Consider the following 113,555-nt stretch of genomic DNA (forward strand, 5'->3'; position numbering starts at 1 on the left):
CACCCTCGGGACCGCCCTCGTTCTCGCGCTCGGCGTTCCCGCCGCGCAGGCCGCGGGAGAGGTCAATGTCTACACCTATCGCGAGACGAAGCTGGTACAGCCGCTGTTCGACGCCTTCACGAAGGACACCGGCATCAAGGTCAATGTGATTTCCGCCTCGTCGGGCCTCGAGCAGCGCATCAAGACCGAGGGTGCGAACAGCCCGGCCGACGTGCTGCTGACCGTCGATCTCGGCCGCATCGATGACGCCGTGCAGGCCGGCATCAGCCAGCCGATGAAATCCGAGGTGATCGAGAAGACGGTACCTGCGCAGTATCGCGATCCCGATGGCCACTGGGCCGGCATCTCCATGCGCGCCCGTGTGATCTATGCCTCCAAGGAGCGCGTGAAGCAGGACGCCATCACCTATGAAGAGCTCGCTGATCCCAAGTGGAAGGGCAAGATCTGCATCCGCTCCGGCCAGCACATCTATAATAACGGCCTGTTCGCCGCCTACGTCACCAAGCATGGCGAAGCGAAGGCCGAGGAATGGCTGCGCGGCGTGAAGGCCAATCTCGCGCAGAAGCCTTCGGGCGGCGACCGCGAGCAGGCGCGCGACGTCGCGGCCGGCAAATGCGATATCGGCATCGGCAATACCTATTACTGGGCGCTGATGATGAACAGCGATCCCGACAAGAAGCCGTGGGCCGAAGCCACCAAGGTGATCCTGCCGACCTTTGCCGGCGGCGGCACCCATGTGAACCTGTCCGGCGTGCTGCTCGCCAAACACGCGCCGAACAAGGCCAATGCGGTCAAGCTGATCGAATGGCTGGCCGGCGACGAAGCACAGAAGATCTACGCGGATACGAACTACGAATATCCGGTGAAAGCGGGCGTTGCCGTCAATCCGACCATCGCCGGCTACGGCAAGCTGAGCGCAGACCCGATGCCCATCGCCAAAATCGCCAGCAACCGCAAGGCCGCGTCCACGCTGGTGGACAAGGTGGGATTTGATAATTGAGGCAAACTCTGTCCTCCCTCATCCTGAGGAGCGGCCACTTGGCCGCGTCTCGAAGGATGCGCTCCACATTCATGGTTCGAGACGCGCGCAACAGCGCGCTCCTCACCATAAGGTCGGAGTGTGGGCTACGAGCATACAGTGTTTGAAGTAGCTGCGTGACACCTTCCCGCACAGAACTCGCAGCCATCCTCATCGCAGCCGCTACCGCGCTCCTCGTCGCGGCGCCTGTGATATCGATCGCCGTTCTTGCGCTGCAGCCCGAGCCCGAACTCTGGCAACATCTCCTCGCCTATGTCCTGCCGCAGGCCCTGCGCGACACCGCTGCGCTGCTGCTCGGCGTAGGCCTCGTCGCCCTCGCCATCGGTGCCGGCACCGCGTGGTTGATCTCGTCGCATGATTTCACCGGCCGCGCGCTGCTGCTCTGGCTGCTGCCGCTCCCGCTGGCGATCCCGACCTATCTCGCCGCCTATGTCTATGTGGATCTTTTCGAACCGCTCGGTCTCATCCATCGCGCGCTGGCGACGGCCATGCCGTTGCCCGACGCCATCAGGCTGCTGCCTGCCATGCGCTCGCTTCCGGGTGCTGTCTTCATCATCGGGCTCGTGCTCTATCCCTATGTCTATCTCTCCGCCCGCGCCATGTTTCAGCATCGCAGCGCAGATTTTGCCGAAGCGGCGAAAGTGCTCGGCGCCGGCCGCTGGACGACGTTTCGCCGCGTCTCGCTTCCGATGGCGCGGCCGGCCCTCGCAGTCGGTCTCGCCCTCGTCTCGCTGGAGACGCTGAACGATATCGGCGCCAGCGAATATCTCGGCGTGCGCACGCTGACGGTCTCGGTCTTTACCACCTGGCTCAATCGCGGCAGCCTCGCCGGCGCGGCGCAACTCTCGTTGTTCATGCTGGCCATCGTCACCGTCCTGATTACGATCGAACGATTTGGACGCCGCGAAAGCAGCTTCGAGTTCTCCGCCGAAAACCCGCGCCTGATGCCGCGGACGCAGCTCCATGGCTGGCGCGGCGCCTGCGCCTTCGTCGCCTGCCTTCTCCCTGCACTGCTCGGCTTTGCCGTACCGTTGCTCTATCTGCTGCATCAGAGCATCCGTCGCGGGCTGCTCGCGAGCGAAACGACGGTCTGGCGCGATGCCGGTCACACGATCATGCTCGCTGCCATTGCCACCGGCATCGCGTTGCTGCTCGGCCTCGTCGTGGTGATCGCGCAGCGCTGGCGTGCATCGCGCCTCACGGATGCGTCATTCGCCATCGCGCAGACAGGTTACGCGCTGCCCGGCCTCGTGCTGGCGCTCGGCCTGCTGACTCCGGTGCTGTTCGCCGACAACAGCGTCAACACCGTCGCACGATGGATCGGCATGCCGCTCCCGGGCCTGGTGATGATCGGGTCCGGTGCCGCCGTGGTGATTGCCTATGTGATCCGCTTCCTCGCGGTGCCCACCGGCCTCATCAAGGCCGGGTTCGATCACATCCCGGCCGACTATGACGATAGCGCCCGCGCTGCGGGTGCGCCCGTCATGACGACTCTGCACACCATCCATCTGCCGCTGCTGCGCCCTGCGCTGCTCGGCGCCGTCATCGTCGTCTTCGTCGATTGCCTGAAGGAATTGCCGGCCACGCTGCTGTTGCGCCCGCTGAATGTCGAAACGCTGGCAACCTCGATCTATCAATATGCGAGCCGCGGCAGTTTCGAGGAAGGCGCATTGGCGGCGCTGCTCATCGTTGCGGCAAGTATCGGGCCGGTCATGTGGTTGACGCGCTTTGCCGACGTGCCGAAGGGGCCGGCGTAGCTATCTGTGTCCCGGACGCGCTGCGGCATTCTTCATGCCGCTGCGCAGAGCCGGGATCATCATAAACTCCGGCGCTTGATACGGCCCCGGTTCTGCGAAGCAATACTTCGTATTGCATCGCGTCCGGGGTACGGAGCAATCAATCCGCGACAATCACCTCGCCCCCCCTCCGCGACTGCGCGAAGATCGCCCATCCCGCCACGAACATCGCCGCAATCACGGGTCCCACCACAAAGCCGTTGAGCCCGAGCGCATTGATCCCGCCGAGCGTCGACAGCAGCACGAGATAATCCGGCAGCTTGGTATCCTTGCCCACCAGCATCGGACGCAGAATGTTGTCAACGAGGCCGATGACCAGGAAACCATAGGCAATCAGCACGACGCCCTTCACGACAGAGCCCGTCGCCAGCAGATAGACCGCCACTGGCATCCAGACGAGACCGGCCCCTACCGCCGGCAGCAGCGACAGGAACGCCATCAGCACCGCCCAGAGCAGTGCGGCACTGATGCCAAGAATCCAGAAGATCAGCCCGCCAAGCGCGCCCTGCGCCAGCGCGACGAGAATGCCACCCTTGACGGTGGCCCGGATCACCACTGTGAACTTTTCGATCAGATCGTCGCGCAGGCCGGGCTTCAGCGGGATCGCATCCTTGAAACGCGCCGCCAGCGCATCGCCGTCCTTGAGCAGGAAGAACAGCAAATAGAGCATGATGCCGAGATTGACGATGAAGTCGAACGTGCCCTGGCCGATATTCAGCGCCTGCGACGCAAAGTACTGGCTGCCCTGCATCAGCCCGTTCGACAGTTTTTCCTGCAGACCGGTGAGGCTTTCGATGCCGAAACGATCGAGCGTGCTCTTGATCCAGGCCGGTGCCGCATCGAAAATCTGCTGGGCATAGCGTACCGGATTGAACTCACCGGACTTCATCTTTCCGAACACCGCAGCCGCTTCCTGCGCCAGCGAGGCGCCGACCACGGTCAGCGGCAGAATGACGATCAGAACGATCAGACCGACCGTGAGCAGCGCCGCAGAGTTCGGATGCTTTGGCATCCGCGCCAGCAGCCGTCGATGCATCGGCGCGAACATGATGGCGATGACGATGCCCCACAGGATCGCGCTGTAGAAGGACGAGAGAATCCAGCCGAAAGCGAGCGACACCGCAATCAGCAACAGCATGAAGGTGCGGTCCTCGAGACGGGCGCTCATGCAATGTCCTTAAAATATGCGAATGCCCGGCGGCGCCGGGCACGAACTCGTGGGATGGGTAAAGTGCAGCGAAACCCATCGATAACACGTGCCGCAGGTGATGGTTCCGCTCCGGCGCGATGCGCCTGCGCTCACCTCATCCTACGGGTTACGATCTCACGTATTGGTCAGCGCCACCCGAAAATCGGCTTCGGTCTTTGCCTTCACCTCGTCCAGCGTCACGCCATCGGCGAGTTCGATCAGTGCCATCCCGCCATCACCATGCTTGTCGATGGTGAACACCGCGAGATCGGTGACGACCATATCGACCACGCGCTCGCCGGTCAGGGGCAGATCGCACTTCTTGAGTAGCTTCGCGCCGTCCTTGGCGGAATGCTCCATCACGACGACGACGCGCTTGACGCCGGCGACGAGATCCATCGCGCCGCCCATGCCCTTCACCATCTTGCCGGGGATCATCCAGTTGGCGAGATCGCCATTCTGAGCCACCTGCATGGCGCCGAGAATCGACAGGTCGATGTGGCCGCCGCGGACCATGCCGAACGAGTCGGCCGACGAGAAGTAGCTGGTGGTCGGCAGTTCGGTGACGGTCTGCTTGCCGGCATTGATGAGGTCCGGATCTTCCTCGCCCTCATAGGGGAACGGGCCCATGCCGAGCATGCCGTTCTCGCTCTGCAGCTGAACGTCGACGCCTTCCGGAATGTAGTTCGACACCAGCGTCGGGATACCGATGCCGAGATTCACGTAGTAACCGTCACGCAGTTCCTTCGCAGCGCGGGCTGCCATCTGATCGCGGGTCCAGGCCATTGTGGCTCTCCTGCTGAATGTCTGAGCGTTAAGCGGGGCGCTGACGGGAAGTGACTTTTTCGATGCGCTTCTTGCCGGTGCCGACCTCGACGATGCGCTGCACGAAAATGCCGGGCGTGTGGATATGATCCGGATCGATCTCGCCGGGCTGCACCAGGTGCTCCACCTCGGCGATGGTGATCTTGGCCGCGGTCGCCATCATCGGGTTAAAGTTCCGCGCGGTCTTGCGATAGACGAGGTTGCCGGCGGTATCGCCCTTCCAGGCATGGACGATCGCGATGTCGGCGAACAGGCCGCGCTCCAGCATGTAGGTCTCGCCGTTGAACTCCATGGTCGGCTTGCCTTCGGAGATCAGCGTGCCGACGCCGGTCTTGGTGTAGAAGCCGGGAATGCCCGCGCCGCCGGCGCGGATACGCTCGGCCAGGGTGCCCTGCGGAGAAAATTCGAGTTCCAGCTCGCCGGCCAGATACTGCTGCGCGAAAAGCTTGTTCTCGCCCACATAGGACGAAATCATCTTCTTGATCTGGCGGGTCTCCAGCAGACGCGACAGGCCGATACCATCCACGCCGGCATTGTTGGAGACGACCGTGAGGTCCTTGACGCCGCTGTCGCGCAGCGCGTCGGAAAGATCCTCGGCGATACCGCACAGGCCGAAGCCGCCCGACATGATCATCATGCCGTCCTTGAGGATGCCGTCGAGTGCCGATTTGGCGTCGGGGTAGACCTTGTTGACCATGGGGGAATCGACCTGATGAAAGGAGCTCGGAGGTCCGGCTGGTGCCGCAATGCGACGAAGTATTAGGCGGAAACCTTTGAGCCCGTCAATCGCAGTGGATGCGACCCCTTCACACCCCGTCCGGCCTTGAAAGCGTCAAGAAAACCGATCAAATTGAGGACCTTGGATGCGGGGCGAGCACGGACGTGGCTGCGCCCCGGCTGCGTTTGAACGAATAGCAACCCCGGATAGATCATTGACGAAAGCCCAAGGAATAAAGCGCCTGGGGATGCCCATCGTGGCGTTCCTGGGCGTCGTCGTGATCGGGCTGTCCGCCATGTCGTGGCTGCTCAGCCGTGAGGCGTTGCGTAGCGCGGTCGAAACCCAGATCCGCAGCGTCACCGGGCTCGATTTCGTGGTCAACGGCGCCGTCGATATCTCGGTATTCCCCGGCAGCTATGTGTCGTTTCACGATGTCGGGCTGAAGAACGGCGGCGCCATCGATCCCGCCTTGTCGGTGGACGTCCTCACCGCCAATCTGCGCCTGCTGCCGCTGCTGCTGCAGCGTTTCGAAATCGCCGACATGGTGATGCTACGGCCGCGCATTCGCGTGATCCGCGAGGCCAATGGCGACAGCAATTGGGCACCGTTCATCGAGTCCATCGCACGCAAGACCAAGCCCGGCGCGGAACAGCTCTCCTTTTCCGAAATCCGCATTCAGGACGGCCAGCTCGACTACCGCGATTCGCATAATCACGAGCGCCTGAACGATATCGACCTCGCGCTGGCGTGGCCCTCGATCTCACGCTCCTTCGCCGCCACTGGCCAGTTCGACTGGCGCGGCGAGCGCGTCGATGCAAGCCTCAGCGTCAGCGACTTCCTCGCCGCCTTGTCCGGCGAGCGCTCCGGCCTGAAGGCGCGTTTCGCCAGCGCGCCGATCAAGCTCGCTTTCGACGGCAATATCGCCAACCGCGCCAGTCTGGTGATGGAGGGGACGCTCACCGCCGACAGCCTGTCGCTGCGCAATGCGCTGCGCTGGGTCGGCCAGTCCCCGCCCGGCGCCGGCGGCTTCGGCCGCTTCGCCCTGAAGGCGCGCGCCAGCCTGGTCGGTCCTTCCATCGCGCTCACCAATGTCAATGTCGAACTCGACGGCAACACCGCCGAAGGCGTCATGACCTATAGCAATTCAGGCCGCCAGACCTTGCAAGCAACGCTGGCCGCCGGCGCGCTCGACTTCACGCCCTATGTCTCCACCGTGCGCCTGCTCGCCTCCGGCCAGCGCGACTGGAGCCGACAGCTGTTCGATCTCGACGCCCTGTCCTCCGTCGATCTGGACATGCGGCTCTCCGCGGCCAAGGTGACCATCGGCTCCTCGACCCTCGGCCGCACCGCGCTCGGCGCAAATCTGCGCGGCGGCGCGCTGGCGCTGTCGGTGGGCGAAGCGCAGGTCTACGGCGGCATCGCCCGCGGCTCGTTCAGCATCGCGCGTTCGGACAGTATCGCCGATGTGAAGGCGCAGGTGCAGTTCAGCGATGTCGATCTGCTCGCCTGCGCCAGCGACCTGTTCGGCGTCACCCGCCTCACCGGCCGCGGCACGCTCAACATGATGCTGGAGGCCTCCGGCTCATCGCCCTTCGGCCTCGCCCAGTCGCTCGACGGCTCGGCCACCCTGATCGGTCAGGACGGCGCCATTACCGGCTTCAATGTCGAACAGCTCCTGAAACGCCTCGAGCGCCGCCCGCTCTCCGGCGCCGGCAATTTCCGCTCCGGCTCGACGCCGTTCTCGAATCTGGTCATGCAGTTGAAATTCAACGACGGCACCGCCACCGCCCAGGACATCCGCATCGAGGGCCCGACCTCGAAGCTGACGCTGACCGGCACCGCCTCGGTCCCCGCCCGCGAATACGACATGAAGGGCACCGCCAGCCTGAAAGCCGCCGCCAATGGCAGCGGCGGCTTCGAACTGCCTTTCGTCATTCAGGGGCCGTGGGACGATCCGTTGATCTTCCCGGACCCCGAAAGCCTGATCCGCCGCTCGCCCGGCGCCGCGCCGCTGCTCGATGCGGTCAAGGACCGCAAGACCAAGGATGCCGTGCGTTCGGTGATCGAGCGCTTCACCTCGGCGCCGAAGGCCTTGCAGCCGGATGCGGAGAAGAAGGATGAAACCCCAGCTGCCGCTGCACCGGCGGAGCCCGAGAAGGCGAACTGAACGCCGCTACAACGGCGCCGCGCTCTCGCCCTTGCTGCTCGACAGCTTCGTCGCCAGTGATGCCGCGACGATCAGGACGGTGATGAAGCCGACGATCAGCGTGCAGATCGCGTTGATCTCCGGCTTCACGCCCAGGCGCACTTCCGAATAGATGCGGATCGGCAGCGTTGCCGAACCCGGCCCCGTCGTAAAACTCGCGATCACGAGGTCGTCCAACGACAGCGTGAAGGCCAGCATCCAGCCCGCCGCAATCGCCGGCCAGATCAGCGGCAGCGTCACTGATACAAACGCGCGAAGCGGATCGCGGCCGAGATCCATCGCCGCTTCCTCCAGGCTGCGATCGATTGCGGCAAGGCGCGACTGCACAACCACCGTGACGAAACACATGGTCAGCGTCGTATGCGCGATGGTGACGGTCCAGAAACCGCGGCCGGCGTCGATGGCGACGACCAGCAGGAGCAGCGACAGGCCGGTGATCACCTCCGGCATCACCAGCGGCGCATAGAGCATGCCGGACATCACGGCCCGCCCGCGAAAACCGCCGCCGCGGGTCAGCGCCACCGCCGCCAGCGTGCCGAGCAGCGTCGCCAAGGTCGCGGATGCCACGCCCACGCGGATGCTCATCCACGCCGCATCGAGCATCGCGCGGTCGTTGAAGAATTCCGTGTACCAGCGCGTCGACCAGCCACCCCACACGGTCACGAGGCGCGAGGCGTTGAACGAATAGATGACGAGAATGACGATTGGCAGATAAAGAAACGCGAAGCCGAGCGCGAGCGAGGCGATGTTGAGGCGCGACAGGCGGAGCGGATGCGAATTCATCAGCGGCGCTCCAGATGATGGCGCTGCACCCGATCATAGACCAGGAGCGGCACCAGCAGCACACCGAGCAGCACCACCGCCAGCGCCGAGGCCAGCGGCCAGTCCTTGTTGGTGAAGAATTCCAGCCACAGCGTCTGCCCGATCATCATCGAGTCCGAGCCCGCCAGCAGATCCGGGATCACGAATTCGCCGGTGATCGGAATGAAGCACAGCAGCGCGCCGGCGAAGATGCCGCGCCAGGACAGCGGCACCGTCACCATCCAGAACGCATCGAAACGCGACACGCCGAGATCGGCGGCGGCTTCCAGCAGCGCCGGATCGGCCTTTGCGAGCGTCGCATAGAGCGGCAGGATCATGAAGGGCAGATAGGAATAGACGATGCCGAGATACATGGCGCTGTCGGTGGCAAGCCAGACCACCGGCGCGCTCACGAGATGCAGCGCCATTAGGATCTGGTTGAGCAGGCCGTCATGCTGCAGGATGTTGATCCAGGCATAGATGCGGATCAGGAACGAGGTCCAGAACGGCACGATCACCAGCATCATGGCGATGCCCTGCCAACGCGCCGGCAGCCGCGCCATGCCATAGGCCACGGGATAACCGATCACCAGCAGCAGCAGCGTCGCGGTGAAGGCCACCGTGATGCTGCGCAGATAGGACGAGACGTAAAGCTGGTCCGCCAGCAGCGACCGGAAATTGTCGAAGGACAGCGCGGCGAACGCATCCTTCAGTCCCGCAAAACCATCCGCCAATCCGAACACCGGCAGATAAGGCGGCTGTGCCAGCGTCGTCTGCGACAGGCTGATCTTCACCACGAAACCGAACGGCAGCAGGAAGAACAGCAGCATCCAGACATAGGGCGGGATCGCCATCCGGCGAGCCGGCGCGGTGAACAGGCGTCTGGCGTTCATCGCGCGAGCACCACGCAGTCGTCCGGCGTGAACCAGGCGGTGACGCGCTCGCCGATCGCATAGGCATCGACATCGAGCCGGGCGGTGTTCGCCAATGCTACGCGCAAGGTCGCGCCGTGATCGAGCTTCAGCTTGTAGACCGAGCGGCCGCCGAGATAACCGACATCGTCGACGACCCCCTCGATGCTGTTCATGCCGCCAGAATGATTGAGCCCGGCGGCCAGCCCGCGGCGCGACAGCCTGATCTTTTCCGGCCGGATCGCCACGCAGACCGCGAGAGCGTCGGGCGGCTGCTGCGGCAGGGTCGCAAACAGCGTGCCCGTGCCGTGGCCCTCGATGGTCAGGCGATGACCGTCGCGAACGCGGATCTCGCCCTCGATCGCATTGATGTCGCCGACGAACTCCGCGACCCAACGCGATGCCGGTGCTTCATAGAGCTGCCGCGGCGTCGCCACCTGTTGCAGGCGGCCGCCATGCATGACGCCGATCCGGTCGGCCATGGACATGGCCTCGTCCTGATCGTGAGTTACGATCACGAAAGTGAGGCCGAGCTGGCGCTGCAGCCGCATCAGCTCCGTCTGCGTTTCCTCGCGCAGTTTCTTGTCGAGCGCCGCCAGGGGCTCGTCGAGCAGCAGCAGTTTCGGGTGCCGCGCCAGTGCGCGAGCCAGCGCCACGCGCTGTTTCTGGCCGCCGGAGAGCTGATGCGGCTTGCGCTGCTCGAGCCCGGTCAACTTCACCAGCGCAATCATGTCGGCCACGCGTGCGTCGATGCCGACGCGGGTCAGACCTGCATTCTTCAGCCCGAAGCCGATATTGTCGCGCACGCTCAGATGCGGAAATAGCGCATAGTTCTGGAACATCATGTTGACCGGCCGCTGATGCGGCGGCACCGCGGCGATGTCCTCGCCGTTCAGTTCGATGCGGCCGCTGTCCGGCGTCTCGAAACCGGCCAGCATGCGCAGCAGCGTGGTCTTGCCGCAGCCGGACGGCCCGAGCAGCGCGAAGAACTCGCCTTTCCGGATATCGAGCGACAACCCGTCGACGGCCGCATGCGCACCGAAACGCTTCGACACAGCGTCGATCCGCAGCAGCGGCGTGGGATAGGCGACAGCGAGGTCGTCCTCGGTCGCGACATCGGCGGTGGTGGCGGGATTCGTCATGGCCGCAAACTAGCGGCGGAACCGGGCGGGCTCAACACTCGGAAAAGGAGGAGACCATCTCCCTCCCTCATGGTGAGGAGCGCGCCGTTGCGCGCGTCTCGAACCATGAGATGCCCTGGCTCCTGAGCGCGCGGCCATCCTTCGAGACGCCGCTGCGCGGCTCCTCAGAGTCTAACTCATAAAGCGGTCGAGGTGGTTTTCGGCTGCTTTTGCTCCGAATAATGCCCGTTCAGCTCAGTATCTCGATTCTCCGTCCCTCATCCTGAGGAGCCGCGTAGCGGCGTCTCGAAGGATGGCCGAAAAGGCTCCGAGCCAAGTCAGCTCATGGTTCGAGACGGCGCTGCGCGCCTCCTCACCTCAGCCTGAACGCAACTGCGTTCAGGCGGGAGGGGCGGAGTGTGTAGCGTTCCGCCTGGGCGACCAGCAACGCCAAACTACGGACCGCATTCCAGTCAGACTCTCAGGACGAGGACTGTGGCCGCTCGCACGTCGCGGTCATCGCAGAGTCCGGCACTCACCCGGCCTTGCGGACGCCGGTGGCCTTGCCCACCAGCGCGGCATATTGCACGATCGGCGCCGGGCGGCCGATGAAATAACCCTGCACGCCGTCGCAACCTTCCCGTGCGAGGAAACTGAGCTGCTCATGCGTCTCGACGCCCTCGGCAACGATGGAAACATCGAGGCCGTGACCGAGCCCGATCACCGCCCTGACGATGGCAGCCGATTGCGGATTGCGGCCGAGATGCATAACGAAGGCGCGATCGATCTTGATCTTGTCGAACGGGAATGCCTGCAGATAGGTCAGCGACGAATAGCCCGAGCCGAAATCGTCCATCGAGATGCGCACGCCCAGCGCCTTCAGCCGCCGCAGCAACGCCAGCCCGCGATCGAAATCCTCGATCAGCACGCCTTCAGTGATTTCCAGCTCCAGCCGGCCCGGCGACAGGCCGGTTTCCAGCAGGATTGTATGCACGACCCCAACCACATCGCCGCGCACGAATTGCGCCGGCGACAGGTTGACCGCGACCTGCAACGGCACCGTCCATGAGGCCGCCTCACGGCAGGCCTGACGCAGAATCCATTCGCCCATCTCGACGATCAGGCCGCTCTCTTCAGCGAGCGGGATGAAGTCGGCCGGTGAGACGAAACCGCGGGTCGGGTGAATCCAGCGCGCCAGCGCTTCGAAGCCGGTGATATCGGCGTCCAGCACATTCTCGCTGGCCCGGGCCTGAGGCTGATAATGCAGCGACAATTCGCCGTTGCGGATGGCCGCGGAGAGTTCCTGGTGCAGCACGCGGCGGTCACGCAGTTGCTGATCCATTTCCGGCTCGAACACGCTGATCGAACCGCGGGAGCGCGTCTTGGCGCGAAACAGGGCAGCGCCGGAATTGGCGAGCAGCGCCGCCGCATCGCGGCCGTCGCGGGGAAATAGCGAGATGCCGGTCGTCACGCCGATACGCACCGCCTTGCCATCGATCGGGAACGGCTCGGCGAGCGCGGCCGCAATACGCTCCGCCAGCGCCTGTCCGGTCTGTGGCTGCGGGCCATCGATGATGACGCCGAATTCGTCGCCGCCGAGGCGAGCTACGACGCCACCGCCCATTGCCGCCTCGATCCGTTGGGAGACTTCCGTGAGCAGCTTGTCGCCGATGGCATGGCCGAATACGTCGTTGATTTCCTTCAGGCCGTCGAGATCGATCGACAGCACTGCGAAAACCTCCTCCGCCTCGGTGCAGGCATCTATCATCTGTGTCAGCGCCTGCACGAAGGCCGGACGGTTCGGCAGATCGGTGAGGCCGTCGTGATAGGCCATATGCGCCATCCGTGCTTCGGTCTGGCGACGGTCGGTGACATCCTCATGCGTCTTGATCAGATATTGTGCCTGACCATCCTCGTCCTGCACGGTGACGCGGCGGGTCAGGAATAGGCGCAACCCGTCACGCGTCGAGATCGGATGTTCCTCGGCGACCGGCGTGCGACTCTTGATAGCGGCCTGATCGCGGGCAACAATGATTTTGGCTTCCTCGGGCCGCAGCATTTCGAGCACCGTCTTGCCGATCGCATCCTCGCGGCGGCGACCCAGGATCACCTCGGCATTACGATTGGCAAACAGATAGCGGCCAGTCGCCACTTCCTGCACCATCAGCGAGACCGGTATGTTATCCAGCACCGTCTGCTGGAACTGCTTGGCACTCGCCAGCTCGTTCTGCATCCGGCGTTGTTCCGTGCAATCCTCGTGAATACCGATCCAGCCGCCATTGGGCAGACGGCTGAACTTCACATGGACGAACTGCTCGTCCGGCAATTCGGCGATATAGCCGCCTGACGACATCGCCTTGTCGTAATGCGCGTCCTCGTTGGCATCGGCGGTGCCGCGCTGACGACGCAACGCGCGAAGAGCTGGGCCGGTCATCCCCCGGCTGACCTCGGCCCGCGTCAGTTTGTAGATGTCCAGATAACGGTCGTTGCAGAACACGAGGCGCTTTTGCGCATCGAGCATGACGATGCCCTGACCGAGATGATTGAGCGCAGACCCCACGAATTCGTTGCGCTGCTGTTGCTGACGCTGCACTTTGCTCAGAGCGGAAGCGACCCAGAACACGATTGCCGTCGTGAAGGCGCCAACCACCAGACCACCGATCACGACGTTCCAGATGAAGGGGGACCCCACGACCCTTTCGGCGACGGCAGCCGGCTGTTCGGCCAGCGCACTGCATGGGACGGCGAGCAACCAGACGACGGCGCCGATGCGCCCGACCGCCCTGTTCTTTACTCGCCCGATCTTGCCAGTCATTGCGCACCCGCGTATTCGCAGAGCGCAAGTCTTCAGTTCCAGGTATTTTGATCAGGTAAATGCACCTGAACGCAGCCTGACTGGATCGGCAAAAATTGCGGTATTTAGCTGCGATGCTTAATGCTTTGCTAATCAGGCACAACGCCGGCCGCAGAACGGGACAGGGAACGGATGGACAGGGTTGAATGCGTCGTTGTCGGCGCCGGTGTCGTGGGCCTCGCCATCGCCCGCCGGCTGGCGGAAGCAGGGCGCGAAGTCATCGTGCTGGAAGCCGCCGACGCCATCGGCACCGTCACCTCCTCGCGCAACAGCGAAGTGATCCACGCCGGCATCTACTACACCGCAGGCAGCCTGATGGCGAAGCTCTGTGTCGCTGGCAAGCTCAAGCTCTATAACTATTGCCGCAGCCGCGGCATCCCGCACAAGAATTGCGGCAAGCTGATCGTCGCGACGCGGCCGGAAGAGATGGCGAAGCTCGCCTCCATCAAGGCCCATGCCGAGGCCAACGGCGTTGCGGACATGCAGGTGTTGTCGGGCCATGAAGCCCGTGCACTCGAGCCCGCCCTGGCCTGCGAAGGCGCCCTGCTGTCACCTTCCACCGGCATCATCGATAGTCACTCGTACATGCTGTCGCTGCGCGGCGAAGCTGAAGCCGCCGGTGCCGCCTTCGCCTTCCTTGCGCCCTTCGAACGCGGCCGGGTGACGGCAGACGGTTTCGAAGTGGAGGTCGGCGGTGATGCGCCGATGACGCTCGGTTGCGACATGCTGATCAATTCCGCCGGCCTTTCCGCGACCATGATCGCGCGCCTGCTGGAAGGCATGCCGCTCGATCTGATCCCGCCGGCCTATCTCGCCAAAGGCTGCTATTTCAGCTGCAGCACCAAGGCGCCATTCTCACGCCTGATCTATCCGGTGCCCGAGCCCGGCGGCCTCGGCGTGCATCTCACGCTCGACCTCGCCGGCCAGGCGCGCTTCGGCCCCGATGTCGAGTGGGTCGATCACATCGACTACGAAGTCGATCCCGCCCGCGGCGAACGTTTCTATCCCGCCATCCGCCGTTACTGGCCGGCGCTGCCCGACGGCGCCCTCATGCCAAGCTATTCCGGCATGCGTCCGAAGATCGTGCCGCCCGCAGTGGCGACGCAGGATTTCATGATCCAGGGCCCGCAGATGCATGGCGTGCCCGGCCTGATCAACCTGTTCGGCATCGAGTCACCCGGCCTGACCTCGTCGCTGGCGATCGCGGATCATGTGGCGAAAGTCGCGGGAATCGAAGTGCAACCGTGATGCGTATTTGAACCGCACCTGCGTCCGAAGCAATCTGGTCCAACCGTCGTAGCAGATCGCTTCGTCGCAAGAGCGGGAGCGTGTGGGCATCATGGCTGCACGATGCGGACACGCAGACCTGACAACGTCATCCGATGAGGCGTTATGTCAGGGAATGTTTTTGAGAAATCTCAGTGGAGGGTGCTACTCGTCTGTCGAAGGCGTTCAATCTCGTCCTTGACCATCAGTTTCCGGCGCTTGAGTTCCACGATACGAAGATCATCGGTGGAAAGATGCAGCAAGGCGTCGTGCAATTCGCTTTCGAGAACCTTGTGCTTGCGTTCGAGTTCGACAAGGTGCGCCTGAAGTGCCATTCGAAAACTCCTCGGTAGGTTGAGAAACCACACAGTCGGGTTCGGTTGGACGATGAAGTCTACATGACAGTGGACATCTGTCGATGGGTCTTGAAAATTGTACCGCCGCGCTCCGCACATCTTGAAAAACGAATCGTAACCAATGCACTGCAAAAATGCAGGAACCGGGCCGCTTGCGCAGTGCGCCCCCACCGGCGATAGTTACCTCACGGATTCTCGCCAGATGACTGGCGGGCCAAGTCAGCGAACATCATGAACGACGACGAAGATCGCGAACTCCCTGCCGAATTAGCCCGATTGCAGCAAGAACACCGCGACCTCGACGCCGCCATTGATGCCCTGCAGCGCTCCCCCGCACCAGATCTGCTGCAGTTGCAGCGGCTGAAAAAACGCAAGCTGCAACTGCGAGATCGCATTTCGGTGATTTCCGACCAGATTACCCCTGACATCATTGCCTGAGGCAACGAGTCACATATCGGCAGGGATCAAACAGCGACGTGCACGTGTGCACCCTGATGTTCCCGGCTCCCGCGTGCCGCTGATACCACACCCGCAGCTGCCGCAAGGATGCCTCGAGGCCGCCGCTGGATTGCCACAGCATGTCGCGCCGGAACCTTGCAAAAGTACGCTTCATTCAGCCTTGCAGCGACCGCGCATCGCGGTTTTCTTTTGCATCGGATTTGTTACAAGGCTGTCCCGTCTTCATTGACGAGATTATCGTTCGACGCTCCCCGCCCGGCGGGGGGCGGTCCTTGTATTTCCAGCTATCCTTCTGGATTCGCGAAAGAAAATACCGGAATGCCCGCGCCCGTCGCCATTATCATGGGAAGCCAGTCCGACTGGGAAACCATGCGTCACGCCGCCGAAACCCTGACGGCTCTCGGCGTCGCCCATGACACCCGCATCGTCTCGGCACATCGCACGCCGGACCGGCTGGTTTCATTTGCCAAAGGCGCGAAGGCGGCCGGTTTTCAGATCATCATCGCCGGCGCGGGCGGCGCAGCGCATCTGCCTGGCATGACCGCAGCCCAAACGGAGTTGCCGGTCTTCGGCGTGCCCGTGGAATCCAAAGCGCTGTCCGGCGTCGATTCTCTCTATTCAATCGTGCAGATGCCCGGCGGTATTCCCGTCGGGACCCTGGCGATCGGCAAACCCGGCGCGATCAACGCGGCGCTGCTCGCAGCCTCGGTGCTCGCCCTGCACGATCCTGAACTGGCGACCCGCCTCGCCGCCTGGCGCAAGGCGCAGACTGATGCCGTGGCCGAAAAGCCGGAAGGCGCAGCGTAATGGCTCAGACGATAAAGGCCCTGAAGCCCGGCGATACGATCGGCATTCTCGGCGGCGGCCAACTTGGCCGGATGCTCGCGCTCGCGGCTGCGCGGCTTGGCTTGAAGTGCCAGGTGTTTTCGCCAGATCCGGATTCTCCGGCTTTCGATGTCGTGCAGAATGCGACCTGCGCGGAATATGCCGATGTCGAGGCACTCGAACTGTTCGCCAATGATTGCGACGTCATCACCTACGAATTCGAGAATGTCCCCGCGGCGACGGCGCTGATCCTCGATGCACGGCGTCCGGTACTGCCGGCGCACAGCATCCTGCAAACCACGCAGGATCGCCTTGTAGAGAAGGACTTCGTCACCGGCCTCGGCATCGGTACGGCCGGATATGCCGGCGTTTCCAGCGTCGGCGAGCTTCGCGATGCGGTGAAGAAGCTCGGGCTGCCCGCCGTGATCAAGACCCGCCGTTTCGGATATGACGGCAAGGGCCAGGCGATGATCCGCGAAGGCGACGACCTCGATCAGGTCTGGACAGATCTCGGCACCAAGGACGCCATTCTTGAAGCCTTCGTGCCGTTCGAGCGCGAGGTCTCCGTCATCGCGGCACGCGGAGCCGACGGCAGCATCGAATGCTTCGACGTCACCGAGAACGAGCACCGCGATCACATCCTGAAATTCTCCACCGCGCCCGCCCGCATTCCAGATGCGCTCGCTGCCAGGGCCCGCGAGATCGCCGAGAAGATCGGCGCGGCGCTCGGCTATGTCGGCACGTTCGCGGTTGAACTGTTCGTCGTTCCCGGCGCGAATGGCCCTTCGTTGGTGGTCAACGAGATCGCGCCGCGCGTACACAATTCCGGGCACTGGACGCTGGATGGCGCTTCGGTCTCGCAGTTCGAGCAGCACATCCGCGCCATTGCAGGTTGGCCGCTCGGCAAGCCGGTTCGTCACGGCGAGGTCACCATGACCAATCTGATTGGCGACGACATTCTCGATTACGCCAAATGGCTCACCGTCCCCAGCGCTACCGTGCATCTCTACGGCAAGGGTACGCCAAAGCCCGGTCGCAAGATGGGCCACGTGGTTGAGGTGAAGCCGGCGCCATAACGGTGCCGGCTTCGCCGCATCATGTGTCAGGCAGTCGCTTTACCTTCCACCACACCGGTGGGCTCGTCGCTCAGCCACCGATAGATTGCCCCGCCGAGAACGCCGCCAACCAACGGCGCCAACCAGAACAGCCATAACTGCTCCAGTGCCCAGCCGCCGACAAACAATGCCGGGCCGGTGCTGCGCGCCGGGTTCACCGAAGTGTTGGTGACGGGAATGCTGACGAGATGGATCATCACCAGCGCCAGGCCGATCGCCAACGGCGCGAAGCCGGCCGGCGCCTTGCCGTGGGTGGCGCCCATGATGATGAACAGGAACATCATGGTCATCACCACTTCCATGATGAAGCCCGCTACCAGGCTGTATTTGCCGGGCGAGTGGTCGGCATAGCCGTTCGAGGCAAAGCCCTTGGCGACATCGAATCCGGCCGCCCCGCTGGCGATGATGTAGAGCACCGTCGCCGCCGCGATTGCACCGATCACCTGCGCGATGATGTAGGGCAAAATCTGGCCCGCCGGGAACCGCCCGCCCGCGGCAAGCCCCACGGTGACCGCAGGATTGAGATGGCATCCCGAGATGTGACCGATCGCATAGGCCATGGTCACGACGCTGAGACCAAAGGCGAAGGAGACGCCGACGAGGCCGATGCCGACCTGAGGGAAAGCCGCAGCAATCACGGCGCTGCCGCAGCCCGCAAATGTCAGCCAGAATGTGCCGATGAATTCGGCAGCATATTTCTTACCGTTCATGGTATTCCTCCCGCTATGGATGTGGCGCTCGCGAGTCGCCCGCGACAAGTATGCGTCCGGGTTCCGCCCCCTGTCGAGCACGGGAACTGATGGGCGGATCCGCGGAAAAGCTCGAAAAATCCGCGATTTTCGGGCTTCGGAGCGGGGAAATTACCGCACCGCGAGGTGGACATTCGCCATTTCATCTGATACATCGGCGCCCTTGAGGTTAAGGGCATGGCCTTTGTCGGCCCTTCGCTTTACCGAAATTCAAATCCGATCAATTGAGAAGAGGATGCCGCGTGCAGGTTCTCGTTCGCGATAACAATGTCGACCAGGCTCTCAAGGCGCTGAAGAAGAAGATGCAGCGCGAGGGCATTTTCCGCGAGATGAAGCTCCGCGGTCACTACGAGAAGCCGTCTGAGAAGAAAGCCCGTGAAAAGGCCGAAGCCGTGCGCCGGGCGCGCAAGCTGGCACGCAAGAAGCTGCAGCGTGAAGGCTTGCTGCCGATGAAGCCGAAGCCGGTGTTCGGCGCTGGCCCCGGCGGCGAGCGTGGTGCGCGTCCTGGTGCTGCAGGCGCACCGCGCCCGGCTCGCTAAGCGATCTACAATTGAATTTCGATAACGCGGGCTTCGGTCCGCGTTATTTTTTTGTGCCACTCTTTTGCGATATGTCCAAAAGCGCGCTCCTTTGTCCGGATGCTTTTTGAGTGCCGGCGCGTTAGGAAGGGAGCAAGTATCGCGAGAGAGATGCCCTGCATGGACCGACGGCCGACCACATCGCCATCCTGCATCGGCAAGCGCGGCTGTATCACTGTCATACTCCTGCTGACGGGCCTGTGCGCAAGCGGCTGTTCATTCAACCTCGCATCGCTGACGCCGGGCGCTGACAAGGACGAGCCTAAAGCAACGACGTCCACAGCGCCGCCAACGCGCAGCCTCTCTGCCAAGACCGATCCGCAGGAGGCAAAGGCGCAGGCTGCCCGTGGCGCGAGCCTGGCGCAGGCCGGCCAGAGCACCGAAGCGCTTGCAGCTTACAATGCCGCGATCGATCTCGATCCTTCCAGCGCACAAGCGTTCTATCAGCGCGGTCTGCTGTATCAGTCCGAAAAGAAATACGAATTCGCCATCGCCGATTTCACATCCGCCAATGGCCTGACGCCGCAGCAGGCCGCCCCCCTGCTTGGCCGCGCACAATGCTATCTTGCGCTCGGCAAGAATCACGAGGCGGCCGCCGATCTCGACGAGGCATCGAGCGTCGCCCCCGGCAATGCACAGGTCTGGATCGCCCGCGGCAATATCTACGAGAAGCTGGGCAACCGGGAAAAGGCAGCGGATTCATTCAGCCGCGCTGTGCTGCTGCGGCCGAACGACGATGCCGCACGGAACGGAATGACCCGAAATGGCGGACGGGCGGGTTAAGCCTAGCGCTCGAATGGCCGCGGGATCACCTTGTCGAACATCGACTTGGCGCCGCTGAGGACGTCCTCGACAACGTTGGTGCGGCCGCCGCGGCTTTCCCCATCGGCCTGCATTTCGCGCATCGGAACCGGCACATCGCCTGGGGGGCGAGGACCGCGCGACCACTCTGCGCGCTCGAGTGGCTGCAAGCTTTCGATATCCGGATTCGACACCACAATCGGCGGCGGCAATTGCTGCATCGGTTGCAGCTGTTGCAATGGCTGAGGTGCAGGCGCGACCTGTGGCTGAACGGATGCCGTACGCTGGGCTTCCGGCGCACGCGGCGCCTCCGTTTTGTCGCCACGGCTCAGGCGCTCGATGGCGGCACGGGCGAGATCATTGGCATCGCCCGCCGGTGCGGTGCCGACGGTGGCAAGCACCGGGCTTGGCGCTGGCGCTAAGACGGAAGGCTCGGGTCTAGCCGGTTCAACCTTCGCGACGGCCTTCTCACGTGCGGGCGGATGGCGGCGCGTTTCGGTGACCTTGCCGGCGTCGACTTTCTCGGGCTTATCGGTAACAGCCTTCTCGACCGGTTTGTCGAGAGCCTTCTTGACCAGTGCGGACGCAGGTTCGGGCGCGTCCACAACCTCGGCGGCAGCGTCTGCCGGCTTGGCGGCCGCCTTGCCCGGAGCCGGCGCGCTCTGGGCGACAGGCGGTGGCAGCGGCCGGTCCTCGCGCGCCTTCGGAATGATGTAATAATTGACGATATATGCGCCCATTACCGTCGCAAAAACCGACGGCAGGATGTCGATGGTGAATTTCGAAAGATACTTCTTCAGCATGAACCCGGCCTCATTCCCCGCCGTTACATGCTGGAAATTTGAGGCTGATTCAGGGATCAATCGCGACGGATCAAAGGCAAGTTCCCACCCGTCACGCGCGAATGTTTCACAAAATCTCCGGGCGCCCGATACGGGCAGCCCACAGGATGACAAGCCTACTTCTGTTTGATCTCGACTTCCAGAAAAACGATTTCCTTGTCGGTCTCGTTGAGCACGTCATGTTCGACGCCAGCCTTGCGGAAGTAGGATTTGCCGGCGGTGATCGGTGCTTGCGAGCGGCTGCCGTCCGGCGCCACGATGGTCATTACCGAGGTGGTGACCGGTACGATCACATAATCCATGCCATGGGTATGATGACCGGTGGCTGCGCCAGGCGCCAGACGCCATTCGGTGACACGAACTTCGGGCGTATCCTGCTGGACGTCGGATTGGGCAGCGAGCATCGGAAGCTTCCTTGATTACGGTGCAAATACCGTCAGCAAAAATACAGCAAAGACCAGCATGTGCACCATGCCGAACAGGATGTTGGTTACGCCTGTGGCGAATGTCAGCATGCTGATAGCGAATGTCATGATCAGCAGCGTCGTCTCGCTCGGCTGAAGCCCGAGCAGCAACGGTTGACCAAGCAGCGTCGCAACCAGCGCAACGGCCGGGATCGTGAGACTAATGGTCGCCAGAGCCGAGCCCAGCGAGAGATTGATGCTCTTCTGCAGCTTGTTGTGGCGAGCCGCGGAAAACGCAGCGAGGCCTTCGGGCATCAGGACCAGCAGGGCCACGACGATACCAGTGAAAGCCGGCGGGGCACCGATGGCGGCGCCGCCGGCATCGACGACCACCGAGAACGATTTCGCCAACAGCACCACGGTGACCAGCGACACCACAAGCAGAATAGCGTTCATGGTGATCGGATAGGTCGGCGGCGCACCGTCGTCGTCTTCATCATCGCTGATGAAGTAATCCCGGTGCAGCACAGTCTGGGTGTAGAGAAACAGGCCGTAAAGGATCATGGTGACGACGCTGACAAAGGCGAGCTGCAGCGCCGAGAAGAGCGGACCAGGCGTGGTCAGGGTGTAATTCGGCAGGATCAGCGTGATGGTGGAGAGCACGATCAGCACGCTGAGATAGATCTTGGCGCCGGAGACCTGAAACTCCTGTTCGGAATAACGCAACCCACCGGCGAGGATGCAGAGGCCGACCATGCCGTTACAGACGATCATGACCACCGCGAAGACCGTATCGCGCGCCAGCGTTGGTGCCGACTTGTCGCCGATCATGATTGTGGCGATGACAGCCACCTCGATGATGATGACCGAGAGCGTCAGCAGCAGCGTGCCATAGGGTTCGCCGATCTTGTGGGCGATAACCTCCGCGTGGTGCACGGCCGCGAAGACCGTGCCGAACAGGATCGCCAGCAGGACCACCGAGAAGACGAGGCCCGCGGCAGATGGCGTAAAGCCGATCCCCATCCCTGCAGTGACAGCGACGAATGCGACGGCCGATGCCGGAAACATCCATGACGAGCGGGGCACGGGGTGTGCGGACATCGAGCAATAACCTGAAGGATTCGAGAAGCGGGAGGGGCAACATAAGACAACACCTGCCTGGTGTCAGGTTGCAAGGCTGCGGCAAAGCTGCCCCACTCGCCAATCATCCCATGCAATGGGTATAATCCGCTATCACCGTGTGGTGAGCTCGAAGAAGAACAAGGAGGAAACGAGATGTTTTCGCACGTCATGATCGGCACCAACGACCTCGAGGCCGCGAAGTCGTTTTATGACAAGCTGCTCGGCACGCTGGGTATTCCGCCGGCCGTGGTCGACCGGCACCGCATTTTCTATCGCACCAAGACCGGCACCTTCGCAGTGTCGAAACCGATCGACGGCAAAACCGCCACGGCGGCCAATGGCGGCACCATCGGCTTTACCGCCAAATCGACCGATGAAGCCGACGCATGGCACGCCACTGGCGTCGCCAATGGCGCCACCACTTGCGAGGATCCGCCGGGCGTGCGCGACATGGCCGGCATGAAGCTCTATCTCGCTTACCTGCGCGATCCCGACGGCAACAAGCTCTGCGTCATGCACCGCATGGCGTCATAGAACGGAAGAACCACAGCCAAACAGAAACGCCCGGCTTCACAGCCGGGCTTTTCGCAGGACCGGCGGAAGCAGCTCGGAAGGCAGTCAGCCACCGCCAGAGCGAATGAATTTCAGTCCCGTTTCGATAGCGCCGTAGGATGCGAGATCGTCGTGTCCACCTTCCGGAAAACGCACGAACTGCTTCGGCTCAAGGGCCAGATCAAAGAGCCGTTCGCCGAAGCGAACAGGAATGGTCCGATCGCGATCGCCATGCATGATCAGAAGCGGAGCCCCGATCCGCACGACGCGGAGATCAGAGCGAAACTGATCTCGCAGGAGCCAGCGCACCGGCACGTAGCTGAAGTGAAACGCAGCAACGTCCACCATCGACGAGTAAGGCGCTTCCAGAACCAGCTTCTGGATCGCGTTCTCTGCGGCCAGAGCGGTGGCAACGCCGGTTCCCAACGAGAAGTCCCACGGAACGATCTGACCGGCATCGTATCGCGCCTTGGCGAAAGCATAGGCGGCCGCTGCATCCTGAAGCAGCCCCTGCTCGCTCGGTAGGCCGCTTGAACCGGCATACCCGCGATAGGAAACGGCGATCAGTCCGTTGCCATCCGCCGTCAGCTTCTGAAAGCGACCGACCTGGGCCGCCAGGAAATCGCCATTGCCGTGGAAATAGATGATCACAGGTCGCGACAGCTTTGCCGGGACATGCCAGACGATGATGGTCTCGCCGTCCGCCGTCGTCAGCCGATGTTCCTCAGCTTGCGCGAACCCTGCCGCTTCCGGTGAGGTTCGCGTCGTCTGCGGGATTGGGAAGATAAAGTCTCGTTGCCTGAAATACAGCAAGGACAGACTGATGCTGTAACAGACAGCGACCAATACGACGGTCCATATCAGTATCTGCATGGACCGCCGCCGATAGGACACCGAACGATCACATCGCCTTGACGATGTTTTCGGTCACCTTCTTCGCGTCACCCAGCAGCATCATGGTATTGTCGCGATAGAACAGCGGATTGTCGATGCCGGCGTAGCCCGAGGCCAGCGAGCGCTTGATGAACATCACGGTGCCCGCCTTCCAGACCTGCAGCACCGGCATGCCGTAGATCGGCGAGGACTTGTCCTCTTCCGCCGCCGGGTTGGTGACGTCGTTGGCGCCGATGACAAAGGCGATATCGGCCTGGGCGAATTCCGAATTGATGTCCTCGAGTTCGAACACCTCATCGTAGGGCACGTTCGCTTCGGCGAGCAGCACGTTCATGTGGCCGGGCATGCGGCCGGCGACCGGGTGAATGGCGTATTTCACCTCGACGCCTTCCTTCTTCAGCGTGTCAGCCATTTCGCGCAGCGCGTGCTGTGCCTGCGCCACCGCCATGCCGTAGCCGGGCACGATGATGACCTTCTGCGCGTTCTTCATGATGAAGGCCGCATCATCCGCCGAGCCGAGCTTGGCCGGTTTCTGTTCGGCGGAGCCACCGCCGCCGGCTGCGGTCTCGCCGCCGAAACCACCAAGGATGACCGAAATGAAGGAGCGGTTCATCGCGTGGCACATGATGTAGGACAGGATCGCGCCCGACGAACCGACCAGCGCACCGGTGATGATCAGCGCCGAATTGCCCAGCGTGAAGCCGATGCCCGCGGCAGCCCAGCCGGAATAGGAGTTCAGCATCGAGATCACGACCGGCATGTCGGCGCCGCCGATCGGGATGATCAGCAGGGCACCTAGCACCAGCGCGAGGATGGTGATGACCCAGAAATCCACCGCCGAGCCGGAATGCACCAGGCCATAGATGAAGAAGATCAGCGCCAGGCCGAGCACGATATTGATGATGTGGCGTGCCGGCAAAATGATCGGCGCACCGCTCATGCGGCCGGAGAGCTTGGCGAAGGCGATCACCGAGCCGGTGAAGGTCAGCGCGCCAATGGCGACGCCGAGCGACATTTCGACGAGGCTCGCCGACACGATCTTGTTGGTGGCCGGATCGAGAATGCCGAAAGCTTCGGGCGCGTAGAAGGCGCCGGCAGCGACCAACACCGCGGCCATGCCGACCAGCGAGTGGAAAGCGGCGACCAGTTCCGGCATCGAGGTCATCGGCACGCGCTTGGCGATGACGGCGCCGATGCCGCCGCCGATGGCAATGCCGAGGATCACCAGGATCCAACCGATCGCGTCTGCCGGGGGATGCGCGGCCAGAGTGGTGCCAACGGCGATGGCCATGCCGACCATGCCGAAGAAATTGCCCTGGCGGCTCGAAGCCGGGCTCGACAGGCCGCGCAGCGACATGATGAAGAGCACGCCGGCGACCAGATACAGAAGTGCAGACAGATTGGCGTTCATCTCAGTGCCCCGTTGTCATTGTGATCGCGAGATGCGCCGTTCACTTGGATTTCTTCTTGTACATCGCGAGCATGCGCTGGGTGACCAGGAAGCCGCCGAAGATATTCACGCAGGCAAAGATCAGCGCCACGAAGCCGAAGCCGCGGGCGAGCACGCCGCCGCTGCCAGCCAGCTTGACGCCGACCGCGAGGAGCGCGCCGACCACGATCACCGAGGAGATCGCATTGGTCACCGACATCAGCGGCGTATGCAGCGCGGGGGTCACCGACCACACCACGAAATAGCCGACGAACACCGCGAGCACGAAGATCGAGAGCTGAAAGACGAAGGGGGAAACCAGCGAAGCATGTTCCATGGCGGCTCTCCTTAGGCAGTCTTCGGCTGGAAGTTCGGATGGATGACGGCGCCGTCCTTGGTCAGGGCCGTAGCCTTGACCAGTTCGTCGTCCCAGTTCACCGCGAGCGCCTTCGTCTCCTTGTTTACCAAGGTCTCGATGAAGGAGAACAGGTTACGCGCATAGAGGCTCGAGGCCGAGGCGGCGACGCGGCCGGCGACATTGGTAAAGCCGACGATCTTGATGCCGTTCACGTCAGTGACCTCTCCGGCCTTGACGCCCTCGACATTGCCGCCGCGTTCGACGGCCAGATCGACCAGCACCGAACCGGGCTTCATCGACGCGACCATCTCGGCGGTGACCAGACGCGGTGCCGGACGCCCCGGGATCAGCGCCGTGGTGATGATGATGTCCTGCTTCTTGATGTGCTCGGCAGTGAGCGCGGCCTGCTTGGCTTGATATTCCTTGGACATTTCCTTGGCGTAACCGCCGGCGGTCTGCGCGTTCTTGAATTCCTCGTCTTCGACCGCCAGGAACTTGGCGCCGAGGCTTTCGACCTGCTCCTTGGTGGCCGGACGCACATCGGTCGCCGTCACCACGGCGCCGAGGCGGCGCGCGGTGGCGATGGCCTGCAGGCCGGCGACGCCGACCCCCATCACGAACACCTTGGCGGCAGGCACGGTGCCGGCCGCGGTCATCATCATCGGGAAGGCGCGACCGAAATATTCGGCGGCCTCGATGACAGCGCGATAGCCGGCAAGATTGGCTTGGCTGGACAGCACATCCATCACCTGTGCGCGGGTGATGCGCGGCATCAGCTCCATGGCGAAGGCGGCAATGCCGGCATTGGCCATCGTCTTCAGTGCAGCTTCATTGCCATAAGGGTCCATGATCGCGATCACCAGCGCGCCGCGCTTGTAATTCGCAAGTTCAGAGGCTTCCGGCCGTTTCACCTTGATGACGATGTCGGCATCCTTCACCGCGTCGGCGGCAATAGCGGCACCAACGGCGGTGAATTCGGAATCCGGCAGGCCGGATTTGATACCCGCGCCCGGCTCGATCACGACCTCGGCGCCGAGCGCCTTGAACTTCTTCACCGTATCCGGCGACACCGCAACGCGCGGTTCGAGCGGATCGATCTCCTTGGCAACGGCAATCTTCATAGGTCCTCCGGCGGAGCCTTGTCCGCGCGTGAACGATCAGGTCAGGGATGAAAAGCCGCGGCGCTGCGGCAGAAGGCAGGGTCAGGTGAGGAAGATGCCCATCAGCGCCACGATCGCGACAACGGAGATGGTGCCCCATTTCACAAGCATCAGGAAACCTTCATAGGTCTGTTCATGCGCCGGGTAGTCGTTGCCATCCGCCGTGGTGTAGGCAACTTCGCCATGATCAGCCATTCCAGTCTCCCGCGATATTTATGATCTGTTGCCACGGAATTAGCGCAATTGGATTTGAACGGCAACGGCTGTTGGAATGCTGTGCATGCCTTTAAATGATGCAGTGCATTATGCTGGCCAATTATCGCGGATCCAGCAGGCGAGCGATTGTTCGCTCACCTCGCCAGCGGCGAGCGAAAGTATCATTGCCGCGGCCTCCGCCTCCGGCACTATGAAATCGATATCGTTCACGCCCACGAATGTGTAGAGCGCCAGCAGCGAGGTTCGCTTGTTTCCATCCACGAACGGATGATTGCGCGCAATGCCGAAAGCATAAGCAGCGGCTAATTCAGGCAATTCGGCTTGCTCATATGCCCAGCGGTTTCTGGGCCGATCCAACGCCGATTCCAGCATCCCTGCATCGCGAAGACCGGCGGGCCCTCCATAAAGCGCAAGCTGCTCATCATGGATAGCAATGACCATCTGGCTGGTGAGCCAGAATGGCTCACTCATTTGGCGAGCTCAGCCAACGCGTTGTGATACCGCTTCATGCCGCGGCGAGCGACTTCCATCGCCTTTTCGAACTTCGGATCGTAAGGCGTTAGACGGACACCACCTTCCGGCGTCATGGTCGCATATAGCTGATCGCCTACGCTCAAGTTAAGACGAGTCATGACTTCCTTCGGCAAGATGACGCCGGAAGAATTTCCAATCTTCTTGATCTCAACTTTCGCAATGGGCTGAGGACGGGGATCGGCGGCGATCTTGCTCCGCTCGTTCATCGCATTTTGCCTCCGTTGTACAGAATGTATAACACTGAGAATAGCGACTTTCAACCTGTGGCATATGCGTGGGGGAACGCAGAATTACCCCATCGCCTCCAGCTCATCGATCATTCCGGCGATGACCGACAGACCGCCGTCCCAGAAGGTCGGGTCCTTGGCATCGAGGCCGAAGGGCGCGAGCAGTTCGGAATAGTGCTTTGTGCCGCCGGCAGCGAGCATCGCGAGGTAGCGCTCGGCAAAACCTTCCTGCGCGTGCTCGTAGACCGCGTAGAGCGAGTTCACAAGGCAATCCCCGAAGGCATAGGCGTAAACGTAGAACGGCGAATGGATGAAGTGAGGAATGTACATCCAGAAGTTCTCGTAGCCTGGCTTGATCTCGATCGCCGGGCCCAGGCTCTCATTCTGCACGCTCAGCCAGAGCTGGCCAATCCGCTCCGCCGTGAGTTCGCCATTGCGCCGCTCGGTATGAACAGCGCGTTCGAATGAATAGAAGGCGATCTGCCGGACCACCGTGTTGATCATGTCCTCGACCTTGCCGGCGAGCAGCGCCTGACGCTGCTTCGGGCTCTTGGTCTGGGCGAGCAGGCGCCTAAAGGTCAGCATCTCACCGAACACCGACGCCGTCTCCGCAAGCGTCAGCGGCGTCGGCGCCATCAGCGCGCCGTTCTTGGCCGCGAGCACCTGATGCACGCCGTGGCCGAGTTCATGCGCAAGGGTCATCACATCGCGCGGCTTGCCCTGATAATTCATCAGCACGTAGGGATGCGCCGACGGTGTGGTCGGATGCGAGAAGGCGCCCGGCGCCTTGCCCGGCCGCACCGGTGCATCGATCCAGCGATCGGTGAAGAAACGCTTGGCGATGTCAGCCATTTTCGGCGAGAAGGCGCCGTAAGCGGTCAGCACCATGTCCTGTGCATCGGACCACGAGATCGTGCCGGTCGGTGCGAATGGCAAAGGCGCATTGCGATCCCAGTGCGGCAGCTTCTTCTTGCCGAACCACTTTGCCTTCAGCTGATAATAGCGATGCGACAGTTTTGGATAGGCTGCGCGCACCGAAGTGACAAGCGCATCGACAACCTCCCGCTCGACACGGTTGTTGAGATGGCGCGAATCCGCGACATCCTGGAAACCACGCCAGCGGTCGGAAATCTCCTTGTCCTTGGCGAGCGTGTTGGTGATCAGCGCGAAGGTGCGCTCATTCGCCTTGAACGTATTCGCCAGCGCCTGCCCGGCCGCCTTGCGCTTCGCAGCGTCGCGATCCTGCAGGAGGGTCAGCGTCGGCTCGATCGCCAGCTCCTTGCCACCGACCTTGAAACGCAGTCCCGCGATGGTCTGGTCGAACAGACGGTTGAAGGCGCCATAGCCGGTCTGTGACTTTTCGTGAAACAGCTGCTCGACGCGATCTTCGAGCTGATACGGCTTGTCCTTGCGGCTGTCCTCGATCCAAGGACGATAATGGCCGAGCTCCGGCGTCTGCATCGCGCGCTCGATCACCTCATCCTCGATGCGATTCAGTTCGAGCGCAAAGAACAGCAGATGCACCGACGCGGCCGTGATCCGTTCGGAGACATCGCCGTAGAATTTCGAGATGGCGGGATCGACCGTATTGCCTGCATGGATCAGCCCGGCATAGGAGCCGAGGCGGCCGGCGAGATCGTCGATCGCCTCATAGCTGCGGATGGCCTCCGCGAGCCAGGCACCGCCATTCGGCTTCGCGGTCTCGTCCGCCAATTTACCTTTATATGCCACCTCGAAGGCTACGCAGTCCGCATCGATCCTGTCGAGGTCGCGCGCGATCTCGGGAGCCGTGATCGACGTGTACAGATCGGCCAAATTCCATTCCGGTAGTTGACCAGCTTTCGGCTTAGCTGCCGCCTTCGGCGCGGTCTTGCGAAGCGGCTTCTTCACGACTGCAGTATTCCTAGCGGCGGGCTTGCGAGTGGACTTTGCAGAAACAGATTTGGCAGATGCGGATTTCGGCATGGAAACTTTCGGCTAGATGCAGCGGTCACACATAGGCGGCCAATTGCGGGGCGAGATGGACGAGCAGTTCTTCGCCTTCCAGCAAGAGCGGCTCGATCTTGTCGTTGATCATATGGCGAATCGTACACCACACCATGACAATCCGTGCGACAAGCGGCCATCGCGTCTTCCGCAAGGCGCTGCGGGCATGGATCGCCACCAGCGGCAGGCTGCGATGCTCGAACAGCAGGGTGCCCTGACCATCCTCCAACACGTAAAGCCCGCCGATCCGCGATACGCATAATGTGCAAGCCTGATCAGGTCCGAGCAGGTAGAACTGCGCATCGCCGTTCTCGGTGAGGCCAGTGTCCCAGCCCGCCCCGCGGCGGCCGATATCGAGGGTTTCGCCGAGGGTGCGAAGCTCCGTGTTGCTCCAGGCGCCAAGCTGCGGCTTCCGAAATGCAATCACATTCATTTGGATGCTCCGAACAACAGCCGGTGCAATTCCGGCTCGTAATAGACCAGCAGATGTTTGGCGAAATCCGCCGGGTCGAGCTTCAGGGCGAGCGCCCACGCTTCCAGGGTTTCGGTCGGCACCCGGCTGAAGCCGTTCTCAACCTGCGAAATGAACGTGTAGTATTTGAGGCCCAGCTGGGCGGCGAGATCGACTTGCGATAATCCCGCTTCAGTCCGCCGCGCCTTAAGCCAGTTGCCGGCTTCCTTTCGCAGCGCACGCGTATCCGGCCCTGCCTTACCCGGCTCTCCCCGCACCAAAGCTTCTTGATCTTTTCCAAGTTTCATGTTTACGAAACTATTCAGAATGAATTGCTCGAACTGACGACTATTCGTAGCAGCTTTGAGGTTGCGCGAAAACGTTGCAGGCTCAGTGAAACGGTCATGGCGTTTACCGATCGCAGCAGCTTCACAGAGCGGAATGATGCGCCCGCGCGGCCTGGCGGGGTCAAGGAGCTGTTTGCCGCAAGCCTCCTGATAACCCTGGCCGCTGCCCTCGCCTTGCGCGCTTTTGTCTCGCTCGACGCACTGGCGCCAATTGTCGCGACTTTGCTATTCGCACTCGCAGCATCGATCGCCGGCAGCGCGCTGCTTCCGCGCAACCGCGGACGCCGCGCAACCTGGCTCGATGTCGCCGGCGTTCTGACCTTTATCGGCGTCGGCATTTCGATCGTGATCGACCCGGACCAGATGGTCCGCTTGGTCACGCTGTCGGATCAACCTGACTAAGAGATTGGATTAACCCGCGGGATTGTCCCGCATTGAAGAAACGTCCTGGACCGGGCCCCTCTGGCAGCTCCCAAAAGCTGTGATGTCGGACTGGACGTTCATACACAGAGAGGCCCGTATGTCGGAACTGTTCACGCCCGAAGCCCTATCCGCATTGCTCCAGGTCATCATGATCGACCTGGTCCTCGCCGGTGACAACGCTATTGTCATCGGCCTCGCCGCTGCCGGCCTGCCAAAAGAGCAGCGCGCCAAGGCGATCCTGATCGGCATTGTCGCCGCTACCCTGCTCCGTATCGGTTTTGCCAGCATCACTGTCCAGTTGCTGCAGATCATCGGCCTGCTCCTGGCTGGCGGCGTGTTGCTGCTGTGGGTCTGCTGGAAAATGTGGCGCGAACTGCGTGCCGGCCACGAGCACGATCTCGACGAAATCGAGAAGATGAACGCCGAAGACGCCCCCACCGGCCCGCGCAAGACCATGGGGCAGGCGATCTGGCAGATCACCCTTGCCGACGTCTCGATGTCGCTGGACAACGTGCTGGCCGTGGCCGGCGCTGCCCGCGAGCATCCGACCATTCTGATCTTCGGGCTGGTATTGTCGATCGCGCTGATGGGTCTCGCCGCCAGCTTCATCGCAAAACTGCTGCAAAAGCATCGCTGGATCGCCTATGTCGGCCTGGCCATCATCCTCTATGTAGCCGGTGACATGATCTATCGCGGCGGCCTTGAGGTTTGGCCCTACGCGACGGCCTACCTCAAGTAAGAGTTCGACCGTAGGACGGGTTACGGCTTCGCCTCACCCGCCCTACGGTCATGCATTATCAAAACATTAAATCTTGCTCGCCATCGTGGTTCAATTCGGGACACTCCATTCTTGGAGTGCCCGCCCGGAGCGAGCATGGCAGAACGAATTCTTATCGCCGATGACGATGCCGTCCAGCGTCGCCTTGTCGAAAACATGGTGCAGCGCTGCGGCTACGAAGCGATCGTGGTCGAGAGCGGCGATGCCGCGATGGCACGCCTGATCGACCCGGAAGCTCCCGCCATCGACGCCTTGCTGCTCGATCTGGCGATGCCCGGCCTTGACGGCATGGGCGTGCTCGAGCGCATCCGCGACGCCGGCCTCAATATTCCCGTCATCGTCCAGACCGCCCATGGCGGCATCGACAACGTCGTCTCGGCGATGCGCGCCGGTGCCCATGACTTCGTCGTCAAGCCCGTCAGCGCCGAACGCCTGCAGGTGTCGCTGCGCAACGCGCTCAACACCAGCGCGCTGAAGGGCGAATTGCAGCGCATCCGCCATAGCCGCGAAGGCAAGCTCACTTTCGCCGATATCGTCACGCGCAGCGCTGCGATGGAGAATGTCCTGCGCTCCGCGCGCAAGGCAGCATCGTCGTCCATCCCCGTACTGATCGAAGGCGAGTCCGGTGTCGGCAAGGAAGTCATCGCACGCGCCATCCACGGCTCCGGCGAGCGTAGCAGCAAGCCGTTCGTCGCCGTGAATTGCGGCGCCATTCCCGACAATCTCGTGGAGTCGATCCTGTTCGGCCACGAAAAGGGCGCCTTCACCGGCGCCACCGAGCGCCATGCCGGCAAATTCGTCGAGGCTTCCGGTGGCACGTTGTTCCTGGATGAAGTCGGCGAACTCCCCCTCAGCGCGCAGGTGAAGCTGCTGCGCGCATTGCAGGAAGGGGCCGTGGAAGCCGTCGGCGGCCGTCGCCCGGTCAAGGTCGATGTCCGTATCATCTCCGCAACCAACCGATCACTGCTCGATCTCGTCAAAGCCGGGCATTTCCGTGAGGATCTGTTCTACCGCCTGCATGTGCTGCCCCTGACGGTGCCACCGTTGCGGGCGCGTCGCGAGGACATCCCGCACCTGCTGAGGCATTTCCTCGCCCGGTTCTGCGCCGAGGAGAACCGCCCGATCACCAGCATTTCCGGCGAGGCCATGTCGGTACTGACCCGGCTGGACTGGCCTGGCAACATCCGACAGCTCGAAAATGCGGTATACCGCGCCGTGGTCATGAGCGAAGGCGACCAGCTGGGACCAGCGGATTTTCCGCTGGCCGCGGCGCAAATGCCGTTTATTGCCTTCCCCGCCGGTGCACCGCTGATTGTAGAGCCTGCCTATCACGCCACCGCGCCGAACATGGTACCGGATGCGGCACCCATACTGACCGCTGCGGGCACCCTGAGCATGCTTGCCACAGACAATGAAGTCCGCCCGCTGGAAGAACTCGAATCCGAGATCATCCGCTTTGCCATTTCCCATTACCGCGGCCAGATGTCCGAAGTCGCGCGCCGCCTGAAAATCGGCCGCTCGACGCTTTACCGGAAACTCGACGAGGCTGCAGACAAGAATCCGGCCTCGACCGATGAGGCATAGCTCGGTTCGACGAGACCCAGCCAAGTCTCGATTTGTGGCTCCGCACGCAACGAACATGCCCTTGTTGTGGCAGGGGAACTTGAACCGTTGCGGTGTTGTTACACACGAAGTGAAAAGCAGCTGTCGGCAAAGGCTGCGACATTGCAAACCATGTGGGTTAGCGTCAGTTTGCTCTGAAACGGCCCGCTGGGTGGTGGCACCTGGATCGGGCCGATGTATCGTCTGCGTAGTGAATCGCGACATACGAACGCTTCAATCGAAGCTTTGATGTGAGACTGTGACTGTTCCAAGCGAACCGGAGCAGGTTCACTCGAGAGGAACGAGAATGCGAGACTTCAACAAGAGCTGTTCTGGATTCGACCGCGTGCTCATGGCCGTGGCTGCTACGTTCCTGACGGTCTCGGCCGGCGCTGCCACAGCACAACCGAGCGTCTCGCCGCGCGACGGCGTTTCCGAGCTCGCCATCGATGCGGCCGTGCCGCGCCCCGAGCCTGCCAACGTCCCACCACCCACCGCGAGCGATATCAAGGCCGAGACCAACGTCGACACCACCGCTTCGGTCCCCGATGCGAGCAAGGCATCGGAGAAGACGATCGGTACGACATCGGTTGACGCGCCTAAGGCTGCCGAGACACCGAAGGCGGCAGAAGACATCGAACCTGCCGACACCGCGATTGCTCCCGCCGCACCGGCGCCTGCAGCTGCTCCGGCGGCCACCGCCGTTGCTCCGGCGACGCCCGCTGCGGAGCCACCGAAGGACGTCGCCAAGGATATTGCGAAGCCTGCCTCGACCGTCGCCGTCGCCGACCAGGCGGTCGCTGACAAGCTGCGCGAGATGCTCGGCAACAAGGCATCGCGTCAGTTCGATCGCAAAGGCGAGCGCGCTGCCGTCGAGAAGTTCTATACCGCACGGGACTTCGCACCGCTCTGGACCCAGGGCGGCCTCGCCACTGCTACCGCCAAGGGGGTGATCGCCCGCCTGAAAGATGCCGGCAGCGAAGGACTCGACACCGCGGATTATCCGGTGCCGGATTTCATTGCAGCAAGCACGCCCGAGGCGCAGGCCGAGGCCGAGCTGAAGCTGACCGCCAGCATGCTCGACTACGCCCGCCAGGCCCAGAGTGGCCGCATGCACTGGTCGCAGATCGACGGCGACATCATGTATCCCGAGCATCCGACCGACCCGGCCGAAGTGCTCTCCCATGTCTCGACCGCCAAGGACGCATCGGCTGCGCTCGCCAGCTACAATCCCCAGCATGAAGGTTACAAGAGGCTGAAGGCCAAGCTCGCTGAGCTGCGTGGCGAGGCCGAGATGCCGGCGCAGCCAATCGCAGAAGGGCCGGCGCTGAGGTTCACCAAGGCGACGAAGAAGAATCCGAATCCGGCTGTGGTGGAAGACGATCGGGTGCCACAGATACGCGCCCGTCTCCACCTCGGCAACGCCAGCGACACCAGATACGACGCAGAAGTGGCGGAGGCCGTTCGCAAATTCCAGGCAACCAGCAACATGAAGGTCACCGGTGTTCTGGATGACGCCACCGTGCGCGCCATCAATGCGCCGAAACGCGATCGCCAGATCGACACGCTGCTGGTGAACCTGGAGCGTTGGCGCTGGCTGCCCCGCCAGCTCGGCGCCGCATCGCTCGGCGATGCCTATGTGATGCTGAACATCCCCGACTACACGCTGAAGGTGATGCAGAATGGCGCGCAGGTCTGGACCACCCGCGTCGTCGTCGGCAAGGCCGGCAAGCATGCGACGCCGCTGATGACCGAGACGATGAAGTACATCACGGTCAACCCGACCTGGAACGTGCCGCCATCGATCATCTACAACGAATATCTGCCGGCCCTGCAACAGGACCCAACGGTGCTTGATCGCATGGGCCTGAAACTGACGCGCAATGCCGACGGCAGCATCCACGTGTCGCAGCCGCCGGGCGAAGCCAATGCGCTCGGGCGGATCCGCTTCAACTTCCCGAACAAGTTCCTCGTCTACCAGCACGACACGCCGGACAAGAACCTGTTCTCGCATGAGGCGCGCGCCTACAGCCACGGCTGCATGCGCGTGCAGAACCCGGACCAATACGCTGCGACACTGCTCAACATCACCATGCCGAACGAGCGTTACACACCGGAGAAGGTGCGCGGCATGTATGGCCGCAGCGAGATCGATCTGAAATTCCCGACGCCGATCCCGGTCAACATCACCTACCAGACTGCCTTCGTGGACGATGCCGGCAAGCTGCAGATGCGTAAGGACGTTTATGGCCGCGATGCGCAGATGCTGAACATCCTGAAGAATGCGAAGGGCAAGGATCTGGAGCAGGTGGTCGCCCGCGCCCAGCCGAGCTATACGCGCCCGCGCGCCAATATCCCGCAAGGCGTCGCTTTCAACGACGGCGCTCGTAACAACGAGCCCAACTTCTTCGAGCGCCTGTTCGGTGGCGGCTTCGCCCAGCCGCAACCTGCACCCGGACCGCGAGGACGTCGCACCGAAATCCGGTAAGCGCTACGATCCGAACGCAAGACCATCAAGGGCTCCATCTTCGGATGGAGCCCTTTTTGTAGCTTTCTTAGCTGATTTCCTTTGCCCGGCGCGCGGAGGCCAGAAAGACCGCGTATTGATCGTCGAAAGCGCGCCTGAAAGCGGGCCGCGCCTCACCGCGGGCGACATAAGCGACGAGATTGGGATGCTCTTCGAGCAGTCCTGAGCCGCTCGATCTGCGCAGCACGCCGATCATCATGAGGTCACCGGCGCTGAAGGTCAGCCCTAGCCATTCTGCTTCACCGAGCGCGCGAGAGAGGTCCGTCAGGCGATTGCGGATTCGCTCTTCGAGGCAAGGCTGGCGCGCTTCGAACCAGGGCCGATCGCTTTCGACAAGGATCGCCGCATCGCGCTCGACGATCGGCGGCTCAATCGTGCTGAGTGCCGCGAACATCCACATGATCGCACGAGCCCGTGCAGCCGGATCCTCCGGCAACAGGCCCGCGTGGTGTTCCGCGATCTGCAGCACGATGGCGCCTGACTCGAAGAGCGTCAGATCGCCGTCCTCATAGCTGGGAATTTGCCCGAAGGGCTGCAGCGCGCGATGCGTAGCCCCCTTCATCTCGGCGAATGTCACGAGACGAACATCGTAAGGCTGGCCGACCTCTTCGAGCGCCCAGCGAACCTGCATGTCCCGCGCCAGCCCCTGACCGCCATCGGGGGATTCCCGGAAGGCCGTGATTATAGGCTTCATGACGAATCTCCTTGCGACGAAGTGGCGACGGATGGTCGCTGGTCGCGCTTTCTCAAGGACGAAAGGGCCGCGCGCTTCTCGACGCAGCCATCCTGTTTTTCTGGTACCCCACAGAGGCAAACCGGATCGGTAGTAGGGCAACCGCCCGACTCGCGCGGCACCAGCCCCCCGCAAGAGAGAAAGACAATTATTTTCAGATACTTATATATAGAACACCCGACCGCTTTGCGGTGTTATCCGGTTGCAAGATTAACCATTGTCCACCTGCAAGGTGGCAGCGGGCTAGTTTTCGCCATAGTCAACGCGTTAAGCTTGACAGTGGCAGAAATGCCAACTTGGGGGGAGCGGCGTAAACCTCGGTTAACCCTCCCGTTTTAACTCTGGATTCACCCTCTTTCGCCACATGGGGTCGCGAGAGAGTTGAGTAACTTGGGTGGGCTCCGACGTGCCGGCTGGTTTCGCACGCAAAGTGAAATGGCGTCCTTCGCGCGCCGGTTTAAATGCCGGTTTGGCCTCGCTGGTGCTGATGGCCAGCGCGAGTTCGGTCCATAATGCGACTGCCGATGGCGAGACCCGCACCCTTTCCTTCCACCACACCCATTCCGGCGAAGACCTCACGGTCACCTTCAAGCGCAACGGGCGCTATGACGAAGAGGGACTGAAAAAACTCAATTACTTCCTGCGCGACTGGCGCAATCACGACCAGACCACGATGGACAGGCGCCTGTTCGATATCGTTTGGGAAGTCTATCGCGACGTCGATGGCAAGGCGCCGATCCAGATCATCTCTGCCTATCGCTCGCCCGCCACCAACGCCATGCTGCGCCGTCGCTCTTCCGGCGTCGCGCGCCACAGCCAGCACATGCTCGGCCATGCGATGGATTTCTTCATTCCCGGCGTGCAGCTGGAAAAGATCCGCATCGCCGGCCTGCGTCTGCAGCGCGGCGGCGTCGGTTTCTATCCGACCTCCGGCTCGCCCTTCGTACATCTCGACACCGGCAGTATCCGTCACTGGCCGCGTATGACCTATGCACAGCTCGAGCGCGTCTTCCCGAATGGCCGCACCGTGCATCTACCGTCCAGCGGGGGCACCATGCCCGGCTATCAGCTCGCCCTTGCTGACATCCAGAAGCGCGGCTCCGGCGATAGCGTGAGCCTTGCCAGCAGCAAGCCTGGCAACCTGCTGGCTTCGCTGTTCGGACGCAAGTCGGCTGACGACGAGGATGAATCCGCGGCCCCCGCCATCGCAGCTGGCAAGCCGACGCCCGCGGCCAGCGTTGTCGCCACTGCCGCGCCGGAGAAATCCGCCGAACCGGTTCCAATGCCGCGCGCCAAACCGCCTGCCGCCAACGTCCAGCTCGCATCGGCTGACACCGAAACCATCCCGCTGCCGCGACCGAAACAGCAGATGGCTGCTGCCACGCCGGCGCCAAAGAACGATGGCCGCCCGCAGACACCGGCCGATATCATCAACGCCCGCGGCTTCTGGGATGACATCCCCGAACCGAAGCAGGCCACGCCGCAGCAGGTCGCTGCCCTCACCGCTCGCCAAGCGCTCGATCGCATCGCCGAGCAGGAACAGGGCATGACCAACGTCTCGGCCTTCGCCAAGGCGCTGGCCTATGCCGGACCGAGTAATTCGCCGGTGGATCGCTCGCACGTGGTCGCCGCCAGCGCCCCGATCCCGCGCAGCATTCGCCCTGCCTCGCCGAACAGGAATTCGATGGTCGTGAATGAAGTAACGACGGTGATCGGCAAGAGTCTCGGTCAGGCCGGTCCGGTCACGATGGCGACACGCCTCGCTGCAGCCTACATTCCCGAAAATCACATCTGGACCCGCGCGATGATCGTGGCGCCGAGCGTGACGACAACGATGTCGGTCTCGGCGATCGGCGACGGAGATCTGACCGTACTGCGCGCACATTTCGCCAAGCCGCAGAGGGTCGTGGCGATGAGCTTCTCCGACGATCCTCAGAACGGTCTCGTGAGCGATCAGTTCACCGGCTCGGCAACAGCGAAGCTGATGACGACGAGCTTCGCGATGCGGACCGCGGCGCTGCGCTGATACGTGCTGCCTGTCATCACCTGCGAAAGCGGGTGATCCAGTACACGGCAGCCTTCGTGATGAAATCGAAATTTGTCTGTTTACTAGATCCCCCGCTTTCGCGGGGGATGACAGTTATCGAATGAAGCGGACGCCTCACAGCATTCCGAGCGCCTGCAAATAGGTCTCCAGAATCGTTTCCTGCTCGGCACGCTCGTTCGCATCCTGCTTGCGGAGGCGGATGATGGTGCGCAGCGCCTTCACGTCGTAGCCGTTGCCTTTGGCTTCGCCATAAACGTCCTTGATGTCGTCGGAAATGGTCTTCTTCTCTTCCTCGAGACGCTCGATACGCTCGACGATGGCTTTCAGCTGTTCCTTGGCGAAAGAATGCGTCGCCTGATCGTCCAGCACGGACGCAGCATTGGTGGCCATCGGAAACTCCTGAACTGATGTGGTGTGATGTGGGTGGCGAGAGGCGCCGGTTATGGGCGCTAGTCTCTTAAAAACTTGTCTCTAATTCGACACTCGCGACCATCGCCGATGGGGTCAAGCCGCGAGCCGCATCATCCACAGCGCCCCCACAGAATTGATCGCGCGAGGGCTGCAAAAGGGGTGAATTCCGGTCAATGTCCTGGGTGCACCTTCTTCATGGCTTCGAGCTTTTCCGGCGTCGCTTCGCTCTGGTGCAGCGCCTTCCAGGTCTCGTAGGGCATGCCATAAACCGCCTCACGGCTCTCGTCCTTGCTCAACGCCACGCCGCGCTCGTCCGCCGCATCTTTCAACCAATTGGACAGGCAATTGCGGCAGAAGCCGGCGAGGTTCATCAGATCGATATTCTGCACATCGGTGCGGCCCTGCAGATGCGCCACCAACCGACGAAAAACCGCGGCTTCGAGTTCGGTCTGCGTCTTTTCGCCAATCGCCATGTCTCGTCTCACTCAAAGCGTCCAGTAAAGGCATAAGATGGGTTCTTTACCAGATTTCGCCATAACGCGGTGCAAATGGCCAGTGCTGCCAAATCGGCCCTGCCGTTGACAGGCCAGTCCGGTCACGCGAAACCGTCAAGGAACTGATATATATCGACGCCGAATGATCATCGCGAATCCCCACAGCCCATCCCACGCCCGTTCATGGGCCAGCCTGCTGCCAATTCTGGCCGTTGCGCTGGCATGCATCTGGGCGACACCTGCGGCAGCGGATTTCAGGCTTTGCAACAACACGTCGAGCCGGGTCGGCATCGCCCTCGGCTACAAGGATGTCGATGGCTGGACAACCGAGGGCTGGTGGAACGTGTCCTCACGCGCCTGCGAGACCCTGCTGCGTGGAACCCTGGTTGCCCGGTATTATTATATCTATGCCATCGACTACGACCGTGGCGGTGAATGGTCGGGTCAGGCTTTCATGTGCTCGCGTGACAAGGAATTCACCATCAAGGGGACAGAGAATTGCCTGGCGCGCGGCTTCGACCGGACAGGTTTCTTCGAGGTCGATACCGGTGAACAGCGCGCCTGGACGGTGCAACTGACCGAAACCAACGAACAACCACCCAAACTGCCGGGTATGCCCGGCCCCGGTCCTGGCGGACCGCCTCCGGGTGCACCCGGCGCGGGCTTCCCTGCGCTGCCGACCAATCCGGGCAATCCACCTGCGGGATCGCCGCCGGCCATGACGCCGGCAGCGCCCCCCGGCACCAAGCAATAGATCGGGCCGAGACAATGAGACGACAGCGCCGCATCAAGATTCTGGCCACGCTCGGCCCTGCCTCCTCCGACAGCGCGATGATCCGCAAGCTGTTCGAGGCTGGCGCCGACGTGTTCCGCATCAATATGAGCCACACGCCGCACGACAAAATGCGCGAACTGGTGAAGACCATCCGTAATGTCGAAAGCAGCTATGGCCGCCCGATCGGTATTCTGGTTGACCTGCAAGGCCCGAAGCTGCGCGTCGGCGCTTTCGCCGAAGGCGGCGTCCAGCTCAAGAACGGCGAGGCCTTCACGCTCGATTCCAATCCGGCTCCTGGTGACGTCACCCGCGTGCACCTGCCGCATCCGGAAATCCTTGCAGCGCTCCGCCCCGGCCACGCGCTGCTGATCGACGACGGCAAGCTGAAGCTGATCGCCGAGGAGACCTCTTCGGATCGCGCGGTAACGCGCGTCGTCGTCGGCGGCCGCATTTCCGACCGCAAGGGCGTCAGCCTGCCCGATACCGACCTGCCCGTCTCGGCGATGACGCCAAAGGATCGCAGCGATCTGGAAGCTGCGCTCGAAACCGGCATCGATTGGGTCGCTCTGTCCTTTGTGCAGCGCGCTGAGGACGTGCATGAGGCCAAGCGTCTGGTGCGCGGCCGTGCCGCCATCATGTCGAAGATCGAGAAGCCTCAGGCGATCGATCGCCTCGATGCCATTCTTGAGGCGTCCGATGCGCTGATGGTGGCGCGCGGCGATCTTGGCGTCGAACTGCCACTGGAGCGCGTCCCCAGCCTGCAGAAGCGCATGACCCGCATGGCACGCCGCGCCGGCAAGCCGGTGGTGGTGGCGACGCAGATGCTGGAATCGATGATCCAGAGCCCGGTGCCGACCCGCGCCGAAGTCTCCGACGTCGCCACAGCGATCTATGAAGGCGCCGATGCTGTGATGCTCTCGGCGGAATCCGCAGCCGGCAAATTCCCGGTGGAAGCTGTCTCGACCATGAACCGCATCGGCGAAGAGGTCGAACGCGATCCGACCTACCGAAATGTGCTCACGGCGCAGCGGCCCGGCCCGGAATCGACCGTCGGCGACGCCATTGCCGACGCCGCCCGGCAGATCGCCGAGACGTTGGAGCTGTCGGCGATCATCTGCTGGACCAGCTCGGGCTCGACCGCCATGCGCGTCGCCCGCGAGCGACCGAAGCCGCCGATCGTCGCCATCACGCCGAACCTCGCCGGCGGCCGCAAGCTTTCTGTGGCCTGGGGCGTACATTGCGTCGTGGCGGAGGATGCTAAGGACCAGGACGACATGGTCGACCGCGCCTGCCGCATCGCGTTCCGCGATGGCTTTGCGAAGGCGGGCCAGCGCGTGATCGTGGTGGCCGGCGTGCCACTCGGTACACCGGGCGCGACGAACATGCTGCGCATCGCCTATGTCGGACCGAACGATACGGGCGAGTAGTTGATTTTAACCTCTCCCCGCCCTTTGCGGGGAGAGGTTAGGAGGCCTCAGCCTTCCAGCTTGGCGTCCAGTGTAATCTCTGCCTTCAGCAGCTTCGACACCGGACAGCCGGCCTTTGCCTTCGCCGTACAGTCGTCGAACTTCGCCTTGTCCGCGCCTGGGATTCTCGCCGACAGCGTCAGATGCACCTTGGTGATGGCAAAGCCTTCGCCTTGCTTCTCCAGTGTCACATCCGCCTTGGTCTCCATATGCTCGGCCTTCATGCCGGCCTCGCCGAGGATCAGCGACAGCGCCATGGTGAAGCACGCCGCGTGCGCCGCGCCGATCAGCTCCTCCGGATTGGAGCCGGGCTTGCCCTCGAAGCGGCTGGCAAAACCATAGGGATAATTCGCGAGCGCACCGCTCTTGGTGGAGATCTCTCCCTTGCCGTCCTTAATGCCGCCCTGCCATTTGGCCGATCCGAATGTCGTGGTCATGCACAGCTCCTCGATTTGGATTGAAGTGGTCGAACGAACTCTAGCGCAATGCCGCCACCAGTTTTGTGTCAGCAGCCAGGATGATGCGTCCGATCTCATTGATGACAAGCACCAGCGTGGCGTTTGGCGCCATCACCAACGCTCGACAGCGGGATTGGTTACATCTGGCCCACCGAACGGCGCTCGTCACTTGAGGTTGACCACCTCGCCGTCGATACGCGCTTCGACCAGCTCGATTCTCGCCGTTCCCAGTTGCAGTGGTACCACGGCATGAACGAGGATCTCGAAGGGCCCCTGTCCGGCCGACGCCGACGACACCCTGATCTGCTGATTGTTGCGCATGAAATTGACATAGGAAGCGTCGGCGAGGTGCCCGGCGACGGGGTTGTAACGAACCGCGCAGAGGCTGGCTTGCCCGCGATACCTACCCGTTCGCGTCGCCTGCATATGCAGGAAGGAGGTTGAGACATCGGCGCGAACGCTGCCGCCATGAATGCGCAATGCGTCGCCGCATGTCGTTGCGGGCTTCGGATCTCCCGACGTCATCGCCGCCACGAGGGCGCTCAATGGATCAACGACATTCTGTCCGTGTTCCGCTGAAATCGGAACACGTTCGGCGAGATCCTTCAACGGCGGCTCGATGGCAACCGTTGCAACATTGCCCGATTTGAAGTTCACCTCCTGTCGGTGCGTCTCCTTCGCAGCGCGCGATGAATAGACATATCGTTCAGGGTACACTTCGCCGTTCCGATACTTTCCCCTCGACTGCATTTCGAAGGAAAGGCCGGACGCCATGGACGCCACGCCACTGACGTCTCCGCCGAGGCGCGCTTCATAACGGTCTTGCACGAGATCGACAGTCAGGCCGATCGTCGCCACCGGCAGACCGAGATAATAGGCCTTGTAACTCGCCCGGAGTTGCGTCGCGGCTGCAGGCGAGAGCGCCGCCACAATCACGTGTGCCAGACCCAATACGCCCGCCGAAACCGCGCCATGCAGCACATTTCGTTTCATCGTTCATCCCCATCGGCCGAAAACCTGCGGACAGCGCCCCATCGCTTTCGTGGCCGTCCGGTAATGCGACGCAACGCTTGAGCAAATGTGTGGCGGCTATGCTTCACCAGAGCGCCTGAGTTGATTGGTCGCACTCACACGCCTCGGCGCGCCGACCGTTTCACACGCTCATACCGAGCCGACCGATTGCCGGCAGCTTGATAGCGGGACGGCGGATATCGAAACCGAGAACAATGCCGAGGACGTTGAGTTCGACACCTTCAATCCAGCCCACCGTCAAACCGAGGTAGCCGCCCAGCGTCGCACGCACGCCAGTTCCAGACGGAGTCCAGCCGAATGCTCCGCCTTCATAGGGAAAATCCTTGCCAATCGCGGTTGGCGGCAAAGTCACTTGAAGTTCCGGCACGGCGGCAAGCACTGCAGCAACGAACGTATTCGAGTTCGGCCCCGGCCACGCCCGATAATCACCGTAACTGCGCCAGGAATAGCCGGCGATGGCGGCCTTGATCCTCGGGATCATCTCTTCAGCGCTTGCGCCATCGGCCGACGCGATCGCCATCGGCTCTTCGCCAAACCAGCGGCCATCGGCGGCAAAGCCATTAAGGCGGATTGGATCGCCCCAGGCGGTATAATCATAGCGGGTATAGGTCTTTGCGCCCGCTTCCTTGAACACAATCCAACTATGCACAGCGAAAATGCCACGCCAGCGAACGGTGCGCGCGGCAAAAACGCGAACCAGCGCTCCGGGATGTTCTGCCGCCGGCGGCAACAGACCGGCACTTGAGCGATCGGCGCCTTGCCAGTTCACAGAACGATCGCCTGTCCAATATTTCACCGCCGAGATTCCGATCGGCACGACGAACAATGTGAGCAGGACCAGAATGATTTTTCTCACCGAAACGATCCAGAGGCGGGAATAAAGCGAAGATATAGGTGTGGATATGGACCTTGCGCGGGATTTCGCTACATGGCTCGCTGCCGGAAATTCCGAGTGCTGTCCACGCTATCCACAGGGACGATGCGCGATCGAGCAGGTTATTGCCATGATCGCGAGGTGAAGTGCCGTCATGATCGCAAATGATCGAAAGCGGAGATTCAAAATGACGCCCGATCTGATCGAAACAGATATCGACGAAATCATATCGACCTGTAACGGAGACCTGCGCGGCGCGGTAAAAGCCCTGCTGCTGGTCAACGAACAGCTCGAAGCTGAATTGCAGCAACTATATGCGGCATCCATTAGGGGTGGTGCGATCCGCCCAGGAACCAGCGCGCTGCATTAGTTCGCGCTGCATACCCTCGATGGCGCGCGGCACCGGGAGCCCGTTATCACGCCCGGCGTTTTTCCTGTTTCGTTTCTGTTGCCTGACCTTCTTCAGTGACCTGGCCGCCTTCTTCTTCCTTCGCTGGCGGCGGCAACTGCATGACCACCCTCTGGTTCGGCGCAGCGATTGCGATGCCCTCCTCCTGTAGTCGCATCTTCATACGGCGGTTGAATTCGCGCTGTACCCCCCAGCGGCCCGTGTCCGTGCAGCGGATCTGACCGACCAACGTGGACATCGCGCCATCGACCTTGTCGACGCCCCACAGTTCAAGGTCGCTACGCATGAGAGGACGATAAGCATCCTCCTTCCGCATCCCCACGGCGATGTCCTTAAGAATTTCACCGACGCGATCGGTGTCTTCCTTGCTATCGACACTGACAGATACCGCCGCATTGCCGGCACCGCGGCTCGAATTGGTAATGGTCGTCACGGCACTGAACGGGATGATATGCACCGAGCCGTCACCGGCGCGGAGACGGATGGTTCGGATCGACAGGTTTTCGACCACGCCGGTCAGCCCCGACACGGCGACGGTGTCACCCACCTGCACCGTGCTCTCCAGCAACAGGAACAGGCCGGTGATGACGTCCTGCACCAGCTTCTGAGAACCGAAGCCGATAGCGACACCGAGAATGCCGGCGCCCGCCAGCAGCGGCGCGACATTGACGCCGATCTCGCTCAGTACCGTGAGCGCGATCACTGCAATGATGACGCCGAGCAAAGTCGTGCGCAGCATCGGCTGGAACGTGCGCAGACGCGCCGCCCGCGCGAAGTGACCGTCGCGTGTGAGCGCCGTGAGCTGACGCTCCATCAGCGCATTGCTGCCTTCCCACACCGCGGCTGCGGCGACGGCTGCGATGGCGACGGTGACAATCGCAGAGACCACACGGCTGCCGATCTGCCCGCCATAAAACCAGACGATGGCATTGACGCCCCAGACCTCCAGCAATGCGACAAGACCGATGACGGCGATGATCGCCGCGACCACTTTGCGCAACAGCGGCAGATAACGATTGGCGCGGGCCTCCAGTCCCGGGAAGCGCTTCAGAACTTCCGGCCGAATGCGGAAGCCGCGATCGATCAGGCTCAGCGCCATCATCGAGACGAGGCGTGTGACTAGCGCAACGATGACGGTGCCGACGATATATTGCAGCAGCAGCGCGTAGCCGTTGCGGATATTCAGTGCCCAGACTCCCCACGCGGCCATCACGATGAAAATACCGAACACATGCCAAAGGCTGGCAAAGCGATTGCGCATGCCATTCAGAACGCCAGTCGCCCCGAAAGGTGCGCGCAACGCGTCGGCCACAGGCTTGCGGCATTGCAAGATGATGATGACGACAAACAGATGCACAATGAGCATCACGAGCTTGATGAGCGCGAGATGGGCAGAGCGATACAGGCCCATCATCAACGCGACATTGGCAATCGCGATACCGGTGGCGCCGACAGTCACGATGCGGCGCGTCCAGATTTCGATATAAGCGGCCGTCTCTTCCTTCACACGAAACAGAGCGAGCGGGCCGAACAATGCGCGCATGACGCAGATGATCGCGCGCGCCACCACATAGCTGTTTACAATGGCGAGGATCGCGAGACGTGTGGTGCCGGCGTCACCGATTTGTGTGCCGAGTAACAGCGAGACCGTGCCGGTGAAGACGAGAATCGGAAGCAGCTCGAGCAACAGGCGACCGATCACATAAGGCAACCGCAGCAACGACTGCCAGGCGCGCGTCAGACTGCGGCGACGTTTGTTCAGCTCGGGCGTCCCGGTGATGTCGGCCGTGGACGACGGCGGATCGACATGATCGACGATGAGAGCCGAAGGGGCACGGGCAACGAAGGGAATACGTGCCTCCAGCGCTGCTTGCGGCCTGCGCAGCAGCCAGACGACGAGCCATTCGGCCGCCAGCGCACCACCGAATACGACGGCCAGCTTCCAGGCAATGTCGAACAGCAAATGATAGGTGGCCGGATCGTTGGCGCTGCGTTGCAGCCAGTACCACAACGCTGGAAAGCGCGTGATCTGCTCCACGGCCATGGATACCTCGCGCGACACATCGCCGAGCTGATCTGCAATCGTCACCAGAAGCTGCGCACCGAGGCTGTCGGCATCGAGCGGGATCGCGGGCTTTTTCTCAGGCTCTGCCGGCTTCGCCTGGGCAATCGCCTGCAGCGTGTCGATCATCTCCTTGCGCTTGGCATCGTTCTGCAATGTCTCGAGCGCGGCCTTCGCCTGCTCCGGCGTCAACGCAGGCGCCGCAGCGGCAGGCGGCACGTCCGCTTTCTGCGCCAGAGCGGGGGGGCTGAATGGCGGAATGAACAAAAGACACAGAAGTGCGAAAAGCGGGAAAGACTTCTTCGCCAAGACGAGGTCCCTTCAAGAATCCTGGAAAGGGCCCTTTTCGCCTATTTCATGTGTCGGAAGTTTGGTTCCGGGAGGAAAATGGCGCGAAAAACCGCCAAAGCTCGGCAGCGTTGCGCTGAACGGGACGCGTCAGATATCCCGGCCCTCGACCTTTTCGGTCAGGGACTTCACCAGTTCCGGCACCTTTTCGAGATGCGGATTGACCGCGAGCGCCTTGCGATAGGCCTCCAGCGCCCGTTTGTCGTCGCCGAATTCCTGCATGATCATGCCAAGCCCGGCCAGCGCCCCGAAATGCCGCGGCTCGCGCGCCAGCACCTGCTCGATATCTTCCAGCGCGTGGGTGTAATCGTTCTGCAAGTAATACAGCGTCGCCCGCCGGTTCCAGCCCTCGATGTAGTCGGGCTTCAACTTGATGACGGCGCTCAGCAATTTGACCGACACGTCGATCTGCTTGGCATCCAGCGCCGTCTTGGCGCGGGTCATCAACAACGCCGCGGTGTCGCTGGAGGTCTGCGACCACTGCGCCCAGATTCGGCCCTCGACATGCCGGGCGCTGGCCTCATCGGGCGCCGCCTTCAGCGCTCCGAACAGAAAATCCAGGCCGCGGGTCTTGTCTGCACCGATTTTCGGAAGTTTTTCAGGGGCTTGAGGGATCTCTTTGCGCGCGCCCGGCTCGACCGATTTGGGGTCTTTGACCTGCGCGACAGCAGGTCCCGTCGCGAAAAGCGCGGTCAGCAAGAGGCCAAAACCTGCGATCCGGACGTGCGATGCCATAGGTGAAGTCTAGACACGAAAAAACGCGCTGCAAAGCGGCAGCGCGTCAAACACCTGTGATATCGCAATGCCGGCCGGAAAAATCCGACCGAACAGCGACTTAACCCTGGCGAGCCTTGAAACGGCGCTGGGTCTTGTTGATCACGTAGACGCGGCCCTTGCGGCGGACCAGGCGATTATCGCGGTGACGGGCACGCAGCGATTTCAACGAGTTACGGACTTTCATCGGTCGATCCTGATAGCTTGCGATCGTGACTTCAAATGCCGTGCGTCGCAGGCCGAAATCAGCGAAATATGGGCTTTAACCCGCTGGCAGCCGAGCCGCCCGGGACCCGCGGTTTCTAGCCACCACCGGTCGCACTGTCAATCCGAACGGGCAAAATCACGGCCCGTACGGACGACATTTGCAGGCGTTTGTGACGTCAAACGCTGAATTCCGTGCGGCAGCACCGTGTCATTCCTGCGGCACGTTTGCGGTCTTCACCACCGCGCTCCATTTGGCGATTTCCGCATCCACGAAGGTGCCGAATTCGGCTCCCGTTCGCCTGCCGGGCTCGACGCCCTGCGTGGCGAACTTGTCGCGGGTTGCCGGTGCGGCCAGAATCTCCGCCATCGCTTCCACTAATTTCTTGTAGACCGGGGTCCCGTTGGCCTGCGGCATATACATGCCGAACCAGGACGTCGCCTCAAAACCCTTCACGCCCGCCTCGTCGAGCGTCGGCACGTGGGGCAGCGAGGCGGCGCGCTGCAGGCTGGTGACGGCGAGCACACGAATATTGCCGGCCTGCGCGGCGGGAAGCACCGTCGGCAACGTATCGAACATGATCGGAATATGGCCGCCGATCAGATCGCTCATCGCAGGCGCCGCGCCCTTGTAGGGAATGTGCTCGAGACTGACACCGGCCATCTGCTTGAACAACTCGCCGGAGAGATGATTGGCGCCGCCGATGCCGGAGGAGCCGAAGGACAATTTACCAGGCTGCTGCTTCGCCATCGCGATCAGTTCGGCGACATTCCTCGCCGGAAAATCCTTCGACACGCACAGAGCATTCGGCGCCGTTGCCACCACGGCGATCGGCGAGAAATCCTTCTGCGTGTCGTAAGGCAGGCGCTTGCGCAGGCTCGGATTGATGACGTGATGCGTGGCGGTGATCAGCACCACGCTGCCATCGGGGGGCGACTTCGCGACCATTTCCGAGCCAATGGTACCGGATGCGCCCGGCCTGTTCTCGACCAGCGTCGTGACGCCGATCTTGTCGCCGAGATATTGCGCGACGAAACGCGCGAGAATGTCGGTGGTGCCGCCGGCGGGAAACGGCACGACGATCCTGATCTGATTGCCGGGAATGATCTGCGCCTGTGCGGGCGCGGCCGTGAAGCAAGCCGTGGCCAGAACAGCCAGCACGGCTCTTGCGAGCAAATTCATTTCGTCCCCCAATATTCGTTTCATTGTTGAACGGTGTGCGACCTTAGCCGCACACCATGATGCGAGGCCGACGACGTGCAGAGCGATCAGGCCGCGGTCGGAAATTCGACCATGGCCTCGCCGGTCGCGACTTTCTCGTCGTGCTGGTTCTTCACCAGCACGTCGATCAGCACCCAGCGCGACTTCTGCGTCACCTGCTTGGCCTTGATGATGCCTACCGGCCGGATCGTATCGCCCGGCTTCACCGGTTTGACCCAGCGCGTTTCCAGGCGGCGATGGATGGCGCCGGCGGGATAGGCCCAGTCGGTCAGCATGCGGGTGATGAGTCCGAAATTGTTCATGCCATGCATGATGATGCCGCCGAAATTGGTCTTGCCGAACGAGTTCTTCATGTAGTCGTCATCCAGATGCAGCGGATTGTAGTCGAGCGACCCGTCGCAAAAGAGACGGATGGATTCGCGCGATACGGCGAAGCTCGGTCCGTCGATGGTGTCGCCGGCATTCAGAGTCTCGAAATTCGTGCTCATGAACTGTCTCCTGCGCTGCGCTTACATCGGGCGAATGGTCTGGCCGCGGCCGGAACAGATGACGTCGCCATGTTGGTTGAAGAACACGTTGTCGTGCACCACGAACAGGCGCTCGCGCTTGATGAACTTGTCGAGCGCACGCGCCTGCAGCGTGATGGTGTCGCCAGGCCGCGCCGGGATGTTGTAGCTCCAGCTCTGACCGGCATTCACCGTGCCGGGCGTGCGCATCCAGTCGTCGGTGGGCGTGCAGGCGAACATCAGCAGGATGTGGATCGACGGCGGCGCGATCAGCCCGCCATAGGGCGATGCCTTCGCGTAAGCTTCATCGAAGTACAGTGGGTGGTCTTCGCCGACCGAGCGGCAATACAGCTGGATCGCCTCCTTGGTCAGAACATAAGGGAGCGTCTTGCGGGGCGCCCCGGGGACGATCTCGTCCCAGACTTTCCGCAGGTTCGCGTCCTTCCAGAAATCCGTTTCGAAAACTTGGGCTTGCGGCATTCAGTTAACTCCCATATCAGTTCGTCTAGCGAACTTTTTATTCATCGAGCGAACTAGATTGATCTGATTTTGACCGGCCTGCAAGTCGGTCGTGTCGAAGAGGTTTGAAGTGGCGAAAGAGAGCGATGGATTTGTGCGCGCGATCGCGCGGGGCTTTGCGACGGTGGAAGCACTCGGCAAGCCACCCGGCCGTCATACGCTGTCGGAAGTTGCCGTCATCGCAGGCCTCAGCCGCGCCACCGCCCGCCGCATGCTGGCGACGCTGGTGGCGATGAACTATTGCGAGGCGGACGGCCGCTATTTCAGCCTGCGCCCGCGCGCGCTCGGTCTCGGCCTCTCCTATCTCAACGCGCTGCCCTACTGGGGTTACGCCCAGCGCGCGCTCGAAGATTTACGCAACGAGACCGGCGAGTCCTGCGCGCTGGCGGTGCTCGACGAGACGGAGATCGTCTATGCGCTGCGGCTGCCGGCACGCCGCATCCTTTCCGCCAATCTCGCCATCGGCAGCCGCCTGCCCGCCCATGTGGTGTCGCTCGGCCGCGTGCTGCTGGCCGCACTGCCGCCCGACAAGCGCGCGGCCTATCTCGCGACCACCGACTTCCAGCCGATCACCGCGCGCACCATCACCGACCCGGCCGAGCTCGGGCGCGAACTCGACCGTGTCGATGCCGAGGGCTATGGCTGGATCGACGGCGAACTCGACCCCGCGATCTGCGGCATCGCCGTGCCGGTGCGTGACCATGCCGGCCGCGTGGTGGCGGCGATCAGCATCAACACGATTTCCGGCACGCTGAGCGAGGCGGAAGCGAAGGAGAAGTATCTCGTGCCACTGCGCAGGACGGCGCAAGATATTCGGACACAGGCTTCGCAGGCAGGGTGAGAAAATGTACGGCCTCTTCACCGACCCTCCCGCCTGAACGCAGTTGCGTTCGGCTAAGGTGAGGAGGCCTAGCGGCGCAATTGCGCCGCTGAGAGCGCCGTCTCGAACCATGCGATGGTGGGGTTCCGCCACCATCCTTCGAGACGCGCGCCGTGGCGCGCTCCTCAGAGTCCGACTCATAAAGCGGTCGAGGTGGTTTTCGGCTGCTTTTGCTCGGAACAATGCCCGTTCAGCTCAGGATCTCGATTCTCCGTCCTCATCCTGAGGAGCCGCGCAGCGGCGTCTCGAAGGATGGCCGAAAAAGCTCCGAGCCAAGCCATCTCATGGTTCGAGACGGCGCTGCGCGCCTCCTCACCTCAGCCTGAACGCAACTGCGTTCAGGCGGGAGGGGCGGAGTGGGTTGCGTTCCGCGAGGGGCGGTGTGTCGCGTTCCGCCTGGGCGACCAGCAGCGCCAAACTACGGACCGCATTTCCAGTCAGGCTCTCAGCATGAGGGCTGAGCGTGGAATCGCGGGATCGGTTGAGCCGTTGCAAAATCCGTCGGCCGAGCTTGCGGCATCGACGGAAGGATGGGCTGCGCTCCCGGCTTTCATTGCTCCCGCAGCTTTGCTAATTGACCAGTCAACCACAACGACAAAGCTCCAGGAAACGTGCCACCATGAAACTGCTCAATCCGGACGATCTGGTCGCCATCGACATCCACACCCATGCGGAGGAGCCGTGCGGCTGCCATGCGGATGACGGCTATGACGATTTCCAGGCGCGGATGGCGGAATATTTCAAATCCCCGCACAAGCACCCGCCGACCGTGGAGGAAACCGCGGCCTATTACCGCGCCAAGAACATCGCCGCGGTGATTTTCCCCGTCGATGCCGAGCGCGAGACCGGATTCCGCCGCTACAACAATTACGAGATGCTGGAGATCGCCCAGCAGAACGCCGACGTCCTGATCCCGTTCGCCTCGATCGATCCGCACAAGGGCAAGCTGGGCGTGCGCGAGGCGAAGAAGCTGATCTCGGAATACGGCGTCAAAGGCTTCAAATTCCACCCGACCATGCAGGGTTTCTATGCCAATGACCGCATGGCCTATCCGCTCTATGAGGCGATCCAGGAAGGCGGCGCCATCGCGCTGTTCCATACCGGGCAGACCGGCGTCGGTTCCGGCATGCCGGGCGGCATGGGGATGCGGCTGAAATATTCCAACCCGATGTATATGGACGATGTCGCGGTGGATTTCCCCGACATGAAGATCATCCTCGCGCACCCTTCGTTCCCCTGGCAGGAAGAGGCGCTGTCGGTCGCGACCCACAAGCCCAACGTGTATATCGACCTCTCCGGCTGGTCGCCGAAATATTTCCCGCCGATCCTGGTGCGCTATATCAATTCCATCCTGCAGGATAAGATGCTGTTCGGGTCCGACTGGCCGGTGATCATGCCGGACCGCTGGATGGCCGACTTCGCCAAACTCGACATTCGTGACGAGATCAGGCCGAAGGTCCTGAAAGACAACGCACGGAAACTACTGGGTATATGACGAAAGCCGATCTGCCTGAAAAACTCGCTGCCTCCCGGCAGATCGCCGCTATCGCCACCGCCTTCTTCCTGCCCTTCTCCACCAGCGGCCAGGCCATCGCGATCTCCGTGTTCGCGGTGCTGGCTCTGCTGACACTGGATCGCCGGCGTTTCGCCGCCACCATGCGCCACCCGGCGGCGTGGCTGCCGGTGGCGCTGTTCGTGCTGCTGGCGATCGGCACGCTGTGGTCGCTGCAGCCGCTCGGCGGCGCCGTCAAATGGCTCGGTCCCTACGCGAAACTGCTGCTCATTCCGCTGGTGATGGCGACGGCGGTATCCTCCCGCGAGGCGCTTCAGATCGCCTATGGTTTTCTTGCCGCCTGCATCCTCGTATTGGCGCTGTCATGGGCCGCCTTCCTGTGGCCGACCGGACCATGGGCCTGGTTCAAATCGCCGGGCGTGCCGTTCAAGGACAACGCGGTTCAATCGAGCTGCTTCGCGCTCTGCGCTTTCGGCCTCGCCATCGGCGCCATGCATGCCTGGGCGACGGAGCGGCGCCGCGCCATCGCGATGATCGCGCTGGCGCTGCTGTTCTTTGCCGACATCTTCCTGATCTATCCGTCAAAAACCGGGGTCATCGCCTCGCTGGCGCTGCTCGGGCTGTTCGCGCTCCATGCCGGCGGATGGCGACGCGCCCTGATCATTGCCGCCGCGGCCATCGCGGTGATGGGGATCGCACTCGTCGCGTCGCCGCAGGCGCAGCGGCGCATCGCGGAGATATCGTCCAATATCGAAGCGGACAGCGGCAAGCAGCCCATCACCGGCGAGGCGATCTCGACGGGCGCACGCATCGACTTCTGGACCAAGGCCGTCGAATTCGTGAAACAGGCCCCGCTGACCGGCCATGGCACGGGCAGCATCCAGCCGCTGTATCAAAGCCTCGAAGCGACCCGGCCCTCCCCTTATGGCAGCGCCACGGCCGATCCGCATAACCAGACGCTGCACATCCTGCTGCAGGTCGGCCTCGTCGGCGCGGTGCTGCTATGGGCGATGTGGCTCACACATGCACGCCTGTTTCTCGCCCGCGACGTGGCCAGCATCTTCGGACAAGCCATCGTGCTGCAGAATGTGATCGGCGGCCTGTTCAACAGCCACATTTCGTCGGTGACGCAAGGCATGCTGTACTGCCTGGCGGTGGGCTTGTTCGGCGCGCTGGTCCTTCATCGCAACGATGACGGTTCCACGGGACGTACCGCATACGCCCGATAACCAGCGACATCGTCTGAGCGACTGACCGCGCGCCAGAGTATTTACGACCTCGATAGAACCGTGTCCCGGGCGCGCTGCAGCGTCAGGCGATGCGTCGCATCGCCGCCAACGCTGCTGCGCAGAACCGGGACCGTATCAGGCACCGTCGTTCGTTGCGGTCCCGGCTCTGCGAAGCGGCACTTCGCGCCGCATCGCGTCCGGGACATAATTCATCACAGCAGAATTACTCTAATCCACAGCGCGGCCGGAGAGCCACCGCCGCAGGTAACGGCGCTTGAATTTCTGGATCGCGAACTGAATCCGCAATTGCAGCCGCAGATGCTGCTTGCGCGACAGCGAGCTGGCGAACACGCCATTGAGGCTGCCTTGCTCCGCCAGCGGGGGCTCCGGCCAGAGAAAAGGGATGCCCATGGCGGGATCGCCGAAATTGAAGGCGATGTCGATGGGTTCATCCATCGGGTTGCGCGCCAGCCAGTCGAGCCGTGCGGCGGCCTCCGGCGCACCGAGCACATAGGCCTCCATGTTCCGGACGCGATTGCCCTCATAGACGAGCTGGCCCGGACGCAGCTGCGACGCCGGCGTGTAGAAATTGGTAGCGGCGCCCAGATGCAACACGCGCGGGCGCGGCCAGCGCTCAGCCTCGGCGAGCACCCGCTTCAACCGCTCGCAGAAATCCGGAACGAGGATCGCGTCGTCCTCGAAAATCAGAGCGAGATCCTGGCCCCGCTCGCGAATGCGTTGCATGGCGACGATATGCTTCATCGCGCAGGATTTCTGCCGCAGCGTCAGATCGACACCCTCGGCGAAATAGGCCCGATCGACATCCGCGGTGATCTCGTCCGCGTCGAAATCGAGCACCCATTCGAACGCGATGCCGGCGCGGTCGAGCTCGCGCTGGATATGTTCCCTGCGCTCGGGCAACGACTTGGCGTGGATCACATAGGCCGGCAGCATGAAGGAATTCCTGGATGCCGCGCCTCAGCAACAGGCACGGAAACGCCCGTATAGAGCCAAATCCGCCATGTGGGAATGTCCGACGCATGCCTTCCCTGCAGCCGCTACAGCCCCTCGATCAGGCCCTTGTGGGTCGGCAGCGCGCGCTGGGCCGCGCTGCCGTCGGACGTTCCCTGCGTCGGCGCCCCTTCACATCGACGCGAACATATGAGACGGCAAATGTCCTGCCGCAGAGACCTTCCATGTCCCTTGAATCCGTCCGCGCCGATCTTGCCGCCAAGGCTCCCGATCTCACCATCACCGTCACCGACCAAAGCTCCGCCACCGTCGCCCTCGCGGCCGAAGCGCTGGGCGTCGAGCCCGGGCAGATCGCCAAGACGCTGTCGGTGCGGGTCGGCGAGCGTGTCGTGCTGGTGGTCACCAAAGGCACCGCACGGCTGGACAACAGGAAAGCGCGCGAGGCGCTGGGCGGCAAGCCGCGCATGCTCGGCGCGGACGAAGTCGTCGCGCTCACCGGCCATCCCGTGGGCGGCGTCTGCCCGTTCGGGCTCGCGACGCCGCTCGCCGTCTATTGCGACATATCGCTGAAGGACTACGCCGAAGTCTGGCCGGCGGCAGGCTCGATCAACAGTTCGGTCCGCATCACCCCGGCGCGGATCGCGGAACTGACCGGGGCCACCTGGGTGGACGTCTCCCAGGCGCCGGGAGTGCCGGATCAGGCCGCCGCAGACGCGCCACGCGCCGAGAACGAATCGACTGCCGACTGACGGTTCCGAAGCACAAACCAATTGCTTGCTGGGACCCTGACAGGCCGCACATTGCTATTTCTGCGCGCCCCTCGACTTCGCCCGCGGGGGCCCCGATGTTCCGGACGATGCGGCAAAAATGCCGCCGAACGGATATCGACCCATGCGCAGCAAAACTCCTGCCCCGACCTCGCAATCCTCCCGGGCATGGCGGATTCTGAGTGCGATGATCGCCGCCGCAGCCGCCGGCCTCAGCACCGCGGGCGTCTGATACAAGGCAAGCCGCCCGACCATCACGCAGCCTCCCGCATGATGCGCCCTCAGGTCTCAGCGCATCATTCCATCCTTGAAGGTATTTAGCTAAATTCCCCCATCCGGCCGCGTCACGGCCTGCGCGTGGCGCCACGCGGTGGCAGCACACCATGCCGCGGGGATCGAACTTGCGCCCGATCATGGCCGGTGATAGCCCGGTTGTACGATGACCGGACAAGCTAAACATTCCGCGCGCAGGAACGGCAACGGCTCGACACGGCCTGGCTTGTTGCGACCGCTCAATCCAGTGCGTCGCCGCACCGAGGAAGTGGTCGAGCGCATTGCAGCACAAATCATCGACGGCCAGTTGCCCGCCGGCGCGCGCCTGCCGACCGAGCAGGCGATGATGACCGCCATGGGCGTCAGCCGCACCGTGGTCCGCGAGGCGATCTCGGCGCTGCGCGCCCGCGGCCTCGTGACCACGAGGCAGGGCGCCGGCGCTTTTGTCAACAACGATGCCAACCGGCAGCCTTATGCCATCGATCCGGAGGGCCTCGGTTCCCTCGACAGCGTGATCGAAATTCTCGAATTGCGCACGGCCGTGGAAATGGAGGCCGCTGCCATTGCCAGCGAGCGTGCCACCGCGGCCCAGATCAAGGCCATCGCCAAAGCGGCGAATGTCTTCACCCGCGCCATCGCCAAGGGTGACCGCGCGATCAAGGAAGATTTCGACTTTCACTACGCCATCGCCGTCGGCACGCAGAATTCGCGCTTCGTGGGATTTCTGGAATTCCTCGGCGGACTGATCATTCCGCGCCAGAGCATCCGCACCTTCGACGGCAAGGCGGAGCTGCAGACGCGTTATCTCGAAAGCGTCGAGAAAGAGCATCAGACGATCGTCGACGCCATCGGCGAGCGCTCGCCGCGCAAAGCGCGCGAGGCGATGCGACGGCATCTGGTGAACGGCAAGGCGCGCTACAAGCAACTCGCGGATAAAGCGGCGCAGTAAAACTGCCGCCCTCATGGTGAGGAGGCGCGCAGCGCCGTCTCGAACCATGAGGGCGGAGTTCCGCGGCCATCCTTCGAGACGCGGCCTGTGGCCGCTCCTCAGAGTCTGACTTATAAAGCGGCTTAGGGCGCTTTTCGGCTGCTTTTGCTCGGGACAATGCTGCGTTCAACTCAGTATCTCGCTTCTCCATCCCTCATCCTGAGGAGCCGCGCAGCGGCGTCTCCCTGCGAATGGCGTAGCCATTCGCAAGGGATGGCCGAAAAGGCTCCGAGCCAAGCCAGCTCATGGTTCGAGACGGCGCTCTCAGCGGCGCAATTGCGCCGCTAGGCCTCCTCACCATGAGGGGTGGTGTGTCGCGTTCCGCCTGGGAAGGATCGAGCGCGGACTATCTAAATCCGAACGCGTGCGGCAGGGCCATGGAGAACCATGGCACATAGGTGACCAGCATCAGCACCGCGAACATCACCCAGTAGAACGGCCAGATCCCGCGCATCACCTCGTCCACCGACACCTTGCCGATAGCGCAGCCGACGAACAGCGTGGTGCCGACCGGCGGCGTAAGCAGGCCGATGCCGAGATTGAGCAGCATGATGATGCCGAAATGCACGGGATCGATACCGAAGCTCTTGACCACCGGCAACAGGATCGGCGTGCAGATCAATAGCAGCGGCGCGAGATCGAGCGCAGTGCCGAGGATCAGCAGCATGATGTTGAGCCACATCAGCAGCACATATTTGTTCGACGAAATGGCGACGAAGAAATCGGTCATCTTGGCCGGCATCTGCATCAGCGCCGCCACATAGCCGAAACAGGAGGCGGTCGCGACCAGCGTCAGCACCATCGCGACCGTCTGCAGCGTGCGATAGGTGAGCATCGGCAGTTCCGACCATTTGTAGTCGCGATAGATGAACATGGTGACGAAGAACGCCCAGACGCAGGCGACCGCGCCCGCCTCGATGGGCGTGAAGATGCCGGTGAGAATGCCGCCGAGCACGATGATCAGCGTGACGATGCCCCAGGTGGCGTCGCCCAGCATCTTCAGCGCCTGCCTCAACGGCACCGGTTCGCCCTTCGGATGGCCGTCGCGATAGGCGAAATACAGGCACAGCAGCATGATGGCGAAGCCAAGCAGCAGGCCCGGCACGATGCCGGCGAGAAAGAGACTGGTGATCGACACCACGCCGCCGGTGGCGAGCGAATAGATCACCGCGTTATGGCTCGGCGGCACCATGATCGCCTGCACCGACGCGGAGATGGTGACATTGGTGGCGAAGACACGCGGATAACCTTTCTCCGCCATCTGCGGAATCATCACCGAACCGATCGCCGACGTATCCGCCACCGACGAGCCGGAGATGCCGGACATGATGGTGGTGGCGAGAATGTTCACCTGCGAAAGGCCGCCACGGATGCGGGTGAAGCCGACAAGCACGGCGGCGAGATCGACGAGGCGTTTCGCCATGCCGCCTTCCGCCATGATGGCGCCGGCGAGCACGAAGAACGGCACCGTGAGCATCGACACCTTGCCGACGCCCGACGAGAGCTGCTGCATCACGGCTTCGACGGGAAGATCGATCCACAACGCCCCGACAAGCGCGGCCAGCGCCAGCGCAAAGGCGATCGGCATGCCGATGGCGAAGAAGAGGCACATGCTGAGCAGGAGAACGGCAATGTCCATGGTGGCCTCAGAGTTTACCGAGCGTGACGTAGATCCCCTCGCCCCGCTCTTGCGGGGAGAGGGTTAGGGAGAGGGGCTCTTCGCTCCGCAAACACAGGAGATAAGGAGGGAACCGGGGCCTGCCCCTCACCCGCCCGGCTACGCTGCGCTCCGCCGGTCGAACTCTCCCCGCGCAGAGCGGGGAGAGGTTAGGCTGAGCCATGATCGCCGGAGAATGTGTCACCTCTCACTCCAGCGGCACATGGGCATCGCTGCCGTCCTGCGGCGGCGGGCCGATGGTGAGGCGTTCGATGACATAGAGCAGCATCATCGCGCCGGAGAGCGGGATCGGCAGATAGGTGACGCCGACGGAGAGCCAGGGAAATTCGTCGACCGAATTGCCCCAGGTGGTGTCCACCAAAGCCCCGCCCCAAATCAGCATGAACAGCGCCATCGCGGCCATCAGCAGTTCGCTGATCAACGCCGCACCGGCACGCGCCTTCGGCGGCAGGAGGTTGGTGCCCACGGTCATGCTCATATGAATGCGCTGGCGATAGCAGTTCGCCGCGCCGATGAAGGTGACGGCGACGGTGAGCAGCACCGCCAGCGGCTCCGGCCATGACGCTGCGCTGTTGAGAATGTAGCGGGTATAGACCGCCCAGGGGATGATGAACGAGATCAGCACCAGCGCGACGCAGGAGACGATGGCACCGGTCCAGTAGAGAACGTTCATCGCACGGCGGAAAGCGAAAGCGGGGCCGCGTGTTGTTTCGGCATTGTCGCCGATCATTCTTTTGGAGATGGCTTCAGACATACGGACCTGTCCATACTCTCGACTGTCATCGCCCGGCAGTGCGTGCAATTACGCGCTAGGACCGGGCGATCCAGTAGACTCGAAAGCTGCGGTGTTTACTGGGTCACCCGATCAAGTCGGGTGACGACAAGTGAAAAGCCACTAGCTCACCGCCGCGATGCGCTTGGTCATCTCGGCGTATTTCGCACCGTATTTGTCCCACACCGGTTTCACCGCCTCGCGGAACGGCGCCTTGTCGATGGAGGTGACGATGTCGGTGCCGACCTCTTTCATTTTCTCCAGCGCCTTGGCTTCGGCCTCGTACCAAAGCGTGCGCTGTTCGAGCTGCGCTTCGCGGCCGAATTTCTTCAGCAGCGCCTGGTCGTCCGGCGTGAGCCTCGCCCACGATGCCTTCGAGAAAACCAGCAGCTCCGGAATGATCAGATGCTCGGTCATCGAGAAATATTTGGCGACCTGATAGTGATTCTGCGCCACGAAGGAAGGCAGGTTGTTTTCTGCTCCGTCGACCACGCCGGTCTGCATGGCGCTGAACACCTGATCGAAGCCCATGGCGACCCCGTTGCCGCCGAGCGCATTCATCGTATCGATGAACAGCGGATTGCCGATCATGCGGATCTTGAGGCCTTTGAGATCGGCCAGCGTCCGCACCGGATGCTTGCTGTTATAGATGTTGCGCGAACCCGCATTCATCCAGCCGAGCGCGACCAGTTTCGTCTTCTCGTTGGCGGTGATCTTGTTCAGCAGCTCGTCGCCGATTGCGCCATCGAGCACCGCTTCCATATGCTTGGAGTCGCGGAACACGAAGGGCATGTTGAAGACATTGACGTCATCGACGACCGGGCCGACGGCGCCGACCGAGATGCGCGCGATCTGCAACGCCCCGACCTGAGCCTGCTCGATGGCTTCCTTCTCGCCGCCGAGCTGCATGGAGGGAAACATCTGGATGCTGAGCCGGCCATTGGTCGCGGCCTCGAGCTTCTTGCCCATGCGGACGACGGATTCCACCGTGGGATAGCCGAGCGGGTGAACATCCGACGCCTTGAGCACCATCTTGCTCTGGGCCAGCGCCGGCGCGGCGCCGCCGAGCCCCACGGTGCCAGCCGCGAGCGCGGCCAGGCCGCCCGTGACGACCTCTCTCCTGTTCATGGACGAAATCCTCCCTGCGATTTCCCCTGCGATTTCCCGACCACCGGCATTTGCGCCGTTATTCTTGTCCGCGCCCTGTGTTCAGGGTCGCCAAAGCCCGCCAACCTGCATGCGCGAAGTTGTACGATGACCAGACATCTAGCACCGTGACGGACCTGCGACAAGCTTACACATGCAAGCGCAAGTCGAACCAAAGTTCAACGCACGTGCGCTGCGAAGGGAAAGATTTGGGAGGAGAAGAACTCCCTGTATCGTCACCCGGCCGGGCGACGACAATGGAGTATGGACGCTCTACTTCACCGCCGCGCAAAAACTCTGCTGGACCGGCTCCGGCGCCGGGCCGCCGCGGCTGGAGACCTTCAGCCACCAGGCGTCGAGCGCCTCGCGCGAACATGGCAGCTTCACGCTCATGCCATCGGCAAAAGCGATCCACTCGGCAAAACGGTGTGACGGGACGGCGATTACCACGGGAATGTCGCCGGAAAGCGCCCGTTCGATCAGATAGGCAAGGCCCTTGCCCTCGCGTTCCTGCTTGCCGAAGCGATTGATGATGACGAGGTCGGCGCCCTGATCGATGGCGTCGGCCACGCGGGTGCCGGCGTCGAGCAACTGGCCGACATCGAGCTTGCAGCCCCTGGCGCCGGGGCCGAGATCCTGAAACAGCCGCACATGCTCGCCGGTATGCAACATCACGGCATTGAGCTTCGGCACATCGAATTCGCGGTGGCCGAGCTGCACCAGACCGACGGCGCGAATGCCCCGCACGCCGAGATCGGCCGCGAAGCCATGCAGCAGCGCATCGGGGTCCTGGTCCTTTTCATAGACCAGCGCAGCCAGATCGCATTGGGAATCGAACATCGTGACATCCTGGCGGGACCGAACGATCCTATTGCAGAATGGAGGCCTTCAAAAGGCCAATCCCACCGCGCGGCCGATATATCTGGAAGGATATAGCGGGACTACCCGCCGTGTCCCGGACGCGGCGCAGCGTGAAACGCTGCTCCGCAGAGCCGGGACCGCAACAAACACTTGTGCCTGCGACGGTCCCGGCTCAGCGAAGCGGCATGACATGCCACATCGCGTCCGGGACACGAGATCATCGCGCCTTGCGCTTGCCGCCGATATCCTTCTTCAACGCCAGGAGTTGCTGGCGCGCGGCCACCGCCGCAGCCTGCTCGATAGTGCGATAGCGGCTGACCAGGTTTTCGCCGAACGGAGTGAGGATGGCGCCGCCGCCATTCTTGCCGCCGGTCTGCCGTTCCACCGCGGCCTGGCCGCAAATGCGGTTGAGTTCGTCCACCAGATCCCAGGCGCGTTTGTAGGACATTTCCATCGCGCGGCCGGCGGCGGAGATCGAGCCGGTGGTCTGGATGTTTTCGAGGAGCTGGATCTTGCCCGGACCGATACGTCCCTCCGGTTCGAGGTCGATGCGGATGCTGAGGGCTGGCACAGGCGTGGCTGATTTGGACATGGCGGGACGTTACGTCGTGGTCGTGGGGTTATCCAGTCCCATCGATCCCTCATGCAAAAGGGCGGCGCTCATATGAGCGCCTCCCCATGCGGATCGCTTCTGCCGATCAGCCGTGCAGCTTCTTCGCGGTCTCGGCAATCGTCTTGCCCTGATAGCGGGCGCCGGCGAGTTCGTTCGCGCTCGGCTGTCGGCTGCCGTCACCGCCGGTGATGGTGGTTGCGCCATAGGGCGAGCCGCCGGTGACTTCATCCAGCTTCATCTGGCCCTGGAAGCCGTAGTTCAGGCCGACGACGGTCATGCCGAAATGCAGCAGGTTGGTGATGATGGAGAACAGCGTGGTCTCCTGGCCGCCGTGCTGGGTCGCGGTCGAGGTGAAAGCACCGCCGACCTTGCCATGCAGCGCGCCCTTGGCCCACAGGCCGCCGGCCTGATCGAGGAAATTCGCCATCTGCGAGGCCATGCGGCCGAACCGGGTGCCGGTGCCGACGATGATCGCGTCGTAATTGGCGAGATCCTCGATCTTGGCGATCGGGGCGGCCTGGTCGAGCTTGTAATACGAGGCCTTGGCAACATCGTCAGGCACCAGCTCGGGCACACGCTTGATATCGACGGTGGCGCCGGCTTCGCGGGCACCTTCCGCAACGGCATTGGCCATCGCTTCGATATGGCCGTAGGCGGAATAATAGAGAACGAGCACTTTGGTCATTGGGCAGTCTCCTGTGTGGTCCCAAACCGTCATTGCGAGACGCCCTCGCCATAGCCGCGGGAAAGCTTCCGTGGCCGTGCAGGCGCCTCGCAATGGCGGCGGGCATGGCCTCTAGATAAAACCCAGGCTCTGATGCATAAATAGAAACGATTGAAACTCATCGTTTCCGGATTTGATGTCAAAACTTCCCGATTTCGAGGCGCTGGCGATCTTCGCCAAGGTGGTGGAGCTGCAGTCCTTCGCGGCGGCAGCAACCGAGCTAACGCTCTCCAAGGCTACGGTTTCCAAGGCCGTGAGTCGGCTGGAGGACCGGCTGGGCGCGCGGCTGTTCAACCGCACGTCGCGACGGCTGGCGCTCACCGATGCCGGCCGGACGCTGGCAATCAAGGCGGCGCAGCTGCTGGCCGATGGCGAGGCGCTGGAGAACGAGGCGCTGGCGCAATCCGCGACACCGCGCGGACTGGTCCGGCTGGCCGCGCCGATGACCTATGGCACCGGCACCATCGCGCCGCTGCTGCCGGAATTTCTCGCCCGCTATCCCGAAGTCTCCATCGATCTCAATCTCAGCGATGCCACGGTGGACCTGATCGGCGAAGGCTTCGACGCCGCAGTCCGCATCGCCTCGCTGCCGGATTCGTCGCTGATCGCGCGGCGGCTCTGCGCGGTGAAGCGCTATGTGGTGGCGGCGCCGTCCTACTTCGCCAAATACGGCCGGCCGACCCATCCGTCCGATCTCACCGCGCACAGATGCTTCGGCTACACCTATCTCACCACGCCCGGCATCTGGCACTTCACCAATGCCGCCGGCGACATGGTGAGCGTGCGGCCCTCAGGGCCGCTGCATGTCAATAATGGCGAGGCGGTGATCCCCGCACTGATCGCGGGGCTCGGCATCGGCGGCCTGCCGGATTTCATCGTCGACGATGCGATCGCACGCGGCGATCTCGAAACGGTGCTGAACGACTGGTCGCAAACCCTGAGCGGCGTCTATCTCGTCACGCCGCCGGGCGGTCCGCGTCCTGCCCGCGTCGAAGTGCTGCTCGATTTCTTGACCGAGAAACTTTCGGACGGCGGCAAGCGATCGCGCAGAACGTAACGTCTTGCGCGCCTGCGGACGCGCCACGGGCACCAAAATGGGCACGAGACGCATTCCTTCCACCGGCTGCGCCTCCGGCGATACTTTCCTTGCCGAAGCCCTCGTTAGTTCAGGCGGCCATTTCATTGACTGAACGCGCGCGGGCCGTAGCTTTGATACGCCTCACCGTATCAGAGAAGATCGACAATGACTGACGTTTCCATCTCTCGCCGCCTGTTGCCGGCGATCGTCGCCGCCGCTTTCAGCGTGTCTCTCGCAAGTTCCAGCTTCGCAGCCGACCAGATCGTGCTCCGCGTCGGCGACCAGAAAGGCGGTAACCGCTCGCTGCTGGAGTTTTCCGGCTTCGCCAAAGACCTGCCCTACAAGATCCAGTGGTCGGAATTCCCGGCAGCGGCGCCGATTCTCGAGGCCATCAATGCCGGCGCGCTCGATGTCGGCCATACCGGCGATCTCGCCTTTCTGACCGTCTACGCCAACGGCTCGCCGATCAAGGCGATCGGCGGCGTGCGCGCCAATGCCGACACGCAAGCGATCCTCGTGCGCAATGACTCGCCGATCAAGACGGCCGCCGATCTCAAGGGCAAACGCCTCGCCGGCACGCGTGGCGGCTGGGGCCAGTTCCTGATCGACGCCACGCTGGAGAAACAGGGCTACAAGATCACCGACGCGACCTTCGCGCCGCTCGGTCCGGTCGATGCCAAGATCGCACTGGTCGCCGGCTCGATCGACGGTTGGGCGGTTTGGGAACCTTATATTTCCTATGCGCTGCTGAAGGACAATGCGCGCGTCGTCGCCGACGGCGCCGGGCTGACGCCGACGCTCACTTTCATCATCGCCTCCGATCAGGCCATCGCCACCAAGCGCGAAGCAGTGGCGGACTTCCTGAACCGCCTGAACAAGGCGCGGGAATGGTCCCGCTCGCGGCTGCCCGAATATGCCAAGAACACGGCGGAGCTGACCAAGCTGCCGGAGGATGTGCTGCTGCGCGCCTATCAGCAGCAGGACACGCGACCGATCGCCATCGACGATGGCGTGATCAAGGAATTCCAGGAGGCATCAGATCGCGCGACGCGCTACGGCATCCTGAACAAGCCGGTGGATGTCAGCAAGGCAGTGGACCGCAGCTTCACGAAGGACCTTGCGGTGTCGAACTGACCGGCCTCGCAGCAAGAATACGCATGGTCGCCAGCGTGGCGATCAGCGACAAGACCGTGGCGGCGCTGAACAGCGCCCCATAGCCGAGCCAGTCGGCGATGCGGCCCGACACCAGCGAGCCAACGAAATAGACGATGAGCTGGGCACAGGACAGGATCGTGAAATCCGTGCCCGGCTGTTCCCTGGACGACGCGGCCATGAACAGGCTGTAGAGCGCGACGATCTCCATATAGCGGATCAGGGTCTGGAAACCGGCGGCGCCGAAGATCGGCAGCACGCCGGTGACGAGACCGAGCGCATGCGCCGTAAACAGCGCGAAGCATATGGTCCGCAGAATGCCGAGAAGACCGAGCGTCACGCCGCTGCCGAAGCGATGCAGCAACCACGCCGCGACGCCCGCGCCCGCGAGTCCCGCCGTTGCGGCCGCGCCACCGGAAAGATAGCCGATCTGCGTCAGCGGCACGCCGGCATCGACGAGATAGCTGCCCTCCATGGCCTTCACGAGACCCTCGCTGACCCGGTAGATCAGCGCGATCCAGAGAATGTTGCGCACCTCGCGCCGGCGCAGGAATGCCATGATCGACGGTCGCGGCGCGGAGGGATCGGGCTGCGCCGCTTCGCTCTCGCGCATGGCGAAGGCGGCGGCGAGCGGGATCAGCGAGAAACCGGCGATGGTCAGTAGCATGCCGGTCCAGCCGATCTGGGCATAGAGGATCAGGCCGAGCGTGCCGCCGATCACGACGCCAAAGGCCACCGAGCCGCCCTGGATCGCATTGCCGATCGGGCGATCTTCCGGCGCGAGATGCGCGGCTGCATAGCCGTCGGTGGCGATGTCCTGGGTGGAGATCAACAGGGAGCCGATCAGGCCGACGGTGGCGATCCCCCAGATATTGGTGGGACCGAGCGGGATCAGGCAGAGCAGGCTGAGAATGACACCGGCCTGGGTGACGATCACCCAGCCTGCCCGATGCGCCCACGCGAAGGGGCGGATGCGATCGACCACCGGCGCCCAGAAGAACTTCAACAGCAGCGGCAGGAACCAGATGCTGAGATAACCGATGGAGGTGCGCGACATACCGGCCTCGCGCATGATCGGCGGCAGCGCGGCGGCGAACAGATAGGACGGGATCGCCTGCGCGAGATAAAGCCCGGCAAGCACGGCGAACAGCCGCTTGCGCCCCATCACCGCAGACTGGACTGAGGGCATCGCCAGCGCAGTCATGGCGTCCCGCTATGTCTGGCGAGGAAGCTCCGCGCCATCGCCTCGTCCTCCAGCGCCACCAGCGGCATCGGCCACAATTTGCGAAACGTCTCCTGCATCTTCTCGTTGGCTCCCGGGCGCACGATCGCAATCGCGCGGCAATGCGTTGAGACATGCTTGCGCGTCGCCTTGAACCACAGCGCCTGCTCGCGCTCGCCGGCCATGGACAGCTTGCGCCCACCGCCTCCGAACAGGATCAGGAATTCGAACGGCTCCGCATGCCGCCCGACGCGAACCAGCGCGTCCAGATAGTCGCGTTCGTCCGTACCCGCATAAGGCGGCAAGAACCGCAGCGTCAGCAGGCTGCCTGCTAATTCAAGATCGACCATCTTCTATTCGAGCTCCCTGGGGAATCAACCTTGGGAAAAATTGAAGTCTGCGCATTCCGCTCGTCACTGCGAGGAGTCCTTGCGACGAAGCAATCCAGCCTTTTTCACTTGGCTTCTGGATTGCTTCGTCGCTACGCTCCTCGCAATGACGGAGCATCAAAACGTCTTGCGATAGCCGACCGTGACCGTGCGGCCCCAAGAATAGACCGGCAGGTTACGCACCGACGTGGCGGTCGGGTTCTGCACGGTGGTGTCGAACAGGTTGTTCACCGCCGCATAGGCTTCGCCGCCATACACGGGGCCGCTGAGCGCTGCGTTCATCGTGAAGCCACCCTCGATGGGATAGACCGTGTTGGCGAGATTGATGCCGCGGTTGCGGCCCGACCAGCCCTCGCCTTCGACCCGCAGCTTGATGCCGTTGTCGAAGCGATAGTCGCCATAGACCAGGCCACGCACCGGCGTGGCAATGCGGTTGTTGGGCAGCCAGCTATCCAGCACACCATCCTTGTTGCTGTCATAGCGGCCTTCGCGGTAGCCGACCGTGGTGCCGAAGGTGAAGTTCGAGGTGACCGCCATCTCGCCGATATATTCGATACCGTAGATCATCTCCTTCTGCTGCGAGATGAGATTGGTGACGGGATCGAAGGTCACGCCCTTTTCCGAGGTCGAGACGAAGCCGGTGATGCTGCCCTTGTAGGGCCCGTTGCCGCCGCGAATGCCGAGTTCGTAATTGTTGACGATCTGCGGTTCCGGCGAGATCGACGAGAAACTGATGGTCTGGCGCGCTGCCGGCAGGCAATTCGGATTCGTGACCAGACAGGCATAGGCCCTCGAGGACAGACCCGCGCGGCGCGTATAGGCACCGACATCCGGCAGCGCATAGCCCTGCGAGAAACCACCGAACATCTCGACCTGCGGCGCCAGCTTGAAAGTGGCGCCGAGATTGTAGGTCGGCGAAGCATATTCATACTGCCCGCCGATCACATTGAGCGGCGGCAACACCAGGGCCACCACGCTGTTGCCGAGCGGCGTCTGCGCGTAAGCTGTCGGCCGCAGGAAATTGTCAACGCTGAGATCGGAATGCTCGTAGCGGACGCCGCCGCGCACGGTGAGCCGATCGGTGATCGGCACCTGCGCCAGCGCGAAGCCGGCGGTGGTGACCTGGGTCAGCGGCGTGAATACGTCGCGGCCATCGGTCAGCGTCTGCCATGTCCTGTCATGCACCACGTCGGTGCCCCAGGTAACTCGCGCGCCGTTCCAGATCCTGTCGAGCGGCGTATCAACCGACAGGTTCATGCCGCCGCGCTCGGAGAACAAGGTTGTCTGGTTCGCGGGGCTGGTCGGGCGCAGCGGATTGCCGGAATAATAGACCAGCGAATTGTAGGGATAGGAAAACTCGGAGTAGTTGAAGCGCTTCTTAATGTCGTTATAGAAGCCGACCACGCTGAGATTGCCGAGCACGAAATCGCTGTCGCTGTAGCGAAGCTGGATCGTGCGGGTATCTTCCAGCACGCTCTCGCCCGTATAGGGCTTGGTGAAATCCGGGCGTGCATAGGCGCCGGCATAGTTGGTCAGATAGCGTGGCGTCTGGTCGAGATAGAACTGAGCGATCGACGCCTCGATGCGCTTGCCGCCATCGAAATCGTAGCCGACCTTGCCGAGGAAATTGCCGCTGACGAAGCGGTCGCCGCCGCCCTGGCCGAGCATGGCATCCGACGGCAATTCGCGGCCGGCGCCATCATAGGTCTTCTGCGCGCCGCGGCCACTGCCGACGAACAGATAGTCGATACCGTTGGCGCCCTTGCCACTGACCGTTGCCGACAGTTCCGGCGCCAGCGATCCGCCGGGATCAGCCGTGAACGTGCGCAGCGCGGTGTTGACACTGACGCGCGGACCGCCGGCCTGCGCCTTCCTGGTGATGAAGTTCACCGTGCCGCCGGTGGCACCCGCGCCGTACAGGCTGGATGCGCCGGCGACCAGCTCGATCCGCTCGACGGAATTCAGATCGATCAGCGACAGCAGGCGCGAGACGTCGCGGAGCGGCGTGGTCAGCGGCACGCCGTCCATCAGCACCAGCAGATCGCGCCCGCGATAGGTTTCGGATGCGCCCGAGATAGTCTGGTTCGATACCGAGAAGCCCGGCAACAGCTTCGCCAGCACCGCCGAAGCGCTGCCGGTCTGCTTGAGCTGCTCTTCGATCTCTTGTCGCTGCACCACCTGCACTGTCTGCGGAATATCCGAAATCGCGCGCTCGGCACGTGCGGCCGTCACGGTGATCTCCTCGAGCGCGACCGGTGCGCGCTGCTGGGCTGCGGCCGGCGTCGAGAGGAGACCAAGAGCAGAAAAAAGAAGGTACTTGCTGGTGCGCATGATGCTCGAATTCTTCGGTTCAAACGGGAAGACGAAGCACGCGCGCCGAGCGGCCAAGCAATGGGCAAAGAGCCCCGGCAATTTGGAATCAATGTAAATTCCAACCGCCGCTTTACGCTTCTTACGCTTGCGCAATCCGTCTATCTTCGCAGCCAGCGATACTGCACGGCGGCATCGAATTACTTGGACTCGGGGACTTGATAGTCGGACTGGAGCGAACGACGCGATTTGGATTTTCCGCTGTGACAAAGCGGCATCACTCGCGTGCTCTGTCCTGCAGCGATTCTGCACCGGACTGTCCGCTCGTCCCACTCTGGCTCATTGCCGACGACATCGACGAATACGCGCGCAAGCCACTCGAAGCGCGCCTGCCATGGAAGGCGGTGCATCGCGATTCCCTCGGATCTTTTCGTGCAGCTCCGTTCCAGTCCAAGGCGATCCTGCAGATGCAACCAGATCTCGGACTGATGTCGTGCTTCGATCCGGCGCAACGCTGGATGCTGCCGAACGCCTCTCCCGAAGAGATGGCAAGGGATGCAGGCAAACATGTCCTGATCGTGCGCCCGTCCGACGGCGTCGTTATCGTCGAGCAGAACGGACAACGACGAACCTGCATGCAGCGCGAGGCCATCGTGCTCGACGCCAGCGCGGCAGCCACTTTCGTCATGCACGATGTGGGACGGATCGATTGCCTGTCGATGACGCGCGATGTCCGCACCGACATGCGCCATATCGCCCATGACAATAGCGGCCTGATTGCGCTCGGCCACTATGCGGCCGCGATCATGCGGGGCCTGTTGCCGATGAATTCCGCAGCCCTCACGGATCTGGCCGTGGATCACATGAGCGGCCTCGTCAACGCGATGATCGCCGAGGCGGATGCGCCGACCAGACCGAATGGACAGCCGCGGGATCGCGCCGGCATTTCGTTGCTTGCGCTCAAGGCCGATATCGAAGCCGGACTCGGCCAGCCGTCGCTGTCGCTGGAGCAGCTTGCCAGCTCCTACGGCGTCACCACGCGCTATTTCCAGAAACTGTTCGAGGCCGAGGGCCGCACCTTCTCGGACTATCTGCTCGAGCGCCGGCTTGAACGCGCCTTTCAGATGCTGCGCGACGGCAACCGGATGGACCGCACCGTCAGCACGATCGCTTTCGAGGTCGGCTTCGGCGACCTCTCTTATTTCAATCGCACCTTCAAGAAGCGCTTTAACGCGACACCGCGTGAAATTCGTGCGCGCTTCGATGTCGTCAGGCTGGCAGCGCTCGCGCCGGGCACGAGCGCTTGATCGTCATTTCGCCTTGGCGACCGCCGTATCCTTCCGCGGCAGGATCTCCACCGTCGCCGTCCGGCCCGCGACAAACGTGGCGTCGTCCGGTACCGCATCCAGCGCAATGCGCACCGGCACGCGCTGGGCCAGACGAACCCAGCTGAAGGTCGGCGTCACATTGGCAAGCAGATTGCTGCCCTGCCCGCGGTCGCGGTCCTCGATGCCGGCGGCGATGCTCTCGACGCGGCCGGTAAGCTCCTTGCTGTCGCCCATCAGATGGATACGCACGGGATCGCCGACATGGATGCGCGACAGTTTCGTTTCCTCGAAATAGCCGTCCACATGCATGCTCGACGTATCGACCAGCGCCATCACGCCCTTGCCGGCCGTGACATAGGTGCCCGGCCGCAGATCCATATTCGAGATCCGGCCTGAAACCGGCGCGCGAATTTCGCTGCGATCGAGATTGAGCTGGGCGACGCCGCGATCGGCGACCGCCTGGTCGTAGGACGCCTGTGCGAGCTGCTGCGTCGCGACCACCTGTTCCTTTTTCTGCTGCGACACGGCGGCCGTGGTGAGATCGTTGTAGCGCTTGAGATCGAGGTCCGCCTGCTCCAGCGCCGCCTTGCGGCCGGCAACGACGGCATCGGCCTGCTGCAAGGCCAGCACGAAGCGCGCCCGATCGATCCGCATCAGCACATCGCCGCGCTGGACCGCCTGATTGTCCTTCACCAGAATCTCCGTCGCGAAGCCGGATACATCCGGCGCCACTGTGACTACGTCGGCACGCACGCGGCCGTCGCGGGTCCACGGCGCGTCCATGTAATAGACCCAGAGATAACGCCCGACGGCGAGCGCGGCGACCACCGCCAGCGCGGTGACGGCGAAGCGGCGGACGAAAGCGGCAATGTTCTTCATGATAATAATCCCGACGATAGATAGACCACGCCACCAAGCAGGCAGACATAGAGAGCAAGATCGAACAGCGCGCGATGCCAGACGAAGCGATACACGCCGGCGCGTTCGAGCAACGGGCGCAGCAGCGCGCCAATGGCATAGGTGATGACCAGCCAGAGCATCAGCGACGGCAACAGCACGCCAAAGAGATCGATTTGATATTTCATGCGGCAACACTCCCGACAGGTGCAGCTGATTTCGGCCGATAGTCCGGCGCATCCGGGAACAGGCCGCGGCGAATGCCGACAAGGCCGATCAGCGCATCGGTGCGGCCGGCACCGCTTTCATCGATGGCGGCGGCCATCGCATGATCGACACGCGCCAGCAATGCAGGAGGCATCGCCGCGCCATCATGCCTGCGGAAGCCCTGCGCGAGCTCGTCCAGCATGGCGTCGATTGCGCCCAGCGTCCGCGACGACAGGTGATGACGTGCCCGGCGCAGATCGACGATATTGAGGCCGACGCGGAGTTCGCGAAGATTGTCGACCTTGCGCAAATCCGAGCCTTTCAGCGCGAGCAGGCGCGGTGCCAGCACGCCGATACGGTTGAGCATGACGCCGGCGAAGGCTGCACGATCGCGATTGCCGCGGCGTTCGGCGGCTTCGGCGATAGCGATCCAGCCGCGGCGCATCAGGCGGCGCACGCTCCATTCAGAACCGACCGAGCGGATCAAGCGGATCGAAATCGCTGACAGCTCCATGCCGACGAAAAAGGCCACGCTGGAATTGGCGAAACTGGCGAAATCGGCGCTGTAGGTTTCCTGCAGGGCCATCATGGTCGCCGTATTGGCCGCGAGCATCATGCCGATGAAGAAGGTCGCGGGCCGCGCGATCAGATAGCCGAAGATCAGGAACGACGGCGCAAGCGCAAAGACCAGCACTTCCACATTGCTGATCGCCGGCAGGATGGCGAACAGATAGGCCGCGATGATCACCGTCGCCACCAGCGTCCATTTCGCGAAATCGCGCAGGCCGGTCGAAGGATCGTCCATATTCGCGAAGAACGAGCAGCCGATCGCCGCCATCATCGGCGCGGTGGCGCCATCGGTCCAGCCAGTCAGGATCCAGAACGCGCAGCAGACCAGGATGGTGACGAAGGCGCCGGCGGACGACCACAGCGCCATGCCGGGATCGCGATAGCGCGCCGGCGCGACGCCGCCGTCGGGCTGGAACACGAGCTTCGCGCCGGCCGGGCGCTCGCCGCTGGCGATCGCCTGATTGAGGATCCGGCAATCGGCGGAGATATCGACGAGTTCGCGCAGACGCATCAGCAGGCTGGCGATCATGATATCGCTCCACGGCGAGGCCGCATCCAGCGCCGGACTCTGCGCCGCAATACGTTCCCGCAACCGTTCGGCAGGTTCGCGGTCGAGATCGTCCTTGCCGATCCACCGGACCACGTCGTCAAGCAGCGCCACGAGTTGGGGATGCGCGCTGCGCGCATCCTTGCCGAGCGCGTCGATGCGGTCACCGAGCGAGGACAGGACCGGCAGGAAAGTGAGCATGCGCAATCGCAGCGCGCGCAGCCAATGGACCGTCTCGCGACTGACGCTGTGATCGAAACCGAGGTGATCGGCAAGGCCGTCGAGATCGACCGCATCGGCGGCAAGCTTCAGCCTGAGATCGCGCATTGCCGGATCCGCGCTGCGGCCGGCGAGAACGTTCTGGCTCAGCTTGCGCGCTCCCGCGAGCCAGCCATCGACACGCGCGGCGACCGCCGGACCGACGCTGCGTGGCAGCAACACGGTGGAGACGACCGTCGCGCAGAGAATGCCGACGATGATTTCCTGGCTGCGCGCCACGGCGATATCGAAGATGGCATCAGGCTGCGAGACCGAGGGAAAGGCAATCAGCGCGCAGGTGTATCCGGCGAGCATGAACATGTAGCTGCGGGGCGTGCGGTCCAGAAGCGAGACATACAGACAGAGGCCGACCCATGCCGCGATGGCGAGGCTGAGCAGTTCGGGCGAATTGACCAGCGCTGGCACAAAGACGATGCTTGCGGTGGCGCCGATCAGCGTGCCGATGACGCGATAAAGCGCCTTGGAACGCGTTGCGCCGGCCAGCGGCTGCGAGGTGATATAGACGGTCGCGAGCGCCCAATAGGGCCGCGGCAGATCGGCAGCAAAGCCGATCAGCAGCGCCATCATGGCGGCAATGAAGGTCTTCACGGAGAAGATGATGTCCGCGTGGCGTTCGAGGAACGGCAGGCGGTCGGTGGCGGAGCTCATGACGCAGCCTCCTCCTCCAGCGCCGCCGCATATAGGCGATGCGCGGATTGTTCGATGCGGCCGAGCACGTCGAAGGCGATGGCGAGCTCGTCGGCTGCGATGCCCTTCATCAGTTCGGCGCGGGTGCGCTTCATCACACGCTTGATCTCCTCGGCCTTGGTCGCACCGAGTTCGGTGAGATGCAGGACTTTGGCCCGACGATCGGTCGGATCCTCGCGGCGCTCGACCAGACCCTCGGCGGCAAGCAGATCGATCAACCGTACCACCGACGGACCTTCGAGACCCATTTCTTCCGCCAGCACGCCCTGCCGAACATTCTCGCGCCCGCCGCGCGACAGGATCAGCAGCGGATGCGCCGTCGCTTCGGACAATCCATGCGCCGCCAGCGTCTGGTCCGCCTTGCGGCGCCAGACCCTGGCTAAACGCGCGACCAGCAGGCCGAGTTCGGCCTGCACATGTGCAGTGGTGGGGGGCATGGAAATTAGATAGGATGCTATCGATTAGGCTGCAATCAGTTTTGTGCGCCGCAGCGATCACGCTGTGGTGAGGTTCCACAACGCAAACGGCCCCGGATCTTGCGATCCGGGGCCGTTGAAAATTTCTCGGCGATAAAAGCGCTCAGTCGGTCGACTTGCGCAGTTCCATCGCTTCAGCCTTGGCGGGCTCGTTCTTGGCCGGCTCGGACTTCACGGCGCCGGTGGAAACCGGATCGAGCTTGCTGCTCTCGACGCGCGGGGTGGACACGCGGGTGACGGTCTCGCCGCCGGCCGATGCGTCGGCCGAGCGGGTGCGGACGCGCATGGTGCGCGGCTGCGACAGTGACCGGGCCATCAGCAACTGGCCGCGGCCCTGATGGCGGAAGTCGCAATAGCCGGTGATCCCCAACACGGTGACCGAGCCACGAAAACTGCGTTCGTCCTTCTTTTCGAGATCGAAGCAAGGCTCGAAAGGGAGACCCTTCAGCGAGGCGCAGATGTTCTGTCCGCGCACCTGCAACGTATTGCCGGGCAGGCGCATGTTTCGCGCAGCGCCGGTGCCCGAGAACTGCACGGCGCCGGCGGCACCGCCATCGTCGAACACGCGGCCGGCGCCACGGGTGCCATCATTGCAATTGAATGCGAACACGCGGCCGGCGACGAATTTACGTGCCTCGTCGGCATTCATCTTCTGGCCAGCCAATGCCGGTGCAGCCACCGTCGTGGCGAGCACCGCCCCCAACACATAACGCGCAACCATGGGATACTCCGAAACAACCGAGCGCGGATGACCGCCAGATGTCTTTACCCGCTGCTTACCATACCAACTGCGGCAACAATGGAGCAGGATGGTTGGTAAAGTCTGAACGTGGTTGAGCCGATCTTTACCACGATTCGACCGCGGGCCTGTCCGGCCGATACCCTGGCGACGACGTCGATCACCCGGTCGCGTGCAATTTCCTGAGCGATTTCAGCCGGTTTTGACGCATCCGGAGCGCTGGACAGCCGCACCCAGGCCCTTTTGCGCAACGCCGTCCGGGCCTCACAGCATCGGTGCCGAGAAGACACACGCCGCGCAAAATGAGGGGCGCAGCGCCCCTCTCCATCACGCCGGCTGAGCCACCGCGCGTTCGACCGGCTTTTCCACAATCGGCAGGTTGATCAGCGCCGACAGCAAGCCGAACAGCACGGAGAACCACCATACCGGCGTGTAGGACCCGAACTTGTCGAAGACGACACCGCCGAGCCAAGCCCCCAGGAAACCGCCGACCTGATGGCTGAAGAAGGCGAAACCGTAGAGCGTCGCCAGCCAGCGGGTGCCGAACATCAGCGACACCAGACTCGATGTCGGCGGCACCGTGGAGAGCCAGGCGAGACCGCTGATGGCGCCGAACACCAGCGCCGAGGTCGTGGTCAGCGGCAGCGTGATGAAAGCCACCGTGGCGAGCGCGCGGGTAAAATAGATGAATGACAGGATATAGCGCTTCGGCCACTTGCCCTGCACATAGCCGACCAGCAGCGAACCGATGATGTTGAACAGGCCGATGATGGCGATCACCCAGCCGCCCGTCGCCGCCGGCAGACCGCGATCGACCAGATAGGCCGGCAGGTGCATGGTGATGAAAGCGAGCTGAAAGCCGCAGGTGAAGAAGCCCAGCACCAGCAGAACATAGGAACGATGGTTGAACGCCTCCACGAGCGCGCTCTTGAAGGATTGTTCCGGCACGGGTGAAGCGGCCGCGCCGGTTTCGGCCTTCGGCGTCGCCAGCACCATGGCGAGCGGCAGCACCAGCAACATCAGCATGCCGAAAGTCACCAGCGTCGCCTGCCAGCCGGTGTGATCGATCATCGCCACCGTGAAGGGGGCGAAGATGAATTGCCCGAACGAGCCCGCCGCCGTACCGGCGCCGAGCGCGATGCCACGCCATTCCGGCGGCATCAGCTTGCCGAAGGCGGACAGCACCAGGTTGAACGAACAGCCCGACAGGCCGAAACCGATCAGCAGGCCGGCGCTGATGTTCAGCTCGAGCGGGGTCGAGGAATAACGCATCATCAAAAGGCCGGCGGCGTAGAGCAAGGCGCCGACGCAGATCACGCGGACACTGCCGAACTTGTCGGCGACGGCCCCGGCAAAAGGCTGACCGATGCCCCAGAGCAGGTTCTGCACGGCGAAAGCCAGCGCGAAGACATCGCGGCCCCATCCGAATTCCTGGCTGAAGGGCTGCATGAAGAAACCGACGCTGGAACGCGGACCGAAGGTCAGCATGCCGATCAGGGATCCGCAGATCACGATCACCAGCGGGGTGCGCCAGCCCAGACTCGGTCGAGATATGCTGTCGATGGCCGCCATGTCGTTTCCCCTGTCCTCATTTCGAGGTGGCACAGAGATAAATGCATCCGCATGAAAATCCAATGGCCGAACCGTTGATATTCATGCGGGTCAGGAATGCGGCGCCAGAACAGCCGATAAACTCCGCTGTCATCGCCGGGCTTGACCCGGCGATCCAGTAAACACCGGCGATGAAGCTCGAACCGGATGGTCCCCGTTTACTGGATCCCCGCTCGGCGCACGCCTTCGGCGCGCTTGGCGGGGATGACAGTCGGAGAACGCGTACGAAAACCAAAAAGCGGCGCCGGGCATGGCACCGCTTTTCAGCCGGCTTGGAGGTTGGTTGTCTTACGGCTTGTCCTCGGCGAGCTTCCGGGAGATCGCTGCGGTCTGCGCCGGCGTTCCCCAGCTCGGCGCTTCGCTGCCGTCGCCCCATTTGCGCGGGCGATAGAAGGAATGGACGCCCGTGCGGTACATCTTCTTCATCTCGCGCACCCAGGACGGATGCACCCAGTAGGCGTGATAATGCGTGGACTTGCCGACTTCCGGCAGCCACAGCCGGCCATCGAGGGTCGCGGTCGCGATCTTGCGGGCCCGCTCCCACATATCGGGCTCGCGCACCACGTCCGGAATACCGTCGCAGGCGAAGGTGAACTGGCAGGCCAGGCGGCGATGCTTGTTCTGATAGACGACGCCGCAGGGCGTGGTCGGATAGAAACCGGAAAACACGCGGTTCATCACCACTTGCGCCACCGCGATCTGACCGCGCACGGCTTCGCCGCGCGCCTCGAAGTAGACGGCTTCGGCGAGGCATTTTTCCTGCTTGGCGCGCGTGGCGCCGGTGAGATTCAGGCGCTGGGCCGGCGTCTTGCCGTGATAGTCGGTGTTGACCTCGCCCTTCCCTGCAATGCTCTCGCTTGCATTCGGCTTGGCGGCCGGCTGCGACAGCGCCGCAGCCTTCTTCATGTCGGGATCTGCGGCCGGCGCTACGATCACCGGCTCTTCGCCGGGCTTCCACTGTTCCATCGTCTCGAAGGATTCACCGAGCGATGAGGCGCCGAAGAACAGGCTGGCGGTCTTCACCGAGAAGCCGTCTTTCGGCGGCGCCGGCTCGACGGGAATGATGGCGGCTTCGGGCGACGCGTCTTCGGCCGGCTGCACTGGAGCGCCGTTGGAATATTGCGCGAGCGGCGCGGCATGCAGCGCTTCGTCGAGTTCGGGATCGAGCGGCGCATGCTGCGTGGACGGCGTGTATTCGGCCGTCTTCGCGCCTTTCACCGACGTATTGTCGTGGAAGGAGTCGTTCGGTCGCTCCTCGATCGGATCGGCATCCGGCGTGAACATCGCCAGACGATCGCCCTTCAAGGTGCGATCCACTTTGGGAAAATCCGCGGCTTCATAGCGGCGCGGCGCCAGCATCAGCGGATTGCGCCGCACCGTGCCGGTGATGTCGTTGGTATCGAAGCTGGCGAGCTGCAGCGTCGGACGCGACGTGGTGCCAACCGGACGACCGAACGCAAAAGTCGCGACGTGAATGGAAGACACGGCGGAGGCGTAGTTGCGCTGCTGCCAGCGCTCGGTGACGCCCGGCTGACGGGCGAGCAGCGACGCAATATCCTGATAGCCCGACTCGGTCGGGACCATCGCAAAGATGCAGAGACCGAGACCGAAGAGCACGCCATGCGTGCCCTTCGGCCCGTTACGCAGGACTGACATCGATACGCTCACGCAACGCTTACACCAGCATCGAACCGTGCGGCTGCAACAGCACTTCCGTACATTTCGATCTGTTTCGTTAGTAAGCAATCAAAGTTGCCGCGCGGTTAATCGGCGATGCGCCGAGAGCACAGGCAAGCGGTGCTTTGATGCGCGCGCGGGATTCAATTGATGCGGTAAACCGCTGCGTAACGAGAGTGGTGAAGATTGTGTTGACGAATGCAGTGAAGAAAAAATTGCGAAAGAGAAACGCGTCGGATGCGACTCCGCCTCTTTGTCGACACGCCGCGAATGACGAGCGAGACCGCACGCAGCGGCGCGTCGTTGCTAATCAACATGTCAAACAGCCCCGTGATGTCTGAAAACGTGCGCCCGCATTCTCGCGGCGCTTGCGCGTCCGAGGTGTGAGCAGGTCTCCCCTCGAAGACATGAGGGGAGGCGGCACGCCGCCAGGCGCGAGGGGTGGTTTCTGACGCGATCGGTGCGCACTGGATCGCCAGTGCTGGCCGGCCGCGCAACGCCTGACGGCGTGCCACCGCGACGGTTTTTGGCCGAGGGACCGTGCTTCCGGGTACTGGAAGCTGGCAGGTGCCCTGCCATCGGACCGGCTTTCGCCAGCCGTCATCCGCACCCGTCCAGCCGCAAGCGGCAGAGCCCCGTAGTGGGCCCGGACGGTGACCCCAGGCCTCCCGAGTGCGAGGGATACGTCCTCCCCCGCCCGCAGGCGCCGCATCTCGCCCCGCTCAAAGACGCCTCATGAGAGCGCCCCTCGCGAACAAGACGGGAGGGATATAAGGCAATGAGAGGAATATTGTCAAGAACAAAATAGGAACGACATACTGCGTCATTCCGGGGACGAACCGGCGCCGCCGGCGGCGGGACGGCGCCCGGAATGAGTGCGCGTGGCAGAAGCCAAGCCAGATCGAGGTTCCGGGTTCGCCTGCCTTCGGCAGGGTGCCCCGAACGACGCGTGTATATGACCTATCCCTGCCCGGGATCGCTCGCCAGTACGCCCTTCACCGCCTGCGCCCAGCCTTTCAATTTTCGCGTCCGCGTCGCTTCGCTCATGGCGGGCTTGAAGCGGCGTTCCAGGCGCCAGTTGTCGGCGAATTTGGCAGGCTCCGGAAACACGCCCGCCTTGAGGCCGGCGAGATAGGCAGCGCCAAGCGCGGTGGTTTCCTGGATCATCGGACGATCCACGGGCGCATCGAGCAAATCCGCGAGACGCTGCATGGTCCAGTCCGACGCCGTCATGCCGCCATCGACGCGCAGCACCACCGTGGCGGCGCTGACATCCGGCCAGTCGGCGCGCATGGCCGCATAGAGATCGCGGGTCTGATAGCAGACGCTTTCCAGCGCGGCATGGGCGAGTTCGGCCGGACCTGTGTTACGCGTGAGGCCGAACAGCGCACCGCGCACATCGGGATTCCAGTAGGGAGCGCCGAGGCCGACAAAAGCCGGCACCAGATAGACCGATTGCGCGGAATCGTTCTTGTCGGCGAGCGGCCCGCTTTCGGATGCGTTCTTGATGATACCGAGACCATCGCGCAGCCACTGCACCGCCGAACCGGCGACGAAGATCGAACCTTCCAGCGCGTAGGTGCGTACGCCGTTCAGCTGATAGGCCACGGTGGTGAGCAGCTTGTGCTTCGAGACGACAGGCGTGGTGCCGGTGTTGAGCAGCGCGAAGCAGCCGGTGCCGTAAGTGGACTTGATCATGCCCGGCGCAAAACAGGCCTGCCCGATGGTCGCGGCCTGCTGATCGCCGGCGATGCCCGACACCATGATGCTGCCGCCGAACAAATCCGTGTGGCCGAACTCGGACGAGGAGTCCTGAACCTTCGGCAGCATCGCACGCGGCACGCGAAGCAGTTTCAGCAGTTCGTCATCCCATTCGCCGGTATGGATGTTGAACAGCAGCGTGCGCGAGGCGTTGGTGGCGTCGGTGGCGTGGACCTTTCCGCCGGTGAGACGCCACAGAAGATAGCAATCCACCGTGCCGAACATCAGCTCGCCCCGCTCAGCGCGCTCGCGCGCGCCGGGGACGTGATCGAGTATCCACGCCACCTTGGTGCCGGAGAAATAGGGATCGATGATCAGACCGGTCCGCTCGGTGATGAAGGGCTCCTGCCCGTCGGCCTTCATCTGCGCGCAGATCTCGGCGGTGCGGCGATCCTGCCAGACGATGGCGCGGTGCACCGCCTGGCCGGTGACGCGGTCCCACACCACGGTGGTCTCGCGTTGATTGGTGATACCGATGGCGGCGATGTCCTTCGCGCTCACCTTGGCTTTCGCCATGGCATCGCGGCAGACCGACAGCGTCGATGTCCAGATGTCCTCGGGCTCGTGCTCGACCCAGCCGGACGCCGGGAAATGCTGCGGGAATTCCTGCTGTGCGACGGCCGATATCGAGAGGTCCGCGGCGAAGATCATCGCACGTGACGATGTGGTGCCCTGATCGATGGCCATCACGAATGACATGGGTGCTTCTTCCCCGGGGTGGTTGATCCATTACGCGCGCAAGCAAGCGGATCGGAGGCAGGACGTCAAGCCGATGACTTGTCCCGGACGCGGTGCGGCGCGAAGTGCCGCTCCGCAGAGCCGGGACCGCAGTAAACGCCGGAGCCTGTGACGGTCCCGGTTCTGCGCAGCAGCGTTGTCGGCGATGCTACGCATCGCCTGACGCTGCAGCGCGCCCGGGACACGGTTCGGCTCAGATCGCCGGCACGCTCATCACGATCAATGCACAGCCGACCAGCGCGAGTTCGCCTGGCAATGTGGCGCGGGAACGGCGGACCATGCCTTCGCCGAGCCGGCCGAAGAAACGGACCCAGCGCTGAGCCCGCCAATACAGAGAATTCTCCAGCGTCACTGCACGCAGCGTGAAGGCCTTGCCCTTGGCCCAGGCATCGCATTCGAGCTTCAGCGGATCGCTGTAATATTGCGCGATCTTCCCGGCATCCATGCCGGGTGTCGCGAGCCAGTTCGGAATATGCACGCTGCAGAGCTGGGCGACATCGGTAAACACCTTGTCGGTGCCGCAGCCGCTGCCCGGGCAAGGCGACGCAAAGGCGTCGCCGACAAGCACGACGCCGGGCTGCACCACATTGTCGCTCTCGTAGAGATCGATCGGGCGGATCTTGATATCGCCCGAAATCGTGTAGTCGCCGATCAGGCGGCGCAGTTTCGGCAGACAGCTATCCAGCGCGGCTTCCGGCGTGCGGCGCATGGCGCGCACCCACGGATCGTCCGTCTCACGGTAGACGAACAGATTGCCGCGCATGGTATCGCCGATCGGAAACAGAGTGAGATAGGCGGTGCGATGGCGCGTGGCTTCGGCAAAATAGGTCATCGCAGGGAACTCGAATCGCCCGCGGCCTTTCGGCGCGATATCGAATCCGACCGAGATCGAATGGCAGGCCGAGATCACCGGGCGGCCGATCTTCAGCTGGTCGCGCAGACCGACACTGGCACCATTCGCCAGTACCACGAGGCGCGCGGAAATCTCCTCGCCCGTGGAGAGGCCGACGGTCTGGCGATCGTCGGAGGTGCGGATCGACACCGCCCTGGCATGGACGATCTCGACCGAGGACGGAATCTCCCCGCGCACGGTGTTGACCAGCGTGTCGTAGAGGAAGCCGTGCTGCTGGCTCGGCCTGATGTCGATGACCCGGCCGAAGCGCGCGAGCCAGATTTCGCTGTCATGGGTGGCGGCATTCAGCACCGCGTCGCGCAGGCCGGTTCTCGCAAGGCGATCGATCTGCTGCTGGCCGCCGATCTTCTCACAGCGAAGCTCGGGCGGGTGGCGACGATGCGGCTCGACGAGAATCGCGGACACGCCGGCGCGGCCCAGCATCGCTGCTGCGGCCGAGCCCGCCAGGCCCCCACCAATGATTGCGATATCCGTCCGCCGCACGGGGGAAATCTCCGCCTGCGACATCCGTGCACCCGAAATCTTAAAATTCGGGAAAGGATTGTGATGGGTGGTGAAGAGGTACCGCAGCAGTTTTGTTTCGGGAGGTTTCGGACGCTACCGTGCCCCGGACGCGATGCGATACGAAGTATCGCTTCGCAGAGCCGGGGCCGTTACGAACTCCAGCGTTTCGCGCGGTCCCGGTTCTGCGAAGCGGCGTCGGCGACGAAGCTTCGCTTCGCCTGACGCCGCATCGCGCCCGGGACAAGAAACGTTACACCGACGCCGTCGTCACACCGCCATCGATGACGATGGTCTGGCCGGTCATGAAGGTCGATGAATCCGAGCCGAGATAGGCCACAGCGCCGGCGATCTCATGTGGCTCGCCGATCCGGCGCAGCGGCGTGGTCGCGGTGCGGCGCTTGAGATTGGCCTCGTCCTCCCACAGCGCCCTGGCGAAATCGGTCTTCACCAGACCCGGCGCGATGCAGTTCACGCGCACGCCCTTCGGGCCCCATTCACCGGCGAGGCTGCGGCAGAGCGCGAAATCCGCAGCTTTGGAAATGCCGTAGGCGCCGATCACCGTGGAGCCGCGCAGGCCGCCGATGGAGGAGATGATCACCACCGAGCCCTTGCCGCGCTCGGCCATGGCCGGGATCGCCTTGGCGCAGAGCCAGATATTGCTCTTCACATTGGAGCCCATGATCTTGTCGAAGGCTTCATCGGTGATGTCGAGCAGCGGACCATAGTAAGGATTCACGGCGGCGTTGCAGACGAGAATGTCGATCGGGCCGTAATGCTTCACGGTGCCGTCGATCAGCGCATCGACCTCGGCCTTGCGCGCGATGTTGCAGGGAATGACATGGGCATCGCCGCCATTCTTGCGGATGCCTGCGGCGACTTCCTCGCAGGCGTCGGCCTTGCGGCTGGAGACGACGACCTTGGCACCGAGCTGGGCCAGCAATTCCGCCGACGCACGGCCGATGCCGCGGCTGGAGCCGGTGATGACGGCAACCTTGCCGGTGAGGTCGAATGGATTTTTCACGGATGTTCCTCCTGTTGGTTGGAGGGCATTGTGAGGATGGGAGTCGCCGGGTCAAGCGTGGACGTAGCAACCATTAAGAGGGATGGTTGCTACAAGTCACGATCGCGCCACCCTTGTCGCGATGTAATCCTTGCCCTTCGCCGTAAAGGTCTCGCGGATGATGAAGCCGTCCGCCGGCGACATCGGGCCGATGGGCACGGGGCCGGTCGGCATGATCAGCGTGGCGTTGCTGCCGACGAAGATCAGCAGATGACGTCTTTCTTCCAGCAACTTGGCTGACCATGCGATCAGGCCGTTCAGCAGCGGCTGTTTCTGCCACGCGGAGGGTGCGCCGGGATCGACCTGACCATAGATGAAGCCGGTGGCCGGATAGACCGAGAACACCACCTTGGAATGCTCCGGCTTCCAGGCCTCGGCCATCTCGACATCCTGCACCCAGACGCAATCGAAGGCGCGGCATTGCTGCGGGCGGGTCTCGTAGATCTTGCAACCAGAGCCGATGGCGCAGTGCTGGCACCATTTGCCGGCCGCCTTCGGCACCTCGTCAATGCGGTAGACCTTGCAGCACATGGTGCAGGTTCCGCACGCGCGGGGGGCGGCGGCCGGATCGGATGGGGCGGAGGCCTGCATGGTATCCCGGTGCGACATTTTGACGTGATTCAAGGAGCAATGGCTGTCGCGGGTATTTGCTGCAATTGACAACTCGGTGATCGACCGGGACATCCACGGCGGCACGTGCTAAGAGCCGGCGCTCACCCCATATGGAACCGAGAACAGTCCCCGGCCGCTTTGGCACGCGGGGTTTTGCAGAGCGAAATCATTGAGTTACGCGGTCAAAGAGATTTTCCTGACGCTGCAGGGCGAAGGCGCCCATGCGGGACGCGCCTCCGTGTTCTGCCGCTTTGCGGGCTGCAATCTCTGGACCGGCCGGGAACAGGACCGCGCCACCGCGGTCTGCCAGTTTTGCGACACCGATTTCGTCGGCATGGACGGCACGCTGGGCGGCCGCTACGCCACCGCGGCGGCTCTGGCGGACACCATTGCCGCGCAGTGGGTGGGGCCGGGCGACAACCGCTATGTGGTGCTGACCGGCGGCGAACCTTTGCTGCAGGTCGACGACGAACTGGTCACCGCGCTGCATGGGCGTGGTTTTGAGATCGGCGTCGAGACCAACGGCACCGTGGCGCCACCAGCCGGCATCGACTGGATGTGCGTCTCGCCGAAAGCCGGCGCCGATCTCGTCATCCGTGCCGGCCATGAACTGAAGCTGGTCTATCCGCAGCCTGCGGCGATGCCGGAGCGGTTCGAGGCGCTCGCCTTCGAACGTTTCTCGCTGCAGCCGATGGACGGCGCGGATGCAATCAGCAATACCGCGCAGGCGGTGGACTATTGTTTGCGCCACCCGCAATGGCGGCTGAGCGTGCAGACGCACAAGACCCTCGGGATCAGGTAGTTCGGGTATTCGACAATGTGGGAACTGACGAAATCGTTTCGCTTCGAGGCCGCGCATGCGCTGTCGCATACGACGCTGGGCGAGATCAGCCAGGAGATCCACGGTCACTCCTTCCGCGCCGAGATCACCATTCGCGGCGAGCCCGATCCGGTCACCGGCATGGTGATGGATCTCGGCCTGCTCGACCGCAGCCTCGACGATCTTCGCCAGACGCTGGATCACAAGTTCCTGAACAAGATCGAGGCGATCGGCATTCCGACGCTGGAAAACCTGTCGCGCTTCATCTGGGAGCGCATCGCCGACAAGGGACCGGTGGTCCGCGTCGGCGTATTCCGCGACAGCTGCAACGAGAGCTGCGTGTATTTCGGACCGAAGAAATAGCGCTAGACCGTAAGGCGGATGACGCTTCGCTCATCCGCCCTACATCACAGCCTTATTCCTTCGCCGTGATCATGCAGGTTGCGGTGGCATGGGCGCAGAGCTTGCCATCCTTGTCGGTCAGCACGCCTTCCGTCGCGGCCATCCTGCGCCCCATGTGAATGATCCTGCCTTCGGCGCGGATCGGCCCCGATGCCGATGTCATGGCGCGGATATAGGTCACCTTGAGATCCATCGTCGCATAAAGTGTGCCGGCCGGCAGGACGGTTTGCACCGCCAGCGCGATGGCGCCATCCAGCATGGTCGCGGCATATCCGCCATGCACGGTGCCGAGCGGATTGTAGTGGTCCTCGTTGGGAGACGCGACCAGCACCACTTTGCCCGGCTCCGCCGACTCGCCCTTGATGCCCAGGGTGCGTCCGATGCCGCGTGCGAAGCCGCCGGCAGCGAATGCCTGCTGTACAAGCCTGAGGCCGCTCCCCGCGTCGCCGGTCTCCATGGTCATGTTCGCCTCCGCCACTCTCAAATGTCCGTTTGAGAGTGGAATGGCAGAGCGGCCCCATCAAGTCAACATTATTGACCTCATACCGGGATGGTGGCGAGGCTAGTCGCGCGCAGCTTCTGCCATGACGGCCGACCACGCGGCCTCACTGCCCGCCCCCGCTTTCCTGAAGGCGCGCGCCATGACCTTGCGCTCATGGCCGGACGCGATGCGCTCGATGGCGCGGCCGGCCGGTGTCAGTTCGAGCAGCTTGAAGCGATGTCGCGCCGGATCGCGCTTCACGGCCACATAACCCTCGTCGAGCAAATGCTTCATCGGGCGATGCAGCGCCTGTTTCGAGATTTGCAGGATCGCCAGCAGATCCGACATCGTGATGCCATCGCTGCGCAGCACCGTATAGAGAATGCGATGATGCACCCGCGACAGGCCGACCGTCGCCAGATAATCATCCGCCGCGCGCGTCATGCCGCGCCAGCCGAAATACATCAGCGCCAGCGCGTCATCGAGCGGATCGAGCTTCTTGAGGGTGATATCGTGAACTTGCAGGCGGGCGGCGCCCGGCTTGGCGACAGATCGGCTCATGAATCGCTCATAACAGGAAGGCAGGATACCCGACTGTAGCCCGGACGATGCGCAGCGTCATCCCGGCGACGTCATCGTCGCTTCTGGCCGGTGGTGTCCACCTGATGCTCTCAGAACGATGCGATGGCGACGTCTCACCACAAAGTAACCACATGACGCGTCATAGTCGCATACTCTGTACGCGGCGCTTTGCGTTGACATCATCATGGGGGCGACATGGAGTGGCAATGAGGTTGCTGACATTCCTGCCGTTGCGCGTGCTCGGCGCGCTGGTTTCTCTGATTTTGACCGATCTGTCGCCCGCGGCGGCGGACAACGCCGTCGACGAACAGATCCAACGCATCGTCAGTACCGAGCTTGCGTCCAAGGTCGGCGATCACGGCGGGCTTGCCGTGGCCGTACATGCAGCCGGGCAAACGCAGATCTTCACCTATGGCTTTGCCGACCAGGCAACACAGCGGCAGATCACGTCCGACACGCTGTTCAATCTCGCCTCGGTGCGCAAACTGTTCGAGGCGACACTGGTGTCGCTTGGATCGATCCGCGGCGAATTCAGCCTCGACGATCCCGCGAGCAAATACGTGCCCGAACTGACCGGCGATTACGTGAAGCGCATCACCATCGGCCAACTCGCCACCCATACGTCGGGCCTGCTGTTGCCGACCGACCATCCGCCGTGGCCGACCGACTCCTACTCGCTGCCGCACTTCTTCGCGGCCCTGAACGGCTGGGTGCCGAAGGCCGGCGAGGAACCGGGCAAGCAGCGCGTCTATACCCATGCCGGCTATGTGCTGCTGCAGCTCGTGCTGGAGCGTCGTTATGGCCACCCAATCGACGCGCTGGTTTCCGAACGCATCCTGCAGCCGCTCGGCATGACGGAGACGTTCCTGCCCGCACGCGGTCCGGACCATCAGGCCGTGCTGCCGCCTGAGATTCTGGCGCGCGTCGTTCAGGGCTATGACGATGACGGCACGGCCATCGGCCGACCCGGCACCCAGCAGGGCTATTACGACTTCCCCGGCACCGGACAGATGTTCTCTTCGCCGAAAGATCTGGGCATCTTCCTTGCCGCCAGCCTCGATGACACCGTCGTCGACCCGCAACTGCGGCAGGCGTTGAAAATGACCCAGCGCGAGATGTTTCGCGTCAGCGATGAGTTCGGCCAGGCTGTCGCCTGGGAGAATGTACGCAGGAACGGCATCGAGGTGGTGGACAAGCCCGGCGGGCTGAACAATGCCACAGCCTATGTCGGCCTGGCGCCACGGCAACGCATGGGAATCGTCGTCCTCGCCAATCGCGGCGAATTCCCGTACGAGATCGCGCGCTATCGGGTACTGCCGGAGCTGGCGCGCTTGCGCGGGCAATAGCCGCCACTGGCATTCGAACGCGCATGATGCTTGGATGCCATCATGCGCATCCTGCTGATCAATCCCAACACCACCGAAAGCGTCACCGCGCTGGTCGCACAACACGTGACGTCCGTTGCCGGCCATGACGCGACCTTCGTTCCCGTCACCGGCCGGTTCGGCGCGCGCTACATTTCCACGCGTGCGTCGAGCGCGATTGCCGCGCATGCCGCGCTCGATGCCTATGCGACGCACGGCGCGGGATGCGATGCCGTCTATCTCGCCTGTTTCGGCGATCCCGGCCTGATGGCGTTGCGCGAAGTTGCTGGTGTCCCTGTCGTGGGCATGGCCGAAGCGTCCTGCATCGCAGCGGCAAAGCGCGGCCGTTTCGCCATCGTCACCGGCGGCACGCTGTGGAAGCCGATGCTGACGGAGTTCGTCGCCAGTATCGGACTTGCCGACAAGCTCACCGGCGTGCGTACCATCGCGCCCACCGGCGGCGAGATTGCAACGAACCCGGACGCCGCACTCACCTCGCTCGCCAGAGCCTGCACCGCATGCGTCACGGACGATGGCGCCGACATCGTGATCCTTGGCGGCGCCGCGCTGGCCGGTCTGTCGGACCGTATCCAGCCCGATGTGCCGGTGCCCGTGCTCTGTTCCGTCGCCACCGGCACCCATGCGGCGATCGCTGCGGCAAAGCGACAATGCGATGACAGAGCGTCACCGCCCGCGCTGGAGAGTATCGGACTGTCCATGGAACTCGCCGCACTTCTCCAACGAAAATAAAGACACGCCATCCCGCCGTGTTCGGATTGTCATGACGCGCGCCTACCTTCCGCGTGCGATTCAACTCATGCACAGGAGCCGACCATGGAATTGAAAGCTGGTGATGTCGTCATGCTGAAATCGGGCGGCATGCCGCTCACCGTTGCCGACATCGATGGCGACGATATCGAATGCGTGTGGCTGGGCGAGGAAGGCGATCTGTTCCGCGAGACGCTGCCCCGCGCCGTGCTCGAAATCGCACTCGTCATCCCGAACGAGCATGAAGACGACGAGGACGAAGAGGAAGACGAGGAAGAGGCGCACGCCAAGGTGGCTTGACCTCCCGTTGTCCCGGACGCGATGCGGCGTGAAACGCCGCTTCGCCGCGCCGGGACCGCAACGAACTCCGAGACTGATACGGTCACGGCTCGGCGGAGCGGCATGAAGAATGCCGCACCGCGTCCGGGACAGCATCACAATCGATGATCGTGCTTGAAGCGCGCGATCGTCTGGTCGGCAATGACCGTGATCACATCGACTTCCATTGGGAAATCATTCGCCATCCAGGCGTCTTCGGCCAGCGCCAGCACATGGCCGAGCGCAGGGCCTTTGGCGATCCCGCGCGCCATGAAATCGGCCGCCTTCAGCGGAAAGACCGGCGGCGTCCAGCGCTCGGGCAGCGCGACGAGCTGCTTCCATTCCGCCGCCTCGCCGCCCCCGCCGTCGCGTGCCCAGGCCAGCAGCATGCGGTTGCGATAACGCGCTTCGCCGAGACGATAGAGGCGCCGCCGGGCGCGAGCATCATCCATCCCCTTCAGACGCCACCAGCGGTGCCCCATGGAATCCAGCGCCTTGTTCTCCTCGTTCGTGAGGCGCAGGCGCTGGGTCAGACGCTTGGCATCTTCCGTCACGGCGACGCAGAGCGCGCCGAGCCGCAGCATAGAGTCGGGAGCGAGCCCGAGCTCACGCTCGATGCCGATCATCTTCCCGAGCGGTCCGAGATAGGTGACGCCGCCGCAGATGCGCAGCATCAGCCCGGCCTCGACCATCGCCTCGACCGCCGCATAGGCGCCGGGCGCAACCAATAGCTTGAGCAGCTCCATCCGGATGCGTTCGGCAGAAAGGCCGGCAAGGCCATCGCGGCCCCGAATTGCTGCGAGATAGCCTTCGCGGTCCGGAGCGCCGGCGCCATAAGCGGCATGAATGCGGAAGAAACGCAGGATGCGCAGATAATCCTCGGCGATGCGCCGGTCGGGATCGCCGATGAAACGCACCCTTCGGGCGTCCACGTCGGGCAGGCCGCCGACATGGTCGTGCACCACGCCATCGACGGAGGCGGAGAGTCCGTTCATGGTGAAATCGCGACGCTCCGCATCGCGCCGCCAGTCACGGCCGAACACCACCTTGGCCTTGCGGCCGAACGTTTCGACATCCTCGCGCAGCGTGGTGACTTCGACCGGCGTACCGTCGACCACCAGCGTCACCGTGCCGTGCTCGACGCCCGTCGGCACGCTCTTGTAGCCGGCGACCTTCGCGCGGCGGACGACCTCTTCGGGCACGGCGGTGGTGGCGATATCGATCTCGCCGACTTCGCGCCCCATCAATGCGTTGCGCACCGCGCCGCCGACCGCGCGGGCTTCCTCGCCATCGCCGTTAAGCAAGGCGAGCACACGCCCGGCCGGACCCGTGGTCAACCACGGCGCATCCGTAAGACGCCGGGCCGAGGTCATTTGTTCTGCCCCGGCACGAGTTTGCCGTTCTCGATATGCGCCGGCGTATAGGTCGCGGTCGGCGCGGCGCCGGAGAAATGAGCAAGCAGGAGCAGACTGACGATCACCAGCACGAAGGCCGAAATCAGCAGCTTGAGCACGACACGCGCCGGCCACGAGGTCGATTCCGCCACGCCCTTCTGTGTCGCCAGCAGAAACAGGACATAGAGGACGAACGGGATCAGGAAGATGCCGATCTCGGTGAGAACAGCGCGGATCATTTCTGCACGATCCGCTCATACAGCACGCGCAGGATGCCCGCGGTGGCGCCCCAGATATAACGCTCGGCGAACGGCATGGCGTAATAGGAACGCTCGACGCCGCGAAAGTCCTTGCTGTGGAGCTGATGATTGTCGGGGTTCATGAGGAAGGACAGCGGCACCTCGAAGGCACTTTCGACTTCATTCTCGTTGATGGTCAGATTGAAACCCGGCCGCACCCGCGCCACCGTGGGCAAAATGCGAAAACCGAAGCCGGTGGCATAGAGGTCGAGATAACCGATCGGATCGACGAAGGAGCGATCGAGCCCGACCTCCTCCTCCGCCTCGCGCAGCGCAGCCTCGAGCGGCGATGCGTCGGTGGCGTCGATCTTGCCGCCCGGAAATGAGATTTGCCCCGCGTGGTCGTTGAGATGCGCGGAGCGCTGGGTGAGCAGCACCGTGGGCTGGTCATGCGCGACGATGCCGATCAGCACAGCAGCGGGGCGGATCGGCCGCTCCTGCGCGACGATCTGGATCATACGATCATTGCCGGCGTCCCCGGTCATCGGGATGATGCTGGCGTCGTTGAGGCCATCAGGTACGTCGAAGGACAGTCGCGCCCCGGCGCGCGCGAAAAATTCGGCCGAACTCAATTCTCCCGAACCGGCGTCCGCTGCGGGCGCATCCGTCTTCAGCATCGAACTAGTCAATCACGCCCCTCGACTGCAATCTTACGTAGCTTGCCTGACTTGTTCGGCATCCGCCATCGCAAAAAACGCACCGGACGATGCGACACCGAACATCGCGGTGCCATCGACCATCCGCTCCTCGCCCATGTCAACAAGATCGTAATAGATTGCCCGCGTCACCTTGGCCCACAGATCGGCGCGAACATGTAGATAAGGCGTCAGGCCGCCGTCCTCGGCTGCCTCGAAACGCAGCCTATGATCGGCGTCGCAGGTGACCCAGTCGTCCACATTGGTGCGGAATTTGAGCACGGTACCGGACGCATCGTGCTCCCTCTGCATCTCGACGGCGAGGAAGGGCGCATCGTCGACGGTGATGCCGACCTTTTCCACCGGCGTGACAAGGAAGTATTTGCCATCTTCCCGCTTCAGAATCGTCGAAAACAGCCGCACCAGCGCCGGCCGGCCGATCGGCGTGCCCGTATAGAACCACGTACCGTCTGCGGCGATTCGCATGTCGAGATCGCCGCAAAAGGGCGGATTCCACAAATGCACGGGGGGCAGACCTTTGTCCTCTCCGGCGCCGTCCTTCGCCGCAGCAGCCAGTCCGTCCAGCCCCTTTGCGGATCCTTCTGAGGGTCCTCGCGCCGTTTCCTGCCCTTGCTTCGCCATTGTTTGCCCTGACCTTACCTACCACCGCTCTGGCACGAGGTATGCACGTCTTGAAACGTGCAGGGACCGTTTCCAACTCGCCACAACGTGATGCAGTTCATAGCCGCATCCCGATATTGTGGGGATAGTTTAATTCAACAAATACATGGCCTTCGCTTGGCCTTCGCTTAAGTCTAGCATCAGGCTTGTGGAATATTGAGACGAGATCCGGCGGCGTTCGTTGCAAGCGCCGTGCATCCGAAGGAGCAGTTGATGGCCGCCGACAGTGTCGAGAAACTCGAAGACGTGATCGTCCGTTCCGCGGAACAGGTGGCCGGCCAGATGCGCGCCGCCAAGGAAACCATCGCGACCGTGATCTTCGGCCAGGACCGTGTGGTGGAAAACACGCTCGTCACCATCCTGTCCGGCGGCCATGCACTGCTGATCGGCGTCCCCGGCCTCGCCAAGACCAAGCTGGTGGAAACCCTCGGCACCACGCTCGGCCTCGATGCCAAACGCATCCAGTTCACGCCGGACCTGATGCCATCGGACATTCTCGGCGCCGAAGTGCTGGACGAGAGCGTCGCCGGCAAACGTTCGTTCCGCTTCATCTCCGGGCCCGTCTTCGCCCAGCTTCTGATGGCCGACGAGATCAACCGCGCCTCGCCGCGCACGCAATCAGCCCTGCTGCAGGCGATGCAGGAACAGCACATCACCGTGGCCGGCGCGCGGCATGACCTGCCGAAACCGTTCCACGTGCTCGCCACGCAGAATCCGCTGGAACAGGAAGGCACCTATCCGCTGCCGGAAGCGCAGCTCGACCGCTTCCTGATGGAAATCGACGTCGATTATCCCGATCGCGACGCCGAACGCCGTATCCTGTTCGAAACCACCGGCGCCGAGGAGACCACCGCCAAGGCGGCAGTGACCATCGAGACATTGCTGACCGCACAGCGCCTGGTGCGCCGCCTGCCGGTCGGCGACAGCGTGGTCGAAGCCATCCTCACTCTGGTGCGATCCGCGCGTCCTGGCCCAGATGCAGGCGATGCCTCCAAACTGATTGCCTGGGGTCCCGGCCCGCGCGCCTCGCAATCGCTGATGCTGGCGGTGCGTGCACGTGCATTGCTCGACGGCCGCCTCGCGCCCTCCATCGATGACGTGCTCGATCTCGCCGAGCCGATTCTGAAGCACCGTATGGCGCTGACCTTCTCGGCGCGTGCCGAGGGCCGCACAGTGGCCGATGTCATCGCACAGCTCAAGTCGCGGATCGGTTGATGGCCGCAGCGCCGGATCACGCCACACAGGAAGTTCTGGCAGTCCGCCGTGCCGACGGCGAGAGCCGTTCGCTCGCGGCCTCGCTGCCGCGTCTCGTGCTGGAAGCACGGCGTATCGCCGCAACCGTAATCCACGGACTGCATGGCCGCCGCCGCGCCGGCCATGGCGAAAGTTTCTGGCAGTATCGCCGCTTCGTCTCCGGCGAACCATCGCAGAATGTGGACTGGCGCCGATCCGCACGTGACGATCATCTCTATGTGCGCGAGCAGGAATGGGAAGCCGCGCATACGATCTGGCTGTGGCCGGATCGCTCGCTGTCGATGGCCTTCGCATCGAAGGGCGTGCGTGACAGCAAACTCGAACGCGCGCTGATCGTGACATTCGCGCTGGCCGAACTGCTGGTCTCCGGCGGTGAGCGCGTCGGCGTGCCCGGCCTGATGAATCCCACGGCCAGCCGCAGCGTGATCGACAAGATGGCGCAGGCGATGCTGCATGACACGACCCATCGCGACAGCCTGCCGCCGAGCTTCGTGCCCTCGGCACTGTCCGAGGTCGTGGTGCTCGGCGACTTCTGGTCGCCGATCTCCGAAATCAAGACGATGCTTGCGGGCCTGTCATCCGCCGGTGCCCATGGCGCGCTGGTGCAGATCAACGATCCCGCGGAAGAGACCTTCCCCTATTCCGGCCGCGTCGAATTCGTCGAGCCGGAAACCGGCAACGTCATCACTGCGGGCCGCGCGCAGACATGGGCCGAGGATTATATCGCCCGCGTCGCCGCACATCGCGATGAAATCCGCAATGAGACCGGCAAGCTCGGCTGGCTGTTCTCGACGCATACGACGGATCGCTCCGCGGCCGAGCTGCTGCTGTTCCTGCATGCAGGCATGGCGTTCAACCGTGCACCCGGCGGCAGCATGGTCAAGGTGGGACGTTCGGCATGATCGGTGGCTTCCCGCTCGCATTCGCACAGCCCCTGATGCTGCTGGGCCTGATCAGCCTGCCCATCTTGTGGTATCTTCTGCGCGTGATGCCGCCGCGCCCACAGCGCATCGCCTTCCCGCCGACACGGCTGCTGTTCGACATCACGCCAAAGGAAGAGACGCCGTCGCGCTCGCCATGGTGGCTGACGCTGCTACGTCTGCTGGCCGCCGCGCTGGTGATCTTCGCCGCCGCCGGCCCGATCTGGAATCCGCAGACCGGCCCGAGCGCCTCGACCACGCCGCTAACGATCCTGATCGACGACGGCTGGTCTTCCGCCGCCAGCTGGGATGCCCGCATCCGCGCTGCCGATGAGCTGATCGCCAATGCGGACAACAACCGCCGCGGCGTCGCGCTGGTGCCGCTTTCGGAGCCGACGCGCGACATCACGCTATTGCCTGGCGGCACCGCGCGCGTCGCGCTGCGCCAGCTGTCGCCAAAACCCCATTCGATCGACCGCGTGGACACGCTACCATCGCTGGAGCGCTTCCTGAAAGCCACCGGCGACAGCGAGATCGTCTGGCTGTCCGACGGCGTCGATACCGGCCGCGGCAGCGATTTCACCCAGGCCCTCGCGAAGACCATCGGTGACCGCGCGCTAACCATCTATGACGGCGGCGCGGCGCCTGCGCATGCGCTCGTGGCGGCCGAGAATGCAGCCGCGAAGATGACCGTGAAGGTGCTGCGCGCCAGCGCCGGCGGTCCCGACGCCGGCATCGTACGCGGTCTCGACGCCAAGGGTTCGCCGGTCGGCGAAGCCAAGTTCCTGTTCACGCCGAATGACCGCGAGACCGAAGCCGCATTCGATCTCCCCGTCGAATTGCGCAACGACATCGCGCGTCTGGAAATCTCCGGCGAGCGCTCGGCCGGCGCCGTGCAACTGCTCGACAAGCGCTGGCGCCGCCGCGCCATCGGCATAGTCTCGGGCACCACGAGCGACACCGCGCAGCCGCTGCTCGCCTCGACCTTCTATCTCACGCGCGCGCTCGCGCCGTTCGCCGATGTGCGGCAGGGCGACCGCGGCGCGCCGCAGCAGGCCATTACACAGTTCCTCGACCAGAAACTGCCGATGATCGTGCTCGCCGACGTCGGCACGCTGTCGCCGGACATCCGCGAACGTCTGAATGCTTGGATCGACAATGGTGGCGTGCTGGTCCGCTTCGCCGGCCCGCGCCTCGCACAGGCGGAGGACGATCTCGTGCCGGTGATGCTGCGCCGCGGCGACCGCAATCTCGGCGGCTCGCTGACCTGGGAGAAGCCGCAGCATCTCTCCGCCTTCTCGGCAGACGGCCCATTCGCCGGTCTCGCCGTCCCGAAGGACATCACCGTCAATCGTCAGGTGCTGGCCGAACCGAATGCGGCGCTGGCCGCCAGGAGCTGGGCGACGCTGGAAGACGGCACGCCGCTGGTCACCGGCGAACGTCGCGGCAAGGGCCTCGTTACGCTGTTTCATGTCAGCGCCGATATGCGCTGGTCGGATCTGCCGTTGTCCGGCACTTTCGTCGAGATGCTGCGCAGGGTCGTCGATATCTCCGGTTACACCTCCACGCCTGGTGCCGGTATCGCCGGCGAAACCGGCACCGAAACTGTCGCGCCGCTGCGCACGCTGGACGGTTTTGGCGCCTTCGGGCCGCCGCCTTCGACCGCAAAGCCGCTTTCGGCCGATTATCGCGACCGCGCGACCTCGGAACATCCGCCCGGCCTCTACGGCCCCGCTGACGGCCCGCTCGCCGTCAATGCTCTCGCTTCTGCTGATCGGATCGCGCCGCTGGATTTCTCTGCACTCAAGGCTAATCGCGCCAGCTACACCAATGCCGAGCCGCGTGACCTGCGCGGCATCCTGCTCTCCACCGCGCTCGCGCTGTTCCTGATCGACGCGATCATCGTCGCGCTGCTCGGCGGCGCCATCGCCTCGCTGTTCCGTCGCCGTGCAGTTTCGACCATGCTCGCCGTCGCGCTCGCGCTTGGCACCGTCACCGGCGCGCCGACCCAACTCCGTGCCGATCAGGTCAGCGACGATTTTGCCATCAAGGCAGTGTCGCAGACACGGCTCGCTTACGTCATCACCGGCAATACCGATGTCGATGACATCGTGAAGGCCGGTCTCACCGGCCTCACATTGTTCCTGGCCCAGCGCACCGCGCTGGAGGCCGGCGAGCCCGTCGGTATCGACCCGGCGAAGGACGAACTCTCATTCTTTCCGCTGATCTACTGGCCCATCATCCCAGGCGCACCCAAGCCGCCGCAGGAAGCCATCAACCGCATCGACGCCTATATGAAGCAGGGCGGCACGGTGCTGTTCGACACCCGCGATGCCGTGGAAGCGCCCGCCGGACCGAATGGCGAATCGCAGACGCCCGGCATGCAGACGCTGCGCGCCATCCTGTCCTCGCTCGATGTGCCCGAACTGGAACCGGTGCCACCGGCGCATGTGCTGACCAAGACCTTCTTTCTGCTCAACGACTTCCCCGGCCGCTTCAACTCCGGCCCGACCTGGGTGGAAGCTTTGCCGCGCGAGGACACCGACGAAGCCGCCTCGCGGCCCGCCCGTGGCGGCGACGGCGTCTCGCCTATCATCATCACATCGAACGATTTCGCCGGCGCCTGGGCGATGCGCCCGGACGGCCAGCCGATGCTGCCCATGGTGCCCGGCGAGCCGCGCCAGCGTGAATTCGCCTTCCGCGCCGGCGTCAACATCGTGATGTACACACTGACCGGCAACTACAAGGCCGATCAGGTGCACGCGCCGGCACTGATCGAACGACTGGGGCAGTGATGAAGATGCATCCTTCGAGACGCGCGCAGGTGCGCGCTCCTCAGGATGAGGGGCCCCTCATGGTGAGGAACATCGCGCAGCGATGCGTTTCGAACCATCGGCACTACGGGAGATCGTATTGAATTACGGCATCGCATTCACGCCGCTCGTCCCGACGCTGGTCCTGTGGATCGGCCTTGCGGCCATCGTCGTCATCGCGGCGCTGCTGCTGCTCGGCCGCGCACGCGGCGCGGCCATTCGTGTGGCCGCACTGGCGCTGATCCTGCTGGCGCTCGCCAACCCGTCCTTTACGCGCGAGGAGCGCGAGCCGCTGACCTCGGTCGCCGCCGTCGTCGTCGACAAGAGTCCGAGCCAGTCCTTCGGCGATCGCACCCAGCAAACCGAAGAGGCCACCAGGCAGCTTGTCGATCGTCTCAAGCAGGTGAAGGGCCTCGAGGTCCGCACCGTCGAGGCCGGTCAGGCCGATGGCGAGACCGACGGTACGAAACTGTTCGGCGCATTGTCATCCGCCCTCTCCGACGTTCCCAGCGATCGCGTCGCCGGTGCCTTCCTGATCACCGACGGCCGCGTGCACGACATTCCCGCCAATCTCACCGGCCTCGGCTTCAAGGCGCCGCTGCATGCGCTGATCACCGGCACCAAGGACGAACGCGACCGCCGCATCGCCATCACCGCGGCGCCGCGCTTCGGCATCGTCGGGCAATCACAGAAGGTCACCTTCCGCCTCGACGATCAGGGCGTCTCCAATGAGCGCGCACGCGTCACCATCCGCCGCGACGGCGACACCATCGGCGAGCGCCAGATGGTGTCCGGCCAGACAGTGACCGTCGATATCGATATCAAACATGCCGGTCCGAACATCGTCGAGATCGAGGCTTCGCCCATCGACAACGAGCTCACTCTGGTCAACAACCGCGCGGTGGTCGCCATCGACGGCGTGCGCGACAAGCTGCGCGTGCTGCTCGTCTCCGGCGAGCCGCATTCCGGCGAGCGCACCTGGCGCAACCTGCTAAAATCCGACGCCTCCATCGATCTCGTGCATTTCACCATTCTGCGTCCGCCGGAAAAACAGGACGGCACGCCGATCAACGAGCTATCGCTGATCGCCTTCCCGACCCGCGAACTGTTTCAGCAGAAGATTCACGAATTCCAGCTGATCATCTTCGATCGCTATGCCCGCCAGGGCGTGCTGCCGATCGCCTATTTCGACAACATCGCGCGCTATGTGCGTAATGGCGGCGCGGTGCTGGTCTCGGCCGGCCCGGATTATGCGTCGAACACGTCGATCTGGCGCACGCCGCTGGATTCGGTGTTGCCCGCCGAGCCGGTCGGCGTCAGCGAGAAGCCGTTCTATGCGCATCTGTCCGATGTCGGCAAACGCCATCCGGTGACACGCGGCCTCGAAGGCGCGAACAGTGAGCCACCCAAATGGAGCCGCTTCTTCCGCACCGTCGAAACCCGCAACACCACCACGCCACCGGTGATGACCGGAGCCGACGGCAAGCCGCTACTGCTCTTGTCGCGCTCAGGCGAAGGTCGCGTCGCGCTGCTGCTGTCCGATCACATCTGGCTGTGGGCCCGCGGCTATGAAGGCGGCGGTCCGCATCTCGATCTGCTCAGGCGCATGTCGCACTGGCTGATGAAACAGCCTGACCTCGAAGAGGAATCGCTGAAGCTACAGACACAGGCCAAGGATCTGACCGTGGTTCGCCAGACCATGGGTGACAGTGTGAGCCCTGTCACCGTCACCTCGCCCTCGGGCAAGACGCGCGAACTCACGCTCTCCGCCGGCGAGCCCGGCCAGTGGCGCGCGACCACGCCGACCGATGAACTCGGTCTCTGGCAGGCCACCGACGGCACGCTGAAGGCGCTGATCAATGTCGGCCCGGTCAATCCGAAAGAATTTTCGGAGGTCACGTCCACGACCGACATGCTGAAGCCGCTGGCGCAGGCGAGTGGCGGCGATGCGCGGCGTCTCAACGAAGGTTCGGGCATCGAGGTGCCGCGTGTGGTGCCAGTTCGCTCGTCCACCACCTTCCGCGGCGACGGCTGGATGGGCGTCCACATGCGCGACGCCAGCGTTGTGCGTGGCGTCGGTGTGCTGCCGATGTTTGCCGGCGTGATCGGACTGTTGCTGCTGCTCGGTGCGTTCGCCGCGACGTGGCTCAGGGAGAGCCGCTGAGCCCCGGTCGGGTTGCGGAGAAATGGCGACGGGGCAGCACGATCACTGCCCCGCGAGATTCATCTCCCGGGTGAGACGCCCCCATTTGGCACTCTCGGAGCGGATATAAGCGGCGAAGGCATCCGGCGTCGTCGGTGACGGCTGCGCACCGATCACTCTCAACTTCTCAATCACGTCCGGATCGGCCAGCGCCTTCACAAAGATCGCATTCAGGCGCGTCATCACATCGCCCGGCGTGGCAGCAGGCGCGACGAGACCGAACCACCCCGTCGATTCAAAACCGGCAAGCCCCTGCTCGGCGAGCGTCGGCACGTCGGGCAGAAAGGCCACACGCTTGCTGCTTGTGACACCGAGTGCTGTCAGCCGGCCGGTTCGGATCAACTCCAGCGAACTTGGAATATCGAGGATCGCAAGGGGAACGTGTCCCGCAAGCACGTCGGTGACGACCGGCCCGGTGCCGCGATAGGGGACCAATGTCAGCCTGACATTGGCCATCTGCGACAGCAACGCGGCCGTCATCTGCATCACCGTGCCATTGCCGCCATGACCCACTGACAATTGTCCAGGTTTGGCGGCAGCCGCTGCAATCATGTCCTTCAACGTGGCGAATGACGCCCCCGGCGCAGCGACCAGCACGAAGGGAATATCCGCAAGCAGCGTGATCGGCGCCAGATCCTTGACCGGATCGAACGGCATCGATGCGTTGACATGCGGGTTGATGGTCAAAACGCCGGCCGGCGCCACGCCGAGCGTGTAGCCATCGGGCTTGGCCTGAACGACCGCTTGCATGCCGATATTGCCGCCGGCCCCGGCGCGATTCTCGATGACGAAGCCGGATTTGAGATCGGCAGCCACCACCGGCTCCAACGCGCGAATAAAAATATCGGCGCTGCCGCCCGGCGGGAAAGTGACGATAATCTTGGTGAACTGCTCCGCATATGCGGAGCTCGACATCGCCGCACCGGTCGCGACCGACGCCGCAATGCCCGCAAGCAGCATTCTGCGGGTAGGATGGAAAGCGCTCATCACTTGCCTCCTGCACTGGCGCGCGCCATCGGAATGGCGTTCGGTATGGCTTCTTCGGTACCCGACGACGATGCGCGGCCGGTGACGCGTTCGATCAGCGCTTCGGAGTCCCTTGGCACGCCATCGCCGCGCCAGGCGATGTGCAAGTCCGGTCGCACCAAGAGCAAGGCTTCGGCCGGCCGCGTCTCGCCTGCTTCCTCCGCCGACAGATCGATCACCGTCAGCGGAACGGCGTGACGGCGTGCTGCCTCACACAGTGCAGCCACTTCGCAGGCCGGATCGTATCGCAGCAACGTATAGCCGGGCCCCATGGCATCGAACACCGAGCGACCGTCGCTAAGCCAGACATGCGGCATACGGGCGCCAGGGACCGTCGATGGCGTGAAACTTCCCATTGTATAGGCGGGAGGTGTCTCGCCGTCATAGGCGATCACTGGCGACTGGTCGTAGAAGTAGCCGAAATTGAGTCCCGCGCAGCAATATTGCTGCACATTCAGATCGTAGGCCGCGCGGCCTATCGCAGCGCGCGCCGCTGCACCAGCCGCGCTGTCGTCTTCGATCTCCGCAGGCACGCCGGCGCGTTGGTTGATGCTGGCGACTGCGTGCTCCATCGCAAACCGCGACACCTGATCGGTGATGGGCTGGCGTTCGGCTTCATAGGCATCGAGCATGCGTATATCCGCCCAGCCGTGGAGATACGCTGCCAGCATCCAGCACAGCGAGACGGCGTCGGCGATCCCGGCATTCATGCCGTAGCCGGCATAAGGCATCCACAGATGCGCAGCGTCGCCGCAGATGAAGGCACGTCGATCGCGAAAGCGGTCGGCCACAAGACGGCGCCCGACCCAGTCTTCCTTGCTGACGATGTCATACGCGAAATCGGGCCCGACGCCGAGAATGGTGCGGATCGCCCAATCGCGATCGACCGCATCGAAATGCGGCTCGTCCGGCCGCAGATGATTGTGGATCAGCCAGCGGTCATGACCGTCGATGGCCACCACCGTGCCGGTTCGGCGCGGATTGAGCGCCAACACCATCCAGGCCGGCTTGTGCGGCTGCATCAGGGTCTTCAGTTCGGGGGCATCGATCAGCGTCGACTGCACCCGCTGGATGACCGGCGTGCCGACAAAGGAGCTGCCGATCAACTTACGCGTGAGCGAGCGGCCACCGTCACAGCCAATCAGGAATTTGGCACGAACGAAGGCGGACCGCTGCGTATCGAGATCGCGGATATCGACCGAGACGCCCGCTGTGTCCTGTTCGAAATGCACCATCTCGGTGCGTGACAGGATGCTGATCTTCGGATGCGCGGCAGCGTGCGCGAACAGGACGGGCTCCAGATAGATCTGGTTGATCCGATGCGGCGGCTCCGGCGTCGGCCACCACGTGTCCGGTCCGTCAGTCGCAGTGTAACGCGTCGCGCGCGATGGAATCGGAATCCGGGTGAGTTCGATTCCCGTCGCAGTGGTGCGATACGAGCAATCATTCGGAAAATCGGCCGGCAAGCCGGCGTCGCGCAGCTGCTCAGCTATGCCGAGCCTGCGGAAAATCTCCATCGACCTCGCCGAGACATGATTGCATTTGACGCTGGGCGGTTCACCGGCGTGCCGCGTCTCCAGCACAATCACGTCGACCCCGCGTGAGGCGAGATCCAGCGCCGCGGTAAGCCCCACCGGCCCTGCACCAATGACGACGACCGATGCCTGATAGCTTCGCATTCCAACCTCCCCAATCGCGTCTGCGCGCGTTGCCAGAAGGATATTCTTGCGTTTTAATAATAGAAGTCGATTTTTGACCTAAGATTGATAAGATTAGCTAATGAATTCCACCCTTCGTCAATTGGAGGCGCTGGTCGCCATCAACCGCACGGGCTCGATGACGCGAGCGGCCGAAGAGCTCCGCATCACCCAGGCAGCGGTCAGTCTGCTGCTGAGGCAGCTCGAGCTTCAGTGGGGCGTGACGATGTTCGACCGCACCACACGATCCTGCACGCCGACCGTGGCCGGACGCGACGCGGTGCAGGCCGCCGAACGTATCCTCGGCGACTTGCGCGGCCTGACCCATCGGATGCGTGGCTTGTCCGATGCCCGCAGCGGCACCGTGGCCTTTGTCGCTTCGGCCGGCGCCGCTTCGGCCTTGATGCCGACGGTCCTCGCCGAATTCCGCGCGACCTATCCTGACATCGACATCATCATGCGTGATGTCGCGGCCGACCAGATCGTCAGCGCGCTGCTCGGATCGGACGCCGAATTTGCCATCGGCAGCGTCGACGGGCCGGTCCCCGACGTCTCGTTGACCCCACTGGTCAAAGGACGGCTCAGCGCCATCGGCTGGCCGGGGTGCCCGATCGCAAAGATGCAGAGCTTGTCATGGAACGACCTTGCGGCGCTGCCGACGATTGCGATGCATCGCGACACCTTGATCCGCGCGCAGATCGACCGCCGGCTGGCGCGCGACGGGAAGAAGTTGATCCCGACCCACGAGGTGTCCCTCATCAACACCGCGCTGTCGATGACGGCCAAGGGCATCGGCTATTCGATCCTGCCCTCTTACATGATGCCGATCGATCAGTATCCCGGGTTGATCGCATTCCAGTTGGTGCGACCAACCATTACGCGACAACTATCCTGGATCCAGCAGACCGGCCGCAGCCTCTCCCCGGCAGCCCAGCGGTTTCAAAAGCTGACCATCCGCGTCCTCGCCCACGCCCATGCCGCTGTCATGACGCGGCGCGCGGAGCCTGAGTGAGATCGCGGCGTAGACGGCGCGAAGCTCCGAGCCTGCACCGGCTGCAGTTGCGCAAATCCCACAGCCGCCCGCCATCCACTGCCTTGCGCGCGCGCGCCGTTGACACCCCGCCTCTCGCCGCGCAATGTTACATTATAACATCGGTACTGGCTGACCTCTCCGCCATCCGATGTGGGGACGGCCGGTCGGCATGAAGTGGTTTCGAGCAAATATCAGGAACGGAGCGAAGCTGGCGCTGTTTGCGCTGGCGGTGCAGATCGTCCTGTCGTTCAGCCACATCCATCTCGACGAGGTTCATGCCGCGCCGGGCGACGCCGCTGCCGTCACCCAGGTGCAGGCGCCGTCCACGCCGGACACCGATCACCTGCAGCACCGCGTCGGTGTGCCCTGCGATATCTGCGCGGTCATGGCGATGGCCGGCACGGCGCTGTTCTCGGCGCCGCCGATCCTGCTGCTGCCGGACGCGACCGAAATCGCCTATGCGGCCATCAAGGCCGAATTCGACCATCTCGCTTCCATCAGCGGCGCACCACAGCCGCGGGGACCACCGAACATCTGACTTCACCCGTGAACCAACGCCGCCCGGATTCCGTCCGTGCGACACCACCACCGTGAATTTCGCATCACCGCGATTGCCGGCTTCAGCGCAACGACGCGCGGCCGGTGAAGTCAGGACCATTCCATGCCCATCTCATTCAAACGCGCTCTCCTGCTCGGCTCTACCGCCGTCATCGGATGGAGCGCCCTCCCGTCATTCGCCCAGGCGCAGACGCAGCTTCCCGCCGTGGAGGTGACTGCGCCGAGCCCGATCGTGCGCCGCAAGCCGGCACCGCATCCGCAGGGCCACACCCACGTGACCCGCACCGCCCCGAACCGCACGCAGGTGCCGGTGGAAGCCGAGCCGCCTGTTGCGTCAGCGCCGCCGCAAGGCGTGCTGCCGGTGGTCACCGATCAGTTCGCTACCGTCACCGTGGTGCCGAACGAGGAAATCCGCCGCTCCGGGGCCAATACGATGGGCGAGTTGCTGGCCAACAAGCCCGGCATCGCCGCTTCAGGCTATGCACCCGGCGGCGCCAGCCGACCGATCATCCGCGGCCTCGACGTCAACCGCGTCGGCATTGTCGAGAACGGCATGAGCAGCAATGGTGCCTCCGATCTCGGCGAAGATCACTTTGTGCCAGTCGATCCGTTCGCGGCTAATCAGGTGGAAGTCATCCGCGGCCCGGCCACCCTGCGCTATGGCTCACAGTCGATCGGCGGCGTGGTCTCCGCCTCCAACAACCGCATTCCCGACGCACTGCCAAACTGCGCCGTCACGGCACCATTCCAGAACTATGGCCTGCCGACGAAAGCCCCCGCCGCTGGTCTCGCCGCACCGGGCTGCATGAATGCAGAAGTTCGCACCTCGATCAGTTCCGTCAATCGCGGCATCGATGGCGGCATCCTGCTGGATGCCGGCGGCGGCAATGTCGCCGTACATGCCGACGTCTATGGCAGCATGGCGCGCGACTACAATGTGCCGTCCTATCCCTATGCCGATCCCGGTCTCGCCTTCAACGGACGCCAGCCGAATTCGGCCAACCAGTCCTCCGGCGCATCGGTCGGCGCGTCGTATTTCTTCACCGGCGGCTATATCGGCGCGGCGATCACCCATAACGACACGACCTATCGTATCCCCGGTGTAGAAGGTGCCGAAGTCGGCACCCGCATCCGCGGCGAGCAGACCAAAGTGACCGTGAAGGGCGAGTATCGCCCCGACTCCGCTGCGATCGATGCGGTGCGCTTCTGGATCGGTGCGACTGATTACCGGCACAATGAGATTGGCCTCGCCGATGCCGCCGATGCCAGCAGCGATGGTGTGCGCCAGACCTTCACCAATAAGGAGCAGGAAGGCCGACTCGAAGTACAGTTCATGCCCTTCAATGCCCGCTTCGCCACTGTGACCTCCGCCGTCGGCCTGCAGGTCAATCATCAGGAACTGACGGCACCGAGCCCCGACGATATCGGCAGCCCGCTGAACGGACTGTGGGACCCCAACCGCAATACCCGCGTGGCCGGCTACAGCTTCAACGAATTCAAGTTCAGCGACAGCACGCGTGCGCAGATCGCCGGCCGCATCGAACATGTGGAATTGTCGGGCACCACGCCGTCACTGATCCCCGAATTGTTCGACCTCAATGCCGATCCCGGCGCCATCGGTCCGGCGGTCGGACGTAACCTCACTTTCACGCCGAAGAGTGGCAGTATCGGCCTGATCCAGGACCTGCCTTGGTACGGCCTCTCGGCCAGCATCACCGCGCAATATACCGAGCGTGCACCGAAACCGGCCGAGCTGTTTTCGCGCGGCGGGCATGATGCCACCGAGACTTTCGACATCGGCAATCCCAATCTCGGCATCGAGACCGCGAAGTCCATCGAACTCGGCCTGCGCCGCGCCGCCGGCCCGGTGCGCTTCGAGCTCACCGGCTACTACACCCAGTATACCGGCTTCATCTATCGTCGCCTTACCGGCAACAAATGCGGCGACGGCGTCTGCGCCGACGATCCGACCTTGGAGCTGAACCAGGCGATCTATTCGCAACGCGACGCCACCTTCCGCGGCGGCGAATTCCAGACGCAGATCGACGTCACCCAGCTCGGCAGCGGCACTTTCGGTATCGAAGGCCAGGCGGACGTGGTGCGTGCGACCTTTGCCGATGGCAGCAATGTGCCGCGCATCCCGCCGGTGCGCGCCGGCGGCGGCCTGTTCTGGCGCGATGCCAACTGGTTCGCGCGCATCAACATGCTGCATGCCTTCGCGCAGAACGACATTGCCGATGTCGCCGAGACACCGACCAATGGCTACAACCTTCTGAAGGCCGAGGTGAGCTACAAGACGCTGCTCGATCCGCGCATTTATGGTGCGAAAGAGATGACGGTGGGCCTCGTCGGCAACAACCTGCTCAACGAGAACATCCGTTACGCAACGTCCTACAACAAGGATAACGTGCTGCAGCCCGGCATGAATGTGCGGGCCTTTGCGACGGTGAAGTTCTGAGATCGTGCACGCGTCGTTCCGGACTGCGCTCTGCGGGCGCAGATCCGGAGCCTCGTACGGCTCTACCACTCTGCCCTTATCCCGAGGAGCGGTCGTCTTCGACCGCGTCTCGAAGGATGCGCCAAGCACACCATGGTTCGAGACGCGCGCAAGATGCGCGCTCCTCACCATGAGGGCGGAATTTGTTGCGTAGTTACTTCGCCGCGTTCCAATCCGGCCTGACAGCACCGGCAATCCCGTCCGCTGCGCCATCCACCAGCTCCAGCACCAACAGACGCTTCTGGTCCACCGGCCCGGGCATGGTCACATCACCCTTCGGAATCGCCTTGAAGCCGACGCGACTGTAATAGGGCTCGTCGCCGACCAGCAGGATCAGCCTGTGTCCCTTGGCGCGCGCATCATGGATCGCACGGTCCAGCAGCTTGCGGCCGACCCCGCGGCTGCGGAATGGCGGCTCCACCGTCAGCGGCCCGAGCAGCAGCGCCGGCGTATCGCCGATGCAGATCGGCAACTGCCGCACCGATCCGACCAGCAGCGTGCCGATGCGCGCCGTGAAGGACAGATCGAGCAGATGGCTCACATGCTCGCGCAGCCGATAAGCAGACAGCACGAAACGGCCGGGGCCGAAAGTGCGGGCCACCAGCCGTTCGATCGGCTGGGCGTCATTGGCGGTTTCCGCCGCGATGATCAGATCGAGGTCACTCATGTCGGCCCGCGGGATAGCATCTGACAGCGGCGCGGTCCATCGCCGGTCTATTCAAGCCTTTTCAAGCCTTGGCCCGCCAGGTCGAGATCACGGGCTTGCCGTCGAAAATCTCTGCCAGCCGCTGGCGCGTCCCCTCGGTGGTGTCGTCAGGCAACGCGTCCAGCGTAAAGAAGCCGGTTTCGGCGATCTCGTTGTTCGGCTCCGGCATCCGGTCCTGATGGAAATCCCTGACCACATAGACCACCACATGATCGCGGATCGAGACGTGGCTGTTGAGGAACACGCCATGCAGAACCGGCTCGCCGGTGATTTCGATCCGCCCCTCCTCGCGCAGCTCCATGTCCAGCGCCTCGCGAAAGGTCTGGCCGACCTCGACGCCGCCGCCAGGCAAATACCAGCCGGCGACATAGGTATGCCGGACAAGAAACACGCGATTGTCTGCATCGACAACCACCGCGCGCACGCCCAGCGTCATGCCGCGGGCGAAGCGGAAATACAGATGCACGACTCTGCGGAGGGTCGGCTCCAGCCGCTGGCGCAAGGTCGGCCTGGTCATTGCAGTCGTCCTCGTCGGGCCACGCGGCTTCGTCCTTGCGTCATCGCCGCCACCTTGCCAAAAACGGACAGGGCTTCACAACCATATGACCGGCGACTGCTTAGCAAACGATGACCGCATTCACCCTCGCGCATCTGTCCGACCCGCATGTGCCGCCGATGCCCGACCCGGAATGGCGCGAATTGCTCAGCCAGCGCGTGCTCGGCTATATCAACTGGAAGCGCAACCGGCATCAATATCACCGCCGCGACATGCTCGATGTGCTGGTCGCGGACATGCATGCGCAAGCGCCCGACCACATCGCCGTCACCGGCGATCTCGTCAATCTTGCGCTCAAGGCCGAATTCCCACGCGCACGGCGGTGGATCGAGGCGGTCGGCAAGCCTGATGCTGTCTCGCTGGTGCCGGGCAATCACGACGCCTATGTACGCGGTGCGCCGGAGACATTCGCGGAGACCTTTGGCGACTATATGCGCAGCGATGACGCCACGACGCCGACCTTCCCTTACCTGCGTATTCGCGAACCGGTGGCGCTCATCGGGGTGTCGTCGAGCGTTCCGACCGCGCCTTTCATGGCGACCGGCTGGCTCGGCAATGCGCAGCTCGAGGCGCTCGACCGCCTGCTGGCAAGCCTCGCCGATACCCATCTGTTTCGCGTGCTGCTGATCCACCATCCGCTGCGCTCGGACAAATGGATGAAGCGGCTGACCGATTCCCATGCGCTGCAGGCGCTGCTCAAGCGCCACGGCGTCGAACTGATCCTGCAGGGTCACGACCACATCCACTCGACCATGTGGTTCGACGGTCCGCAGCGCCGCATCCCGGCCATCGGCGTACCGTCGGCCTCATCGCTCGCGCACGGCCACAAACCGGCGGCAGCATATAATATGTTCGCCATCGAACGCGACGGCGAGCGCTGGCGCTGCGAGCAGACCGTGCGCGGCTTCGGCGACGGCAATATGGTGCATGAGCTGAAGCGGACGTTACTGGTGTAACGCTCCGCCGTCATTGAGAGGAGCGTAGCGACGGAGCAATCCACAAGCCAAAAACTGGATTGCTTCGCCCAAACGGCTTTGCAATTCGTCAGGGTTCGCAACGACGGGACTAGTGTCCGCGCATCGAGACGAACAGCGCCAGGGCGAACAGCCCGATTGCACCGACCACAACTCCGAGCACGAACGGCCAAAACCTGCTGCGTTGCCGCACCACCGGCACCGGCTTCGCCTCCGGCGGCGGCGTGGCCGTCGCCAGCACATGTTCACGCTCGATCATGCGGCGCGCGATGTAATCGGTCACCGCCTTCACCATCGTCGGAACGTCATGCGATTCAGCGAGCACCTTACGGCCGAAACGGGTGTCCTGCACGAGGCGGTACATCCGCTTGTCGCGCCCCATGACCACATGCGCGATCATGTCGATCCACAGCCGCGGGGCGTCGCCCTGGCTGATGCCGCGATCGAACAATTCGATATCATGCGGAATTTCACCGAACAGCGGATCGAGCGCCTCGTTGAGAATGTCGAGCCGGGCCATTTCGGCATCGCGGAGATCGACCACGACCCCGGTCCGGTCTGCGGCCTCGATCCGGGCCTGCCGAAGCGCGTCGCGCAGCCGCTTCGGCTGGGCGTCGTTGGCCGCATTGTTCACGCCGCTTGCCACCATCGCAACTCCGCTTCACGCCTGTGCGCCCCACCGGATTAACCTACCAGTAACTGTAAGTGACCGAAAGGGCGTTCATTTCCAGAGACTTGGCTTCAGATGCTTGGCTTCAAGGAGCTGGCTCCAGAGCTTTGGCGCAGACGCGAAACGGCCCCACCCGGTTGGGCCGGATGGGGCCACTCGCGACTTGGGCGTTTCCCGTGAGGCTGGGCTGCGGCGCTCTTGGGGGCAAGCCGCAAGCTCAAACTTAAGCGACTTGGCGGCTCGGCTCTTCCACGATCGAGAAGCGAACGCCGGCGCGGTGACGGTTTTCCTCCGACACGGTCTTCCAGGCTTCCTCGGCCTGCTTGCGGGTCTTGAACGGGCCCTGAACCTGGGCGGACCCCTCGACCAGCTTATGGAAGTTCATCGAGCCGAATTCGCCGCCGATGACCCAGAAATTGCTGCCGTGTGACATGTCGTTCTCCTCAGATTTCTCTTACATTCGTGACATGCGCGTCGCATTCACCGTGTGAAGAGATAACGACAAACGCAGCGAAATCGCCAGATGGCTTGTGTTTGAATGGTGATGCGATGTAACATCATCACTTGTCACAAATGTCATAATGTCACGATTGTAAATCATGGCCGCTGAGACCAGCAAAAAACTGTTTGTCGGCCCCCGTTTCCGCCGGATCCGGCAGCAATTGGGCCTGTCGCAGACCCAGATGGCCGAGGGGCTGGGCATTTCGCCGAGCTACATCAACCTGATCGAACGCAACCAGCGGCCCGTGACAGCGCAGCTATTGCTGCGCCTGGCCGAGACCTACGATCTCGACCTGCGCGACCTCGCCACCGCCGATGAGGACCGCTTCTTCGCGGAGCTGAACGAGATTTTTTCCGACCCGCTGTTCCGGCAGATCGATCTGCCGAAACAGGAGCTGCGCGATCTCGCGGAGCTATGCCCCGGCGTCACGCATTCGCTGCAACGGCTCTATGCCGCCTATACCGAAGCGCGGCGCGGCGAGACGATGGTGGCGGCGCAAATGGCGGATCGTCACGACGGCGCGTCCTATGAGGGCAACCCGATCGAGCGCGTGCGCGATCTGATCGAGGCCAACCGCAATTACTTTCCGGAACTGGAAACGGCGGCGGAGGCGCTACGCGACGAAATCAATGTGCCATCGCAGGATCTGTTTGCGGCACTCGCTGCACGCCTGCGGGACAAATATTCGATCGTCACGCGCATCATGCCCGTAGACGTCATGCGCGAGACGTTGCGGCGATTCGACCGGCATCGCCGGCAGCTTCTGATTTCCGAGATGGTGGATGCGCCTGGCCGCGCATTTCAGGTCGCCCTCCAGATCGGGCTGGTCGAGTGCTCATCGAATTTCGAGAGCATCATCAGCCGCGCCGGGCCGCTCGCCGATACGCAGCGCCGGCTCTATCGCATTACGCTCGCGAATTATTTCGCAGCGGCCGTGCTGATGCCTTATGCGGCGTTTCACGCCGCAGCGGAAGCGCTGAGCTATGACGTGCAGGTGCTCGGTCAGCGCTTCAATGTCGGCTTCGAGCAGATCTGCCATCGTCTCACCACCCTGCAGCGGCCGAATGCGCGCGGCGTTCCATTCTTCATGCTGCGCGTGGACAATGCCGGCAATGTCTCGAAACGTTTTTCGTCGGGCACATTTCCGTTCTCGAAATTCGGCGGCACCTGCCCGCTGTGGAACGTGCACTCAACCTTCGATACGCCGGACCGCCTGCTGCAGCAGGTCATCGAACTGCCCGACGGCAACCGCTACTTCTCCATCGCGCAGACGCTGCGCCGCTCGCCCGCACCGCATCCACATCTCCAGCCGCGCTTCGCCATCGGCCTCGGCTGCGAGATTCGTCATGCTAGCAAACTGGTTTATTCAGCGGGGCTCGATCTGGAAAAAGCCGAGGAGACGCCGATCGGCGTGAACTGCCGGCTGTGCGAACGCGAAAATTGCAGCCAGCGCGCGGAGCCGCCGATTACACGAACGCTCCTTCTCGACGAGAACACACGGCGGGTGTCGAGCTTTGCATTCAGCAACGCACGGGAGATCTAGCGGGAAGCGGCTTTTCATTATTTTTAGCCGGGTAATATTGACATCCGAATTATACCCGGACATTAATCGCGCCTTCTCGATTGAAAGGACGCATCGTGCCCATCCCTCCGCCTTGTTATCTCGAACCCACGCAGGCCAATGGCCGACGCTTTGTCCGTCGGGAATTTGTGGGCAATCTCGTCATGCTGAACCTTCTCAGATTCCGGGAGATTGCCGATTACACCGCTCATCCCGAGCTTGCGCCGCCTTCACCGATCAGCGGATCGAGCGCCTTCGATTGCTATATCCGCCACACATTGCCGATCCTGCGCGCGACCGGCGGCGATCTGATCTTCCTTGGTGCCGGCGGCTCGTTCCTGATCGGCCCCGAGGACGAGCATTGGGACAGCGTGATGCTGGTCCGCCAGCAGAGCGTGGCCGCCTTTCTGGATTTCGCCGAGAACCAGGCCTATCTCGCCGGCCTCGGTCATCGCACCGCCGCCCTGCAGGACTCGCGCTTGCTCCCCCTTGATGAGCGACCTTTGGCGGCCTAGCCCGGTGCCGCAATCGCCGCAAAGCGAAGTATCGTCATGGCCGGGACTTGACCCGGCCATGACGGCTTGCTTGCTGGCCGGGACGAAACGCGAAGATGCTCGGCGCGAGCATGCGATAACGAGGTGCGGTCGATGGTGCGACGATCTATGCGATCCGGACTTCTGCTTGCCGCTACCGTGCTGCTGTCTCTCGCCTCCCCCGCCTCCGCCCAGCGCGGCGCTTCCTGCCATGGCGGGCAGAGCTTCGATCAATTCCTGGCCGGGCTGAAGCAGCAAGCCGTCGCCGCCGGTGTCTCGCAGCGGGCGATAGCGGAAGCGGCGCCCTATCTCGTTTACGACCGGGGGATCGTCAATCGCGACCGCGGGCAGCGGGTGTTCGGGCAACTGTTCACACAGTTCGCCGGCCGTATGGCGGCGGATTACCGGATGCAGAACGGGCAACTGAAGATCAGGCAACATGCCACCGCTTTCGCCCGCGCCGAGAAGGAATATGGTGTGCCGCCCGCCGTGATCGCGGCATTCTGGGCGCTGGAGAGTGACTTCGGCGTGCAGATGGGCAATCTGCAGACGCTGCGCTCGCTGGTGTCGCTGGCCTATGACTGCCGGCGCTCGAAAATGTTTCAGGACGAGACCATCGCGGCGCTGAAAATCATCGATCGCGGCGACCTGTCGCCGGCCGAGATGATCGGCTCATGGGCCGGCGAACTCGGCCAGACGCAGTTTCTGCCGACACATTACTTCAACTATGCCGTGGACTATGACGGTGACGGCCACCGCAACCTGCTGCGTAGCCCGGCCGACGTGATCGGCTCTACCGCGCATTACATCTCCGCCGGGTTGAAGTGGCGTCGCGGCGAGCCATGGCTGCAGGAGGTTCGCGTCGGCGATAACATTCCATGGGATCAGGCCGACCTCACTATCAAACTATCGCGCGCCAAATGGGCGTCGTTCGGCGTGAGCTATCCCGATGGCCGGCCGCTGCCCAAGGACGACATGCCGGCCTCGCTGCTGCTGCCGATGGGACGACATGGACCGGCCTTCCTCGCTTACGCGAATTTCGCGGCCTACACCGAATGGAATAACTCGCTGATCTATTCGACCACCGCCGCCTATCTCGCCACGCGCATCGCCGGGGCTTCCAGGATGCGGGCGCCTTCGGCGCCAGTGGCGCAGCTCTCGCATAACGAGCTGCGCGAGCTGCAGCAGCAGCTGGTCCGGCGCGGCTTCAATGTCGGCAAGGTGGACGGCATTCTCGGCCAGCAGAGCCGTAGCGCTGTGAAGGCCATGCAGGTCAAGTTCGGCCTGCCCGCGGATTCCTGGCCAACAGCGGAGTTGTTGGCGGCGCTGAAGACGGGGCAGTGAGACGCACGATTGTCCTCGCCCGGCTTGGCCTGGCGATCCAGTCAATACCGGCTGCAGCAGTTCATCACTGCCGTCCGTGTCTACTGGATCACCCGCTTTCGCGGGTGACGACAAGTGGGACTGGCACCTGATAAATTTCTTCTCTTTTCTGATGCCGGGGCGGTTGAATTCGGTCGACCACGCCCCAAGTCCATGCAGCAGCATCTTTCTCGGTCCCACTGCTGTACCGTCAAACGCATCACAAAAGAGCATGTCCATGCCATTCTATGATTCTGTCGTCCCCGCTTATCTGCAGATGCTGGGCACCATGTCAGCGGGCCTGCGAAAGGCCGAAGCCTATGCGGCGGCGAAGAAAATCGAGCCGGCAGTGCTGCTCGGCACGCGCCTGTTCCCGGACATGCTGCCGCTGAGCCGGCAGGTTCAGCTTGCCTGCGATTTTGCCACCAAAGGCAGCGCGCGGCTTTCAGGAAGCGAGGTACCGTCGGTGCCTGACACCGAAACGACGTTCGAAGAACTGCAACAGCGCATCGCTGGGACCGTGGACTATCTGAAAACCTTCAAGCCAGAACAGTTCGAGGGCGGTGAGCTCAGAGAGATCACCTTCCCGACCGGACCTGGCAAGACCACCACGCTCACCGGCCAGCAGTTCCTCACCAGCTTCTCGTTGCCGAGCTTCTATTTCCATGTGGTCACTGCCCACGACATCCTGCGCATGAGCGGCGTGGACGTGGGCAAGCGTGATTATCTCGGCGCCAACTGAGCCATGACGCGGAGAGGACAGTTTTGCGTGTGTCACTCCTCCAGCGATACGAGCATTGTCCGATCCGCATCCATTCAGCGCTAAAATTCTTTCATCGCATGCGCAGCTTCAATCGCCTTGCCAAGTGAGTTTGCAGTGCGCAACTCCATCACACTGATCCCCTTCCGGAGCCTTCCTGATGAGCACGTCCAAACTTTTCGAGCCCTATAAACTCGGCAACATCACGCTGAGCAATCGCACCGCAATGGCACCGCTGACGCGCAATCGCGCGCTGCCCGGCTTCGTGCCCGGTCCACTTGCTGCTGAGTATTACGCACAGCGCGCCAGCGCGGGCCTGCTGATCACCGAAGCCAGCCAGATCTCGCAACAGGGACAGGGTTATCAGGACACTCCCGGCATCTACACGCCCGAGCAGGTTGCCGGTTGGAAGAAGGTCACCGAAGCCGTGCATGCCAAAGGCGGCCACATCTTCATCCAGCTCTGGCATGTCGGCCGCATCTCGCATACCAGCCTGCAGCCGAATGGCGGCAAGCCGGTTTCGGCCTCGGCGATCGCCGCGAAGACCAAGACCTTTGTCAATAATGCTTTTACCGACGTCTCCGAACCACGTGCGCTCGAACTCGCAGAAATTCCCGGCCTGATCGATGACTACAAGCGCGCCGCGAGGAATGCAGCCGAGGCCGGCTTCGACGGTGTCGAGATTCACGCGGCCAACGGCTATCTGCTTGAGCAGTTCGCCCGCGCGAGCACCAACAAGCGCACCGATGCCTATGGCGGCTCCATCGAGAACCGTTCGAAGCTGATCCTCGAAGTGGCGCAGGCCGTGAGCAAAGAGATTGGCAGCGACAAGACCGGCATCCGCATCTCGCCGGTGACGCCCGCCAATGACGCGGCCATCGACGATGACGCGCAAAAGCTGTTCGACCACATCACCGACGGGCTGAGCGCCGAGAAACTGGTCTATCTGCATGTGGTGGAAGGTGCCACCGGCGGTCCGCGCGACAACGCGCCGTTCGACTATGCCAGCCTGCGCAAGCGCTTCCAGGGCACCTATATCGCCAATAACGGCTTCGACTTCACGCTCGCTGAGAAACAGCTGGCAGCCGGCGCAGCGGACCTGATCGCCTTCGGCAAGCCATTCATCTCGAATCCGGATCTGGTGGAACGGCTCAAGACGGGTGCGCCACTGAACGATTGGGACAAGAACACGTTCTATGGCGGCGGCGCAAAGGGATA

111 protein-coding genes (2 of these 111 only partly in view) are annotated in these 113,555 nt (G+C 63.1%); 44 read left to right on the forward strand and 67 right to left on the reverse strand.

Annotation, left to right across the window (positions count from 1 at the left end):
• Window positions 1–1,000, forward strand: the 3' portion of a protein-coding gene (locus E0H22_RS21805) for a Fe(3+) ABC transporter substrate-binding protein (protein ID WP_233023056.1). It extends 14 nt beyond the left edge of the window; 1,000 of the gene's 1,014 nt are visible here — the last part of the coding sequence; its start codon lies beyond the left edge, outside the window; its stop codon occupies window positions 998–1,000.
• Window positions 1,001–1,155: 155 nt separating this feature from the next.
• Window positions 1,156–2,796 (forward strand): ABC transporter permease, encoded by a 1,641-nt coding sequence (locus E0H22_RS21810; protein ID WP_233023057.1) that lies wholly within the window; start codon window positions 1,156–1,158, stop codon window positions 2,794–2,796.
• A 139-nt stretch (window positions 2,797–2,935) separates the two neighbouring features.
• On the opposite strand, the gene E0H22_RS21815 is transcribed toward E0H22_RS21810, so the two are convergent.
• The 3 genes from E0H22_RS21815 to E0H22_RS21825 form a co-directional block, all read right to left on the reverse strand.
• Entirely contained in the window at window positions 2,936–4,003 is a 1,068-nt protein-coding gene (locus tag E0H22_RS21815; protein WP_233023058.1) for an AI-2E family transporter, read from the reverse strand.
• A gap of 156 nt (window positions 4,004–4,159) precedes the next feature.
• Window positions 4,160–4,810: a CoA transferase subunit B gene (locus tag E0H22_RS21820; protein WP_233023059.1), complete on the reverse strand. Its 651-nt coding sequence runs from the start codon at window positions 4,808–4,810 to the stop codon at window positions 4,160–4,162.
• Between the two features lie 28 nt (window positions 4,811–4,838).
• Window positions 4,839–5,546, reverse strand: a complete 708-nt coding sequence (locus E0H22_RS21825) for a CoA transferase subunit A (RefSeq protein WP_233023060.1) — start codon at window positions 5,544–5,546, stop codon at window positions 4,839–4,841.
• Window positions 5,547–5,814: 268 nt separating this feature from the next.
• On the opposite strand from E0H22_RS21825, the gene E0H22_RS21830 reads away from it, so the two are divergent.
• Window positions 5,815–7,734, forward strand: a complete 1,920-nt coding sequence (locus tag E0H22_RS21830; RefSeq protein ID WP_233026477.1) for an AsmA family protein — start codon at window positions 5,815–5,817, stop codon at window positions 7,732–7,734.
• 6 nt (window positions 7,735–7,740) lie between these two features.
• Here the strand turns inward: E0H22_RS21830 and E0H22_RS21835 are convergent, their stop codons facing one another.
• The 4 genes from E0H22_RS21835 to E0H22_RS21850 all read right to left on the reverse strand — a co-directional run bounded on the left by E0H22_RS21835 (window position 7,741) and on the right by E0H22_RS21850 (window position 13,421).
• Complete coding sequence (locus E0H22_RS21835) at window positions 7,741–8,556, reverse strand: ABC transporter permease (protein WP_233023061.1); 816 nt, start codon at window positions 8,554–8,556, stop codon at window positions 7,741–7,743.
• Window positions 8,556–9,467, reverse strand: coding sequence for an ABC transporter permease (locus tag E0H22_RS21840; protein ID WP_233023062.1), 912 nt, complete (start codon window positions 9,465–9,467; stop codon window positions 8,556–8,558). The genes E0H22_RS21835 and E0H22_RS21840 overlap by 1 nt, the downstream gene beginning before the upstream one ends.
• Entirely contained in the window at window positions 9,464–10,627 is a 1,164-nt protein-coding gene (locus E0H22_RS21845) for an ABC transporter ATP-binding protein (protein WP_233023063.1), read from the reverse strand. The genes E0H22_RS21840 and E0H22_RS21845 overlap by 4 nt, the downstream gene beginning before the upstream one ends.
• Before the next feature lie 514 nt (window positions 10,628–11,141).
• The gene (locus E0H22_RS21850) at window positions 11,142–13,421 is read right to left on the reverse strand and encodes a putative bifunctional diguanylate cyclase/phosphodiesterase (protein ID WP_233023064.1); all 2,280 of its coding nucleotides are present in this window, start codon (window positions 13,419–13,421) and stop codon (window positions 11,142–11,144) included.
• 171 nt (window positions 13,422–13,592) lie between these two features.
• Here E0H22_RS21850 and E0H22_RS21855 point away from each other — a divergent pair, with 171 nt between their 5' ends.
• Window positions 13,593–14,708, forward strand: coding sequence for an NAD(P)/FAD-dependent oxidoreductase (locus tag E0H22_RS21855; RefSeq protein ID WP_233023065.1), 1,116 nt, complete (start codon window positions 13,593–13,595; stop codon window positions 14,706–14,708).
• Window positions 14,709–14,878: 170 nt separating this feature from the next.
• Here the strand turns inward: E0H22_RS21855 and E0H22_RS21860 are convergent, their stop codons facing one another.
• Entirely contained in the window at window positions 14,879–15,061 is a 183-nt protein-coding gene (locus E0H22_RS21860) for a YdcH family protein (protein WP_233023066.1), read from the reverse strand.
• A gap of 252 nt (window positions 15,062–15,313) precedes the next feature.
• On the opposite strand from E0H22_RS21860, the gene E0H22_RS21865 reads away from it, so the two are divergent.
• From E0H22_RS21865 to E0H22_RS21875, 3 genes are all read left to right on the forward strand, one after another.
• Window positions 15,314–15,520 carry a YdcH family protein gene (locus E0H22_RS21865; RefSeq protein WP_233023067.1) on the forward strand — a complete coding sequence of 69 codons (207 nt, stop codon included), beginning with the start codon at window positions 15,314–15,316 and terminating at the stop codon, window positions 15,518–15,520.
• A 339-nt stretch (window positions 15,521–15,859) separates the two neighbouring features.
• Window positions 15,860–16,348 carry a 5-(carboxyamino)imidazole ribonucleotide mutase gene (gene purE / locus E0H22_RS21870; protein ID WP_233026479.1) on the forward strand — a complete coding sequence of 163 codons (489 nt, stop codon included), beginning with the start codon at window positions 15,860–15,862 and terminating at the stop codon, window positions 16,346–16,348.
• Window positions 16,348–17,442, forward strand: a complete 1,095-nt coding sequence (locus E0H22_RS21875) for a 5-(carboxyamino)imidazole ribonucleotide synthase (RefSeq protein WP_233023068.1) — start codon at window positions 16,348–16,350, stop codon at window positions 17,440–17,442. Before purE ends, E0H22_RS21875 begins: the two co-directional genes overlap by 1 nt.
• A gap of 26 nt (window positions 17,443–17,468) precedes the next feature.
• Here the strand turns inward: E0H22_RS21875 and aqpZ are convergent, their stop codons facing one another.
• A complete protein-coding gene (gene aqpZ / locus E0H22_RS21880) occupies window positions 17,469–18,191 on the reverse strand; it encodes an aquaporin Z (protein ID WP_233023069.1) in 723 nt (240 codons plus the stop codon).
• Between the two features lie 281 nt (window positions 18,192–18,472).
• On the opposite strand from aqpZ, the gene rpsU reads away from it, so the two are divergent.
• Entirely contained in the window at window positions 18,473–18,769 is a 297-nt protein-coding gene (gene rpsU, locus E0H22_RS21885) for a 30S ribosomal protein S21 (protein ID WP_233023070.1), read from the forward strand.
• A 159-nt stretch (window positions 18,770–18,928) separates the two neighbouring features.
• Window positions 18,929–19,591: a tetratricopeptide repeat protein gene (locus E0H22_RS21890; protein ID WP_233023071.1), complete on the forward strand. Its 663-nt coding sequence runs from the start codon at window positions 18,929–18,931 to the stop codon at window positions 19,589–19,591.
• 2 nt (window positions 19,592–19,593) lie between these two features.
• On the opposite strand, the gene E0H22_RS21895 is transcribed toward E0H22_RS21890, so the two are convergent.
• From E0H22_RS21895 to E0H22_RS21905, 3 genes are all read right to left on the reverse strand, one after another.
• Window positions 19,594–20,412 (reverse strand): hypothetical protein, encoded by an 819-nt coding sequence (locus tag E0H22_RS21895; protein ID WP_233023072.1) that lies wholly within the window; start codon window positions 20,410–20,412, stop codon window positions 19,594–19,596.
• A 155-nt stretch (window positions 20,413–20,567) separates the two neighbouring features.
• Complete coding sequence (locus E0H22_RS21900) at window positions 20,568–20,855, reverse strand: cupin domain-containing protein (RefSeq protein WP_233023073.1); 288 nt, start codon at window positions 20,853–20,855, stop codon at window positions 20,568–20,570.
• Between the two features lie 15 nt (window positions 20,856–20,870).
• Entirely contained in the window at window positions 20,871–21,956 is a 1,086-nt protein-coding gene (locus E0H22_RS21905) for a calcium:cation antiporter (protein ID WP_233023074.1), read from the reverse strand.
• A 174-nt stretch (window positions 21,957–22,130) separates the two neighbouring features.
• Between E0H22_RS21905 and E0H22_RS21910 the strand changes: the two genes are divergently transcribed.
• On the forward strand, window positions 22,131–22,511 hold the full coding sequence (locus E0H22_RS21910) for a VOC family protein (protein ID WP_233023075.1): 381 nt from the start codon (window positions 22,131–22,133) through the stop codon (window positions 22,509–22,511).
• Window positions 22,512–22,595: 84 nt separating this feature from the next.
• On the opposite strand, the gene E0H22_RS21915 is transcribed toward E0H22_RS21910, so the two are convergent.
• The 10 genes from E0H22_RS21915 to E0H22_RS21960 form a co-directional block, all read right to left on the reverse strand.
• On the reverse strand, window positions 22,596–23,402 hold the full coding sequence (locus E0H22_RS21915; RefSeq protein WP_233023076.1) for an alpha/beta hydrolase: 807 nt from the start codon (window positions 23,400–23,402) through the stop codon (window positions 22,596–22,598).
• A gap of 28 nt (window positions 23,403–23,430) precedes the next feature.
• Window positions 23,431–24,834, reverse strand: coding sequence for an NAD(P)(+) transhydrogenase (Re/Si-specific) subunit beta (locus tag E0H22_RS21920; RefSeq protein WP_233023077.1), 1,404 nt, complete (start codon window positions 24,832–24,834; stop codon window positions 23,431–23,433).
• Between the two features lie 40 nt (window positions 24,835–24,874).
• Window positions 24,875–25,189: a proton-translocating transhydrogenase family protein gene (locus E0H22_RS21925; protein WP_233023078.1), complete on the reverse strand. Its 315-nt coding sequence runs from the start codon at window positions 25,187–25,189 to the stop codon at window positions 24,875–24,877.
• Between the two features lie 11 nt (window positions 25,190–25,200).
• Window positions 25,201–26,331 carry a Re/Si-specific NAD(P)(+) transhydrogenase subunit alpha gene (locus tag E0H22_RS21930; RefSeq protein ID WP_233023079.1) on the reverse strand — a complete coding sequence of 377 codons (1,131 nt, stop codon included), beginning with the start codon at window positions 26,329–26,331 and terminating at the stop codon, window positions 25,201–25,203.
• An 81-nt stretch (window positions 26,332–26,412) separates the two neighbouring features.
• A complete protein-coding gene (locus E0H22_RS21935; RefSeq protein WP_233023080.1) occupies window positions 26,413–26,565 on the reverse strand; it encodes an aa3-type cytochrome c oxidase subunit IV in 153 nt (50 codons plus the stop codon).
• 108 nt (window positions 26,566–26,673) lie between these two features.
• Complete coding sequence (locus E0H22_RS21940) at window positions 26,674–27,057, reverse strand: type II toxin-antitoxin system death-on-curing family toxin (protein WP_233023081.1); 384 nt, start codon at window positions 27,055–27,057, stop codon at window positions 26,674–26,676.
• Window positions 27,054–27,326: an AbrB/MazE/SpoVT family DNA-binding domain-containing protein gene (locus E0H22_RS21945; RefSeq protein WP_233023082.1), complete on the reverse strand. Its 273-nt coding sequence runs from the start codon at window positions 27,324–27,326 to the stop codon at window positions 27,054–27,056. Before E0H22_RS21945 ends, E0H22_RS21940 begins: the two co-directional genes overlap by 4 nt.
• 84 nt (window positions 27,327–27,410) lie before the next feature.
• Window positions 27,411–29,312: a M3 family oligoendopeptidase gene (locus E0H22_RS21950; protein WP_233023083.1), complete on the reverse strand. Its 1,902-nt coding sequence runs from the start codon at window positions 29,310–29,312 to the stop codon at window positions 27,411–27,413.
• Between the two features lie 25 nt (window positions 29,313–29,337).
• Entirely contained in the window at window positions 29,338–29,766 is a 429-nt protein-coding gene (locus tag E0H22_RS21955) for a hypothetical protein (RefSeq protein ID WP_233023084.1), read from the reverse strand.
• A complete protein-coding gene (locus E0H22_RS21960) occupies window positions 29,763–30,062 on the reverse strand; it encodes a helix-turn-helix domain-containing protein (protein ID WP_233023085.1) in 300 nt (99 codons plus the stop codon). Before E0H22_RS21960 ends, E0H22_RS21955 begins: the two co-directional genes overlap by 4 nt.
• 9 nt (window positions 30,063–30,071) lie before the next feature.
• Here E0H22_RS21960 and E0H22_RS21965 point away from each other — a divergent pair, with 9 nt between their 5' ends.
• The 4 genes from E0H22_RS21965 to E0H22_RS21980 all read left to right on the forward strand — a co-directional run bounded on the left by E0H22_RS21965 (window position 30,072) and on the right by E0H22_RS21980 (window position 35,422).
• On the forward strand, window positions 30,072–30,533 hold the full coding sequence (locus tag E0H22_RS21965) for a hypothetical protein (protein ID WP_233023086.1): 462 nt from the start codon (window positions 30,072–30,074) through the stop codon (window positions 30,531–30,533).
• A 118-nt stretch (window positions 30,534–30,651) separates the two neighbouring features.
• On the forward strand, window positions 30,652–31,293 hold the full coding sequence (locus tag E0H22_RS21970; protein WP_233023087.1) for a TerC family protein: 642 nt from the start codon (window positions 30,652–30,654) through the stop codon (window positions 31,291–31,293).
• A 135-nt stretch (window positions 31,294–31,428) separates the two neighbouring features.
• On the forward strand, window positions 31,429–32,916 hold the full coding sequence (locus E0H22_RS21975; protein WP_233023088.1) for a sigma-54-dependent transcriptional regulator: 1,488 nt from the start codon (window positions 31,429–31,431) through the stop codon (window positions 32,914–32,916).
• A gap of 325 nt (window positions 32,917–33,241) precedes the next feature.
• A complete protein-coding gene (locus tag E0H22_RS21980) occupies window positions 33,242–35,422 on the forward strand; it encodes a L,D-transpeptidase family protein (RefSeq protein ID WP_233023089.1) in 2,181 nt (726 codons plus the stop codon).
• 67 nt (window positions 35,423–35,489) lie between these two features.
• Here E0H22_RS21980 and E0H22_RS21985 read toward each other — a convergent pair whose 3' ends face one another.
• Complete coding sequence (locus E0H22_RS21985) at window positions 35,490–36,155, reverse strand: glutathione S-transferase family protein (RefSeq protein WP_233023090.1); 666 nt, start codon at window positions 36,153–36,155, stop codon at window positions 35,490–35,492.
• Between the two features lie 445 nt (window positions 36,156–36,600).
• Here E0H22_RS21985 and mepK point away from each other — a divergent pair, with 445 nt between their 5' ends.
• On the forward strand, window positions 36,601–38,220 hold the full coding sequence (gene mepK / locus E0H22_RS21990; protein ID WP_233023091.1) for a peptidoglycan L,D-endopeptidase MepK: 1,620 nt from the start codon (window positions 36,601–36,603) through the stop codon (window positions 38,218–38,220).
• A 135-nt stretch (window positions 38,221–38,355) separates the two neighbouring features.
• Here the strand turns inward: mepK and E0H22_RS21995 are convergent, their stop codons facing one another.
• Together E0H22_RS21995 and E0H22_RS22000 are read right to left on the reverse strand one after the other, a co-directional pair.
• Window positions 38,356–38,631 (reverse strand): DUF2312 domain-containing protein, encoded by a 276-nt coding sequence (locus E0H22_RS21995; RefSeq protein WP_233023092.1) that lies wholly within the window; start codon window positions 38,629–38,631, stop codon window positions 38,356–38,358.
• Between the two features lie 191 nt (window positions 38,632–38,822).
• Entirely contained in the window at window positions 38,823–39,125 is a 303-nt protein-coding gene (locus tag E0H22_RS22000) for a DUF1244 domain-containing protein (protein ID WP_233023093.1), read from the reverse strand.
• A 163-nt stretch (window positions 39,126–39,288) separates the two neighbouring features.
• On the opposite strand from E0H22_RS22000, the gene E0H22_RS22005 reads away from it, so the two are divergent.
• A complete protein-coding gene (locus tag E0H22_RS22005) occupies window positions 39,289–39,900 on the forward strand; it encodes a DUF1036 domain-containing protein (RefSeq protein ID WP_233023094.1) in 612 nt (203 codons plus the stop codon).
• Between the two features lie 14 nt (window positions 39,901–39,914).
• Window positions 39,915–41,348: a pyruvate kinase gene (gene pyk, locus E0H22_RS22010; RefSeq protein ID WP_233023095.1), complete on the forward strand. Its 1,434-nt coding sequence runs from the start codon at window positions 39,915–39,917 to the stop codon at window positions 41,346–41,348.
• A gap of 47 nt (window positions 41,349–41,395) precedes the next feature.
• Here pyk and E0H22_RS22015 read toward each other — a convergent pair whose 3' ends face one another.
• From E0H22_RS22015 to E0H22_RS22025, 3 genes are all read right to left on the reverse strand, one after another.
• On the reverse strand, window positions 41,396–41,824 hold the full coding sequence (locus E0H22_RS22015; protein WP_233023096.1) for an OsmC family protein: 429 nt from the start codon (window positions 41,822–41,824) through the stop codon (window positions 41,396–41,398).
• A 186-nt stretch (window positions 41,825–42,010) separates the two neighbouring features.
• On the reverse strand, window positions 42,011–42,838 hold the full coding sequence (locus E0H22_RS22020; RefSeq protein WP_233023097.1) for a DUF3108 domain-containing protein: 828 nt from the start codon (window positions 42,836–42,838) through the stop codon (window positions 42,011–42,013).
• Between the two features lie 160 nt (window positions 42,839–42,998).
• Window positions 42,999–43,733: a DUF3750 domain-containing protein gene (locus tag E0H22_RS22025; protein WP_347340807.1), complete on the reverse strand. Its 735-nt coding sequence runs from the start codon at window positions 43,731–43,733 to the stop codon at window positions 42,999–43,001.
• Between the two features lie 205 nt (window positions 43,734–43,938).
• Between E0H22_RS22025 and E0H22_RS22030 the strand changes: the two genes are divergently transcribed.
• Entirely contained in the window at window positions 43,939–44,121 is a 183-nt protein-coding gene (locus tag E0H22_RS22030) for a hypothetical protein (RefSeq protein ID WP_233023098.1), read from the forward strand.
• A gap of 46 nt (window positions 44,122–44,167) precedes the next feature.
• Here E0H22_RS22030 and E0H22_RS22035 read toward each other — a convergent pair whose 3' ends face one another.
• From E0H22_RS22035 to E0H22_RS22060, 6 genes are all read right to left on the reverse strand, one after another.
• Window positions 44,168–46,531: a mechanosensitive ion channel domain-containing protein gene (locus E0H22_RS22035; protein WP_430715179.1), complete on the reverse strand. Its 2,364-nt coding sequence runs from the start codon at window positions 46,529–46,531 to the stop codon at window positions 44,168–44,170.
• A gap of 129 nt (window positions 46,532–46,660) precedes the next feature.
• Window positions 46,661–47,305 (reverse strand): tetratricopeptide repeat protein, encoded by a 645-nt coding sequence (locus E0H22_RS22040; RefSeq protein ID WP_233023099.1) that lies wholly within the window; start codon window positions 47,303–47,305, stop codon window positions 46,661–46,663.
• Window positions 47,306–47,405: 100 nt separating this feature from the next.
• The gene (gene ykgO / locus E0H22_RS22045) at window positions 47,406–47,531 is read right to left on the reverse strand and encodes a type B 50S ribosomal protein L36 (protein ID WP_011509735.1); all 126 of its coding nucleotides are present in this window, start codon (window positions 47,529–47,531) and stop codon (window positions 47,406–47,408) included.
• A 228-nt stretch (window positions 47,532–47,759) separates the two neighbouring features.
• Window positions 47,760–48,731: a Bug family tripartite tricarboxylate transporter substrate binding protein gene (locus tag E0H22_RS22050; protein WP_233023100.1), complete on the reverse strand. Its 972-nt coding sequence runs from the start codon at window positions 48,729–48,731 to the stop codon at window positions 47,760–47,762.
• 86 nt (window positions 48,732–48,817) lie between these two features.
• The gene (locus E0H22_RS22055; protein WP_233023101.1) at window positions 48,818–49,258 is read right to left on the reverse strand and encodes a MaoC family dehydratase; all 441 of its coding nucleotides are present in this window, start codon (window positions 49,256–49,258) and stop codon (window positions 48,818–48,820) included.
• 21 nt (window positions 49,259–49,279) lie between these two features.
• Window positions 49,280–49,756 (reverse strand): MaoC family dehydratase, encoded by a 477-nt coding sequence (locus tag E0H22_RS22060; RefSeq protein ID WP_233023102.1) that lies wholly within the window; start codon window positions 49,754–49,756, stop codon window positions 49,280–49,282.
• Window positions 49,757–49,865: 109 nt separating this feature from the next.
• Here E0H22_RS22060 and E0H22_RS22065 point away from each other — a divergent pair, with 109 nt between their 5' ends.
• From E0H22_RS22065 to E0H22_RS22075, 3 genes are all read left to right on the forward strand, one after another.
• The gene (locus tag E0H22_RS22065; RefSeq protein WP_233026484.1) at window positions 49,866–50,636 is read left to right on the forward strand and encodes an IclR family transcriptional regulator domain-containing protein; all 771 of its coding nucleotides are present in this window, start codon (window positions 49,866–49,868) and stop codon (window positions 50,634–50,636) included.
• Between the two features lie 658 nt (window positions 50,637–51,294).
• A complete protein-coding gene (locus E0H22_RS22070) occupies window positions 51,295–52,170 on the forward strand; it encodes an amidohydrolase family protein (protein WP_233023103.1) in 876 nt (291 codons plus the stop codon).
• Window positions 52,167–53,417, forward strand: coding sequence for an O-antigen ligase family protein (locus E0H22_RS22075; RefSeq protein ID WP_233023104.1), 1,251 nt, complete (start codon window positions 52,167–52,169; stop codon window positions 53,415–53,417). The genes E0H22_RS22070 and E0H22_RS22075 overlap by 4 nt, the downstream gene beginning before the upstream one ends.
• A gap of 228 nt (window positions 53,418–53,645) precedes the next feature.
• Here E0H22_RS22075 and E0H22_RS22080 read toward each other — a convergent pair whose 3' ends face one another.
• Window positions 53,646–54,371: a glycosyltransferase family 25 protein gene (locus E0H22_RS22080; RefSeq protein WP_233023105.1), complete on the reverse strand. Its 726-nt coding sequence runs from the start codon at window positions 54,369–54,371 to the stop codon at window positions 53,646–53,648.
• A 242-nt stretch (window positions 54,372–54,613) separates the two neighbouring features.
• On the opposite strand from E0H22_RS22080, the gene E0H22_RS22085 reads away from it, so the two are divergent.
• A complete protein-coding gene (locus E0H22_RS22085) occupies window positions 54,614–55,138 on the forward strand; it encodes a YbaK/EbsC family protein (protein WP_233023106.1) in 525 nt (174 codons plus the stop codon).
• 457 nt (window positions 55,139–55,595) lie between these two features.
• Window positions 55,596–56,378: a FadR/GntR family transcriptional regulator gene (locus E0H22_RS22090; RefSeq protein ID WP_233023107.1), complete on the forward strand. Its 783-nt coding sequence runs from the start codon at window positions 55,596–55,598 to the stop codon at window positions 56,376–56,378.
• 385 nt (window positions 56,379–56,763) lie between these two features.
• Here the strand turns inward: E0H22_RS22090 and E0H22_RS22095 are convergent, their stop codons facing one another.
• The 6 genes from E0H22_RS22095 to wrbA all read right to left on the reverse strand — a co-directional run bounded on the left by E0H22_RS22095 (window position 56,764) and on the right by wrbA (window position 62,172).
• Window positions 56,764–58,056 (reverse strand): TRAP transporter large permease, encoded by a 1,293-nt coding sequence (locus E0H22_RS22095; RefSeq protein ID WP_233023108.1) that lies wholly within the window; start codon window positions 58,054–58,056, stop codon window positions 56,764–56,766.
• Window positions 58,057–58,282: 226 nt separating this feature from the next.
• Window positions 58,283–58,849, reverse strand: a complete 567-nt coding sequence (locus E0H22_RS22100) for a TRAP transporter small permease (RefSeq protein ID WP_233023109.1) — start codon at window positions 58,847–58,849, stop codon at window positions 58,283–58,285.
• 141 nt (window positions 58,850–58,990) lie between these two features.
• Window positions 58,991–59,995, reverse strand: a complete 1,005-nt coding sequence (locus E0H22_RS22105; RefSeq protein WP_233023110.1) for a TRAP transporter substrate-binding protein — start codon at window positions 59,993–59,995, stop codon at window positions 58,991–58,993.
• Window positions 59,996–60,286: 291 nt separating this feature from the next.
• Entirely contained in the window at window positions 60,287–60,853 is a 567-nt protein-coding gene (locus E0H22_RS22110) for a DUF2478 domain-containing protein (RefSeq protein ID WP_233023111.1), read from the reverse strand.
• Between the two features lie 238 nt (window positions 60,854–61,091).
• Window positions 61,092–61,466, reverse strand: a complete 375-nt coding sequence (locus E0H22_RS22115; RefSeq protein ID WP_233023112.1) for a winged helix-turn-helix domain-containing protein — start codon at window positions 61,464–61,466, stop codon at window positions 61,092–61,094.
• A 106-nt stretch (window positions 61,467–61,572) separates the two neighbouring features.
• Window positions 61,573–62,172 (reverse strand): NAD(P)H:quinone oxidoreductase, encoded by a 600-nt coding sequence (gene wrbA, locus E0H22_RS22120; protein ID WP_233023113.1) that lies wholly within the window; start codon window positions 62,170–62,172, stop codon window positions 61,573–61,575.
• A 175-nt stretch (window positions 62,173–62,347) separates the two neighbouring features.
• Here wrbA and E0H22_RS22125 point away from each other — a divergent pair, with 175 nt between their 5' ends.
• The gene (locus tag E0H22_RS22125; protein ID WP_233023114.1) at window positions 62,348–63,268 is read left to right on the forward strand and encodes a LysR family transcriptional regulator; all 921 of its coding nucleotides are present in this window, start codon (window positions 62,348–62,350) and stop codon (window positions 63,266–63,268) included.
• Between the two features lie 186 nt (window positions 63,269–63,454).
• The gene (locus E0H22_RS22130; protein ID WP_233023115.1) at window positions 63,455–64,423 is read left to right on the forward strand and encodes an ABC transporter substrate-binding protein; all 969 of its coding nucleotides are present in this window, start codon (window positions 63,455–63,457) and stop codon (window positions 64,421–64,423) included.
• Here the strand turns inward: E0H22_RS22130 and E0H22_RS22135 are convergent.
• From E0H22_RS22135 to E0H22_RS22145, 3 genes are all read right to left on the reverse strand, one after another.
• Window positions 64,395–65,645, reverse strand: a complete 1,251-nt coding sequence (locus E0H22_RS22135) for an MFS transporter (RefSeq protein WP_233023116.1) — start codon at window positions 65,643–65,645, stop codon at window positions 64,395–64,397. The genes E0H22_RS22130 and E0H22_RS22135 overlap by 29 nt on opposite strands.
• A complete protein-coding gene (locus tag E0H22_RS22140) occupies window positions 65,642–66,013 on the reverse strand; it encodes a hypothetical protein (RefSeq protein WP_233023117.1) in 372 nt (123 codons plus the stop codon). The genes E0H22_RS22135 and E0H22_RS22140 overlap by 4 nt, the downstream gene beginning before the upstream one ends.
• 156 nt (window positions 66,014–66,169) lie before the next feature.
• The gene (locus E0H22_RS22145) at window positions 66,170–68,383 is read right to left on the reverse strand and encodes a TonB-dependent receptor (protein WP_233023118.1); all 2,214 of its coding nucleotides are present in this window, start codon (window positions 68,381–68,383) and stop codon (window positions 66,170–66,172) included.
• Between the two features lie 242 nt (window positions 68,384–68,625).
• On the opposite strand from E0H22_RS22145, the gene E0H22_RS22150 reads away from it, so the two are divergent.
• Entirely contained in the window at window positions 68,626–69,669 is a 1,044-nt protein-coding gene (locus tag E0H22_RS22150; protein ID WP_233023119.1) for a helix-turn-helix transcriptional regulator, read from the forward strand.
• A 3-nt stretch (window positions 69,670–69,672) separates the two neighbouring features.
• Here E0H22_RS22150 and E0H22_RS22155 read toward each other — a convergent pair whose 3' ends face one another.
• The 11 genes from E0H22_RS22155 to E0H22_RS22205 form a co-directional block, all read right to left on the reverse strand.
• Window positions 69,673–70,569, reverse strand: a complete 897-nt coding sequence (locus tag E0H22_RS22155) for an efflux RND transporter periplasmic adaptor subunit (protein ID WP_233023120.1) — start codon at window positions 70,567–70,569, stop codon at window positions 69,673–69,675.
• Window positions 70,566–70,775, reverse strand: a complete 210-nt coding sequence (locus tag E0H22_RS22160) for a DUF1656 domain-containing protein (RefSeq protein WP_233023121.1) — start codon at window positions 70,773–70,775, stop codon at window positions 70,566–70,568. Before E0H22_RS22160 ends, E0H22_RS22155 begins: the two co-directional genes overlap by 4 nt.
• Window positions 70,772–72,838 (reverse strand): FUSC family protein, encoded by a 2,067-nt coding sequence (locus tag E0H22_RS22165; RefSeq protein WP_233023122.1) that lies wholly within the window; start codon window positions 72,836–72,838, stop codon window positions 70,772–70,774. The genes E0H22_RS22160 and E0H22_RS22165 overlap by 4 nt, the downstream gene beginning before the upstream one ends.
• Window positions 72,835–73,314 (reverse strand): MarR family winged helix-turn-helix transcriptional regulator, encoded by a 480-nt coding sequence (locus E0H22_RS22170; RefSeq protein WP_233023123.1) that lies wholly within the window; start codon window positions 73,312–73,314, stop codon window positions 72,835–72,837. The genes E0H22_RS22165 and E0H22_RS22170 overlap by 4 nt, the downstream gene beginning before the upstream one ends.
• A 142-nt stretch (window positions 73,315–73,456) precedes the next feature.
• The gene (locus tag E0H22_RS22175) at window positions 73,457–74,074 is read right to left on the reverse strand and encodes a hypothetical protein (protein ID WP_233023124.1); all 618 of its coding nucleotides are present in this window, start codon (window positions 74,072–74,074) and stop codon (window positions 73,457–73,459) included.
• A gap of 345 nt (window positions 74,075–74,419) precedes the next feature.
• Window positions 74,420–75,664 (reverse strand): MFS transporter, encoded by a 1,245-nt coding sequence (locus E0H22_RS22180; RefSeq protein ID WP_233023125.1) that lies wholly within the window; start codon window positions 75,662–75,664, stop codon window positions 74,420–74,422.
• A 327-nt stretch (window positions 75,665–75,991) separates the two neighbouring features.
• Window positions 75,992–77,359, reverse strand: coding sequence for a cell wall hydrolase (locus E0H22_RS22185; protein WP_233023126.1), 1,368 nt, complete (start codon window positions 77,357–77,359; stop codon window positions 75,992–75,994).
• A gap of 981 nt (window positions 77,360–78,340) precedes the next feature.
• Complete coding sequence (gene glpK, locus E0H22_RS22190; protein ID WP_233023127.1) at window positions 78,341–79,840, reverse strand: glycerol kinase GlpK; 1,500 nt, start codon at window positions 79,838–79,840, stop codon at window positions 78,341–78,343.
• A gap of 232 nt (window positions 79,841–80,072) precedes the next feature.
• Window positions 80,073–81,275, reverse strand: a complete 1,203-nt coding sequence (locus E0H22_RS22195) for an NAD(P)/FAD-dependent oxidoreductase (protein WP_233023128.1) — start codon at window positions 81,273–81,275, stop codon at window positions 80,073–80,075.
• Window positions 81,276–81,546: 271 nt separating this feature from the next.
• Window positions 81,547–82,317, reverse strand: coding sequence for an SDR family NAD(P)-dependent oxidoreductase (locus tag E0H22_RS22200; protein WP_233023129.1), 771 nt, complete (start codon window positions 82,315–82,317; stop codon window positions 81,547–81,549).
• A 96-nt stretch (window positions 82,318–82,413) separates the two neighbouring features.
• Complete coding sequence (locus tag E0H22_RS22205; protein WP_233023130.1) at window positions 82,414–82,965, reverse strand: YkgJ family cysteine cluster protein; 552 nt, start codon at window positions 82,963–82,965, stop codon at window positions 82,414–82,416.
• Window positions 82,966–83,137: 172 nt separating this feature from the next.
• Here E0H22_RS22205 and queE point away from each other — a divergent pair, with 172 nt between their 5' ends.
• Both queE and E0H22_RS22215 read left to right on the forward strand, forming a co-directional pair.
• Entirely contained in the window at window positions 83,138–83,770 is a 633-nt protein-coding gene (gene queE / locus E0H22_RS22210; protein ID WP_233023131.1) for a 7-carboxy-7-deazaguanine synthase, read from the forward strand.
• 15 nt (window positions 83,771–83,785) lie between these two features.
• A complete protein-coding gene (locus tag E0H22_RS22215) occupies window positions 83,786–84,151 on the forward strand; it encodes a 6-pyruvoyl trahydropterin synthase family protein (protein WP_233023132.1) in 366 nt (121 codons plus the stop codon).
• A gap of 52 nt (window positions 84,152–84,203) precedes the next feature.
• Here E0H22_RS22215 and E0H22_RS22220 read toward each other — a convergent pair whose 3' ends face one another.
• Window positions 84,204–84,653, reverse strand: coding sequence for a PaaI family thioesterase (locus tag E0H22_RS22220; RefSeq protein WP_233023133.1), 450 nt, complete (start codon window positions 84,651–84,653; stop codon window positions 84,204–84,206).
• 99 nt (window positions 84,654–84,752) lie between these two features.
• A complete protein-coding gene (locus E0H22_RS22225) occupies window positions 84,753–85,232 on the reverse strand; it encodes a MarR family winged helix-turn-helix transcriptional regulator (RefSeq protein WP_233023134.1) in 480 nt (159 codons plus the stop codon).
• A 227-nt stretch (window positions 85,233–85,459) separates the two neighbouring features.
• Between E0H22_RS22225 and E0H22_RS22230 the strand changes: the two genes are divergently transcribed.
• From E0H22_RS22230 to E0H22_RS22240, 3 genes are all read left to right on the forward strand, one after another.
• Entirely contained in the window at window positions 85,460–86,599 is a 1,140-nt protein-coding gene (locus tag E0H22_RS22230; protein ID WP_347340808.1) for a serine hydrolase, read from the forward strand.
• A 42-nt stretch (window positions 86,600–86,641) separates the two neighbouring features.
• The gene (locus tag E0H22_RS22235) at window positions 86,642–87,367 is read left to right on the forward strand and encodes an aspartate/glutamate racemase family protein (protein ID WP_233023135.1); all 726 of its coding nucleotides are present in this window, start codon (window positions 86,642–86,644) and stop codon (window positions 87,365–87,367) included.
• Between the two features lie 84 nt (window positions 87,368–87,451).
• Window positions 87,452–87,685, forward strand: coding sequence for a YodC family protein (locus E0H22_RS22240; RefSeq protein ID WP_233023136.1), 234 nt, complete (start codon window positions 87,452–87,454; stop codon window positions 87,683–87,685).
• Window positions 87,686–87,819: 134 nt separating this feature from the next.
• Here E0H22_RS22240 and E0H22_RS22245 read toward each other — a convergent pair whose 3' ends face one another.
• From E0H22_RS22245 to E0H22_RS22260, 4 genes are read right to left on the reverse strand one after another with little or no spacing between them, the layout of a single operon-like run.
• On the reverse strand, window positions 87,820–89,076 hold the full coding sequence (locus E0H22_RS22245) for a CCA tRNA nucleotidyltransferase (RefSeq protein WP_233023137.1): 1,257 nt from the start codon (window positions 89,074–89,076) through the stop codon (window positions 87,820–87,822).
• Entirely contained in the window at window positions 89,073–89,336 is a 264-nt protein-coding gene (locus E0H22_RS22250) for a DUF6111 family protein (RefSeq protein ID WP_233023138.1), read from the reverse strand. Before E0H22_RS22250 ends, E0H22_RS22245 begins: the two co-directional genes overlap by 4 nt.
• Window positions 89,333–90,013 carry a CoA pyrophosphatase gene (locus E0H22_RS22255; protein ID WP_233023139.1) on the reverse strand — a complete coding sequence of 227 codons (681 nt, stop codon included), beginning with the start codon at window positions 90,011–90,013 and terminating at the stop codon, window positions 89,333–89,335. The genes E0H22_RS22250 and E0H22_RS22255 overlap by 4 nt, the downstream gene beginning before the upstream one ends.
• Before the next feature lie 33 nt (window positions 90,014–90,046).
• A complete protein-coding gene (locus tag E0H22_RS22260; protein WP_233023140.1) occupies window positions 90,047–90,673 on the reverse strand; it encodes a DUF1285 domain-containing protein in 627 nt (208 codons plus the stop codon).
• A 252-nt stretch (window positions 90,674–90,925) separates the two neighbouring features.
• On the opposite strand from E0H22_RS22260, the gene E0H22_RS22265 reads away from it, so the two are divergent.
• From E0H22_RS22265 to E0H22_RS22280, 4 genes are all read left to right on the forward strand, one after another.
• Window positions 90,926–91,927 (forward strand): AAA family ATPase, encoded by a 1,002-nt coding sequence (locus E0H22_RS22265; protein ID WP_233023141.1) that lies wholly within the window; start codon window positions 90,926–90,928, stop codon window positions 91,925–91,927.
• Entirely contained in the window at window positions 91,927–92,868 is a 942-nt protein-coding gene (locus tag E0H22_RS22270; protein WP_233023142.1) for a DUF58 domain-containing protein, read from the forward strand. Before E0H22_RS22265 ends, E0H22_RS22270 begins: the two co-directional genes overlap by 1 nt.
• A complete protein-coding gene (locus E0H22_RS22275; RefSeq protein WP_233026486.1) occupies window positions 92,868–95,681 on the forward strand; it encodes a DUF4159 domain-containing protein in 2,814 nt (937 codons plus the stop codon). The genes E0H22_RS22270 and E0H22_RS22275 overlap by 1 nt, the downstream gene beginning before the upstream one ends.
• Before the next feature lie 118 nt (window positions 95,682–95,799).
• Entirely contained in the window at window positions 95,800–97,863 is a 2,064-nt protein-coding gene (locus E0H22_RS22280) for a hypothetical protein (protein WP_233026487.1), read from the forward strand.
• Window positions 97,864–97,905: 42 nt separating this feature from the next.
• Here E0H22_RS22280 and E0H22_RS22285 read toward each other — a convergent pair whose 3' ends face one another.
• Both E0H22_RS22285 and E0H22_RS22290 read right to left on the reverse strand, forming a co-directional pair.
• Window positions 97,906–98,889: a Bug family tripartite tricarboxylate transporter substrate binding protein gene (locus tag E0H22_RS22285; RefSeq protein ID WP_233023143.1), complete on the reverse strand. Its 984-nt coding sequence runs from the start codon at window positions 98,887–98,889 to the stop codon at window positions 97,906–97,908.
• Window positions 98,889–100,607, reverse strand: coding sequence for an FAD-dependent oxidoreductase (locus tag E0H22_RS22290; RefSeq protein ID WP_233023144.1), 1,719 nt, complete (start codon window positions 100,605–100,607; stop codon window positions 98,889–98,891). The genes E0H22_RS22285 and E0H22_RS22290 overlap by 1 nt, the downstream gene beginning before the upstream one ends.
• 100 nt (window positions 100,608–100,707) lie before the next feature.
• Between E0H22_RS22290 and E0H22_RS22295 the strand changes: the two genes are divergently transcribed.
• From E0H22_RS22295 to E0H22_RS22305, 3 genes are all read left to right on the forward strand, one after another.
• Window positions 100,708–101,637 (forward strand): LysR family transcriptional regulator, encoded by a 930-nt coding sequence (locus E0H22_RS22295; protein ID WP_233023145.1) that lies wholly within the window; start codon window positions 100,708–100,710, stop codon window positions 101,635–101,637.
• 190 nt (window positions 101,638–101,827) lie between these two features.
• Window positions 101,828–102,196 (forward strand): DUF2946 domain-containing protein, encoded by a 369-nt coding sequence (locus E0H22_RS22300; protein ID WP_233023146.1) that lies wholly within the window; start codon window positions 101,828–101,830, stop codon window positions 102,194–102,196.
• A gap of 123 nt (window positions 102,197–102,319) precedes the next feature.
• Window positions 102,320–104,674, forward strand: coding sequence for a TonB-dependent receptor (locus tag E0H22_RS22305; protein WP_233023147.1), 2,355 nt, complete (start codon window positions 102,320–102,322; stop codon window positions 104,672–104,674).
• Window positions 104,675–104,867: 193 nt separating this feature from the next.
• Here E0H22_RS22305 and E0H22_RS22310 read toward each other — a convergent pair whose 3' ends face one another.
• Window positions 104,868–105,380 carry a GNAT family N-acetyltransferase gene (locus E0H22_RS22310; RefSeq protein ID WP_233023148.1) on the reverse strand — a complete coding sequence of 171 codons (513 nt, stop codon included), beginning with the start codon at window positions 105,378–105,380 and terminating at the stop codon, window positions 104,868–104,870.
• Between the two features lie 61 nt (window positions 105,381–105,441).
• On the reverse strand, window positions 105,442–105,936 hold the full coding sequence (locus tag E0H22_RS22315; protein WP_233023149.1) for an NUDIX domain-containing protein: 495 nt from the start codon (window positions 105,934–105,936) through the stop codon (window positions 105,442–105,444).
• A 110-nt stretch (window positions 105,937–106,046) separates the two neighbouring features.
• Between E0H22_RS22315 and E0H22_RS22320 the strand changes: the two genes are divergently transcribed.
• A complete protein-coding gene (locus E0H22_RS22320) occupies window positions 106,047–106,931 on the forward strand; it encodes a metallophosphoesterase family protein (RefSeq protein ID WP_233023150.1) in 885 nt (294 codons plus the stop codon).
• A gap of 109 nt (window positions 106,932–107,040) precedes the next feature.
• Here the strand turns inward: E0H22_RS22320 and E0H22_RS22325 are convergent, their stop codons facing one another.
• Entirely contained in the window at window positions 107,041–107,598 is a 558-nt protein-coding gene (locus E0H22_RS22325) for a hypothetical protein (RefSeq protein WP_233023151.1), read from the reverse strand.
• A gap of 244 nt (window positions 107,599–107,842) precedes the next feature.
• Window positions 107,843–108,052 carry a DUF4170 domain-containing protein gene (locus E0H22_RS22330; protein ID WP_068733054.1) on the reverse strand — a complete coding sequence of 70 codons (210 nt, stop codon included), beginning with the start codon at window positions 108,050–108,052 and terminating at the stop codon, window positions 107,843–107,845.
• 166 nt (window positions 108,053–108,218) lie between these two features.
• Between E0H22_RS22330 and E0H22_RS22335 the strand changes: the two genes are divergently transcribed.
• The 5 genes from E0H22_RS22335 to E0H22_RS22355 form a co-directional block, all read left to right on the forward strand.
• Window positions 108,219–109,664 carry a helix-turn-helix domain-containing protein gene (locus E0H22_RS22335; protein ID WP_233023152.1) on the forward strand — a complete coding sequence of 482 codons (1,446 nt, stop codon included), beginning with the start codon at window positions 108,219–108,221 and terminating at the stop codon, window positions 109,662–109,664.
• Between the two features lie 182 nt (window positions 109,665–109,846).
• Entirely contained in the window at window positions 109,847–110,197 is a 351-nt protein-coding gene (locus E0H22_RS22340; RefSeq protein ID WP_233023153.1) for a DUF1330 domain-containing protein, read from the forward strand.
• A gap of 132 nt (window positions 110,198–110,329) precedes the next feature.
• Window positions 110,330–111,559, forward strand: coding sequence for a lytic murein transglycosylase (locus E0H22_RS22345; protein ID WP_233023154.1), 1,230 nt, complete (start codon window positions 110,330–110,332; stop codon window positions 111,557–111,559).
• Between the two features lie 256 nt (window positions 111,560–111,815).
• Window positions 111,816–112,319, forward strand: a complete 504-nt coding sequence (locus E0H22_RS22350; protein WP_233023155.1) for a DUF1993 domain-containing protein — start codon at window positions 111,816–111,818, stop codon at window positions 112,317–112,319.
• 178 nt (window positions 112,320–112,497) lie between these two features.
• A protein-coding gene (locus E0H22_RS22355) for an alkene reductase (RefSeq protein WP_233023156.1) crosses the window boundary here: on the forward strand, window positions 112,498–113,555 show its 5' portion. 34 nt of this gene lie beyond the right edge of the window; 1,058 of the gene's 1,092 nt are visible here — the first part of the coding sequence; it begins with the start codon at window positions 112,498–112,500; its stop codon lies beyond the right edge, outside the window.

The sequence above is a fragment of the Rhodopseudomonas boonkerdii genome, from assembly GCF_021184025.1.
GTDB lineage: Bacteria > Pseudomonadota > Alphaproteobacteria > Rhizobiales > Xanthobacteraceae > Tardiphaga > Tardiphaga boonkerdii.

Bases quoted from the DNA above. Each gene is read 5' to 3' on its own strand.
- E0H22_RS21910 (WP_233023075.1), top strand. From the start codon at position 22,131: ATGTTTTCGCACGTCATGATCGGCACCAACGACCTCGAGGCCGCGAAG.
- E0H22_RS22185 (WP_233023126.1), bottom strand. From the start codon at position 77,359: ATGTCAGTCCTGCGTAACGGGCCGAAGGGCACGCATGGCGTGCTCTTC.
- E0H22_RS21925 (WP_233023078.1), bottom strand. From the start codon at position 25,189: ATGGAACATGCTTCGCTGGTTTCCCCCTTCGTCTTTCAGCTCTCGATC.
- E0H22_RS22165 (WP_233023122.1), bottom strand. From the start codon at position 72,838: ATGAGCTCCGCCACCGACCGCCTGCCGTTCCTCGAACGCCACGCGGAC.
- glpK (WP_233023127.1), bottom strand. From the start codon at position 79,840: ATGTCATTCGTGATGGCCATCGATCAGGGCACCACATCGTCACGTGCG.
- E0H22_RS22220 (WP_233023133.1), bottom strand. From the start codon at position 84,653: ATGACCATGGAGACCGGCGACGCGGGGAGCGGCCTCAGGCTTGTACAG.
- E0H22_RS21825 (WP_233023060.1), bottom strand. From the start codon at position 5,546: ATGGTCAACAAGGTCTACCCCGACGCCAAATCGGCACTCGACGGCATC.
- pyk (WP_233023095.1), top strand. From the start codon at position 39,915: ATGAGACGACAGCGCCGCATCAAGATTCTGGCCACGCTCGGCCCTGCC.
- E0H22_RS22135 (WP_233023116.1), bottom strand. From the start codon at position 65,645: ATGACTGCGCTGGCGATGCCCTCAGTCCAGTCTGCGGTGATGGGGCGC.
- E0H22_RS22055 (WP_233023101.1), bottom strand. From the start codon at position 49,258: ATGAGCACGAATTTCGAGACTCTGAATGCCGGCGACACCATCGACGGA.
- E0H22_RS22115 (WP_233023112.1), bottom strand. From the start codon at position 61,466: ATGTCCAAATCAGCCACGCCTGTGCCAGCCCTCAGCATCCGCATCGAC.
- E0H22_RS22060 (WP_233023102.1), bottom strand. From the start codon at position 49,756: ATGCCGCAAGCCCAAGTTTTCGAAACGGATTTCTGGAAGGACGCGAAC.
- E0H22_RS21950 (WP_233023083.1), bottom strand. From the start codon at position 29,312: ATGCCGAAATCCGCATCTGCCAAATCTGTTTCTGCAAAGTCCACTCGC.
- E0H22_RS22240 (WP_233023136.1), top strand. From the start codon at position 87,452: ATGGAATTGAAAGCTGGTGATGTCGTCATGCTGAAATCGGGCGGCATG.
- E0H22_RS22080 (WP_233023105.1), bottom strand. From the start codon at position 54,371: ATGCTGCCGGCCTATGTGATCCACGCCAAGTCGTTGCCCGAGCGCAGG.
- E0H22_RS22180 (WP_233023125.1), bottom strand. From the start codon at position 75,664: ATGGCGGCCATCGACAGCATATCTCGACCGAGTCTGGGCTGGCGCACC.
- E0H22_RS21850 (WP_233023064.1), bottom strand. From the start codon at position 13,421: ATGACTGGCAAGATCGGGCGAGTAAAGAACAGGGCGGTCGGGCGCATC.
- E0H22_RS22005 (WP_233023094.1), top strand. From the start codon at position 39,289: ATGATCATCGCGAATCCCCACAGCCCATCCCACGCCCGTTCATGGGCC.
- E0H22_RS22250 (WP_233023138.1), bottom strand. From the start codon at position 89,336: ATGATCCGCGCTGTTCTCACCGAGATCGGCATCTTCCTGATCCCGTTC.
- E0H22_RS22325 (WP_233023151.1), bottom strand. From the start codon at position 107,598: ATGGTGGCAAGCGGCGTGAACAATGCGGCCAACGACGCCCAGCCGAAG.
- E0H22_RS22100 (WP_233023109.1), bottom strand. From the start codon at position 58,849: ATGTCTGAAGCCATCTCCAAAAGAATGATCGGCGACAATGCCGAAACA.
- E0H22_RS22040 (WP_233023099.1), bottom strand. From the start codon at position 47,305: ATGGCATCGCACGTCCGGATCGCAGGTTTTGGCCTCTTGCTGACCGCG.
- E0H22_RS22330 (WP_068733054.1), bottom strand. From the start codon at position 108,052: ATGTCACACGGCAGCAATTTCTGGGTCATCGGCGGCGAATTCGGCTCG.
- E0H22_RS22290 (WP_233023144.1), bottom strand. From the start codon at position 100,607: ATGCGAAGCTATCAGGCATCGGTCGTCGTCATTGGTGCAGGGCCGGTG.
- E0H22_RS22160 (WP_233023121.1), bottom strand. From the start codon at position 70,775: ATGAAATATCAAATCGATCTCTTTGGCGTGCTGTTGCCGTCGCTGATG.
- E0H22_RS21935 (WP_233023080.1), bottom strand. From the start codon at position 26,565: ATGGCTGATCATGGCGAAGTTGCCTACACCACGGCGGATGGCAACGAC.
- E0H22_RS21845 (WP_233023063.1), bottom strand. From the start codon at position 10,627: ATGACGAATCCCGCCACCACCGCCGATGTCGCGACCGAGGACGACCTC.
- E0H22_RS21840 (WP_233023062.1), bottom strand. From the start codon at position 9,467: ATGAACGCCAGACGCCTGTTCACCGCGCCGGCTCGCCGGATGGCGATC.
- E0H22_RS22050 (WP_233023100.1), bottom strand. From the start codon at position 48,731: ATGAATTTGCTCGCAAGAGCCGTGCTGGCTGTTCTGGCCACGGCTTGC.
- E0H22_RS22155 (WP_233023120.1), bottom strand. From the start codon at position 70,569: ATGAAGAACATTGCCGCTTTCGTCCGCCGCTTCGCCGTCACCGCGCTG.
- E0H22_RS22260 (WP_233023140.1), bottom strand. From the start codon at position 90,673: ATGGCGAAGCAAGGGCAGGAAACGGCGCGAGGACCCTCAGAAGGATCC.
- E0H22_RS22320 (WP_233023150.1), top strand. From the start codon at position 106,047: ATGACCGCATTCACCCTCGCGCATCTGTCCGACCCGCATGTGCCGCCG.
- E0H22_RS21875 (WP_233023068.1), top strand. From the start codon at position 16,348: ATGGCTCAGACGATAAAGGCCCTGAAGCCCGGCGATACGATCGGCATT.
- E0H22_RS22000 (WP_233023093.1), bottom strand. From the start codon at position 39,125: ATGGCGATTGGCGAAAAGACGCAGACCGAACTCGAAGCCGCGGTTTTT.
- E0H22_RS22030 (WP_233023098.1), top strand. From the start codon at position 43,939: ATGACGCCCGATCTGATCGAAACAGATATCGACGAAATCATATCGACC.
- E0H22_RS21955 (WP_233023084.1), bottom strand. From the start codon at position 29,766: ATGAATGTGATTGCATTTCGGAAGCCGCAGCTTGGCGCCTGGAGCAAC.
- E0H22_RS21920 (WP_233023077.1), bottom strand. From the start codon at position 24,834: ATGAACGCCAATCTGTCTGCACTTCTGTATCTGGTCGCCGGCGTGCTC.
- E0H22_RS22335 (WP_233023152.1), top strand. From the start codon at position 108,219: ATGGCCGCTGAGACCAGCAAAAAACTGTTTGTCGGCCCCCGTTTCCGC.
- aqpZ (WP_233023069.1), bottom strand. From the start codon at position 18,191: ATGAACGGTAAGAAATATGCTGCCGAATTCATCGGCACATTCTGGCTG.
- E0H22_RS22215 (WP_233023132.1), top strand. From the start codon at position 83,786: ATGTGGGAACTGACGAAATCGTTTCGCTTCGAGGCCGCGCATGCGCTG.
- E0H22_RS21900 (WP_233023073.1), bottom strand. From the start codon at position 20,855: ATGCTCGCTGCCCAATCCGACGTCCAGCAGGATACGCCCGAAGTTCGT.
- E0H22_RS21940 (WP_233023081.1), bottom strand. From the start codon at position 27,057: ATGAGTGAGCCATTCTGGCTCACCAGCCAGATGGTCATTGCTATCCAT.
- E0H22_RS22350 (WP_233023155.1), top strand. From the start codon at position 111,816: ATGCCATTCTATGATTCTGTCGTCCCCGCTTATCTGCAGATGCTGGGC.
- E0H22_RS22125 (WP_233023114.1), top strand. From the start codon at position 62,348: ATGTCAAAACTTCCCGATTTCGAGGCGCTGGCGATCTTCGCCAAGGTG.
- E0H22_RS21905 (WP_233023074.1), bottom strand. From the start codon at position 21,956: ATGTCCGCACACCCCGTGCCCCGCTCGTCATGGATGTTTCCGGCATCG.
- E0H22_RS22095 (WP_233023108.1), bottom strand. From the start codon at position 58,056: ATGGACATTGCCGTTCTCCTGCTCAGCATGTGCCTCTTCTTCGCCATC.
- E0H22_RS22315 (WP_233023149.1), bottom strand. From the start codon at position 105,936: ATGACCAGGCCGACCTTGCGCCAGCGGCTGGAGCCGACCCTCCGCAGA.
- E0H22_RS21890 (WP_233023071.1), top strand. From the start codon at position 18,929: ATGGACCGACGGCCGACCACATCGCCATCCTGCATCGGCAAGCGCGGC.
- E0H22_RS22110 (WP_233023111.1), bottom strand. From the start codon at position 60,853: ATGTTCGATTCCCAATGCGATCTGGCTGCGCTGGTCTATGAAAAGGAC.
- E0H22_RS22140 (WP_233023117.1), bottom strand. From the start codon at position 66,013: ATGGTCGATCTTGAATTAGCAGGCAGCCTGCTGACGCTGCGGTTCTTG.
- E0H22_RS21835 (WP_233023061.1), bottom strand. From the start codon at position 8,556: ATGAATTCGCATCCGCTCCGCCTGTCGCGCCTCAACATCGCCTCGCTC.
- E0H22_RS22230 (WP_347340808.1), top strand. From the start codon at position 85,460: ATGAGGTTGCTGACATTCCTGCCGTTGCGCGTGCTCGGCGCGCTGGTT.
- E0H22_RS22105 (WP_233023110.1), bottom strand. From the start codon at position 59,995: ATGAACAGGAGAGAGGTCGTCACGGGCGGCCTGGCCGCGCTCGCGGCT.
- E0H22_RS21815 (WP_233023058.1), bottom strand. From the start codon at position 4,003: ATGAGCGCCCGTCTCGAGGACCGCACCTTCATGCTGTTGCTGATTGCG.
- E0H22_RS22305 (WP_233023147.1), top strand. From the start codon at position 102,320: ATGCCCATCTCATTCAAACGCGCTCTCCTGCTCGGCTCTACCGCCGTC.
- E0H22_RS21830 (WP_233026477.1), top strand. From the start codon at position 5,815: ATGCCCATCGTGGCGTTCCTGGGCGTCGTCGTGATCGGGCTGTCCGCC.
- E0H22_RS21820 (WP_233023059.1), bottom strand. From the start codon at position 4,810: ATGGCCTGGACCCGCGATCAGATGGCAGCCCGCGCTGCGAAGGAACTG.
- E0H22_RS22145 (WP_233023118.1), bottom strand. From the start codon at position 68,383: ATGCGCACCAGCAAGTACCTTCTTTTTTCTGCTCTTGGTCTCCTCTCG.
- E0H22_RS22285 (WP_233023143.1), bottom strand. From the start codon at position 98,889: ATGAGCGCTTTCCATCCTACCCGCAGAATGCTGCTTGCGGGCATTGCG.
- E0H22_RS22130 (WP_233023115.1), top strand. From the start codon at position 63,455: ATGACTGACGTTTCCATCTCTCGCCGCCTGTTGCCGGCGATCGTCGCC.
- E0H22_RS21865 (WP_233023067.1), top strand. From the start codon at position 15,314: ATGAACGACGACGAAGATCGCGAACTCCCTGCCGAATTAGCCCGATTG.
- E0H22_RS22245 (WP_233023137.1), bottom strand. From the start codon at position 89,076: ATGACCTCGGCCCGGCGTCTTACGGATGCGCCGTGGTTGACCACGGGT.
- purE (WP_233026479.1), top strand. From the start codon at position 15,860: ATGCCCGCGCCCGTCGCCATTATCATGGGAAGCCAGTCCGACTGGGAA.
- E0H22_RS22170 (WP_233023123.1), bottom strand. From the start codon at position 73,314: ATGCCCCCCACCACTGCACATGTGCAGGCCGAACTCGGCCTGCTGGTC.
- E0H22_RS22090 (WP_233023107.1), top strand. From the start codon at position 55,596: ATGACCGGACAAGCTAAACATTCCGCGCGCAGGAACGGCAACGGCTCG.
- E0H22_RS21860 (WP_233023066.1), bottom strand. From the start codon at position 15,061: ATGGCACTTCAGGCGCACCTTGTCGAACTCGAACGCAAGCACAAGGTT.
- E0H22_RS22310 (WP_233023148.1), bottom strand. From the start codon at position 105,380: ATGAGTGACCTCGATCTGATCATCGCGGCGGAAACCGCCAATGACGCC.
- E0H22_RS22345 (WP_233023154.1), top strand. From the start codon at position 110,330: ATGGTGCGACGATCTATGCGATCCGGACTTCTGCTTGCCGCTACCGTG.
- E0H22_RS22265 (WP_233023141.1), top strand. From the start codon at position 90,926: ATGGCCGCCGACAGTGTCGAGAAACTCGAAGACGTGATCGTCCGTTCC.
- E0H22_RS22020 (WP_233023097.1), bottom strand. From the start codon at position 42,838: ATGAAACGAAATGTGCTGCATGGCGCGGTTTCGGCGGGCGTATTGGGT.
- E0H22_RS21985 (WP_233023090.1), bottom strand. From the start codon at position 36,155: ATGAAGCCTATAATCACGGCCTTCCGGGAATCCCCCGATGGCGGTCAG.
- E0H22_RS21975 (WP_233023088.1), top strand. From the start codon at position 31,429: ATGGCAGAACGAATTCTTATCGCCGATGACGATGCCGTCCAGCGTCGC.
- E0H22_RS21995 (WP_233023092.1), bottom strand. From the start codon at position 38,631: ATGGCCACCAATGCTGCGTCCGTGCTGGACGATCAGGCGACGCATTCT.
- E0H22_RS22075 (WP_233023104.1), top strand. From the start codon at position 52,167: ATGACGAAAGCCGATCTGCCTGAAAAACTCGCTGCCTCCCGGCAGATC.
- E0H22_RS22300 (WP_233023146.1), top strand. From the start codon at position 101,828: ATGAAGTGGTTTCGAGCAAATATCAGGAACGGAGCGAAGCTGGCGCTG.
- E0H22_RS21930 (WP_233023079.1), bottom strand. From the start codon at position 26,331: ATGAAGATTGCCGTTGCCAAGGAGATCGATCCGCTCGAACCGCGCGTT.
- E0H22_RS21945 (WP_233023082.1), bottom strand. From the start codon at position 27,326: ATGAACGAGCGGAGCAAGATCGCCGCCGATCCCCGTCCTCAGCCCATT.
- E0H22_RS22085 (WP_233023106.1), top strand. From the start codon at position 54,614: ATGTCCCTTGAATCCGTCCGCGCCGATCTTGCCGCCAAGGCTCCCGAT.
- E0H22_RS22295 (WP_233023145.1), top strand. From the start codon at position 100,708: ATGAATTCCACCCTTCGTCAATTGGAGGCGCTGGTCGCCATCAACCGC.
- E0H22_RS22225 (WP_233023134.1), bottom strand. From the start codon at position 85,232: ATGAGCCGATCTGTCGCCAAGCCGGGCGCCGCCCGCCTGCAAGTTCAC.
- wrbA (WP_233023113.1), bottom strand. From the start codon at position 62,172: ATGACCAAAGTGCTCGTTCTCTATTATTCCGCCTACGGCCATATCGAA.
- E0H22_RS22015 (WP_233023096.1), bottom strand. From the start codon at position 41,824: ATGACCACGACATTCGGATCGGCCAAATGGCAGGGCGGCATTAAGGAC.
- E0H22_RS21915 (WP_233023076.1), bottom strand. From the start codon at position 23,402: ATGCAGATACTGATATGGACCGTCGTATTGGTCGCTGTCTGTTACAGC.
- E0H22_RS21895 (WP_233023072.1), bottom strand. From the start codon at position 20,412: ATGCTGAAGAAGTATCTTTCGAAATTCACCATCGACATCCTGCCGTCG.
- E0H22_RS21855 (WP_233023065.1), top strand. From the start codon at position 13,593: ATGGACAGGGTTGAATGCGTCGTTGTCGGCGCCGGTGTCGTGGGCCTC.
- E0H22_RS22205 (WP_233023130.1), bottom strand. From the start codon at position 82,965: ATGTCGCACCGGGATACCATGCAGGCCTCCGCCCCATCCGATCCGGCC.
- E0H22_RS21970 (WP_233023087.1), top strand. From the start codon at position 30,652: ATGTCGGAACTGTTCACGCCCGAAGCCCTATCCGCATTGCTCCAGGTC.
- ykgO (WP_011509735.1), bottom strand. From the start codon at position 47,531: ATGAAAGTCCGTAACTCGTTGAAATCGCTGCGTGCCCGTCACCGCGAT.
- E0H22_RS22255 (WP_233023139.1), bottom strand. From the start codon at position 90,013: ATGCTGAAGACGGATGCGCCCGCAGCGGACGCCGGTTCGGGAGAATTG.
- E0H22_RS22270 (WP_233023142.1), top strand. From the start codon at position 91,927: ATGGCCGCAGCGCCGGATCACGCCACACAGGAAGTTCTGGCAGTCCGC.
- E0H22_RS22340 (WP_233023153.1), top strand. From the start codon at position 109,847: ATGCTGAACCTTCTCAGATTCCGGGAGATTGCCGATTACACCGCTCAT.
- E0H22_RS21980 (WP_233023089.1), top strand. From the start codon at position 33,242: ATGCGAGACTTCAACAAGAGCTGTTCTGGATTCGACCGCGTGCTCATG.
- E0H22_RS22070 (WP_233023103.1), top strand. From the start codon at position 51,295: ATGAAACTGCTCAATCCGGACGATCTGGTCGCCATCGACATCCACACC.
- E0H22_RS22235 (WP_233023135.1), top strand. From the start codon at position 86,642: ATGCGCATCCTGCTGATCAATCCCAACACCACCGAAAGCGTCACCGCG.
- E0H22_RS22175 (WP_233023124.1), bottom strand. From the start codon at position 74,074: ATGGTTGCGCGTTATGTGTTGGGGGCGGTGCTCGCCACGACGGTGGCT.